70 protein-coding genes are annotated in these 82,630 nt (G+C 55.5%); 30 read left to right on the plus strand and 40 right to left on the minus strand.

Annotation, left to right across the window (positions count from 1 at the left end):
- The 6 genes from H6B31_RS04615 to H6B31_RS04640 all read left to right on the plus strand — a co-directional run.
- Positions 1–646 (plus strand): HpcH/HpaI aldolase/citrate lyase family protein (locus H6B31_RS04615; protein WP_204897426.1); only part of this gene is annotated, 646 nt, incomplete at its 5' end.
- A 4-nt stretch (positions 647–650) separates the two neighbouring features.
- Positions 651–2,216 (plus strand): citrate lyase subunit alpha, encoded by a 1,566-nt coding sequence (citF, locus tag H6B31_RS04620; protein ID WP_204897427.1) that lies wholly within the window; start codon positions 651–653, stop codon positions 2,214–2,216.
- 92 nt (positions 2,217–2,308) lie between these two features.
- Positions 2,309–3,349, plus strand: coding sequence for a [citrate (pro-3S)-lyase] ligase (gene citC, locus H6B31_RS04625; protein ID WP_204897428.1), 1,041 nt, complete (start codon positions 2,309–2,311; stop codon positions 3,347–3,349).
- An 18-nt stretch (positions 3,350–3,367) separates the two neighbouring features.
- Positions 3,368–4,726 (plus strand): citrate lyase holo-[acyl-carrier protein] synthase, encoded by a 1,359-nt coding sequence (citX, locus tag H6B31_RS04630; RefSeq protein WP_204897429.1) that lies wholly within the window; start codon positions 3,368–3,370, stop codon positions 4,724–4,726.
- Between the two features lie 276 nt (positions 4,727–5,002).
- On the plus strand, positions 5,003–5,365 hold the full coding sequence (locus H6B31_RS04635; protein ID WP_204897430.1) for a hypothetical protein: 363 nt from the start codon (positions 5,003–5,005) through the stop codon (positions 5,363–5,365).
- A gap of 213 nt (positions 5,366–5,578) precedes the next feature.
- The gene (locus tag H6B31_RS04640; RefSeq protein ID WP_204897489.1) at positions 5,579–6,118 is read left to right on the plus strand and encodes an IS3 family transposase; all 540 of its coding nucleotides are present in this window, start codon (positions 5,579–5,581) and stop codon (positions 6,116–6,118) included.
- A 56-nt stretch (positions 6,119–6,174) separates the two neighbouring features.
- Here the strand turns inward: H6B31_RS04640 and H6B31_RS04645 are convergent, their stop codons facing one another.
- From H6B31_RS04645 to H6B31_RS04715, 15 genes are all read right to left on the minus strand, one after another.
- The gene (locus tag H6B31_RS04645) at positions 6,175–6,699 is read right to left on the minus strand and encodes a site-specific integrase (protein WP_204897431.1); all 525 of its coding nucleotides are present in this window, start codon (positions 6,697–6,699) and stop codon (positions 6,175–6,177) included.
- 638 nt (positions 6,700–7,337) lie between these two features.
- Positions 7,338–7,991: an S-layer homology domain-containing protein gene (locus tag H6B31_RS04650; protein WP_204897432.1), complete on the minus strand. Its 654-nt coding sequence runs from the start codon at positions 7,989–7,991 to the stop codon at positions 7,338–7,340.
- Positions 7,992–8,201: 210 nt separating this feature from the next.
- Positions 8,202–8,444: an Ig-like domain-containing protein gene (locus H6B31_RS04655; RefSeq protein ID WP_204897433.1), complete on the minus strand. Its 243-nt coding sequence runs from the start codon at positions 8,442–8,444 to the stop codon at positions 8,202–8,204.
- Positions 8,441–8,968: a hypothetical protein gene (locus H6B31_RS17485; RefSeq protein ID WP_204897434.1), complete on the minus strand. Its 528-nt coding sequence runs from the start codon at positions 8,966–8,968 to the stop codon at positions 8,441–8,443. The genes H6B31_RS04655 and H6B31_RS17485 overlap by 4 nt, the downstream gene beginning before the upstream one ends.
- Positions 8,969–9,251: 283 nt before the next feature.
- The gene (locus tag H6B31_RS04665) at positions 9,252–9,707 is read right to left on the minus strand and encodes a hypothetical protein (protein WP_204897435.1); all 456 of its coding nucleotides are present in this window, start codon (positions 9,705–9,707) and stop codon (positions 9,252–9,254) included.
- 47 nt (positions 9,708–9,754) lie between these two features.
- Positions 9,755–10,420, minus strand: coding sequence for a hypothetical protein (locus H6B31_RS04670; protein WP_204897494.1), 666 nt, complete (start codon positions 10,418–10,420; stop codon positions 9,755–9,757).
- 1,060 nt (positions 10,421–11,480) lie between these two features.
- The gene (locus tag H6B31_RS04675; protein ID WP_204897436.1) at positions 11,481–12,134 is read right to left on the minus strand and encodes a DUF4276 family protein; all 654 of its coding nucleotides are present in this window, start codon (positions 12,132–12,134) and stop codon (positions 11,481–11,483) included.
- Positions 12,131–13,231, minus strand: coding sequence for an AAA family ATPase (locus H6B31_RS04680; RefSeq protein WP_204897437.1), 1,101 nt, complete (start codon positions 13,229–13,231; stop codon positions 12,131–12,133). The genes H6B31_RS04675 and H6B31_RS04680 overlap by 4 nt, the downstream gene beginning before the upstream one ends.
- A complete protein-coding gene (locus H6B31_RS04685; protein ID WP_204897438.1) occupies positions 13,232–13,405 on the minus strand; it encodes a hypothetical protein in 174 nt (57 codons plus the stop codon).
- Positions 13,406–13,407: 2 nt separating this feature from the next.
- Complete coding sequence (locus H6B31_RS04690) at positions 13,408–16,410, minus strand: DEAD/DEAH box helicase family protein (protein ID WP_204897439.1); 3,003 nt, start codon at positions 16,408–16,410, stop codon at positions 13,408–13,410.
- 1 nt (position 16,411) lies between these two features.
- Positions 16,412–19,231, minus strand: a complete 2,820-nt coding sequence (locus H6B31_RS04695) for an N-6 DNA methylase (protein WP_204897440.1) — start codon at positions 19,229–19,231, stop codon at positions 16,412–16,414.
- On the minus strand, positions 19,228–19,647 hold the full coding sequence (locus H6B31_RS04700) for a helix-turn-helix domain-containing protein (protein WP_204897441.1): 420 nt from the start codon (positions 19,645–19,647) through the stop codon (positions 19,228–19,230). The genes H6B31_RS04695 and H6B31_RS04700 overlap by 4 nt, the downstream gene beginning before the upstream one ends.
- A 160-nt stretch (positions 19,648–19,807) precedes the next feature.
- Positions 19,808–21,076: a plasmid recombination protein gene (locus H6B31_RS04705; RefSeq protein ID WP_204897442.1), complete on the minus strand. Its 1,269-nt coding sequence runs from the start codon at positions 21,074–21,076 to the stop codon at positions 19,808–19,810.
- A 352-nt stretch (positions 21,077–21,428) separates the two neighbouring features.
- On the minus strand, positions 21,429–23,738 hold the full coding sequence (locus H6B31_RS04710) for a phage NrS-1 polymerase family protein (protein WP_204897443.1): 2,310 nt from the start codon (positions 23,736–23,738) through the stop codon (positions 21,429–21,431).
- Between the two features lie 137 nt (positions 23,739–23,875).
- Complete coding sequence (locus H6B31_RS04715) at positions 23,876–24,109, minus strand: hypothetical protein (RefSeq protein ID WP_033121804.1); 234 nt, start codon at positions 24,107–24,109, stop codon at positions 23,876–23,878.
- A gap of 159 nt (positions 24,110–24,268) precedes the next feature.
- On the opposite strand from H6B31_RS04715, the gene H6B31_RS04720 reads away from it, so the two are divergent.
- From H6B31_RS04720 to H6B31_RS04730, 3 genes are all read left to right on the plus strand, one after another.
- The gene (locus H6B31_RS04720; RefSeq protein ID WP_243418842.1) at positions 24,269–24,895 is read left to right on the plus strand and encodes a helix-turn-helix domain-containing protein; all 627 of its coding nucleotides are present in this window, start codon (positions 24,269–24,271) and stop codon (positions 24,893–24,895) included.
- A gap of 133 nt (positions 24,896–25,028) precedes the next feature.
- Positions 25,029–26,015, plus strand: coding sequence for a tyrosine-type recombinase/integrase (locus H6B31_RS04725; protein WP_346014037.1), 987 nt, complete (start codon positions 25,029–25,031; stop codon positions 26,013–26,015).
- A gap of 429 nt (positions 26,016–26,444) precedes the next feature.
- Positions 26,445–26,627 (plus strand): hypothetical protein, encoded by a 183-nt coding sequence (locus H6B31_RS04730; RefSeq protein ID WP_204897446.1) that lies wholly within the window; start codon positions 26,445–26,447, stop codon positions 26,625–26,627.
- A 191-nt stretch (positions 26,628–26,818) separates the two neighbouring features.
- Here H6B31_RS04730 and H6B31_RS04735 read toward each other — a convergent pair whose 3' ends face one another.
- Positions 26,819–27,508 (minus strand): FCD domain-containing protein, encoded by a 690-nt coding sequence (locus tag H6B31_RS04735; RefSeq protein ID WP_204897447.1) that lies wholly within the window; start codon positions 27,506–27,508, stop codon positions 26,819–26,821.
- A gap of 180 nt (positions 27,509–27,688) precedes the next feature.
- A complete protein-coding gene (locus H6B31_RS04740) occupies positions 27,689–29,341 on the minus strand; it encodes a M20/M25/M40 family metallo-hydrolase (protein WP_204897448.1) in 1,653 nt (550 codons plus the stop codon).
- Between the two features lie 448 nt (positions 29,342–29,789).
- Here H6B31_RS04740 and H6B31_RS04745 point away from each other — a divergent pair, with 448 nt between their 5' ends.
- From H6B31_RS04745 to H6B31_RS04765, 5 genes are all read left to right on the plus strand, one after another.
- Positions 29,790–30,821 carry a DctP family TRAP transporter solute-binding subunit gene (locus H6B31_RS04745; RefSeq protein WP_204897449.1) on the plus strand — a complete coding sequence of 344 codons (1,032 nt, stop codon included), beginning with the start codon at positions 29,790–29,792 and terminating at the stop codon, positions 30,819–30,821.
- Positions 30,822–31,036: 215 nt separating this feature from the next.
- Complete coding sequence (locus H6B31_RS04750; RefSeq protein WP_204897450.1) at positions 31,037–31,537, plus strand: TRAP transporter small permease; 501 nt, start codon at positions 31,037–31,039, stop codon at positions 31,535–31,537.
- Positions 31,534–32,820 carry a TRAP transporter large permease gene (locus H6B31_RS04755; protein WP_204897451.1) on the plus strand — a complete coding sequence of 429 codons (1,287 nt, stop codon included), beginning with the start codon at positions 31,534–31,536 and terminating at the stop codon, positions 32,818–32,820. The genes H6B31_RS04750 and H6B31_RS04755 overlap by 4 nt, the downstream gene beginning before the upstream one ends.
- Before the next feature lie 294 nt (positions 32,821–33,114).
- On the plus strand, positions 33,115–34,389 hold the full coding sequence (locus H6B31_RS04760; RefSeq protein ID WP_204897452.1) for a lactate racemase domain-containing protein: 1,275 nt from the start codon (positions 33,115–33,117) through the stop codon (positions 34,387–34,389).
- Between the two features lie 849 nt (positions 34,390–35,238).
- The gene (locus H6B31_RS04765; RefSeq protein WP_204897453.1) at positions 35,239–35,550 is read left to right on the plus strand and encodes a helix-turn-helix domain-containing protein; all 312 of its coding nucleotides are present in this window, start codon (positions 35,239–35,241) and stop codon (positions 35,548–35,550) included.
- A gap of 3 nt (positions 35,551–35,553) precedes the next feature.
- Here H6B31_RS04765 and H6B31_RS04770 read toward each other — a convergent pair whose 3' ends face one another.
- The 9 genes from H6B31_RS04770 to H6B31_RS04810 all read right to left on the minus strand — a co-directional run bounded on the left by H6B31_RS04770 (position 35,554) and on the right by H6B31_RS04810 (position 45,750).
- Positions 35,554–36,876, minus strand: coding sequence for an acetyl-CoA hydrolase/transferase family protein (locus tag H6B31_RS04770; RefSeq protein WP_204897454.1), 1,323 nt, complete (start codon positions 36,874–36,876; stop codon positions 35,554–35,556).
- Between the two features lie 109 nt (positions 36,877–36,985).
- Positions 36,986–38,356, minus strand: a complete 1,371-nt coding sequence (locus tag H6B31_RS04775; RefSeq protein WP_204897455.1) for an aldehyde dehydrogenase family protein — start codon at positions 38,354–38,356, stop codon at positions 36,986–36,988.
- A 60-nt stretch (positions 38,357–38,416) separates the two neighbouring features.
- Positions 38,417–38,953, minus strand: a complete 537-nt coding sequence (locus H6B31_RS04780) for a pyridoxamine 5'-phosphate oxidase family protein (protein ID WP_204897456.1) — start codon at positions 38,951–38,953, stop codon at positions 38,417–38,419.
- Positions 38,922–40,208, minus strand: a complete 1,287-nt coding sequence (locus H6B31_RS04785; RefSeq protein WP_204897457.1) for an aminotransferase class III-fold pyridoxal phosphate-dependent enzyme — start codon at positions 40,206–40,208, stop codon at positions 38,922–38,924. The genes H6B31_RS04780 and H6B31_RS04785 overlap by 32 nt, the downstream gene beginning before the upstream one ends.
- A 1,041-nt stretch (positions 40,209–41,249) precedes the next feature.
- On the minus strand, positions 41,250–41,810 hold the full coding sequence (locus H6B31_RS04790) for a flavin reductase family protein (RefSeq protein WP_204897458.1): 561 nt from the start codon (positions 41,808–41,810) through the stop codon (positions 41,250–41,252).
- An 18-nt stretch (positions 41,811–41,828) separates the two neighbouring features.
- The gene (locus H6B31_RS04795; protein WP_204897459.1) at positions 41,829–42,680 is read right to left on the minus strand and encodes an aldo/keto reductase; all 852 of its coding nucleotides are present in this window, start codon (positions 42,678–42,680) and stop codon (positions 41,829–41,831) included.
- 15 nt (positions 42,681–42,695) lie between these two features.
- On the minus strand, positions 42,696–43,841 hold the full coding sequence (locus tag H6B31_RS04800) for an alpha/beta hydrolase-fold protein (protein WP_204897460.1): 1,146 nt from the start codon (positions 43,839–43,841) through the stop codon (positions 42,696–42,698).
- Between the two features lie 88 nt (positions 43,842–43,929).
- A complete protein-coding gene (locus H6B31_RS04805; protein ID WP_204897490.1) occupies positions 43,930–44,781 on the minus strand; it encodes an aldo/keto reductase in 852 nt (283 codons plus the stop codon).
- A gap of 117 nt (positions 44,782–44,898) precedes the next feature.
- Entirely contained in the window at positions 44,899–45,750 is an 852-nt protein-coding gene (locus H6B31_RS04810; protein WP_204897461.1) for an aldo/keto reductase, read from the minus strand.
- Between the two features lie 165 nt (positions 45,751–45,915).
- Here H6B31_RS04810 and H6B31_RS04815 point away from each other — a divergent pair, with 165 nt between their 5' ends.
- On the plus strand, positions 45,916–46,761 hold the full coding sequence (locus tag H6B31_RS04815) for a LysR family transcriptional regulator (RefSeq protein WP_204897462.1): 846 nt from the start codon (positions 45,916–45,918) through the stop codon (positions 46,759–46,761).
- Positions 46,762–47,011: 250 nt separating this feature from the next.
- On the opposite strand, the gene H6B31_RS17115 is transcribed toward H6B31_RS04815, so the two are convergent.
- The 3 genes from H6B31_RS17115 to H6B31_RS04830 form a co-directional block, all read right to left on the minus strand.
- Positions 47,012–47,920: an ADP-ribosylglycohydrolase family protein gene (locus H6B31_RS17115; protein WP_243418844.1), complete on the minus strand. Its 909-nt coding sequence runs from the start codon at positions 47,918–47,920 to the stop codon at positions 47,012–47,014.
- Positions 47,921–48,172, minus strand: a complete 252-nt coding sequence (locus H6B31_RS04825) for an MBL fold metallo-hydrolase (protein WP_204897463.1) — start codon at positions 48,170–48,172, stop codon at positions 47,921–47,923.
- Between the two features lie 544 nt (positions 48,173–48,716).
- Positions 48,717–50,549 (minus strand): PrpR N-terminal domain-containing protein, encoded by a 1,833-nt coding sequence (locus H6B31_RS04830; protein ID WP_204897464.1) that lies wholly within the window; start codon positions 50,547–50,549, stop codon positions 48,717–48,719.
- 322 nt (positions 50,550–50,871) lie between these two features.
- On the opposite strand from H6B31_RS04830, the gene H6B31_RS04835 reads away from it, so the two are divergent.
- From H6B31_RS04835 to pdxA, 9 genes are all read left to right on the plus strand, one after another.
- Positions 50,872–51,345 carry a PPC domain-containing DNA-binding protein gene (locus H6B31_RS04835; protein ID WP_204897465.1) on the plus strand — a complete coding sequence of 158 codons (474 nt, stop codon included), beginning with the start codon at positions 50,872–50,874 and terminating at the stop codon, positions 51,343–51,345.
- Positions 51,346–51,393: 48 nt separating this feature from the next.
- Positions 51,394–52,296, plus strand: a complete 903-nt coding sequence (locus H6B31_RS04840; RefSeq protein WP_204897466.1) for an NAD(P)-dependent oxidoreductase — start codon at positions 51,394–51,396, stop codon at positions 52,294–52,296.
- A gap of 69 nt (positions 52,297–52,365) precedes the next feature.
- Positions 52,366–53,403 (plus strand): DctP family TRAP transporter solute-binding subunit, encoded by a 1,038-nt coding sequence (locus H6B31_RS04845; RefSeq protein ID WP_204897467.1) that lies wholly within the window; start codon positions 52,366–52,368, stop codon positions 53,401–53,403.
- A 102-nt stretch (positions 53,404–53,505) separates the two neighbouring features.
- Entirely contained in the window at positions 53,506–53,994 is a 489-nt protein-coding gene (locus H6B31_RS04850) for a TRAP transporter small permease subunit (RefSeq protein WP_204897468.1), read from the plus strand.
- Positions 53,987–55,267, plus strand: a complete 1,281-nt coding sequence (locus tag H6B31_RS04855; RefSeq protein ID WP_204897469.1) for a TRAP transporter large permease — start codon at positions 53,987–53,989, stop codon at positions 55,265–55,267. Before H6B31_RS04850 ends, H6B31_RS04855 begins: the two co-directional genes overlap by 8 nt.
- A 97-nt stretch (positions 55,268–55,364) precedes the next feature.
- Positions 55,365–55,655, plus strand: a complete 291-nt coding sequence (locus H6B31_RS04860; RefSeq protein WP_204897470.1) for a hypothetical protein — start codon at positions 55,365–55,367, stop codon at positions 55,653–55,655.
- A gap of 73 nt (positions 55,656–55,728) precedes the next feature.
- A complete protein-coding gene (locus tag H6B31_RS04865; RefSeq protein WP_243418845.1) occupies positions 55,729–56,778 on the plus strand; it encodes an alcohol dehydrogenase catalytic domain-containing protein in 1,050 nt (349 codons plus the stop codon).
- A gap of 16 nt (positions 56,779–56,794) precedes the next feature.
- The gene (locus H6B31_RS04870) at positions 56,795–58,054 is read left to right on the plus strand and encodes a four-carbon acid sugar kinase family protein (RefSeq protein WP_204897472.1); all 1,260 of its coding nucleotides are present in this window, start codon (positions 56,795–56,797) and stop codon (positions 58,052–58,054) included.
- Positions 58,055–58,059: 5 nt separating this feature from the next.
- Positions 58,060–59,151, plus strand: coding sequence for a 4-hydroxythreonine-4-phosphate dehydrogenase PdxA (gene pdxA / locus H6B31_RS04875; RefSeq protein ID WP_204897492.1), 1,092 nt, complete (start codon positions 58,060–58,062; stop codon positions 59,149–59,151).
- Positions 59,152–59,530: 379 nt separating this feature from the next.
- Here pdxA and H6B31_RS04880 read toward each other — a convergent pair whose 3' ends face one another.
- Entirely contained in the window at positions 59,531–60,097 is a 567-nt protein-coding gene (locus H6B31_RS04880; protein ID WP_204897473.1) for a YcxB family protein, read from the minus strand.
- 216 nt (positions 60,098–60,313) lie between these two features.
- On the opposite strand from H6B31_RS04880, the gene H6B31_RS04885 reads away from it, so the two are divergent.
- The gene (locus tag H6B31_RS04885) at positions 60,314–61,045 is read left to right on the plus strand and encodes a GntR family transcriptional regulator (protein ID WP_204897474.1); all 732 of its coding nucleotides are present in this window, start codon (positions 60,314–60,316) and stop codon (positions 61,043–61,045) included.
- A 67-nt stretch (positions 61,046–61,112) separates the two neighbouring features.
- Here H6B31_RS04885 and H6B31_RS04890 read toward each other — a convergent pair whose 3' ends face one another.
- Positions 61,113–62,402: an L-cysteine desulfidase family protein gene (locus H6B31_RS04890; RefSeq protein ID WP_204897475.1), complete on the minus strand. Its 1,290-nt coding sequence runs from the start codon at positions 62,400–62,402 to the stop codon at positions 61,113–61,115.
- Between the two features lie 352 nt (positions 62,403–62,754).
- Between H6B31_RS04890 and H6B31_RS04895 the strand changes: the two genes are divergently transcribed.
- From H6B31_RS04895 to H6B31_RS04915, 5 genes are all read left to right on the plus strand, one after another.
- Positions 62,755–63,798, plus strand: a complete 1,044-nt coding sequence (locus H6B31_RS04895; protein ID WP_204897476.1) for an NAD/NADP-dependent octopine/nopaline dehydrogenase family protein — start codon at positions 62,755–62,757, stop codon at positions 63,796–63,798.
- Between the two features lie 297 nt (positions 63,799–64,095).
- Positions 64,096–65,106 (plus strand): uroporphyrinogen decarboxylase family protein, encoded by a 1,011-nt coding sequence (locus tag H6B31_RS04900; RefSeq protein WP_204897477.1) that lies wholly within the window; start codon positions 64,096–64,098, stop codon positions 65,104–65,106.
- A 39-nt stretch (positions 65,107–65,145) separates the two neighbouring features.
- Positions 65,146–65,595, plus strand: a complete 450-nt coding sequence (locus tag H6B31_RS04905) for a tripartite tricarboxylate transporter TctB family protein (RefSeq protein WP_204897478.1) — start codon at positions 65,146–65,148, stop codon at positions 65,593–65,595.
- Positions 65,596–65,612: 17 nt separating this feature from the next.
- Positions 65,613–67,112, plus strand: a complete 1,500-nt coding sequence (locus H6B31_RS04910; protein WP_243418846.1) for a tripartite tricarboxylate transporter permease — start codon at positions 65,613–65,615, stop codon at positions 67,110–67,112.
- 84 nt (positions 67,113–67,196) lie between these two features.
- Positions 67,197–68,198 (plus strand): tripartite tricarboxylate transporter substrate binding protein, encoded by a 1,002-nt coding sequence (locus H6B31_RS04915; protein WP_204897479.1) that lies wholly within the window; start codon positions 67,197–67,199, stop codon positions 68,196–68,198.
- A gap of 362 nt (positions 68,199–68,560) precedes the next feature.
- Here the strand turns inward: H6B31_RS04915 and H6B31_RS04920 are convergent, their stop codons facing one another.
- From H6B31_RS04920 to H6B31_RS04960, 9 genes are all read right to left on the minus strand, one after another.
- The gene (locus H6B31_RS04920; protein WP_204897480.1) at positions 68,561–70,366 is read right to left on the minus strand and encodes an ABC transporter ATP-binding protein; all 1,806 of its coding nucleotides are present in this window, start codon (positions 70,364–70,366) and stop codon (positions 68,561–68,563) included.
- Positions 70,363–72,096 carry an ABC transporter ATP-binding protein gene (locus H6B31_RS04925; RefSeq protein ID WP_204897481.1) on the minus strand — a complete coding sequence of 578 codons (1,734 nt, stop codon included), beginning with the start codon at positions 72,094–72,096 and terminating at the stop codon, positions 70,363–70,365. Before H6B31_RS04925 ends, H6B31_RS04920 begins: the two co-directional genes overlap by 4 nt.
- 141 nt (positions 72,097–72,237) lie before the next feature.
- Positions 72,238–72,687 carry a MarR family winged helix-turn-helix transcriptional regulator gene (locus tag H6B31_RS04930; protein ID WP_243418852.1) on the minus strand — a complete coding sequence of 150 codons (450 nt, stop codon included), beginning with the start codon at positions 72,685–72,687 and terminating at the stop codon, positions 72,238–72,240.
- A gap of 62 nt (positions 72,688–72,749) precedes the next feature.
- Complete coding sequence (locus H6B31_RS04935) at positions 72,750–74,171, minus strand: HAMP domain-containing sensor histidine kinase (RefSeq protein WP_204897483.1); 1,422 nt, start codon at positions 74,169–74,171, stop codon at positions 72,750–72,752.
- Complete coding sequence (locus H6B31_RS04940) at positions 74,152–74,868, minus strand: response regulator transcription factor (protein WP_204897484.1); 717 nt, start codon at positions 74,866–74,868, stop codon at positions 74,152–74,154. Before H6B31_RS04940 ends, H6B31_RS04935 begins: the two co-directional genes overlap by 20 nt.
- Positions 74,869–75,043: 175 nt before the next feature.
- Positions 75,044–75,529: a hypothetical protein gene (locus tag H6B31_RS04945; protein WP_204897485.1), complete on the minus strand. Its 486-nt coding sequence runs from the start codon at positions 75,527–75,529 to the stop codon at positions 75,044–75,046.
- Between the two features lie 575 nt (positions 75,530–76,104).
- Positions 76,105–78,327, minus strand: a complete 2,223-nt coding sequence (locus H6B31_RS17670; protein WP_204897486.1) for an S-layer homology domain-containing protein — start codon at positions 78,325–78,327, stop codon at positions 76,105–76,107.
- Between the two features lie 1,706 nt (positions 78,328–80,033).
- Positions 80,034–81,677: a hypothetical protein gene (locus H6B31_RS04955; protein ID WP_204897487.1), complete on the minus strand. Its 1,644-nt coding sequence runs from the start codon at positions 81,675–81,677 to the stop codon at positions 80,034–80,036.
- Between the two features lie 371 nt (positions 81,678–82,048).
- A partial coding sequence (locus H6B31_RS04960) for a tyrosine-type recombinase/integrase (protein WP_204897488.1) occupies positions 82,049–82,630 on the minus strand: 582 nt, incomplete at its 5' end.

An 82,630-nucleotide genomic window follows, 5' to 3' on the forward strand; every position in this document is an offset into this window, starting at 1 on the left:
GGTGTGCGTGGCCGGCGGGGCGGACGGCATCCGCATCGCCAAGTGCGAGAGCGCCCAGGACGTAAAGACCGTGGAGGCCGCCGTAACTGCCGCCGAGGAGGAGTTCGGCGTGGAGCAGGGCCGCACCCTCCTCATGACCGCCCTGGAGAGTCCCAGGGGGATTCTCAATGCCTACGAGATCTGCGCCGCCTCGGAGCGGATGTTCGGCGTGGCCATCTCCGGGGGCGATCTGCGCAAGTGCCTCCAGACCAGCCCCCAGCGGGACGGGGTGGACATGCTGTGGGCCCGGGGGCAGGTGATCCTGGCCGCCCGTGCCGCGGGCATTCAGTGCTTTGACACAGTGTTCACCGACCTGGACGACCAGGAGGGCTTTGAGGCGGAGGTCTTGCAGAACAAGGCCATGGGCTTTGATGGCAAGAGCCTCATCAACCCCAAGCAGATCCGCTTCGTCCACCAGGTATTCGCCCCCACGGAGAAGGAGGTGCGCCAGGCGGAGAAGATCCTCCGGGCCTACCGGGAGCAGTCCGCCGCCGGGGTGGGCGTGTTCACCGTGGACGGGAAGATGATCGACATCGCCTTCATTCCCGGGGCGGAGCGCACCCTGAAGCTGGCCCGCGCCTGCGGCATGTACGACGGGGAGGTATGAGACAATGAAGAACGCAGTAGGACGCGAGATCCCGGACTACCTCCTGAAGGACGGCAAGGAGGTCTACCAGGGCAAGAACTACATGGACGGCAAGTACCTCCAGAAGGCCGCCCCCCGCACCCGCCGGTGTGAGAAGCCGGTGGAGACGAAAGTGGTGGGCTCTCTGGCTGAGGCCCTGAAGCAGTGCGGGGCCAGGGACGGCATGACCTTCTCCTTCCACCACCACCTGCGGGACGGGGACTACGTGGTCAACCTGGTGATGGCCGCCGCCATTGAGGAGCTGGGGCTGAAGGATCTGACCATCGCCGCCACCAGCCTGGGCTCCGCCCACGACCCCATCGCGGCGTACATCGAGGAGGGCAAGGTGGTCGGCATCCAGACCTCCGGCATCCGGGGAAAGATGGGCGAGGTGGTCTCCGCCGGCAAGCTGAAGACCCCCGCCATCATCCGCAGCCACGGGGGTCGGCCCCGGGCCATCGAGGGGGGCGAGGTCCACATCGACATCGCCTTCGTGGCCGCCCCCACCAGCGACCAAATGGGCAACTGCCGGGGCGTGGGGGGCAAGAGCGACTGCGGCTCCCTGGGCTACGCCATGACCGACGCCAAGTACGCCGACCATGTGGTGGTGGTCACCGACTGCCTGGTGGACTTCCCCAACTTCCCCGCCTCGGTGGAGGCCATCGATGTGGATGCGGTGGTGGTAGTGGACTCCATCGGCAATCCCAAGAAAATCGCCTCCGCCGCCGCCCGCATCTCCCAGAACCCCCGGGACCTGATGATGGCGGAAAACGTGGCCAAGGTCATCGCCTCCACCCCATACTTCAAGGACGGCTTCTCCTTCCAGACCGGCGTGGGCGGTCCCTCTCTGGCGGCCAACCTGTTTTTGGAGCAGTACATGGATGAGCGGAACATCAAGATGGGCTGGGCCATCGGGGGCATCTGCAAGCCCATGGTGGAGCTGCTCCAGAAGGGCAAGGTGGGCAAGGTCATCGACGTGCAGGACTTCGACCTGGACGCGGTGAACTCCATCCACCGCACCCCCGGCCACTATGAGATGAGCGCCTTCCAGTACGCCAACCCTGCCAACAAGGGGGCCTTCGTGAACAGCCTGGACTTCGTGGTGCTGGCGGCGCTGGAGATCGACACCGGCTTCAACGTGAACGTGCTCACCGGCTCGGACGGTGTGCTGCGGGGCGCCCCCGGCGGCCACCCGGACACCGCCGCGGGCAGCAAGTGCTGCATCATCGTCACCCCCCTGATCCGGGGAAGAATGGCCACCGTGTGCGAACACGTGGTCACCGTCACCACTCCGGGGGACTGCGTGGACGTGCTGGTCACCGACTACGGCATCGCCGTCAACCCCCTGCGCCCGGATTTGATCGAATGTCTGGACAAAGCCGGCATCCCCCACGTGTCCATTGAGAGCCTGAAGGAGAAGGCCTACTCCCTGGTGGGCCGCCCGGACGATCTGCAGTGGGAGGATCAGGTGGTGGCCGTCCTGGAGGCCCGGGACGGCACCATCCTGGACGTGGTCCGGAAAATCAAGCCCTACGACCCGGATAAAGACTAATTCTTCTTCCCATTGTATCCGGTTTGTGATACGATACCAGCAGCGAGAGCCGCCGCAGCCGCGGCGGCTCTCCTCGTTTTTGGAGGTGCCCCATGTCCTACACCCTGTCTGAGATCCGCCCGGACGACCGCCGCAGCATGGCTCAGGTCCGCGCCCTTTTGGAGCAGGAGGGCATCGCCCTGGACGGCAATTTGGACTATACCTGCGGCCTGTTCGACGAGGACGACAACCTGGCCGCCACCGGCAGTTCCTTCGGCTCCACCCTGCGGTGCTTCGCCGTGGACCGCGCCCACCAGGGGGAGGGCCTGCTGAGCCAGATCGTCTCCCATCTGGTGGAACGTCTGACCGGACAGGGGCGCACCCATCTGTTTGTGTACACGAAAGTCAGCACCGCCAAATTCTTTCAGGACCTGGGGTTCTATGAGATCGCCCGGGTGGAAAACACCCTCTCCTTTTTAGAGAACCGGAAAAACGGCTTTGCCCGCTTCTGCGCCCGGCTGTCCCAGAGCCGCACCGAAGAGCCCGCCGCCGCCATTGTCATGAACGCCAACCCCTTCACCCTGGGCCACCTGGCCCTGGCGGAGCGGGCGGCGGCGGAGTTCTCCGCCGTCCACCTGTTCGTGCTGGAAGAGGACGCCAGCCTGGTGCCCTTTGCCGTGCGGTGGAAGCTGGTGACGGAGGGGGTGGCCCACCTGCCCCATGTGGTCTGCCACAAGAGCGGGCCCTACCTCATCAGCTCGGCCACCTTCCCCAGCTACTTCTTGAAGGATGAGGGGGCGGTGATCCAGGGCCACGCCCGTCTGGACCTGGCCCTGTTCGGCCAGATTGCCCAGGCCCTGAACGTTACCGCCCGGTACGCCGGGGAGGAGCCCAGCAGCCAGGTCACCGGCCTGTACAATCAGGTGATGGCCCGGGAGCTGCCCAAGGAGGGCATCCGGTTCATCGAAGTGCCCCGGAAAACACTGGAGGAAGTCCCCATCAGCGCCAGCACGGTGCGGAAGCTCATCCACGACGGAAATTTGGGGGCCATCCGTCCACTGGTCCCGGAACCCACTTGGCAGTTCTTCCACACCCCGGAGGCCCGGCTGGTGATCGCCGCCATCCAGGCCGCCGGGAACGTCGTCCACTACTAAGACAAGGAGGTCCCATCTATGGATCGGGAAGTGACTCTGATGGAGATGCTGGAGGCCCGGGAAGTCCGGGCCGGTCGCCAGCGGGAGCTGCTGGAGCGGTATGCCCGCCCGGTGGTCTCCTTTACCCTGAACATCGCAGGCCCTGTCAAAAACGGCCCGGTCATCCGCCGGGCCTTCCGGGAGGGGCTCCTCCGACTGGAGGACGCCCTGGCTGCCCGTGGGCTGTGCCCCCTCCACCAGGAGGAGGTGGACCGGCCCACCGGGTGTGAGGCCCTTTGGGCTGTGGACGGCCCCGCCCGGACCGTCAAGGAGCTGTGCGCCGGGATCGAGGATCGGGACCCCCTGGGCCGTCTGTTCGACCTGGACGTGCTGGACCCGGAGGGGGGCAAGTGGGACCGGGAGGCCCTGGGGCTCCCGCCCCGGCCCTGCCTGGTGTGTGGGAAGGCAGGCAAGGGCTGCGCTTCCCGACGGCTCCACCCGGTGGAGGAGATACAGGGGAAAACCCAGGCCATCTTGCGGGACTTTTTTGCGGAAAAGGACCGGAAGCTCCTGGCCGCCCAGGGGGCCAGGTCCCTGCTGTACGAGGTGTGCACCACCCCCAAGCCGGGGCTGGTGGACCGGCACAACAACGGCAGCCACAAAGACATGGATGTATTTACCTTTCTGGACAGCACCGCCGCCCTCCTGCCCTACCTGGAACGGGCCGCAGCCATCGGCCAGGAGACCGCCCACATGATGCCGGAGGAGACCTTTGAGCGTCTCAGGGAGGCGGGCTTGGGGGCAGAGCGGACCATGCTTCGGGCCACCGGCGGGGTGAACACCCACAAGGGGGCCATCTTCTCTCTGGGATGCGTCCTGGGGGCCTGCGGGCGGCTGTGGACCCCGGAGGGACCCTGCCGGGAGCCGGAGGAGATTTTGGCGGAGTGCGGGCACATGTCCGCCCCGGCGGCGGAGGGCTTCTTTGCCGCCCTCACCCGAGAAAACGCCCGTACCGCCGGGGAGCGGCTGTATGTAGAGACCGGAGAGCGGGGCGTGCGGGGGGAGGCGGCCGGCGGCTTCCCCGCCGTTCTGAAAATCGGCCTGCCCGCCCTGCGCGCCGCCTTGGATCAGGGGGCCGGCCTGGAGGAGGCGGGGACGGCCGCCCTTCTGGCCCTGACCGCCGGCACGGCGGACACCAACTTGTTTGCACGGGGCGGCATGGAGGGGCAGCGGTGGGCCGTCCGGCAGGCCGGGGCCCTGCTGGAGGGCGGCCCCCGCCCCGATCCGGAGGCCGTGCGGGCGCTGGACCAGGCCATGATCCAGAGAAACCTCTCTCCCGGCGGCTGCGCCGACCTGCTGGCCATCACCTATTTTCTCTATTTTATGCAGGGAAAATGAATTTCTCTTAAAGGTTTATGCGATATGATGTCAAGTTTTGGAAACTGATTTTTGTTTTTAGCGCCGCAATTCTTCATCTGCCTGATGCCATAGAAGAGATTTCGCACTGTCTCGTAACCGGTCGGCCGCAGATTCAAATCCTCCTCCCACAACCAGAAGACCCTTGAAGCTCAACTGAACCGGACCAGTAAACACGGACAATAGACAAAGTCCCCTCTGATGTAGGAAAATAAGACTACATCAGGGGGGATTCTATATGGCAAGAAGGTATCAAAAATGCTGAAGCTCTTGCCCGAAATCAAGCGGATGCTGAAGAGGGGGATGAGCCATGGGGAAGTTGCGGAAAGGCTGGGGCTGAAGGGTGACAGGCCAATCCATGATTTGCTGAAGCGAGAGCGAAAGAAAGCAATGCAAGTCACACCCAAACAGAGAGGGCGAAAACCCGCCAGGACTCTGCAGGAATACAAGTATGAAACCAAGCGCCTGAAAATAGAGAATGTACTACTGCGGGATTTTATTACGCTCATGGGAGGAAGTGAGGCCGAAGGTCAAGTATCAAGTAATTTATCGTCATCAGAGCGCATATCCGGTATCCGTCATGTGCACATTCTTTGGGGTATCCAGGAGCGGTTATTATGATTATGTGAAACGAATGAATCGGCCCGAGAAGGACGCGCCGCTGGCTACTCTGCTTCGGAAACAACAGGAGCATTGCGTCCAAACCTATGGCTACCGCCGGATGCACCTGTGGTTAGAACGGCAAGGCATTCACCATAACCGAAAACTGTCCTTAGGGTCATGAAAAAATACGGTCTTTTATCTGAAATTCGGGGAGAGCGGAAATAGAAGAACCTGGGGCAGCAAGTACATAAATATCAAAATTTACTCAACAGGGAGTCCCAGGCAGACAGGCCCAACAGCAAATGGGTAACAGATATTTCTTATATCCAAACGAAGCAAGGTGTGCTGTATCTGTCCATGATCCGTGACCTCTACGATAACAGTATCGTGGCCTACAAGACCGGAACACAGCAGGCGGTGAATCTGGTGCTGGACACCATTCGTTTCGCCATGAGGAAAGAGAAAAAGAGGGTCGCTGCGGAGTTGCAGCTCCACAGCGACCAAGGCTTTCAATACACATCTCAAGCATATTTCCAGCTGACTAAACAATACGGCATGACGCCTTCCATGTCAAGACGGGGAAACCCGTATGACAATGCCATGGCCGAAAATTTCTTCTCCATCCTTAAAACAGAGTGTATTTACAGACATAAGCCGGCTACTTTCTCTGAGGCCAACGAGATGATTGACCGATATATCCACTTTTACAATCACGAGCGTATCCAGCTTAAAACTGGAGAGGCGCCGCTGACGCGACGCCTCTCCTACTAAAACTCAATATTTCCTACCAGGGGCTTTTTTGTACTGTCCGTATAATCTGGGGCTGTTCACAACCGCTTCAAGGGGGTTATTTTTCTTGCCCTGCCTGAAATAAGGCTTTTCAATTCCTCTGAAAAACGCTCTGCCATTTGCTCATGGACTCCAACTCCAGAGTGACAGTAGGTATCAACAGTAAAGTTGTAGCCGCTATGTCTGAGCCAAGTCTGAATGTCTTTTGGCGTATATCCCAAGTACAGCATTATGGTAACACAGCTGTGCTTTAAATCGTGGAACCTAACTTGAGACACTCCCGCCCGTTTCAGCCCCCTGCGGAGCATGCGTAGAACACTGTTCAGAGACATTGGACCGCCTGCGGAACCGGGGAATACCCAGTTTTTCTGCTGCGTTAAAACGTCTACCGTATCCTTTGTCAGAAGCAGAGTGCGGTAGGCGTTTTTCGTTTTCAGGGGAGCTTCCACCACCTCTCCATTGATTCTCGCTATTTGCCGTTTAACTCGGAGGTCGCCCCATTCTAAATCAAGGTCTTCCCACTTGGGCCCCAGGGACTCCCTCTGCCGCAGACCGGTGGCCATCTGTCCGTGGAACTTTTTTAGCCGCCTTGGACACGCCGTAGATCCTCCCAATCTTCTCCATGGTCAGGCTCCTGCCATATTGGAGTTCTACAAGATTCCAGCCCTGGTCTCCCAAACCATCGACGGCTTTCCGCAGAGTTTCAAGCTGGAGGTTCCGGAATACAGCATCCTCCGCAGGATGCCTGACGCACTCCGAACCGAACAGCACCGTTTCAAACGCACTTTTACTCAGATGCCCTTGGTCCCGTTTCTCCTGCGCCTGTTCCCGTTTCCCATCCTGCTCCAGAAAGTCCGCGGCCTCCTTTGGCACTGATACTTGCCGGCCCCTCTATAAAGAATACCGCCAGTGTCGTTCATTTACATTCTTGCCGTTTTCCACGGAAAGGCGCACACCCGCGCTGCCGGCACAGCGCCAAATACTGAAGACCTTCATGGAATTCCCTTCGTTCAGGGTGCTTGCGGCACCCTACGAGACCCATGAATATCTGAGGTCCCACCGGGGTGTGGATCTCACCGGAAAGCCGCAAGTTTTCGGCTTTCGCCTGATTCTAATGTGGAACAACCGTTTGGTCTCACCCAATGCATCTGAAAAAACGGCCAGGGTGAAGGGGCACTCCACTCTGGCCGTTTCAGATCATTCATTCGTACAACTCACAAAACCGCATCAGCACCGTCGCCGCCTGTGCGCGTGTGGTCTCGCCCTGGGGGGTGAGGGTGCTGCCGTCGCCGGTGCTGCTGATGATCCCCGCGCCGCAGGCCCACTGGAGGGCGGAGACGGCGTACCCGGACACATCGAAGGCGTCGGCATAGCTGAGAATGTTGGTGTCCTCTCCGATGGACACGTCGTAACCCTGGTGCTGGGCGCAGCGGTGGAGCATCACAGCCAGCTGCTCTCGGGTGATGGGATCGTCAGGGCCAAACACCCCGCCGCCGGTGCCGCCGGCGATCCCTTCACTGACGGCCCAGCGGATGGCCTCTGCGTAGTAGGCCGCCGGGTCCACATCGTCAAAGTCCATCAGGCAGTTGACCACCGGGCTGCCGGAGAGCCGCCACAGGATGGTGACGATCTGCCCCCGGGTGGTGGTGCCCTCCGGGCTGAAGGCGGAGCCGCTGGTGCCCGCCATCAGGCCCTCGCCGTAGACGTACTGGATGGCGTCATAGGCCCAGTAGCTCTCTGGCACGTCGGCGAAGGGCATTCCCCGGGAGATCTGCCGGAAGGTGACGGCAATGGTCACCCGGCCCCGGGGCTGTTCAAAGGTGTAGGTGCCGTCCCGGTGTTCCGTCACGTCCACGTGGTCCCCATCCCGGCCGGTGACGGAGACCTGCTTCGCCTCATATTCCTCGTCGGGGGTGACGGTGAGGGTGACCTCCTACCCCGCCTCCGGGGTGCGGGGGTTCACCTTCACCGTGCCGCCGTTCCCCATGTCCAGGGACGGGGCGTAGGTGGGCTCGCTGTCACCGGAGTTGGAGTGGGGCCGGGCTGTCACGGTGCAGGAGGCGGTTTAGCCGCCGTCCGCCGTGGTGACGGTGATGGTGGCGGTGCCCTTGGCAACAGCGGTGACGCGGCCGTTTGCGTCCACCGCGGCGACGGTAGTATGATCACTGCTCCACGTCACAGCTCTGTTGCCGGCACCCTCCGGCAGCACTGTGGCGGTGAGGGTCTCGGTACCGCCGACGGTAAGGGTCGTGCTGGTCTTGTTCAGCATCACGTCGGTGACTTCGTAGATCACGACGGTGCCCGTCACGGTGCCGCCGCTGATGGTGATGCCCCCCCTGCGCCGCCGGAGCCGCCGCCGATGCCCGCGCCGTTCTCGCCGCCGGTGGCCGTGACCTTACCTCCGTTGATGGTGATGGTGCCGCCTTTTTCGCCGGAGCCGCCGATGCTGGCATCGTTCATGCTGCCTGTGGCCTCCAGCACGCCCATCTCCGCCCCGGTGGACTGGGCATAGATGGTCAAGCTGTTGCCTTCGGCGACTTGGATGCCCTGGCTGGCGGTCAGCTTGCACCCGTCGGCGAGGATGAGGTGCACCTCGCCGGTGACGGTGACGCGCTGGCCGATGGTTACGTTGCCCTCTGCAACATACCAGTGCGCAGCACTGTCGTTTTGGCCCCAGTACATGAGCGTTTCTGTTACCAGCTCGGCGCTGGTGCAGGTCTGCATGGTGCCGTCCTCGTCAAGATACGTTACGCCGCTTGCCGCAACCGTGACGGGCAGCAGCCCCAGACACAGGCACAGGGCCAGGCACAGGCTCCAGATCCATCTTTTCATGCAAGGTACCTCCTGTTCTTTGACCAGGTCTGGTTGTCGTATGGGGGACCCATACGACACAATTCTCGCTTTTGGGCCCCCAAAGTGTTCCTTTTCCTGTCAGAAATAGGAGTACATCGAATAATCGTTTTGAACTTTTCTCGCCAAAAACAATGCATTATACAAAACAGGCGCACCTTTTCCATGAAAACCATCAGAAAAGGTGCGTCAAAAATTTTGCGAGAAACGCATTGCGCCATCGCGAAACATGCGGGTGTTTCACGGCAGCATATATTCCATCAGCTCACGCCGGTTTTTCACCTGTAATTTCTTTTTGATCTGGGCCTAGTGCCGCCGTACGGTGGAGGCAGATACCCCCATGTGGGCGGCGATCGTCCTCGGCCGTCCAGTCTTGGGCCACCAGCATGGCAACGGCAAACTCCGTGGTGGTCAGGTTGTCCGCCACCTGCTGGCCGGTGTCCGGGTTGTGGATGTCCCGCCACCCCTTGGAGAAATGATTGGTGATGTCGATCATGCGCCTGAAGTCATCCGGCCACCGGGGCTTGATGACCGCCCCCAGCATGGCGCCCAGCAGGCCGTGGTGTTCGCCAAAGCCCTCCAGCAGATCGTCTGGCCGGGCAATTTCCCAGGCTGCCAGCAGGTGTTCCTGGGCGAGATCCGTCTTTTTCAGCCGCATGTAGTCCATAACGGCAATCAGGTGCAGATAGATGGCGGGGATGGGGTAGGACGCCGCTCCCATGGACAGCGTGGCCTCCGCAGCGCCGATGCTCTGGGTGAAGTTTTTCTTCAGATGTAAATGATGGTCCTGGACATACAGGGCAAAGGCCCGCAGGCCGGGGGCAGCAGGGGCAGGAACTCCTTGACGGAGGGCAGAGACCTGGGCAGGGGAAGATGGAGCAGCACGGCAGAGGTGGCCGCCATAAACGCCCCCGCCGCCCGCAGGTGTGGGGCCGTCTCCGCGCCCGCAGACAAAAATTCCTGCATCTCGTTCAGGGCGAACCGGGCGTACTGGATCTGTTTGAGGGAGAGACTGGCATAGGCATAGATCAGGCAGGCGGACAGCCGCGCTCCCAGGTCCGGGCTGGTGATGTGGGCCCCCGCCGCCCGCGCCGCTTTGTCCGGCTGGCCGGTAAAATAGTAATACTCCGCCCAGGCGATGTCCCGCCGGGGTCCGGCCTCCATGGCCCGTACCGCGGCCACGCACGTTCCCGGCTGGAAGGGGGTGTTCATCAGGGGCATGAGGTTGGTGTGGTCCAGAACACCGGCGACCGCGGTCTCCTCTTGCTTTTGGGCAGGTTGGGCGCCCCGGGGCTTTGCCGCGTCGGCGGGGATGGCCCAGGACTTCCCGAACTTCTGCGCGCCGGGAATGTGACCGGCAGCGCAGTGGTGCTGCACCATCCGTGGGGAAAGGTCCCATTTTCTCGCGGTCTCCAACACGGCGAGGTATTCCATGGCAGTGCCTCCAGCGTGTTTTTTCACTCCCTATTATATTGTTTTGGCGCGGGGACGCAAGGGGCGGGTGAGCGGATCAGGGGACCGTGGGGAGATAGGCACACGGGGCTTATTTTGTTTACAGCTCCCTCTAATTCTTGAGCCGTGGACGGCGGAGTCCCCTCGCCTTGCATTACCCTCTCTCCGGCAAAACGGATACGCAGAGACGTAAAGATGCTCCCCGCCCCAGCCGGGAAACCGTCTCCGGCAAAGGACAGGGAGCGTTTTGACCACATTTTCAGCCGCAGAGCGGTGTGGAACACGTGAAAACAGCGAGGTTAAAAGAGTGTTAGAAATCAAACGAAACGAAGATAACACAAAACAAGCAAAAAAATACGCAAAAATCTTTTGGCATTTTATTGTTTTATCCCCGCATTTTTTGACAGGGCGCATGAGGGGAATTTTCTGTTTGTTTATGCGTATCACTTTCTGAATCGTTCGGTTAAAAATTTCCCCAGCACTTGGTCTTTTCAGTGTGCTGGGGAAATTCGTTCAGTTCATTTTCTGTCCTTCCTCGTGATCGTCCGCTTTATGCCCTATGGCGATCTTCTTTGCCTGTTCTTTCGCTAGTGTTTTTCTTCCTCCATGACTGTGCCGAGTTATTGCCTCTATCACCGTATTGTTCCGATGCTGTTCCAATCTGGCCAGTAGGCAGAGGATGTCTTCATCCACATCAGCAGACTGTAGATCAAGATGCTGATCACCACGGTCGCCGCTTGCTGAACTTCAAGGACTTGGTGCTGACCCTGCCAAGCATCTGGTAATTTCTTCGCTTTCCACCTGATTTTTGGCTTAATACTGCGGTTTTTCCGCACATCAGATTCTAATTTTATCCTCATGCATGACGCACGAAAAGTAGTTTTTGCTCCTTATATGTGCCTTGCGTATCGCTGCCCAGGGCGACGCAGGACAACAGCAGGGAAAGGAACCTGGTTGCTGTTCTCGTCATCACCTCAATTTTTGAAACAAGCGAATTACATAAATCAGCCGGATAGTTTGTATACTATTCGGCTGATTTTTATTAGGCACCTAAACGGCTAATTTGTTCTATCCATTCCCGAAAATGAGGACATTCGGCAAGAATTTTATCTATTCCCATATCCTTAGAAATTAAAGTTCCATTTTTTATTTTCGCATAATTGGGAATTAATTTTTCCAGGCGCTTAGAAGGTGCCGTTTCAGGCGAGTTGTTTATGTGTTCAGGGGTGGGATAACTTTCTCGAATCTCTCGTATTTTGTTGACCACATCGGTTTCCGCAATAAGTTCAAAAGATTCTGGATTAGAAAAAAGAATGCCCTCAAACTCATGTAACATAAAGTGAAACATACAATTTACTTGACCAATATCTCTGTTGACTGCTGCTTCTATTTTACCTATACGCTCATAGATATCCGGATCGTGTAAACCTATTTCTGGAGTGTTTTCAGGCATGGCATAATAATCAAACATAGTAGTAACGTGCTCATTTGGGTGACTTTTGCATAGCATAGTCAACTCTCGTTTGATTTTGTTGTAATCACTTACGCCGCCTTTATATTTCTTGGATACCGTACGTTTTGTTGTGCACACAATAGGATATACTGCGATACCGATATTAAAAAAATAAGGATAGAGGATCTCGTTGATAAAAGACTCTTCAGTCGGGCCTTCACAATAGATATATACATTTTTCATTTTGAGAGTCTACCTCCCAAAATATTCTTTTTCCAGAGATCGCCCAAAGCGTAGTCCTCTTCCAACCAGACCTCCAGTTCGTCTTCGTTCAATCGCTTAAACTCCGAACCATCTTCACCTCGATCAACAACAATAACATCTTCAACATCAAATTCATTGAGCATCTCTACAGATTGGGTAGAAATTATAATTTGCTTTTCGTCGGATAACTGTCTAACCATTTCTGCAAAAATTGTTATTGCATAAGGATGTAGACCAAGTTCAGGTTCATCAACAATAATTGTTGCAGGTTGCAATTCATGCGGTTGTAGTAAGAGTGTAGCGAGGCAAATAAAGCGTAGCGTACCATCCGATAACTGCGAAGCATTAAAAACGTCCTCACAGCCCTTTTGTTGCCACTTTAGTACTATTTGTTCTTCATTTCCCTCCTGCGGTTCCAATACAAAATCTGCAAAGTATGGAGCAATTAATTGAATAGTGCGGACAATTTCTTCGTAGCTTTTTTCATAATTGCTTTTTAGGCGGAACAGAAAAGCTGCCAAGTTCCCCGCGTCATTCATCAAAACTTTGTTGTTGGAAATATTGTGCTCTTGTTTTACTTTTGCACTACGTCCAGTGTCATGGAAATGATAAACTCTCCAGTTCTGCTTCTCCAGAATGGGTATTACATATTCATCGATCTTATTATGAGCCCCCGTTTGCCATTGAGATTCGATCGATCCTCTGGAGACATTACTCTCGTTTTCCCACAGTCCATGATACCCAAAATACTCTTTGCGAAATATTAGTCTGTTATCGTCGGTTGGAATAAGTACAAAACCGTAGGAATTATTTCCGAAATAAACTTCAAAATCTATTTCATCGGTTACCTTTCTGCCATTGTAAAAAAGTGAATTCATTCCACTTTGGGCCACAAAGACTTGAAGATTTTGCGACAAAATATTTTGCAGCAAAGTAAACGCAGAAATGAAATTAGACTTTCCAGCTCCATTACTACCAATTAAAACGTTGATCTTCCTGAATTTAATATCACACCGTTTAATAGACTTAAATCCAGATATAGTCATCCGGCTTAGCTGATCTGTTGATAGTGCCATTTAAGCACCTCCTTCAAATGCATTTGCTTCAAGTAATCCAAATTTTAAATACAGCTCTGGTTCATAATCGTTGCTTGCTGTCGCCATTTTCTTTTGCTTTATTATACCAGATGTACCCGAATCCTCAACTCCTATTATGTCGTTCGGGAAAACTTTTGTCACAAGGACTTTCACACTTATGCCCTCAAATTCTTATACACATCCTCCAAGAACACTTGCATCAGTTCCCGCTTCTTTTCGTCGTTATCAAGCAGAAGGGCAAAGAAGTCCTGGTTTTGCTCATACCCGGCAATCAGAGCATCCTGTACAGCGTCAAAATAGGCAAAGCGGAAATCTTTGAGCGAGTTATTCCGTGCACTGTCCCTCAGATGTCCATTCTTCAGCAAAATGTCCCTCATTTGCAGAGCGGACTTGGAGGCCACGTCAACATCAAAGTTCTTGTTATACGCTGCATTGATCTCGTCGATGATCTCGGACAGCTTCTTTTTCACGGCTTCATCCATGAAGACTTCATTGGGTGTCGGAAGGCTGACCTCCGGCTTGGATTCAATCTCGTGTGTGTTTTCCCCGGTCTTTTTCTGACGGAAGTTCGAGGCCGTGATTTTGTCCGCAATATCAAAATCATTTCCACCGCTGCCCACTTCGATCTCTTTAACTAGGTATGAAAGGAAATTGTACTTCTTGTGCAGATCCACGCTTTCAAAACAGGTTGCCTGAATCAGGAAACTGTAAAAACGCAAGAAACGCTTGATCGTTGCACGAATTTCCAGTTTTTCCAGTTCCGGGTGGCGATTGATGATTTGCAGGGATTTATCCAGCAACGCCCACATCCGAGCCTTTTCTTTGGAGGTTCGTTTATCCTGATACAGGTATCCGTTAAATTCCTCAATATCGTCAATATCCAGGAAATTATACTGATCCACCTGAGCTTCCACCGTTCGGATGTCAGAAGGGGTAATCGTCTCGTTCAGAATTGTCTCAGTATAGAATGGGGCAAAGGACGCTTGAATATCCTCATATTCATTTTTAAAATCCAGTACAAAGGTTTTCTTATCATAGGGCGCACAAATACGGTTCAAGCGAGAAAGGGTCTGCACAGCATTAACTCCCCGCAGACGCTTATCCACATACATGGCGCAGAGCTTTGGCTGGTCAAAGCCGGTTTGATACTTATTCGCCACCAACAGCACCTGATAGCTGTTGCTGTCAAACACTTCCGGCAAATCCTCTTCCTTAATGCCGTTCATCACCGCTTCGGTGTATTCGTGGCTGTCCAGAGAGACCTTGCCCGAAAACGCAACCAATGCCCGAATACCCGTATACCCATGCTTAGAAATATAGGTTTCAAACTCGTTCCGGTATTTGACTGCTGCCTGCCGTGACGAAGTAATGACCATGGCTTTTGCTTTGCCACCCAATTCCTGCATGATTCTGTTTTTGAAGTGCTCAATAATGATCTCCACTTTCTGAGCAATGTTGGTATCATGCAGTTCAATATACTTAGCAATCTTACGCTTTGCGGCAATCGTCTCTAATTCTGGATCGTCCTCAATAGCCTTATTAATTTCAAAATAAGTCTTATAGGTCACATAATTTTGCAGCACATCCAGAATGAAGCCTTCCTCAATCGCTTGCTTCATGGAATACAGGTCAAAGGCAACCTTTTTTCCCTCTTCATTCAGGCAGCCGAACAGCTGCAAAGTGGTCGGCTTCGGGGTTGCTGTAAAGGCAATCATGGAAACATTGGGCTGCTTTCCGCTACGGGCAATTTCGTCCTCGATGATATCGCCCATGGATTTTTCTTCTTCCGACACATCAACAGGGGTAGCCTCGCTCAGTTTGCGGCTCTCTGAAAGAGCATACGTCACCGCTTCCATGGCAGTTCCGGCGGTAGAGGAATGGGCCTCGTCGATGATTACAGCAAAAGTCTTGCTTTTCAGCTCCTGGACCAATTCCTGAATGTACATGAACTTGTGGATGGTAGTCACGATGATTTTTGTATTGCCATTGAGGGCATCTGCCAAGTCTTTGGACGTGCATTTTTCGTCCATGACCTTGATCAGACCAGCCTTGTGCTCCAGTGACAGTACGGCATTCTGAAGCTGTCGGTCTACCACGATACGGTCAGTGATAATGCAGACCGTATCAAAAATGACTTTGTTTTCCCTGTCGTGCAAGGAGGCAAGACGGTGGGCCAACCATGCAATGGTATTGGTTTTGCCGCTGCCCGCCGAGTGCTCAATGAGATAGTTTTTCTCGCTGTGATGTTCTACTACATCTGCCACCAGCTTGCGCACGGCATTGAACTGATGATAACGGGGGAAAATCAGCGTTTCCTTGGTGACACGCTTTCCGGTATCCGGGTCTTTCTTGGTCTCCTTTTGCAGGAATATGATTTTATCAATCAGATATAGCACCGTATCTTTTTTGAGGATATCTTCCCACATATAAGAAACATTGATGCCGTTTTCGTTGTGGGGGTTGCCCTTGCCAGAGTGAATCCCAACGCCGCAGCCTTTGTTGAACGGCAGAAAGAAGGAAGATTTTCCTTTCAGATTGGTGCACATATACACTTCGTTCAAGTCCATGGCGAAGTGAGCCAGGCAGCCCGCCTTGAATTTCAGCAGTCGGGTCTTATAATCTCGCTCAAACTTATACTGACGGATCGCATCCTCATAGTTCTGTCCACTGGTGTTGCATTTCAGCTCAAAAGTAAAAATAGCAATGCCATTGAGGAAAATCACAAGATCAATGCGTTCGCCCTCTTTGTGCCAGACTTCCTCCATCACCGAGAGTACATTCTGCTGATACAGCGCCTCCGCTTTTTGGTTGAAGGTAGTGGCAGGTTTGCGGTACATGAGGGTCAGGGATACACCGTTATCAAACTCCACACCGTGCTTCAGCACATCCAGCAGGCTGCGGCTTTTCTTGTTGACCTCATTATTGATGTAGTTGAGGATGGTCTGGCGGGTCTTGCCGCCATAGAGCTTTTCCAACCGTGCCAATGCATCCGGCTGGGTGGCTTGCAAAAAGGAGAACAGTAGCTCAACATCCATGCCGTAGCCGGGATCATACGTAGTCGAGGGGCGCACCTGATAGCCATTTTCCTCCCGCAGCATTTCGAGAATATAAGTTTGGTAGTCAGTTTTTTCTTTTAATTGTCCACTTCTAATTGCCACATTACTTCACCTCCACCGCATCAGATAAATGCTCATTAATATATCTGCAAATAGCAATCTGTTCTTCGACAGGCGGGACTACCATATAAACATTTTTTACAATAGTCGAATTTAGTCCGTTCATTATTGAACCTTTAGATTTCAGTAAAAGTTGCTCATATACAGCTTCACTCTCATACAAGTATTCAAAATATTGAGGGAACATTAAACTTGATAAGCGCACTTTAATAAGATGTGAATCCATAATTCCAGGAGAAATACCCTCTGGAACTACACAGCATTTTCCAATTGTACCCATCATAGAAACTACAATATCATAGGGAAGCACTTCATAATTCTTTAAGCGCAAATAGTTGTCCTCTGTAACGAAATTATCACCATATTCGAAATCTCTACGAATCAAATTGGCTTGGCCATATACTTTAAATTGCCCATCGTCAGCACTTACAACTTCATTTGTTAGAGCGCTCCCAAAAGGTCCTACTTTTATCCCGTCGTTTCCCTGTTTGATAACATACTTTATACGCTTAACTTCCCAATGAGCAGGAATCTTTCCAAACCAGATTAAACCGCTATCTTTCAATTCTACCGTTGGGTCAAGGCCTCGCAAAAGTGTTTCCAAAACAAATAAATCACGGTATTTTTTCCCCAATTGAAGTTGATCTTCATAAGTAGAAATCAAAGCGTCCAAATTTCTTTGCTCAACATCATTAACAGAAAATATATGTTGCAAAGCAACTGTATTTTGCGCAATTTTATTGTGAATTCCTTGGGCGGTGTCGTTTCTACTATATTCATAAAAATATTGTGTAAAGGCTATTTCCGCACCTATACGCTCTCTATTTGAAACGCTTACCTTTTTAGAAGGATCAAATTCATACAACCAGATAGCGTCAGGTACATGGGGATATACTTCCGCCTCAAAATATTTTTCCGGGTCCTGGGTGAGCTTGATGATCTCGGTGTCCTTGGTGGTGGTATCCTTGACAATTTCGCCCTTTCGGTCTTTCTGCACCACGGCAGTTTTGTCCATCACCGCCAGCACCATGGCAATGCCGGTCAACCGGCTGGCAGACATTCCCTCAACCTTGCCCAGCAGAGATTTCAGATACTTTTCAAACTCGCCATAATCCATAAACATCTGGTCAGAACGGTTGGCTTCCAGAATAGTCAACACATCCGCCACAAACTGCTGGCCCGCCAGATATTTCTGGTATTTTTTCTCGTCGGCAGCGCTGCGGGGGTTCATCTCTTTCAGCTGTTCAAAATCCGTCTCATTGAAAATGCTGGAGTTACTGGTGAAGTAGCTGCTGGTCCGCAGCCGCTCGATGCTCTCCTCATCCAGCACACCCCGGCGCTGCAACGGCTGATAAACCGCATACTCTTTGTACATAAACTCCTCGTTGGGGAAAATCTTGCAGTACTGGTTTTCCTCGAAGTTGGAGTACAGCTCGGTGATTTTTACCATGCTATCCCGGTCGATTTCACGGCGCTTTTTGCCCAAAGATTTGCGCAGGGGCTTCCACATATCCACCGCATTGATCAGCTGCACCTTTCCACGGCGGTCAGGGCGCTTATTGCGGGACAGAATAAAAATATAAATACCGATGTCGGTGTTATAGAAAAGCTGGGTAGGCAGGGCAATAATGGCTTCAATTAAATCTTCCTCCAGCATCCAGTGCCGAATCTGGCTTTCACCGCTGGTGGTTCCGCCGGAGAAAAGAGGCGAACCATTGGTAATAATCGCTGCACGCCCGTTTTTCTCATCCAGCTTATTGATGGCGTGCTGCATGAACAGCAGCTGGGCGTCACCCGTTCCAGGCAGACCATGTTCAAACCGTCCGCCCTTCTTGTTTTCCTCACGGACTTTCTTCTCTTGTCCTTCCGGTGCATCTTTGCCACCCCAGGGTGTACCAAACGGGGGATTCATAATCACCAGCCGCATCTTCTGATCCGGGAAGCAGTCCGTTTTCAGGGTGTTAGCTTCCTCATCACCCATAATGTTTTTCACATCCTGGCCTTTGATGAGCATATCTGCCAGACAAATGGCGTAGGATTCGGGATTGATTTCCTGTCCAAACAAGCGCACATCCACATAGGGATTTTTGCGGCGCAGGAAATCATAGGTAGTGGACAGCATACCGCCCGAACCACAGGCAGCATCCAGTACGGTGGCAATTTTACCCTCATCCGTCAACAGGTCGTTGCAGCCCTCTGCCAGCAGTACATTGACCATCAGACGAATCACTTCACGGGGCGTATAGTGATCACCGGCCTCGGCGTTTTCAGAAAAACGACGGATAATATCCTCGAAAATGTAGCCCATCTTCATGCTGTCTACATGGGCAGGGTACAAATCCAAATCGGAGAACTTTTTAACCACGCTGTAAAGACGGTTGCTCTTGTCCATCTTGTCGATCTGAGTACTGAATTTCAGCAGTTTTTCTAGAATCAACTGGATGTTGGCGGAAAAGCCTTCAATGTAAGACTTAAGATTGGACGCAATGCTGTCGCTGTCATCCAGAAGGCGTTTAAGAGTAAACTCGCTGGTGTTGTAAAAGGGGTACTTGGAAACCTGGCAAAGGAGCGCAGCAGGGAGGTTGGGGTTCTGCTTGTGCTTTGCCACAACTGCATCTTTGGTAGCCTCCAAAGCGCACTCAAATCGACGGATAATGACCATGGGGATAATAACGTCCTTATATTTATCCGAGGTATAAGCTCCACGGAGAGAGTTGGCAATGGACCAGACCAATCCAACTTCCTTGCTTACGTCAATGGACGTATCATCAAACATAACTTCGTAAAAATACTTATCTCTCATTTTATGGGTTCTCCTTCACTATTCTCTTGAAAAGACGCAAACAGGGCAGCAACACTTTCGATCTGATCGGAGGTCAGATTACAGCCCTCCAGCTTTCGCATTGCATCTACCAAATCCTTGTTTTGTGTGATAGTTCGGCAAATATCCGGCGGAGGCACTTTCCGAATTGCCATATACAGGCGATCCATACGCTGGCGTGCCTGCAAATCCGGTTTTAGCTCCTTAATCAGCTTGTCATAGACCTCCGCTGTTGGAGCGTTAACACCGTCTTCTATATATTTCATGTTGGAACGGGGCAGACCGACCCTTTTGGCTAATTGGGATTGGCTGAGCGTTCCACGGCAATCACGAATCAATAAACCGAGTTCGATTATCATGCCCTTGGCTTGTTGATCCACAGCCACCTTGTTAGGCAATTCGGCACCTCCTTTCCATAATTGTTCTATGTTCTATAACATAGAACAATTATACCAATCCGGCATTGATAAATCAACAAAATTCATCGTTTTTCTGCGCTGTCTACAACAAAAATTTGCCCTATCCGTACGCAAAATACGAATAGGGCAAATGAAAATATTACAGGCGTTCTTCTTGTCTTGTGATATCTTTTGTTTTTGTGCTGGGTCGGAATAAATTCCACAGGCCATTTCGTTCTATCACCGTTTCGTAACGATGGAGTTTATTCCGCAAAAGTTCATTTTGCTGCTCTAAACCTGCGGTGTTGAGCTGACCACGAACGGACTTATACTCTGCCAGCTCTGCGGTCAGTGCGGCGACCTTAGCTTTCAACTCGCTTATCACTTTCATCGCTGCTTCCAAAGCCTTTTGTAGCTTGGATTCCTTGCGCTCCTGGACATAGAACTTCTTTGCCGTAGCTGCCAGATTTTCATATTCAGAACGTTCCAACATAACTTTAGAGGAAAACGGAACGGCATGGGGTTCTATTTGCTCCACTTTCTGAACGGCAATCTGCTGTTTTTGAATATTCTCAATTTTCTTTTCCAGCGAAGCTGCCTGTTGCTCTTTCTGCTGTGTTTGTGCTGTGAGTTGCTCCAATCGTTCCTGTTCCCGTTCCACCTTGAACTGTGTCACGGTCAAATGCTCCTCGGAACTGCCCCGTTCTCCACGCTCCACATCCGTATATCCAGCGTTTCTCATAGCTTGGAAGAAATCGTCCTGGAGAACGCTGTAAGACTTCCGCAGTACCGGCTTGCCATTCTTCTTGAGAATAGGCACACCCTGTTCATCCAATGCCGGTTTAGACAGCCATTTTTTGCTGCTGCTCACCTGCATGATTGTTTCCTTGACGGTTCCCACAAGCGATTTGTCTTTGCACCTCTTGGACCAGAGAATCTGCTTTTCCACAACTGGAACATAGACCACATGGAGATGATAGTGGAACACATCCTGCCCCAGCGCTTCGGACATGGCCTGGTTACGCTCATCGGCGTGCATGACGGCAGAGAGAATATACTGTTCGCCACCCACGATCTCTACGGCTGCCCTGTAAGCGTCCTCATAAAATTGTTTGGCAAACTCATACCCGCCATGGTTATAGAAGTAGGCGGAGTTTACATCAAAAATCAGTTCTCCGTAAAGGTTAGCGTCCGATTTCAGGCCACGAGTGGAGATTACACCGTCTTTTTCCATCTGAGCAAACATCTCTGCATATCCGGCGGTGGGCTTCTTAAAATGGATGTTCTGAGAGGTACGTTCCGGTATAATATCAGGATTGGTGTAGGATTCCTTTTCTCGTTCGTTGTGCCGCTGAGCATTACCAATTTTGGCGGCGGTCAGGTTAACGTTTCTTGCACTGATACGGTCAATCCCGTCGTTTCTCGCCATAGAGCTCCTTTCACGTTTGTGCGGCCTGCGGGCCGGGGCGCACTTCCTGCGGAAGTGTAATAACCCACTATGATACTTTCATCCTGCGGCTGCAAAGTATCGTGGGCTCTCCGAGGGGGATGCGGCTCCTGCGGGAGCCTCCCTGGCTTGCGTGTGCTATCCACACAGCAAGCCAGGTGTGTCCGGCATCCTTGCTCCTGTAAGCAATCCTGCCGCCCACAGTTCGGGAAAATTCACCGGATTCTCCCGAACCCTCCATCTCCAAATCTGCGGATTTTTCGATGGGGACGGTGGTGCGATACCAGAGTGCAACTCTGTGCAGGAAATGCAATAAATGCAGATAATTCCGGTTTCATGCGGCGGGGTTCACGATGATTTTCACATCGGCTGGTCTGCCCACCGACTGGCGTTCCGGTTCTTCCAGCCGAATGTATCCATGTCCCTCCAGCAGTTCCAGCGTCGGAAAAATCTCCTCCGTTTTCTTGAAGAACTTTCCCCGGCACATCTGAAAAAGCTCTGAACGCTTGACCATCGATATGTTCTTCTTTTTCAGCTTTGCCAGGACAAATTTAGCTTTCTGAATGCTCAAGTCAGTACCCATCATGGAATAGGCGTAGGTGGAATGAGCCAGAAAGTATTTGCCGATCTGAATCGCCTTGCTCATCGTAGAAGCTGTCACTTCTGCTTTGTCATCTTCCATATCAGCACAGTGCAACAGTCCCGCAATCCGGAGTACGGCACCGATATATTTGCTTGCCCAATCGGAAATTGCCTGCCCCTCGCCAACCAGAAACTTCTCATGTTCCTGAAAGTAATCGGCCATCAGGTCAAAGGCTTTTTCGGAAAGGTGTACCGTCTGGGCATCTCCAGCAATCGGCAGAGCCATCAGGCGAAAAATCAAGCTGCGGTAAGCGGCAGTTACTTCGGGCGGAATCGGCTGGGTACGAAAGACCCGGCTGCCAATTCTGGATGGTGGGGACGCATACAGGAAGCGGGCAATCAAGCCCCGCCCGGTCATGGTGGTATTGGACATGATTTCATCCAGCACACTGGGCTGAATTGAGAGGATAGCTGACAATGCCGGGTGCATGATGCACTCTGCTTCACGGGTCATTCGATCCACATAAATGGCATCTCCACAATGACCTTTCAGCCAGACATCAATGTTAGATTTGTTGGAATACCGTCCTGCCATGATGTCAAAGATGCCGCCCTCGGTGGAGATCACGGAGAACACTCCGTTGTTGGCCGCCATTAAGCTGGTCAGAGCTTCACTGGAACAATCGTCCGCAAAAAAGCGAACCGGCTTTAGTTCTGGAGTTTCTTCCAGCTGTTCCTGAAGCTGCCTCAGCTCCAGCTCCATTTCCCGGCTTTCCTTGCGCTCCAACTTCTTTTGCAGACCGGAAATCTGACGCTCCAGAGCTTCCCGCTGCAAATGGTTTTCCCGGATTTCCATGCTGTGCGCCTTGTTATATTCCTGCTCATACTCATAAAGGAATGTAGTCATATCCCGCATGACGCTGGACTTTCGCTCCCCCGGTGCGGCGATTACCACTGTGTACAAGCTCAAAGGCTCACAGTATCCCGGTGTTCCCTCTATCTTGTACTTTCCTTGTAAGCAGGTTGCCAGCACACCCAGGCTGATCACCGCTGCCATGTCAGGGGCAGTCTGACTGTGTTCAGCTACCGCACTCACATAATTCCGAATCACATCCGGGAGAGCGTCTACTGGAAAAGCAGGCAGATCACTCCACTGTGGCGTCAGCGGAACAATAGGTTGAAAAACCGGTGACGGCTCCGTTTTTGGAGTGTAGACCTCCCGACAATGCTCGATTGCCTTCTGAATGGTGATTGCACCATACGTTGTGCCGGATTGCTGTCGGTCCCATTTATCCCGCATCAATCCCGACTGTCGGAACATAGTGTCCATCTTGGCGGCATCCCGTCCTGTCCAAAAGGCAAGGTGGCTGCACAGCGCCAGATCCGCCTCCGAAGGGGACGAATATCCCTCCAACGAACCGCTCCAAAGGGCTGTGAACGCTGCCCCATTCTTACAGCTCTTTGCCAGTTGCAGAAGCTGCTCCATGCTTAAATCAGAGTTTTTTGCATTTATTGCATTTTCTGCGCCTACCTCTGGCCTGCGCATGAACTTGTCCAGTAACACTTGCAGCTCCTGGGTCCGGTCCCCATACTCATAATCCTCACAGCGGTTTCCGGTCACGGTGACATATTTGTTGGTTGCTCCCGCCACATAAACCTCTATTCCAGCCTGATGGTTCATAATGTAAAATCGCTTGGTATCATACTGAAAGCCTTTTGCCGAAAAGAGGATGTGCAGACCGTTTCCACTGGGGCTGTACTCGGTATAGCTGTGCATTAAGGCCACAATTTCTGCGGCGGTCTGGGTGTAATAGCCGCTGTCCGAAACGCAGTTATCCAGGTCAATCGCACAGATGCCGTTGAAAATGCCAATTCCGATGCCATCATATCCGCTGGCCTGCACTGCTGTTTTATAAGGTACAAAGCTGGAAGGATCGTTGCTTTTCGCTCCCAGGCCGGTTTCCGGCTGGTATGGCACCTTCGTTTTCCTTCCATTCCGTTCCTCGTACTTCCAGCAGCAGAACAGACCATTTTGTATGATGCTGTCTGGTAAAGCTGTCAAATTCTGTTCCTCCTTAAATAATTGTTGAATTTGGCAGCTGTCGTGTTATAATATCCTTGCTGAGTGATAGTCACACGGCAGCTGCCGTTTGTACTGTCCGCCAAGAGTTCTCATCTGCCAGGATGAGGGCTCTTTTTTTATGCGGTTTCCGGCTGGAAGTATCCAATTTCCTCCCACACCTTTCTGTCGGGGCAGTAGTAGTTGTACTCGTTGGAGTTCTCCAGCTTGATCGCATAGCCGAATTTCAGGATTCCCTGCTGCAACCCAATGCGCACATACTGGGCATCCTTGTGCATGGCGGCTGCAATCTCGGTGATGGGGACATTGCGTCCAGTGAAGGGCGGCAGTTCGACATAAACTTTCTTCTCCATGTGAATGACCTCCTTATTACCGATATACGAATTATTAGTTCGTATTTTGATTATAAGCCATCCAAGACTACTTGTCAACACTAAATGCGAAAAAATTATTCGTATTACGACCTTGTAATTCGCACAGCTTCATGTTACAATACAAACGAGGTGATGACAATGCACAGCAACCCGGCCGAAATTGGCGAGAGAATCAAGGCAGCCCGCAAGGCGGCCCACTTGAGCCAAACAGAGCTGGCACAGCGTTTGGACAAGACGATGCGCACAGTTCAAAAATACGAAAGCGGTGAAATTGAACCGTCCATAGCGATGATCAACGCCATCGCCAAAATCTTAAACATATCTCCGGCAGACCTGATTGGCTACCAGAAACCTGAAATCCAGCTGGACAGCCTGTCTGATGTGATTGCGGTTCTTTACCAATTGAACAAGAAGGCCGGTATCCGTTTCGAGATCGATGTCCAGCGCCCGCCCCACAGCGAAGAATGGTCCTGTTCCCTGAAATTCAAAGGGAATGACCGATCCGCAGAGATGAACGATTCCCTGTGTCTGATTTTGGAAGAGTTCCGGGACGAGCGTGAAAAGCTGGAAACCTATTGGACCGATCAGGAATCCTTTGACCGCTGGATTGAAAAGGAACTGGCCTACTACGCAGACGCCAAGTTGCAGGACAAGGAAGTGGAAGTCCTCTCCGATTTGGAACGCATTCAGCGGCGCAACGAACTGGACCGTCAGATGCTGGAGAAAATGAAAAAGGCCGCCGAAGAAAACGGCGACCAGGAGTAACAGAGGTTGTTGCATACCCTTTATCAAATTTAATCCAAACGCTGGGAGAAAGGAAGTTTGAGATTTTTTGAGACTACCCAACGGATATGGCAGCGTCAAGAAAATGTCCGGAAAGCGAAGAAGACCCTATGCAGTGAGGAAAACGGTCGGTTGGCACATCAATCCTGAGACGGGAAAACAGGTTCAGGAGCAGATCACCATCGGCTATGCAGCAACCAGGGCAGAGGGGCTGCAAATACTGGCAGAGTACAACAACAATCCCTTTGACGTCAAGGCATCCAAGGCAACCTTCCAGGAAGTCTACGAGCACTGGTCAAGGGAAAAGTTCCCGACCATCTCCAAGTCAAACGTAAAAGGGTATGAGGCGTCCTATCGGGTATGCGGAACGCTTTACAACAAGGTGTTTCGGGACATTCGGCTGATGGACCTTCAATTTGTGGTGGACACCTGCGGGAAGAATTACCCCACCCTGAAAAAACTCAAGGGGCTGTTCAACCAGCTGTATGCCTACGCCATGAAAAATGACATCTGCAACAAGGATTATTCCGAGTTTGTGGATTTGAGCCGGTACAAGGATAAGAACCCCAACAAGCGTGACCGGAACAAGTTCACAAAGGAGCAGATTGCCCGCCTTTGGGAGCTTGCGGAGGACCCCTACTATCAGATCGTGCTGATGCTGATCTACAACGGTTGCCGCATCTCGGAGTTCCTCGATTTGAAGAAGGAAAACGTACATCTGGAAGAACAGTACTTTGATGTGATCGCCAGTAAAACCGAGAACGGCCTGCGGAAAGTTCCCATTGCCGACAAGGTGCTGCCATTCTACAAAGCTTGGTACGAAGGTTCCCAGTGTGAATATCTGCTCCACACGCCGGATCAAAAGCACTTTGATTACAGGAACTACTACGACAGTTACTTCACACCCCTGATGGAGCAGCTTGGATATGACCAGACGCCGCACTGTACCCGGCACACCTGCATCTCCATGCTGACAGAGGCCCATGTAGACCAAACCATGATCAAGAAGATTGTCGGACACTCCGGTGCCATGACGCTCACCGAACGTGTCTACACCCACCTGGATATTGAAACACTGGTGGAGGCAATCAACAAGATTTAAAAAATGATGGAAAAACCGTGCAGCACAAAAAAACAGGAGATACGCTCCTTGCGGAACGATCTCCTGCTTCATAAGGCTTTTGTTTTCGCTTGCGATTCTTGTTCCTTGTGTGCTCCTTGCTTGCTCCTTACGGAGGAAAACGGAACGCTTTTGAGGAACTCTCACAACTCCAAAACCATCCAATTTTCTGCAAAACAGCGTCCAAAGACGTACTGAAAAGCAGTGGAAATTATCTCTTGGGTAAGTGAGATTAGCGCTGCAGAACTGAGAAGTGAGCATGCTGCTCATCTCCGGTAAGCTAAATCGTCGCCCATACAAATTCCTAGACTGGAAATCTTCTCTTGAACTCTTTTTCCGCAACCTGTTGCTCTTTACTTGATAATCCGCGGTTCCATCCTTGACCAAAGGATCGACCGTCTGGTTCAAAAGGTGATGCCGCTGACTGCGACTCATTTAGAGCGGGAGATCGTCCGTCTGAACTGGGAAAAGCAAACCTTGCTGACGGAACAGTTGAGGAACGAGTATACCGCGCAGATGGATTGTATTGAGTCCAATCAGCTGAACTTTCAAGAGAAAAAGCTGGTGGTCCGCAACCTGATTCAGGCGATGTAGCATCAAGGTGATCAAGTAAAATCCTTTGGGGCTTTTAGGTATTGTTCGAAACATGTCAAAAGCATCGGGACAGGCTACTCACCTGCCCCGATAGAACAATGTTTTCTTCCTTTGTAAGAACACAGCCTAGGGACCGCACTCTCAAACAACGGCTCACCACTGGACTGCCTACCAGCTTGTCTGTAAGTGTCCTATACCACCTCTGAGGCTGACGCAAAATCACCGGGTTCCCAAACCCTGCTCATTCGTTGCTCCACCCCCATGATATGCTCCGCCATTGCGGCACGAGCTCGATCAAAATTGTGTTCCGCCAGCCCCAAAATAATGGCACGGTGTTCTTCCACAGCCGCAGTTTTCGAAGCGCGCAGAGTCGGGGATAAGATCAGGCATCGGGATGAATGCGTGTTAATCCGATAGACCAGATCGAATAAAAATCGGTTTTCTGTGGCTCGAGCCAGCGTAACATGGAAGCGGGAATCCTGCAGAATATATTCGGAATAATCGTCTGCAGATTGCATCTGGAGCTTTTCCTGGTGGATAAGCGTATCCTCTAACTGCGCAAGCAGCGTCGGAGTCACCTTGTCCTGCAATTCTTCAATCACTGTAAGTTCAAGCGGAAGACGCACTTTACGTATGTTAATCGGATCCTCCGGCGCCAAATCACTGACAAAGGTATTCTTTCCTTTCGTCTCCACAAGTCCTTCGTCGATGAGGCGGCGGAGCGCTGTGCGCAGGGGTGTACGGCTAATAGAGAGGCTTTCAGAAAGCTTCTCTTCGATTAGCTGTTCTTTGGGCATCAACTCATGAAAAATAATGGCCTTTCGGATCATTTGATAGGCCTGCTCTGATAGAGTATCTCTTTGTTTAATCTCACTGAGCACAATCGATTTCCCCTAACCCCTTTGTAGTATTCCAAAAAACTTGGTGCGGCCCCGGAGGTTTCAACGCTCCTGGCTGACTCAAAACTCTGATCGTATCAGTCAGGGGGGTCTCCTATCCATCCTGCATATGGCGTCTGCTTTTGTTTAATGATTCAATACCACTTTTTGTAATTCATTTTATCAGTTTATTAAATACTTTTCAAGGGTTTTCAACATAATAATTGGAAGCTTTCCAAACGTATATTCCATGTGAACACGCTCGGTCCATTTATGGGCGTCCTTGCCGTGGCAGCCAAAATTAAATGCAGGAATATTCAGGCGTTTAATCTGCTCCAGTGGCACAGGATAGATTGTGTTCATATTTGGCATATTTTTGACCAGTGTGTCGATAGAGGAATCGGTATCATCTAGCTTTAAGTAGCTGCTGTCTGTCAGTACGGGAAAGAACTGCATCATTTTCAGCTCCTCGCCCACCACAGGCTCCAGCTCCTTGAGCAGTGCCGTTACGCTGTCCAGAAGGTGAGCTTCCTCCGGACTTTCATGCTTCAGTGTATTCCGGGGGCAGTAGGGGGGAGCAAGGAAAACCACAACGGTGGGCGTATTGATATTATTGACCGTACACAGATATTCCACGATCTGCAGGCAGATATCCCGGAAGTCCATAGTGGTGGCCAGGCCCTTTTGAGAGATCTCCTCAATCACCTGGTCTACATCCGGATTTACTGCTTTTCCACGAGTGTACAACTCGTCATAGTCCATCACCTGAAGGGCGTACTCCCGCTTTTTATAGGTCAGTCCGGTCATCTGGCAGTATTTCTGACTCTGCCCATCGGTATAGGCATCCACCGCCTTCAGCGCATCCATGGCGACGGATTTCAGCCGGACAAAAATGTCGTTCATCTCCATGTTGTGGATAAAATAGTTAAAGTAAACAAAGGTAGAAAAGGCCGTCTGCACATCGTAGGCAGGTTTCAGATCCCTCATCTTCAACGTGGTAGGGGGCATTGTATATTCCCCATTGTACACATCGCTGAATTCAGCCCGCAAGTCCATGGCTTTGATAATCTCCGCAGCCACTAGAGAGGCACTGAACCCCTCATACCCCTGGCCCGCATGGGTTGGCTTGCCAATAATGTAGAAGCAGGGAAGTATCTTCCCCACCGCGCCGGCATGGAAGTAGTGGGCTGTATCTCCGGGAAACGCAGGTGAGATGAAGTCCGTATTCATTGCCATCTTATAAGTGAGCTGATACTTCTCCTTCAGCTCCTCAAGCATATCCAGAGAGTGGATAATCCCAGTATGCTGGTTTTCCTCCACCGGGTTTGTCATAAAAATCAGATTGCCATCAAACATGTCCAAATGCTGCGTAAAATATTTCATCAGAACCAGATTCACCGCGTCACCGCATTTCATATCCGAGACGCCCCGTCCAAACATCCACTCGCCGGACTCAATATCTGCCAGAACCTCTGGATCGTTTGTAATGGCCTTAATTTTTTCCGGAAGCGCGTCGCAATCAAAGGCGTATTCCTGAATAGATCCATAATCGCCAATTCCCACAGTGTCGCAGTGTCCATGGAGAATAATAGTTTCCTTACTGTTACTCTTGGTACCGAAAGCAATCGCAATGACATTCACTCGCTTCCATGGGTCATCCTTCAGGGGCTGCACGATCAGTTGGTCCGGATGCTCAGAAAAGTAGGGCAGATCCCGGAGCCACTGAGCCATGTGTTCCGCAACCTCGCGCTCTCCCTGCGTGTTGTTCATACTGGGAATCGAAACCAGTTTTTTTGTTAAAAAGAGGACCTCCTCATAAAACGGGTAATTCTGCATGCTTCTACCTCCTAAACAGTATAAATTTGATGACCTTGATCCATTTGTATTCTGTATACAATGAACACAACTTCATTATACGTACCAAGTCCAAAATTGTCAAGATTGAAATAAAAATAGTTAATATCCTTTTATAAATTGGCTGTTTGTACGATTCCAGTTTGGAATGAAAAACGATACCATTACATTATAGTCGAAACTTGAATAAAAATCGCTTGACATTCTCCACGAAATATTGTACGCTTAAACAAATAAAATGTATACAGAATACAGAATACAAGTTTACAAAGAGTAGTGTCATCTTTTTTCACACGCAAGAGAAGCGAACCGACTACGATCTTCTACTGTTCATTTAGTTGGAAATTCGAATGGCCATCAATCTATGGTCTATCAAACAAACGGTGGTCATTCGGTTTGCAAAATATTTATTTTATGGAGGGCGTTGAGGATGAAGATGCGAAAGTACACTGCGATAGGCCTTGCACTTGCGATGCTGGCTGGTCTGTCTGCCTGCGGCAATGATAGTGGCGGCGGCAGCGGCGAAGCCGGAGAATACCGTCTGGTCATCGGTACTACAATCCAGGATGACTCCGCTTCTGGAATTGCGCTTCTCGAGTATTTCGAACCCTATATCGAAGAAAACTCGGGCGGCCGGATCCAGGTTGAGGTACAGAACAACTCTGTTTTGGGCGGCGACCGTGAGCTCTTTGAGGCTCTGCAGCTGAATACCGTCCAGGCCACCTTCGGGCCCATGTCCACCTTGTCCAACTTTGAGCCTAACTACCAGGTGTGCGACTTTCCATTCCTATTTACAACGAAGGAGCAGGCGTACGAGCACCTAGACGGTGAGTTTGGAACCAAGTTGGCGGAGAACCTACCCAACGTAGGAATGCGGCTTTTGGCCTATGGCGAGAATGCATTCCGTAACATCTCCAACAGCTCCCACCCCATTGAGACGATTGACGATCTGACCGGTTTGAAAATCCGCGTCATGGAATCTCCGGTTAACATCGCCACCTATGAGCTGTTGGGGTGCACCCCCACCCCCATGGCTTTCAATGAACTCTACACCGGCCTGCAGCAGGGCACTGTGGACGGCCAGGACAACGGCGTGGTACTGACCTATACCTCTAAGCTATACGAAGTTCAGAACTACTACAGCTTTATTGGACAGATTTACGCCCCCAACGCCATTGTGGTATCCGAGGCGTTCTGGCAGAGTCTCCCGGAGGATTTGCAGCAAGTGGTGCAGGAGGGCTCCGATTACGCCATGGAGAATCAGCGCCGTTTGAACACCGAGATGGAGAACTCTCTTCTGCAGGAAATGGTTGACAACGGATATCTGGAGGTCAACTACGTGGAAGACGAAGCCCTCGCGGAGTTCAAAAAGGCCACCCTCCCCGTGTGGGAGCAGTTCAAGAGTGAGATCGACCCCGAAATTTATGAGATGGCCGTTGAAATTCGCGATAGCGCAGCATAAAACGCTTATCGGCACCGCCGCCTCCTCTTCGGTAAGGAATAGAGAGATAGGCAAAGTGAACCGTCTGCAATTTGCAGAGTATCAGCGAAACGTATGTTTTCATATTCTGTACAACATCCCAACTCGACATTTGCCTATCCCTATTTTCTTAACCTGCAGAGGATGGTGCCACTGACATAGAATATTTTGCCTGTAAAAGGCGAAGGGTGGATAGTATGAAAGATAAAGTGATTCGTGCGTATGACCATCTGGAGGAAGCGCTTTTATTTGTAATTTTGACAGCTATGGTGGCCATTATTTTCATACAAGTGGTGATGCGTTACGTATTCAGTAACGCTCTATCCTGGTCGGAGGAATTGGCGCGCTACCTGTACGTGTGGAGCACATGGGTTGGCGTCAGTTATTCAGCCCGCAGGGGAACTCACCTGCGGATTACCATGTTCCGGGACAGCTTGCCTCCGAAGGGGAGGAAGGGTCTGGAAATCATAGTGACAGTTATTTGGATCCTGTTCGGTATTTTCGTTCTGTGCCTGGGCATCGAGGCGGTCAGCACCATCGCTGCGTTTGGACAGCTCTCCTCTGCCATGCGCATTCCCATGCAGTTCTGTTATCTCTCGATTCCAGTTGGAATGGGACTGATGATTCTCCGTTTACTCGGGTCTCTCATAACGCAAATCAGAAATTTTGGACAGAGTGAGGAGGAGAAACCGGCATGAATCTTGTGCTCTTGTTTGTAATCTTCGGTGTTTTGATCCTGTTAAGTGTGCCGATCGGCGTCGCCCTGGGCGCTTCTACTGCGATTACCATTATTTTCACCAGCATGATTGACCCCGTTTTGATTGCCCAGAAAGCATTCACCGGCCTGGACTCCTTTAGCCTTTTAGCAATTCCCTTCTTCATGATGGCAGGCAACCTTATGGCCCACGGCGGTATTGCCCGCCGCATTGTAAACATGGCGGACGCGCTGGTGGGCAAATTTACCGGCGGCCTTGGCATTGCCACTGTCATCGGCTGCATGTTCTTTGCCGCAATCTCCGGCTCCGGTCCAGCCACTGTGACGGCCATGGGTACCATTATGATCCCTGAGATGGAGGAGCGCGGCTATGACCGGGCCTTTGCCACAGGTCTGACCGCCACTGCCGGCACTATTGGTGTCATCATTCCCCCCAGCATTCCGTTCGTCATTTACGGCGTTGCCTCTGGCACCTCTGTAGGCGACCTGTTTTTAGCCGGTTTTATCCCTGGCATTCTGATCGGCCTTGCACTGATTGTCGTCTGCTGTATCATTTCTCATAAACGTGGCTATAAGGGACACTCCGAGGAAAAAGGGAAAAACGTCAGCCTGGGAGCTGTCTTTCTGGATTCTATCTGGGCGATTCTGGCTCCCGTCATTATTCTAGGCGGTATTTATGGCGGCATTTTCACCCCCACGGAGGCGGCGGTTGTCGGCGTGGTGTACTCCCTAATCGCCGGTAAGTTCATCTACAAAGAGCTGACCTGGAAGGTGTGGATCGACACGCTTCGGGACACCGCAGACTGCAATGGTTTTACCGGTCTGGCTCTGGGCTTCTCCATGTCCTTCGCTTCCTATCTGGCTATTGAGCAGATTCCGAACAAAGTGGCCAGCGCGCTCATGGAGATGATCAGTTGGGATTGGCTGCTGATCCTGATGATGCTGGTGGTTCTGCTCATCGTCGGGTGCTTTGTGGATAACATCTCCTCCTGCTTGATCCTCACCCCGGTGTTCCTGCCTATCGCCGTCGGTGTCGGTATGGACCCGGTCCACTTTGGCATCATGATGACAGTAGCCCTGGCAATTGGCTTTGTCACACCACCCTATGGTGTCAACTTGTTCGTTGCCTCTGCAGTAGCGAAGCTGTCTATTGAAAAGATTTCCAAGGCAGCCATTCCCTTTATTCTGGCGATGGCAGTCTGTCTACTTCTGATCGCGTATATTCCAGACATCTCTATGTTCCTGGTACATTTGCTTGGGACATAATCCTTGTCCCGTGATGGAGAAATCACTGCCCGGTGTTTTTGTATCGGGCAGTGATTTCTCCTACCGCTAAGCTACAATGAGGCTGGACCATGTTTAAAAATGGGTAGAATCCCCACCAGCACAACCAAATAGTTCAACAGGACAAGCCATTTGATCCCGCACTCTCTGCTTTTTAGCAGCCGGCAGGGAAGGATCCCTGCATTGTGGATACGGCTCGCCAGGCGTACTGGCATTTTCGAACAAATCCTGTGTGCAGTTTTTTCTGAACTATAACCTTGGAAGGAGATATTTCCGATGCAGCAACGAGAATTCAGTCTGTGCTGCGGCACAAAAGAGTATTTCATTCAGGTGCCCGAGGGGGTTGCATTTCAATATGCAACACTCCCTCCGGTGGAGTGTCCAGAAAATCCAATTGCTGCAATTCAGGACGCGTTGGATTCTCCCATCGGCGCACCGCGTATCGAATCTCTGGTGCGGCCTGGGCAGAAAGTCTGTATCATATGCGATGATAACACGCGTCCCACCCCGGTCGATCAGATTTTGAAGGCACTGCTTCCGCGTTTAGCGCGTGCCGGAGTGGACCGGAATGATATTTCCATCGTTTTGGCCCTCGGCAGCCACCGCCCCATGACAGAAGAGGAAATTTTGAACAAGCTTGGCGCGGAGGTCGTGAGCCGGTATCGGGTTCTAAACAGCGAATTTGAAAATTCGGACTCTCTCGTCCAGGTTGGTACAAGTGAACTGGGGACTCCAATTCGCGTTTTTAAACCTATCATGGAGTCCGACATCCGAATCGGCATTGGATCGGTCGTTCCCCACGGCTGCATGGGGTGGAGCGGCGGAGCAAAGATTCTTTATCCGGGCGTCACAGCTGCAGATATTGTCTCTGAATTTCATGTGATGCAGGGCGTTCGGAAGGAGTTTCTTGTGGGCATGGTGGAGAGTCCTACACGCCTTGCTGTGGAAAAGTGGACCAAGTCCATTGGTCTGCATTATATCATCAACACTGTTTTGGATAAAAAGCTCCGGTTATATCGCGTTGCGGCGGGACATTATATCCAGGCCCACCGAAAAGCTGTGGAGTACGCTCAACAGGTGTACGGCATCCATCTAACCAGGCAACCAGATGTCATTCTAACTTCAGCCTATCCGATTTACATAGACTTTTGGCAGTGCGGGAAAGCGGTCTACGCTCCCGTCAAAGTCATCAAGCCGGGGGGAGAGCTTCTGGTACTGGCCAGCTGCCAAGAGGGCGTTGGACCGCACCCTAACATGCTGCCCTATATGGGGTTGGAGGATGGCCCGGAGCAGTTGGCCAGACGGTTGCAGAATGGCGAAGTTGGAGAAGATACGCTGACAATGGCAGTGGGCGTCAGCATGGGACGCGCTGTGCGGCACTGCCATACCACCTGGATCAGCGATGGTCTCACAGCGGAGGACTGCCATGTGGGACATATGTCCCATATCCCGGAGTCGCAGTTACAGCAGGCCCTTGAACAGGCGCTGGCACAATTTGCCCACCCGTTTCTTTTGATCATTCCGGAAGGAGGAGAGGCAGTCCTGATTTAATGATTTGCGAACGAATATTGTTTCGTATTCTGAATGCTGATTTTCCGCTCTAAAATGCAATTTTCTTTTGTGTAGCTTAGGCTCTGATTGAAAAAAGTCAATCTGCCAGAACAGCGGGTCTTTTTCCGCTATACTGCGATGATGTTTCTTGTAATCCACAGGATTGCTGCAACAAACTGCCTTGTCTGATAGAAATATCCATCGTCCTTTGGCACAGTTTCAATGTTCAAACAGGGCCTAGAAAATTCCGATTCTATGATTGTCATGGAGAATTTGCACAATTGAGAGTTCTGGGAAATCCTTCAAAGAAGATTTCCCAGAACTTTTTCTCTCAATTTATTGTGTACTATATACAATAATTTGATTTGTATTTGTGGGGGTAAGTCTATGTATCCCAGGACTTTTTACATCAAAAGCCAACGAATCAAATATCAAGAGACCAAACTAAAGAATCCAGTTTTTGCAAAATGCTATCTGATTAAAAATCCCTACCGGGATCAGATTGTCGCGATCCCGGACGGGTGCATCGATTTCCAATTTGTCTGGGAGGGGGAGAAGTGCCGCGGATATGTCTGCGGGAGTTATCTAAAAGGAAACCCATCCAAGATCGGGACCTATCAAAAATGCTTCGGCTTAAAGCTCCATCCGGGGGTCCTGTTTTCCTTTCTGGAAACCAGTCAAATTTCCCTTTTTATTGAAAATCGGATCTCCCTGGAGCAGTTTTTGAACATATCATCTCTGGAAACTCAACTGCAGTACCAGGACAGCTTCTCCGATCTTATGGAGCGATCTTTAAACTTTTTTCAGTGTCAGTCCCTTTATCCGACCCATAACATCGCCAGGGAGACTATGGATATCATTTTGCAGACCTCTGGGTCCACACGGATCTCTGAGATTGTGCAGTCCCTTGGTTACAGCCACCACTACGTCAATAATCTGTTTAAACTGCACTATGGCATCCCCACCAAAAAATACGCGGAGATCGTGCGGGCCCAGGCGGCCATCGAATCGCTTTATGTGAACGATGTGATGGATGTGGTGGATGAGCTCGGCTATTACGATCAGGCCCACTTTATCCGGGCCTTTAAAAACTGCACCTCGCTGACTCCGAACTCCTTCCTCTCCCAGCTGCATGCGCAGAACGGGACGGTCATTGTGTAGAAATTATCGCCATTTCTCCCTTGCGTACCGCAGCAGCTCCTCCCGGAAATCCGGGTGGGCGATGGCGGCCAGGGCCTCCGCCCGCTCCCGCAGGGTCTTGCCGGAGAGCTTGGCCACACCGTACTCGGTGGCCACATACTGGATCATGGTGCGGGGTGCGGAAACCGTGCTCCCCCCGGCGATGCAGGGGACGATGTTGGACTTCAGAGTGCCGTCCTTCTTCTTGTGGGTGGCATTCAGGCAGACGAAGCCCTTGCCGCCTTTGGAGCGGTAGGCCCCCTCCAGGAAGTCCATCTGTCCCCCGATGCCGGAGAGCTGCCGGGTCCCGGCGGACTCCCCGTTCTCCTGGCCCATCAGGTCCACTTCCACTCCGCCGTTGATGCTGATGACATTGCTCATCCGGCTGATGCGCTCCACCGAGTGGACGTAATCCACATCCCCGGGGCGGAACAGCTGGGGCTCCTGGTCCAGCCAGTCGTACAGCTCCTGAGAACCCATAGCCAGATTCCAGGTGGACCACCCCCGGTCCACCTCTTTTCTTGCATTGGTCAGCTTGCCCGCCTTCCACAGCTCCAGAAAGGCGTCGCTGATGGTCCCTGTGTGGCAGCCCAGGTCCTTCCGGTCCGACTGGGCCAGCAGCTTGGCCACGGTAAAGGGCACGCCGCCCACCCCCAGGGACAGCACCGCCCCGTCGGGGATCTCCTCCACCACCAGCTTGGCGATCTGGAGGTCGGTCTCGCTGGGCTCCCGGTAGCTGCGCAGGGGCAGGGGCTCGTGCTCCCCCTCCACCACATAGTCCGCCTCACTCAGGTGGACCCGGTGGGAGCCGTCCCCCCCCTGGAGCCGGGGCAGCTTCTCGTTGATTTCAAAAATCACGGTGCGGGCGCTCTCGAAAATGGTGCGCCAGGCATAGTTGGAGATGCCCAGGCCGCAGTACCCCTCTCCGTCCGGCCGGGACACCGGCACGAAGGCCACGTCGCAGCGGATGTGCCCGTCCCGGTACAGATAGGGCAGGGAACGCAGCATGGCGGGCATGAACCGCACCAACCCCCGGCTCTGGAGCTTGCGCTCATAGTCCCCGATGTGCCAGCTGTAGTATGTAAAGGACTCCTGCTCCGGGTCCTGCTCCACCACCTCAATCCGGGGGCGGATCACCAGACCGCCCCGGATCTTCACGTCCCGCACGGCCCCTTTCCGCCCGGCCAGCGCCCGGTCCAGCAGCTCCGGAAAGCCGGCTCCAAAGCCGTAGTCCACCCAGTCGCCGTCCCGAACTGCCTGGACTGCCTCCTCGGGCGTGACAAATTTGATTGTCTCTTTGTGTACCATAATAGCTTCCCTCCGTTTCAAAAATTTCCCCTCTGACTGGGCACAGAGGTACGGCTATAAAAGCCGTACCTCTGTGCCGTGAAATGAAAGAAAGGGGGATCGTGATCGTTTAGTCAGCCCAGATCTCTTCATCCGATGGGACATACATATCGGGCACTCGATAGGAAATGCGACTCACATTCATCAGGTGCGTGTACCACAGATTCTCGCTGATAATGTTGTTGCCCCAGGTGCCGCAGCCCAAGGTGGTGGTGGGGTTCAGGCCGTTGTCCATGGCGCCGCCCAGAGCGGTGCCGCCCACCTGATTCACCGCATAGCGGGATACATTGACTACGTTGGGAACCGCTTCAATATGCTCCCGGGTGTTGGAGTGGATCACCACGCTGTGGCCCATCCCCTCCACCGCCAGGTTGGCCCGGGCAATCTCCATGGCCTCATCCCAGGTGTCGTAGAGGAACAGCGCCAGCATGGGGAACAGCTTCTCCTTGGCCAGCACCTCGTCCCGGGCGTACCCGTGGGTGCAGCACACGATGACCTTGGCGTCCTGGGGGACGTCCTTCAGACCGGCCAGCTCCGCCATCTCCTGCACCGTCGTCCCGGTCCAGGCCTTGTTGAACACGCCGTCCGGGAAGGCGCTGTCCCGTACCTTGTCCGCTTCCTCCTGGGTTCCGATGTAATAGGCCCCGTTGGCCTTTACCGCCGCGATCATCTCCTCCGCCTTGTCACGGGGACAGATGATGTTCTGCTCGCAGGTGCACAGCACGCCGTTGTCAAAGGTGCGGCCCGCAATGACCATCTTGGCTACCTCGTCATAGTCCACATCCCGGTCCACCAGCACCTGGACGTTGCCTTGGCCCACGCCGTAGACGGGCTTCCCGGAGGAGTAGGCCGTCTTCACCAGCGCGGGGCCGCCTGTGCAGATGCACAGGTCGGCGGATTTCATCAGCCCGGCGGACAGCTCCATGGTGGGCTCCGCGATGATCTGAATCAGGTGCTTGGGCATCCCCAGCCGGTCCAGAGCCTCGTTCATCAGTTCCACAGTTCGGGCGCCCACCCGCTTGGCCCGGGGGTGGGGGCTGATAATGACCGCGTTGCCGCACTTCAGGGCGCACATGGAGTTGTGCATGGGGTTGATGACCGGGTTGGTGGTGGCGGTGACGCAGCCCACCACGCCGATGGGCTTGGCCACCTTGACAATTCCGGTCTCCTCATCCCGCTCGATAATACCGCGGCTCTTCTTGCCCTTCATCCGCCACCAGGTGCTCTTGGACTTGTTCCGGCACTTGGCGATCTTGCTGTCCACCTTGCCCATCCGGGTCTCTTCCACCGCCAGGCTGGCCAGCTCCTCCGCATGGTCGTACACTGCCTTGCCGATGGCCCGCACGGCCTCGTCCACCTTCTCCTGGGGATATTCCGCAAACTCCTCCTGCGCTTTCCGCGCCGCAGCGATCAGTTCATTTAAATACTCCTGCGTGTCCATATCTAACACAACTCCTCTCTATCACAATTTCTTAGTCTCTGCAATAAAAATAGGACTTTGTCAGGGAAAAGGTTTTTCCTTACCTGTAACAGTTTTCATCTGGATGCACCACACCCGGACACGTGAACAACTTCTGGAGAAGGCCTGCTCAAAACGGTCCTCTATCATATTAGCAGGAGTCAGCTTTTTGCACAGAGCATGAAGCGCTAGAGCTTTTTCTGTGTCGTCCGTAATTTCTGACGCAATTCCCATTACATTTGCGGATTGATAATAGGTAGTGAATTTATCAGTTGCTGCTTGGTTAAATGCTACAAAGGATACGCACACTCGTGGATCATGTTCTAAGAAAGACACTTTCGTTCCTTCAACGGCTCCATGGAAATATAGACGATCCTCTACACGAGCAAAAGAAACCGGAGTACAGTAGGGACCTCCATTTGTATTTTCGTTTTCGCCAACCATTGCGATTACGCCATACGCACATCGGTCTATTACCTGATAGGCAAAAGCCCGATCTTTCTCAAAGTCTTTGCGTCTCATACTGATTTCCTTATCCACTGTTACATCAACCGTTAACAGTTTCAGCCAGCGCCGCATCCATAATCTCAAAGGCGATGTTCAAAGTCTCCTCATCTACATTGAGCGGTGGAATCAGGCGGATATTGTTGTGGTCGGCACCGCAGTCCAGTAGGAACAGGTCACGCTTCAGGGCATTGGCCTTAAAGGCACCGCAGATATCACCCGCGGGCGACTTGTCCTCGGGGTGGACAAATTCCATGGCGTTCATCAGCCCGACGCCACGCACATCCCCGATCACGTCGTATTTATCCTGGAGGGTGTGCAGCTTAGCTCGTACGATCTCGCCCATTTTCCGACAGTTCTCCAGCACGCCGCCTTCATACAGCTCTTCCAAAACGGCCAGAGAGGCTGCACAGGAGACCGGGTTGCCGCCAAAAGTTCCTCCATGGGCACCCTTGGCCCACTTGTCCATAATCTCAGCCTTGCCGAACACCGCACTCAGAGGCAGGCCGCCAGCGATGGCCTTGGCTGAGGTAAAGATGTCTGGCTCTACACCCAGAGTCTGCCAGGCAAAGAGACTGCCGGTGCGGCCAAATCCGCTCTGGACCTCGTCGAAAATCAGCAGGATGCCGTGTTTGTCGCACAGGTCCCGTACATACTGCAGCCACTCCACGGGTGGGACCACATAGCCGCCCTCTCCCTGAATCGGCTCCATAATAATGCCGGCCACCATAGAGGGATCCACGATCTTCTTGAACAGATCGTCAAACTGGGTCATGTACTCCTTGGGACACTTGCCGTCCTCCATCTTATAGGGGGTGCGGAACAGGTAGGGGTACTCAGCAAAGTACACGCTGGGCATCATGGGCTCGTAGTACTTGCGGTAGGCGGCGTTGGAGGTGGTAATGGTTGCGGTGGCCATGGTGCGGCCGTGGAACGCATTCTTCATGGAGATGATGACCGGGCGATGGGTGGCGTACTTGGCCAGCTTCATGGCGCCTTCGTTGGCCTCCGCACCGGCATTGGAAAAATACACCTTATATTTCCCGCCGGTCTTCTCCACCAGTTTCTCCACCAGGGTGGTATAGGGCTCGTAGTAGAGCACGTTATGCCCCGCATGGATCAGCGTATGCAGCTGCTTCTCAGCGGCGGCGATGATCTTGGGGTGGCAATGGCCCAGCGCGTTGCAGGCGATCCCAGATGCAAAGTCCAAAATTTTCCGTCCATCCTCGGTGTAGAGATAACAGCCTTCCCCTCGGATGACGCACGGCGTCGTATCGCTGTGGAGCGCCATCGGCGGCATCAAATTCTGCAATCTTTCGTTCTGTGTCATGCGGCATCTTCCTTTCTGAAATCAGTATCCCAAATAGAAACGGGGGCAACTCCTTATGTCGCGATTATAGCAACTACTCTCATCAAATGATTGTAAAAAGTGGACATTATATTTCTGAGATTTTCTATCTTCTTGGACAATATGTCAGACAACTGCCCCCCGAACTCCTCCAACCTAATTTGGACTGATTTCTCTCAAGAAAGGTCTTTCGACAAACTGAAGACCGTGCTGCAGAAGGACACTTTACAGCACACTATATTTTGCATAATTTCGCAGATTTATAGTTTATGAAATGACATACGGTACAGGGCCTTGAAGCCATTTTCAGCGTATCAACAACCACCTGGTTAACCAAAATCAGTCGATTGCTGATATCTAACAGGAACTGAAGAACACGCAGGAGACAAAGACTGGGGAGTTGGCCGCACTTCGCATAGAACTGGAGTATATCCAGGCGGAACTAGATGTTAAGAAGTCCGCGCTCATGACAGAATTGAAACAGAAAAAGTGTGATATGGAAGGAATGAAGAAAAATCGCGAAAAGAAAAAGGGCATACCAGAAGCATCCAGCACATAAAGGAAACCGGCTGGACAAGGAGTATTCTGCCCCTGCCCCAAATTCTGACCCAGATTGCTAAAAATCGCCGTGGAGCGGAGAGTACCTAACCTTCGGCTTTTACCGGTTTTCAGCCTAAAAATGCCAGAAAAGCGTTGAAGCGCAGCGAACGGCCAAACTAACAGCGGCTCATAATCCGGAGGTTGCAGGTTCAAGTTCTCCTCCCACAACCAGAAGACCCTTGAAGCTCAAAGGCTTCAAGGGTCTTATTTTTTCTTGACCGGTCTGAAATGAGGTCCCTAGCATTTTTCTAACACATGTTCAATTTTTCAGTCAACTTAGGCCTCTCAGGGCTCTATGGCAGAAGGCTTTTCAATTTCTCCGAAAGGCGCTCTGTCAAGTGCTCAGGACACCAGTTCCAGAAGGAACGCAAGTATTAACAGTAAAGAGGCTGCCGTTTCCGCCGGGAACGACAGCCTGTGCTGTTATTTCAATTGACTGCCGTCTGAAAAGGCCTTACCCATCTTTTCACCCAAACTCCAGTATGTCCCATTGGCCGGGTCAAAGGTGAGCGGCTTCAGCTTGGCCGGGTCGATCATCCCCGCCTCGTCCAGGATAGCCTCGTCCGCCCCGGCGTTTACGATCTCCCCCACCATGAAGTGGGTGTTCGGGTCGTAGCTGAGCAGCCTGCACTCCAGCACCAGGGGCAGTTCGTCGATCATAGGTGCGTCCACAAATTCGCTCCTGGTCACATGGAAGCCGCTCCGCTCCAGCTTGTCGGGCACCTCGTTTCCTGCGACCAGCCCCACATAGTCGGCCTCCACCAGATGGGCCTCGTCCGCCACGCTGACGGTGAAGGCCTTCCGCTCCAAAATGTTCTCCACGGTCTTGTGGTTGGAACTGAGGCACAGGAAGATCTTGTCGCCCCCCGCGATGCCGCCCCAGGCGGCGTTCATGGCGTCCGGCGTTCCATCCTTGTCGCAGCTGGCGATGACCATCACCGGCTGCGGATATAAAAAGGGCTTGGCCCCAAAGTTTTTTCTCATCGCAATTTCTCTCCTGTATCAATCATGGATCTTATAGTTTCGAAGCAGCATCTCCGCCACACCGGGGGCCTCCGGATCGTGGCTGCCCCTGCCGGTGTCCAGGGAGCGCAGCTCCACCATCTCAGCTTCGGCCAGTTCAAAGTCGAAGATGTCCAGGTTTCCGGCGATCCGCCCCGGGTTGGTGGACTTGGGCAGAACGATGAGGCCGCTCTGCACTTCAAAGCGGAGGATGATCTGGCCGGAGTTCTTGCCGTATTTCTCCGCCAGCTTGGCAATGACGGGGTGGGAGAGCAGGCTGCTGTCCCCGTGGCCCAGAGGCTGATAGGCCTCGATCTTCACATCATCCTTGGCCAGCAGTTCTCTAAGTTCCCGCTGTTGGAAGAAAGGGTTGCACTCCACCTGGTTCACCGCCGGGAGGGTCTTGAACTGGGGAACAAACTCCTTCCAGATCTTCGGCGTCATGTTGCTCACGCCGATGGACCGGACCTCGCCCGCGGCCTTGGCCTCCTCCAGCGCCTTCCACGCTCCGGCTACATCGCCGTAGGGCTGGTGGAGCAGGTAGAGGTCCACATAGTCCATTCCCAGCTTCTCCAGAGAGGTGTCCAGGCCCTTCTTTGCCGCCTCATAGCCGTAGTCCTGGAGCCACAGCTTGCTGGTGATGAAAATCTCCTCCCGGGGGATGCCGCTGTCCCGGACCGCCCGACCCACATCCGCTTCGTTGACATAGGCGGCCGCCGTGTCGATGTGCCGGTACCCGGCGTCCAGGGCCGTCCGCACCGCGTCGTAGGTGGGGCCGTCGGCGGGGATTAAAAATACCCCAAAACCGACTGTGGGGATCTTGTTGCCGTCGTTCAGTGTGATGGTCGTCATGTGAAAACACTCCTTTTATGAATTTCTGTTTGCGTCGATGATCTCCTGCAGAGAGATATGGGGATTGCGGTAGCGCGCCTTGGGATTTTTATCTGCGATGCTCAGCCCGATGGCCTTCTGCGGACAGTTCTGGGCGCAGGCCAGGCAAAATTCGCAGGTAGTTTGTTTCCTCCTGGCCTTGCCGCCCTCTAGGTAAAAGTTACCCACGGGACATACTGATTGGCACACCCCGCATCCGATGCAGCCCTCCAGCACTGTGATCTGGCTGTCCGTCTGGTCCCAGATGGGGTCGCTGGTGCCGATGCCCTGGTAGATGCAGAAGTCGTCTCCATCCCAGCCGCCGTCGGACACCACCTGTTCCAGATAGTCCACCGTCTCCACCGGCTGATACAGCCCGCCGTAGGTCCCCATGATCCAGCAGTCCCCGCTCATGGGTACGAAGTACTTGATGTAGTCCAGGTTATAGATAAACTGATACCAGGTTGTGACCGCCCCCAGGGAGAAACCGCCGAAGGCCCGGTGCTCCCGGGAGGCCTGAAGCCCCTCCTCCGTCACGTCCTGGGCATAGGTGTGGTACCGGCTCTCCACAAAGGGGATCAGGTTCTCCCTTAAATCCCGGTGGAACACGGACAGCTCCTCCACCGAGCGGGAAAAGCCCTGGGACTGGTTCTGGGCATCGAAGGTGGCACACACCACGATCACCGGCGGGATGTCCCCATTTTCGATCATGTGGTCCAGCATGGGAACGATATCGCTCTGGGCCGGGTCGAAGAAGTCCCCCGCCGTCATGGTCCAGCCGTGCATCAGATAGAGGACGTCATACCGGGTATCCTGGTCCGCTTCGTCATAGTCGTAGGGCAGATAGACATAGGCGGTTTTCTGGATGGCGGGCTCGGCAGGGTCCGTATAGTTTCGACTGTCGTAGGTGATCTCCACCACTTGCCCGGGGTGGCCGGAGGGGACAAAATATTCCTCCGGCACCGCGCTGATGTACTCGGTCTGTTCCTGGGATGCGGTCTCTTCCCGCTCCATATTCCCTGCCGCCTCTGCCATCTGGGTGGTCTGCTCCGGCTGGGGCCGGTCCGTACCGGACCCGCTGCTGCAGGCCGTCAGGCCAAGCATCGCCAGAACAAGTAGTCCCGTAATCAGTAATGGTTTCATGTTCTTGTTACCTCTTGCGGAAACAAAATCGCCGGCTGGCAGGGTCCGGCATGGTGTCGGACCCCGCCAGCCGTTTCAAAGGGCAACCTTATTCGTGAACTTTCACCTGGTGGAGCATCTGGACAAACTTGGGGTCGCTGTGGTCCACGATCTCGCTGCGGCCGATGTCCAGCTTGGCGATCTCCGCCATGTCCTCGCCGCTGAGGGTAAAATCCCAGATGTTGATGTTCTGCTCCATGCGCTCCTTGTGGACCGACTTGGGGATGACGGTGACGCCCCGCTGGACGTTCCACCGCAGGGCCACCTGGGCAGCGCTCTTGCCGTACTTCTGGCCGATGGCGGTCAGAACGGGGTGGGTAAAGATACCGTGGTTGCCCTCGGCGAAGGGACCCCAGGCCTCGGGATGGACGCCGTACTCCTTCATCAGGGCCAGAGCGTTCTCCTGCTGGAAGAAGGGGTGGAGCTCCACCTGGTTGACGGCGGGCTTGACCGCCACAGTCTCGCAGATGTCCGCCAGAACGTGGGGATAGCAGTTGCACACGCCGATGGCCCGGAGCTTGCCGGCCTTGTATGCCTCCTCCATGGCCCGCCAGGCGCCGATGTAGTCGCCCATGGGCTGGTGGATCAGGTATAGGTCAATGTAGTCCAGCCCAAGTTTCTTCATCGAGGTCTCAATGGCCTGCTTGGCCCCCTCATAGCTGGCGTCCTGGACCCACAGCTTGGTGGTAATAAATAACTCCTCCCGGGGCACGCCGCACTTGGCGATGGCACGGCCTACGGCCTCCTCGTTCATATAGGCGGCGGCGGTGTCGATGAGGCGGTAGCCGCTCTCGATGGCGTCCAGCACCGCCTGCTCGCACACGGCGGGGTCCGGTACCTGGAACACGCCGAAGCCCTCCAGAGGCATCTCAATTCCGTTGTTCAGCTTGACAGTCTCGATTTTGTTCATGATATGCTTCCTCCTTCATCTTATAAACTGCAGTGGATGGTTGTCTTGTATGGATCGCGGCTCCGCCGCCTCCGCGGAGAGTTCTTTCTCCGTGGTGTTCCGTTCCCCCTAAGCATGAATTTTTACGCTGTTGAGCTGCCTTGCGGTGGAGAAACAGTGGTGGTCGATGATCTCACTGTGGCCGATGTCCATGCCGGCGATGCTCTCCATCTCTTTTCCTGTCAGCTCAAAATCAAAGACATTCAGATTTTCTATCATCCGCTCCCTGTGGACCGTCTTGGGAATGGCCGGGATATTCCGCTGGAGGTGCCAGCGGAGGATGACCTGGGCTGTGGTTTTTCCGTGCCTGCCGGCGATCTTGGCCAGTGTCTTGTGGTGGAAAATATCCTTCTGCGCCTCGGAGAAGGGGCCCCAGGCCTGGGGGACCACGCCGTAATCCTCCATGACCCGCAGGGCGGTGTTCTGCTGGAAGAACGGGTGGATTTCAATTTGATTGACCATGGGCTTGACCTCCTGGTTCATGCACAGGTCCACCAGCCGTTCCGGGGTGAAGTTGCTCACCCCGATGGCCCGGACCGCTCCCTCCCGGTACAGCCGCTCCATGGCCCGCCAGGCGCCGTAGTAGTCGCCGAAGGGCTGATGGATCAGGTACAGGTCGATGTGACCCAGACCCAGCTTCTTGAGAGATCGGTCAAAGGCTTTGAGGGTGCCGTCATACCCCGCGTCCTGCACCCACAGCTTTGTGATGAGGAACAGCTCCTCCCGGGGCACCCCGGAACTGCGGAGCGCCGCGCCGACAGCGGCTTCATTTTCATAGGATGCGGCGGTGTCAAACAGGCGGTAACCGGTCTCCACCGCCTGTAAAACACATTGCTCGCACTGTACAGCGTCTCTGATTTGGAATGTGCCATAGCCGACCATTGGCAGCTCCACACCGTTGGAGAGGGTTCTGTACTGCATAGTGTCAAGCCCCCTTTTGTCTGATTTCTTCCCGATGAGCACATTGTAGGACCGTTTTCCTACAAAGTACAGTGCCGATTATGCAGAACGCTATAACTAAAACGCATACTATCTCTTGCAATCTGCCGGGCCGGCTGTTACAATAGCCCCAAGGTGGTGATGACCGTGTTTGAGATCTATCAGCTGGAGCAGCTTTTGGCCTTCGCCGAGTGCGGAACCCTGTCCGGCGCGGCGGAGCGCCTGCACCTGTCCCAGCCGGCCCTCAGCCGCTCCATGCAGCGGCTGGAGGCGGAGCTTCAGGTCCCGCTGTTCCACCGGCAGAAGAACAAAATCGAGTTCAATGAAAACGGCCGTATGGCGGCGGACTGCGCGCGGCAGGTCCTGGACAAGTGCCAGGACATGATCAGCCGCGTCCAGGCCTTCGACCGCAGCCAGCGCACGATTTTGGTCGGTTCCTGCGCGCCGATGCCTCTATGGGAGATTCCGCCGACCCTGTCCGATCTCTACCCCGACCGGACGATCTCCTGGGAGATGCGGGAGAACGACGTGCTCCTCCAGGGCCTGCGGGACGATGTCTACCAGCTGATCATCCTGCCCTATCCGGTGGAGGAGCCTGGGATCTCCTGTGTCAAATACGGGGAGGAGCACCTGTATTTTTCCCTGCCTCCAGCACATCCGCTCTCTGGCAGTAAGGGGCTCTATATGAGGGATCTCAACGGCGAGACCATGCTGCTGCGAAACCGTCTGGGCTTTTGGCGGGAGCTGACCCTCCGGAAGATGCCGGACACCCGGTTTCTGGAACAGGAGGACATGGCCTTTGATGAGCTTGTCAGATCCTCCGCCCTTCCGATTTTTACGACAGATGCGGCGCTGGACCGGGAGGGGGCCCCCTTGAACCGGGTCAATGTCCCGATCCTGGACAGGGAGGCAAATGTGACTTATTATTGTCTATCTCAGCCACGCGGACGGAATGATCTGCGCGCCTTTCTCAAAACACTTCCAAACCCCTAATTTTTATTGTCTGCTGCCCCTTAAATTTTGAGTTGGGCGCAAAGCCGAACCGGCTTTCCTCCCTCTCTTTATTCGCGTTCCATTCAAGGAGATGAGGCAGAAAATGCTTCCGCCCTTTGCCGATAAGCTGTAATCGGCAAAGGGCGGAAGCATTTTTGACTGCATTTTCAGCCACAGTGCGGCGTGGAATATGCGGAAACAGTGCATTCAGAAAGTGATAAAAATAAGTGGACCGGAGCGGAAAGTCCGTTCAATTTATAGATTTTGGCTCATATTTGGCGGTGTTGTACTTGGCATCCCCAAGGGCCAGCTCCGGCGTCCCGCTCACATGGACCGGCGGCGGGAACTGCGTTCCGTAGGAGGAGGGGACACCGTGATGCAGGTTATCCGCCAGTTCCAGGATCACGGACTTCAGTTCCAGATTCTCCAGGTATTTAGACGGGATACCCGCAAGGCCCAGCCGGGCTCCCAGCAGATTTCCCGTTACTGCCCCTGCGGAGTCGCTGTCACCGCTATGGTTCACCGCGGCGATCAGAGCCCGGTCAAAGTCGTTTTCATATTTCAAGGCGCAGCAGACGGCGATGGCCAAGGTCTCCTCCGCAAACCAATCCGAGCAGAGGGTGTGTACGGGGATGATCGTCTTGGGGTGAACGCGCTCCAGCAGCCGCTGGATCTCTTCCGGCGTGGCGTGTCCGCTGCTGTGAAGCGTCACTTCGTTTATCCTCAATTCCAGGCACCGAGACAAAAAGCCCGCCATCTCCGGTTTGTCCCGGTATCCGCGCCAGAGAGAATAAAACAACACACTGTCCGTAAGCGGCAGGCGCTGCGACAAGCGCTCCACCCACCTCTGCATGGAGGGCCGGATACAGATCACGCTGTTGGCAGGAACCTGCTCGCGGCGGATTCGGGCGGTTCCGTAGGCGCAAAACCGCTGATAGCGGGGGTCCTCCGCTGGCACGCGGGCCGGCAGAATCACCCGCACGTTGGAAAATCGGCCTGGCTGAGGAATACGGGGACCGGCAGCGCAGGATACTTCCGCCTGATACAGATCCTCCAAAAAGATCCGGCCGCTCCGCACTGCCGCCCGATAAAAGGACACCAGCCGGTCCAGGTTTGTCGCAGCCTGCATCACGAAAACGGGCCCCCGGCATCGCTTCATTCAATCTGCAGTCCGGCTCTCCAGTGTCTTCTCATCCCAAATGTTCTGCACTGGCCGGGAAAGATTGGTCCCCTCGCATACCAAAAAATCCACTTGTTCCGGCAGCTGCTTCAAAAGGGCGCCATAGGACTTTCGTCCGTGTCCCCGTAAATCGCCGGTATAGAGCAGAGACTGCCCGCCTCCCTCCACCAGCAGCATGTAGCTGTCAAACGCGGAGTGGTCACAGAGATAGGGGGCTACCCGCAGTGCCAAGAGGCCCCCAGGGACGGCCTCAACTTATTTTTTTGTTGACTCAGAACGTCTATCAAATCCTTTTCCAAGCTGTTCCAACTGAAGCTCTCATAATAAAAGTGCCTGTGGGGGTAGAAATATAAAGTTTCAAGAAAAGAGGCAGCGTGTGAGCAACACATCTTCATTCTTTAAGCTGCATACACCATCAGTTGTAAAAGTACCCATCTCTCCTTGTACTATTCCCATATCAAAAACTGCCCTCTCCCCAGCCGGCGGCTGGGCAGAGGGCAGTTACATATCAGGATCTATTTTCCCAGCAGGCGGTTATTCTCTCCCTTCCTGCAGGTCCACAACTCCCCCGGCCCGATCGCACTGCTGGTAAGCAGCCCACATGCCGGACAGCTGAGTAAATCGGCAGTTTAGTGTGCCTGAGCCGCTCCCGAATCTCCTGCTCGGCCAGCGGCGGCCGCATCCGTACACACTCGCTCCATGGACCCACTGCGGCATCACGTCAATTTCGGACCTTCCTATTGCAAGAATCACCCGATTATTCCGCGCTTCCATCCTACTCCTTCACCTTACTGCGGTTCAGTTTTTTCCATAGGGATGTGCGGCTGATCCCAAGCCTCTGCGCAGCCTTGGTCTGGTTCATATTTTCCTCCCGGAACACAATTTCGATGATCTCCTGTTCGATCTCATCCAGGGTGCGGGACAGATCCAGCGCGGGAGAATCCTGGGCACGGGCGGGCTTTTCGGGCTGGTTTCGGATGGTGGTCAGAAAGCGGGCCACCTGGCTGCCCCTGATAACCTGGGAGTCGGAGGCCAGAGCCAGCTCCTGAATGGTGCTGTAGAGCTGGTCAATTCCGTTGGTCCAGGGAAAATCCCTCAGCAGCCCCATGGCCTCCTGGTCGATGCTGGCAATCTGAACCGGGAGCTTCTGGTTGATCTGGTTGAGAAAGATCCGAATGATATTGGGAATATCCAGGCTTCGCTCTGTAATGCTGGGAAACGGCAGGCTGATCCCCGCCAAACAGTGGTACAGGCCGGAGGAGAAGGTGTTGCGGGCCAGCGCAGTTTTCAGATCACCAGTAAAAGACGTCAGCAGCTTGTGGCGCGCAGCCAGGTTTGAAATCCCTAAATAGTATTCCAGCTTATTCTGTAATTCCATGCTGAGGGCGTGGATGTTCTTGAAATAGACCGCAAAGTCCTGTTCCAGGAGCACAGACCGCTCGTCTTCAAACAGCCTGGTAAGCAGCTCATCGTTGAGGCGCAGGCAGTCAATCACAACCAGCGGATTGCGGGAGTATTGGCTGGTGGCATACACCGCCTTGAGGAAAGTGCTCTTCCCGCTGCTGCGCTTGCCGTAGACAAAAACAGGCAGCTTGGACTGGGAGCTGGCAGTGACCTTCTCCAGCATCGAGGACAAAGTTGGGCTGTTTACCATATAGACCAGACAGTCCTGAACGTCCGCCCGGGAGACAGTGTCATAGAGCTGCCGGTTTTTTGCGTTGTTGGGAAAGGAGGGTGCCACATAGAACAGAACATATTCCTCCCCCTGATACTCCACCCAGTTGGCGCGGACGCGGAAGGACTGCCGTCCCGCGCTGACCATATACTTGGACTCCGGATGGCGCAGAGACCGCTCCACCAAATCCTTCAGATCCAGCTCGCTGTACTCCGGCCCCGCGGAGTGGAGGTTGGAGCAGAGGATATTCCCCTGTTTATTGTAGATCGCGATAGGGACACTGGATTTGCGCAGAATATTTTCCAGGACATTTTGCCGGTTCTCCCCCCTCTCCTTCTCGCCGCAGAGGAGCAGAGCCCGCTGCAGGGCCTCTGCGATGCTCTCCGCGCCGGAGGTGACCAAAATGTTGTCAAATTCGTGGGCCCGGGCCAGACGGTTGCACACGCCGTCCCCCACAAACAGGGTGACGCCCTCCTGGTCGTGGAGGCGGACGATGCACTCCTCCATCTCCTCCTCGCTCTGAAAGGCCGTGTGCACGGAGAGCTCCACCGACTCGTTTCCGCCGATCAGTTCAAACAGTGTCATCACGCTGTTTCGAATATTGGCAAATACCAGAAATGCAATCTTGCTCCCCGGCCCGTTCATGGCCAGCTTCAGGCTGCGGAGGATGTCATAGGGGGAAAATCCGATGTTGACTACCGGGATGCTCCCGGCCAGCACGGTCTCAGCCACCACGGCCGACTGCCCCCGGCTGATGACCACGTCGTAGCCGGACAGGTTGGTGCGGCGGAGAAAGTCTTCCACAAAGGGCAGCGTCAGCATTTCGATATCCAGATCAAACAGGTCAAATTCTTTATAGTCATCCATCACATTGCGGACAATCCCGGAAAATCCTTCATAGGGCGAGATGACGAGCGCCTTGTATTTTTTCATCAAACGTCCTCCAATCGCCTAGAAAAAGGCAGAGCTGTTTAATTTAAGAATAGCACTTTGGGATGGAGTTGTAAATATAAACAGAGCATTTTTATAAAAATGGCTCTTTTTTTATATCCCATTGTATTAAATGACAAATTTTATCAGTTTAAAACTGTCATAAGCGACAAAATGTTCAATCTGTTTATTTTTTAAACAAATCCCTCTGCCCGCACCATTGCGGAACACAGAAGCAGACCGCTATAATGTGTGTGCAAGAAGGCCAAAGGCATCCGTCATTTGGCTTCCAAAATCAATCGTTTTTGACAGGAGGAAGAAAGTCATGAGTGAAATCCGTTTTGAGAGCGCCCCCGGCAAGGTTGGTCAGTTTATTCCCGCCCGCATTCTGCCCGGCACCGACCTTCTGGAAGGAATCGAGGCCATCTGCGCCAAGTACAACATCAAGTACGCCTACGTGACCTGCTTCGGCAGCTTCTCCTCTTCCGGCTATATGTATCTGGTCCCCAAGGCGGACGCCAAGGTGAAGGCCGGCTACGGCGACGTGCTCCAGAAGGGCGGCCCCATTGAGTTCCTGTCCGGCACCGGCGTGGTCTGCCAGAAGGACGGCAGCACCGACATCCACTTCCACGGCACTATGTGCGACGAGAACGGCAATGTGTTCGGCGGCCACATGGTGAAGGGCTACAATCCCGCGCTGACCACTATCGACGTGGTGATCATCGAGTGCACCGACGCCCAGATGCTCCGCGGCTACGACGAGGAGACCGACCTGACCCAGTTCCAGCCCAGAGGCTGAGAAGCTCCGTTTCATGGGAACAACACATAAGAGGAGTGAATAAAGAGTATGCGCGATATTTCTTCCATCGGCTTTATCGGTCTGGGACACATGGGCTATCACATGGTGAACAATCTGGCCAAGGCCGGCAAGCAGGTCTACGTCTATGACGTGATGCCCGAGGCCATGGCCCGGTTCCAGGGCGTCCCCAATGTGGAGGCGGTCTCCGCCGCCTCCGAGCTGGCTGACAAGGTCAAGACCGTGGTTCTGATGCTGCCCAACTCCCCCCACGTGGAGACGGCCCTGTTCGGCGAGGGCGGCGTGCTCTCCGAGAAAGTCCCTGAGGATTACTTCGTCATCGACATGAGTTCCATCTCCCCCGACGTCACCCGGGACATCGCCAAGAAGCTGGCGGAGAAAAACGTCAAGTTTGTGGAGGGGCCCGTCAGCGGCGGCGTCAGCGGCGCGGAGAACGGCGCGCTGACCATTATGTGCGGCGGCAAGAAGGAATACGTGGACGAGATCATGGAGGTCTTTGAGATCCTGGGCAAGAAAATCGTCTACTGCGGCGAGAGCGGCTCCGGCCAGGCGGTAAAGGTGGTCAATCAGCTCATGTCCGCCATCAACCTGATCAGCATGTCCGAGGCCTTTGTTCTGGGTACCAAGTTCGGCGTAGACCCCAATATCATGCGGGACGTGATCGTGGCGGGCTCCGGCCGCTGCTGGGCCCTGGAGGACCGGATGCCCGAGATCCTCAAGGGCAACTTCCAGCCCGGTTTCGCCATCGACCTGCACACCAAGGACGTCAAGCTGGCGGTGGATATGGCCAAGAACATGAATCTGCCTCTGTACGCCACCAACTTGGTATGTGAGCTGTTCAAGACCGCTCAGGTGAAGGGATATGGAAAGCTGGACAACTGCGCCATCATCAAGCTCTATGAGGAGCTGGGCGGCGTGGAAGTCCGGGGCTGAGTTCCACGCCCAAAACGGATCAGACCCGAGGCAAAATGCTTCGTGGAAGATTGGAGGGAAACTAGAGACGTGAGAAAACTGATTGCGGTACTTGCTGGCGCGGCGATTGTGGCCTCCATGGCCGGCTGTTCTTCTCAGGTCGGCGGTGAAAACGAGAGCGGGTATACCCAGGCGCACCTGCTCATGTCCACCACGGTAGGGGACAACTCCAACTCGGCCAGGATGTGTGTTCTGTTCGCGGAAATGGTCAGTGAGGCCACCGACGGCGCGGTGACCGTGGACGTCTTCACCTCGGACCAGCTCTCCGGCGGCGACATGGCAAAGGGGATCGATATGCTCTCCTCCGGCGGCACATCCTGCGCCTTTGAACCGGTGGACTCCCTGGCGGCTCTGGACGAGCGGCTGATGACCCTGAATATCGCCTGGACCTTCGACTCATATGAGCAGGCCGAGGAGATGCTCAACGGCAGTGCGGGCGAGTACATCGCCGACCTGCTGGAACCCAAGGGGCTGACCACCCTGGGCTTTATCCACAACGGCATGCGTCAGTTGACCAACGCAACCCGCACCGTGACCATCCCTGAGGATCTGGAGGGAATCAAGATCCGCGTCCCCGGCGGCGAGCCGTTCATGCAGGCCTTCACCCTCATGGGGGCCGACCCTCTGACCATGAGCTTCAGCGAGCTGTATACCGGCATGTCCCAGGGCACGGTGGACGGTCAGGAGAACGGCTACGACCTGATCTACAACAATTCCTTCTATGAGGTGCAGCCCTATATCACCGAGTGGAACTACAGCTACGGCGCATTCGCCCTGGTCTTCAACTCGGAGATCTGGAATTCCTTGAATGAGCAGACTCAGCAGGCCATCCAGGAGGTGGCCGACGAGGTGTGCGCCACCGGCAACGCCAACGTGGTCAACAGCGAGGCGGAGCAGCGCCAGGCCATCCTTGACTACGGCTGTGAGATTACCGTGCTGACAGAGGAACAGATCAAGGCATTCCAGGATGTTCTGGTGGAGCAGGGCTACTACGAATATTTTTATAACAAGTACGGCGCGGACGCCTTTGAGGCGTTTGGCATCGACATTGAATCCCTGCGAGCGTAAGACTAGTTCCGGCGAATGGTCCGGAACCAACCAGAGAAGCGGGGCCCGGACGCTGCGTCGCGCTTCCGGGCCCTTTTTGTAAAGCAAAGAGAGGTGACTTTTGTGAAGACCCTTGACCGCGGACTTGCAAAGGTGGAAAAGGTCGTCTGTATCATCAGTTTGATTTTAATGATCGCCATTACATTTGTCAACGTGGCGTCCCGCTTTATCTTCCACTTCTCCTTCTCATTTGCGGAGGAGATCACCACCGGTCTGTTCGTGCTGACCTCCCTGATGGGCAGCGCCATCGGCGTGCGGAAGCACGTGCATCTGGGCCTGAACGTGATCACTGACTCCCTCCCCGCGGGAACGCAGCGTGTGCTTTTGCTGGTTTCCAACCTCATCGGCGCCGTATTCTGCGCCTATATGACCTATCTGGGCATCGAAATGACCCTGCTGGAGTATCGAAACGGCCAGATCACCGCCTCTCTCCAGTGGCCGGAGTGGGTGTTTGGCATTGTGCTGCCCATCGGGTTCGCTTTTATTGCCATCCGCTTTTTGATGGAAGCGGTCTGGACGCTCAAGCATGAGGAGGGCGGCGAATATGAGTGAGTCGGTCATCCTGTTTGGTGTATTTGTTGTTTTACTGTTATGCAACGTCCCCATCGCGGTGTCCCTGGGCGTCCCGGCGGTACTGTCCTGCCTGGTGGCGGGCTATTCCCCCAGCATGCTGCCCATCAACGCCTATGCGGCCACCCATAAGTTCTCCCTGCTTGCCATTCCCTTCTTCATTGTCTCCGGCAATATCATGGAAAAGGCGGGCATCTCAGAGAAACTCATCAACCTGGCCTCCGCATGTGTGGGGCATTTCCGAAGCGGTCTGGCCCTGGTGACGGTTATCTGCTCCTGCTTCTTTGCTGCCATCTCCGGCTCCGGCCCGGCCACTGTGGCCGCTCTGGGCACGATCCTGATCCCGGCCATGGCGGCGGCGGGGTATCCCATCTCTTTCGGCGCCGCTCTGATGGCCGCCGCCGGCGCCATCGGGGTCATCATCCCCCCGTCGGTAACCTTTATCGTCTACGGCAGCATCTCCGGCGCCTCGGTGGGGCGCATGTTTATGGCCGGCGTTATCCCCGGCATCATGATGGGCATTGCGCTGGCCATCTGCTCCATGATCCTCACCAAGAAAATGGATATCAAGCTCCGCCCCCGGGCCTCCAGCCATGAGCGCTGGGTCGCATTCAAGGACGCCATCTGGGCCCTGCTGATGCCCGTTATCATTCTGGGCGGCATCTACGGCGGCATCTTCACCCCCACCGAGGCGGCGGCCGTCTCCGCCGTATACGGCCTGATCGTGGGTGTTTTCATCTATCGGAAAATGCGCTTCGGCGAGTTTATCCGCTGCATCGTGGACTCCATGGCCCAGAATGGCCAGGTCCTGTTTGTGATGATCTGCGCGGCGCTGTTCGCCTGGATGGTGGCCGCCACCGGTATGACCACCACCATCGGCAACGCCCTGATCTCCCTGTCCAGCGGCAACCTGATTATCTTCCTGCTCATCACCAACCTGATCCTGCTGTTTGCCGGCTGCATCATGGACGCCAACTCCGCGCTGTACATTCTGGTGCCCATCCTGCTGCCTGTGGCGCAGGAGCTGGGATATGACTCCGTGGCCTTTGGCATCCTCATGTGCGTGAACCTGGCCATCGGCCTGATCACTCCCCCGGTGGGCGTCAACCTGTACACCGCCTGCAGCATCGCCAAGATCTCTTTGCGGGACATCATCAAGTGGGTGCTGCCTCTCATCGGCTTCCTGCTGATCGTCCTGCTGCTGGTCACCTATATCCCGCAGATCTCCCTGTTCCTTCCCAGCCTGATGTCTTAACCGTACCATGCGGCCGGCGCCTGCGGTCTGAAGGGCCCCCATTCCCCAGACCGCGGCGCGGACCAACCTTTCAGCAATCCCACACAGGAGGTGCGCCATGCGCGGAACCGATTACCTTGGCGCCCCCAGGAGGCTGCCCGCCGGCCCGGCGGTGCTGCTCCGTCTGGCGGGCATCGGATTTATGATCTGGCTCAATGTCTATATGTGGCAGTGCTGCCAGCGGGGAGAATATTTTCGGGACGACCCGGTCCTGACCGTATTCATCCTGATGTTTTTTGCCGCCGGAACTGTCTTCGGCACATTCTGCACCTGGCAGCGGTGGAGAGGACGGAACATTCGGTCCTCCGCCGCCGAACAGGGCCGGCCGGACCCGGGCATGGACGCCTGATCTCCCAATTTTTAACTGACACAACGCGATCTTTGAAATGCAGAAAGGCAGGAATTTTCCTATGACTGGAACTATGAGAGCAATCGTAAAAGAGAAGCCCGAAGTGGGCGCGGTTTACCGCACCGATGTGCCCATTCCCCAGATCTCCGACGAGGAGGTCCTGGTAAAAGTGAAGGCCACCGCCATCTGCGGCACCGACCAGCACATTTACAAGTGGGCCCCCTACGCCCAGGAGCGGCTGAAGCTGCCCATGGTGTTCGGCCATGAGTTCGCCGGCGACATCGTGGAAGTGGGCAAGAACGTGCTGGGCTATCAGGTGGGCGACCGGGTGGCCGGCGAGACCCACATCCCCTGCAACCAGTGCTACCAGTGCCGCACCGGCAATCAGCATGTGTGTGAGCACATGAAGATCATCGGCGTGCATGTGCCCGGCTCCTTCGGGGAGTACATCAACGTGCACAAGGACTGCCTGTGGAAGCTGGACGACAGCATCAGCTATGTGAAGGGGTCCCTGCTGGAGCCCTTCGGCGTGGGCGTCCACGGCGTCTCCGCCACCCCCATGGGCGGCAAGGACGTTCTGATTACCGGCTGCGGCCCCATCGGCCTGATGGCCATTGCCGCCGCCAAGTACAGCGGCGCCGGCCGGATCTTCGCCACCGACATCGACGAGCCCAAGCTGGAAGTGGCCAAGCAGATGGGCGCGGATGTGACCATCAACACCCGCAGCCAGGCCGCCTCCGAGGTGGTTCTCAACGCCACCGGAGGCCGGGGCGTGGACGCGGTCATCGACTACACCGGCAACAACGGCGCCATCTCCGACGCCTTCAAGGCCCTGAAGCTCCACGGACAGTTCACCATGGTGGGCCTCCCTGGAGGGAGTCTGACTCTGGACGCCACCAACGGCATTATCTATAAGGAGGCCACCGTGGTGGGCGTCACCGGCCGGCTCATGTATCAGACCTGGTTTGAGTGCGAGAAGCTGCTCAAGACCCCCGGCTTCGACCTGAAGCCCGCTCTGGGCGGCATCTACCCCCTGGAAAAATATGAGGACGCCTTCCAGGCGCTGTTCTCCGGCGCGCCCGGCAAGATGGTGCTGACCCTGGAGGACGGACTGGAGTTCTGAGATTCAGGAGAAAACCATGACGACATTGCTGATCCTGGCGGATGATCTGACCGGCGCGCTGGACACCGGCGTACAGATCGCTCAGCTGCAGGTAAACACACAGGTGCGCCTGTATGTGGGCCCGGACACGCTGCGGTCGGCGGAAGAGGCGGAGGTGCTGGTGATCGATACCGAGAGCCGGCACCTCCCCCCGGAACGGGCGGCCGAGCTGGTCTCCGGCCTGGTGCGAGAGGCCGCGGCGCAGGGCGTGCCCTATCTCTATAAAAAGACGGACTCCGTCCTGCGCGGCAATGTGGGCGCGGAGCTGATGGCTGCGGCCCAGGCCGCCGGAGTCCGCCCGCTGCCCTTCGTCCCGGCCTGGCCGGAAAACGGCCGGACCACCAGGGGGGGCATACACTATGTGGACGGCGTACCGGTGGCCCAGAGCAGCTTTGCCGCCGATGTGCTCGACCCCATCCGCAGCAGCCGGATCGACGAGATCCTGACCTCCACCGCACCCTGCCGCTCTCGGGTTGTGGAGGCGGATAGTTCTGTCTGGCCGGACGATGGGGACGTGCTCATTTTCGACGCGCAGACGGGCGAACAGGTGGACCGGATTGCCGAAGCGCTCTGCCGCCGCGGCATGGCCCGCCTGACGGCGGGCTGTGCCCGGCTCCTCCAGAGCCTGGCGCCCCACATCGCCCTGGAGCTGCCCGTTCGGGCGGCGGCCCCTGTCTGTGCAGACGGCCCAGGCCGCATTCTGCTGGCCTGTGGAAGCCTGAGCCCCGTTTCGCTGTCCCAGACCGCCTACGCCCGCAGGCAGTTGGGATATGTGCCGGTGGCGCCCGACGGTGACCCAAGCAGCGGGGAGGCCTCCCAGATCCCATCCAGCGCACACATCCTGCTGCGGTCCACCCGGGCCGAGACAGGCGAGGAGGTCCAGCGCTATCTGGAGACCATCCCTCCCAGCCGCCGGGTCCAGCAGGCCCAGTATACCGCGGAGTGCATGGCCCGCCGGGTCCAGGAGATTGCGGACCGGGCCGCGGTGGACACCTTGATTATTTTCGGTGGCGACACCTTGGCTGCCGTCATTCGCCGCATGGGCATCCAGAGTCTCCAGCCGGTGGCCCAGCCGGCCAAAGGGGTCGTGCTCTGCCAGGTGGAGTATCGGGGCCGCAGCCTGCGTTTGATTACCAAATCTGGGGGCTTCGGCGAGGAAAATTTGGTCGAGATAATCCAGACCGCCCTGACGCCCGCCCCAGACCTATCAAAATCCTCAACCTGCAAAAAGGAATGATGAACATGAACAGACCTATTCTGGGAATCACCATGGGCGATCCCTTTGGCAACGGTCCGGAGATCACTGTCCGGGCGCTCCACGACAAAACCGTCTACGACCGCTGCCGCCCCCTGGTGGTGGGCGACGTGAGCAGCATGGAGTACGCCCTCCGGGTGGCCAAGAAGGTATCCGGCATCGATCTGGCCCTCAACCCGGTCCGGAGCGTCCAGGATGCCAAGTTCGCCTATGGCACCATCGACGTGCTGGACATGGGCCTGGTCCCCAAGGAGCAGATCCCGGACACGGCGGACCAGGAAGAGCCCAAGCCCTTTGGAATCGGCGCCTGCGCCCTGGGCGGCGAGGCCTCCTTCCAGTATGTGAAGAAAGTGATCGAGCTGGCCATGGCTGGCGAGATCGATGCCACCGTCACCAATGCCCTGAGCAAAGAGGCCATTAACATGGCCGGGCACCACTACTCCGGCCACACGGAGATCTACGCGGACTACACCCACACCGACAAGTACACCATGATGCTGGCCCATGAGGAGCTGCGGGTGGTCCACGTCTCCACCCACGTCTCCCTGCGCGAGGCCTGCGACCGGGTCAAGAAGGCCCGGGTGCTGGAGTGCATCCGCATCGCCAACGAGGGCTGCAAAGCCCTGGGCATTGAGAATCCCAAAATCGGTGTTGCCGGCCTGAACCCCCACTGCGGGGAGAACGGCATGTTCGGCACCGAGGAGATTCAGGAGATCCAGCCCGCCATCGACGAGGCCCTGGCCGAGGGCATCAACATCCCCGAAAAGAAGCCCACTCCCCCGGATACGGTGTTCTCCAAGGCGCTGGGCGGCTGGTATGATATTGTGGTAGTCATGTACCACGACCAGGGGCATATTCCTCTGAAGGTGAAGGGCTTTGTCTACAACAAGCAGGAGAAGCACTGGGAAGCGGTAGCCGGCGTCAATGTGACATTGGGACTGCCGATCATCCGCGCATCCGTGGATCATGGAACTGGTTTCGGACATGCGGGCAGCGGACACGCAAATGAGTTGAGTCTAATCAACGCGATGGATTATGCCATTCAATTTGCAAATACAAAATTAAAAAACGGGCAGTAGTCTGCCGCGGATCTTAGACAGGCTTCAATTTCCCCTCCCACAGGCAGAAATCCGCTGGAATCAAATGATTCCAGCGGATTATTTTTGTTTTCCGCGGTCTTTTCCTGTTTGTTGTCCCATTGACCCGGATTGTAACCGGACGGAAACTTGGAGGGCCGGATGGGCTGGGTTCCAGTCCCTCCGCCGTCCCCGGATGCTTTAAATTCCGTTCTCTTACAAACGGCAGAGCTTCAGGCGCGCCAAGAATGAGCGACGCGGGAACCGAAAATAGCGCTTGCGCTGAGTCCGGGACCATCCTTCCGCTCCATCAATTTCTCATAAAATAAACAGGGGGGCGCGCATCGCTGCACCCCTCCCCTCAGGCTGCCCTGCAAGTTCCTCAGTTTTTCTCCGGGCTCTTCTGGATTTTCCAGTCCGGTCCCGCTGATTCGACTGGCCGTCCGCACTTTTCACTCAGCCAGGCCCGCAGCTCCTCTATTCCACCGCCCTGGAGCGTACTTTTATCCAGCATCACTACCTCACCCTTCTGGGTGACATAGTAGAGATTTTCCTCTGTCTCCACCAAACGGCCGCAATCGTGATACGGGTAAACCTTCTCCTCACGGCGATTGACGCTTCGTATGCCTTCAGCCTCCAAAGTGTAATTTGTGGAAAAGACCCGCTTGTCCATCTGCCTTTGTGCAGTCCGGGCCGCAATCTGGAAATAGAAAATCCCGGCGGCCAAGAAGGCCAGCGCCAACAACCCGAACATCACCGCCACCCACAGCTTCCCGGTCATCTGGACACAGAAGATCCCCACTGCAATATCGATCACGCTGATGGCCACATTGAACCGCTGCTTTTTCCGCAGGCACTTGGGGGCCAAGATTCCATCCACCACTCGATGCATCTCCAGCAGGTGAGGATAGTCCAGGTCCGTATGAATCTGAAAAGGAGCTGTTTTCATTCTTTGTATCCCTCCAGTCTCAATCAATCGCTCCAGACGGAGCGATCAGCCCGCCGTCTGGCACAGGCTATATGATAGGGGCTCCCGCCGGTTCTGTCAAGGCGCTCCCCCTCCGCGGCGGGCGGCTCCCTATTCATTCCAGGCTTTCTCCAGAAAATATCTTTACAAATAGCCGCAAATACCATACAATAAAAATGTGAGAGGAGGGCAGACCTCATGTCTGAAAAGCCAAACAATCAGGTGCCCAATTATGTCAAAGTTCAAAATTATATCTTGGAAAAATGCCGCAGCGGAGAATATGCCGTGGGGAGCCGCATCCCCTCTGAGACTGAACTGGCCCGGATGTTCTCTGTCTCCCGGATCACTGCCAACAAGGCGGTCTCAGAGCTGGCTCTGATGGGCGTCCTCAAGCGTATCCGGGGCAAGGGCAGCTTTGTAATTTCTACCGAGCCAGTCCGTACTTCTCAGGCATTCTCCGCCGCAGTGATTACTAAAGTTTCCGAGGGGAAGAAACACGAACTATCCCAATTCCGTGTGCTCACGTCCTGTCCGGAACTGGCCCAGAAGCTGGGGCTTCCCGCCGGGGAGAGTTTTTATGAGGTGGTGCGAAAAAACATCAACGCCCGGAGTTCTATCTCTTGGGACTATACCTACATTCCCTGCTCCGTGGCCCCCGATTTGTCCCTCTCCTTTGAACAGATTCGAGACTGTTATATCCATGACTACCTGCGGCTTCTTCCCAATGTCCACCCCAAGTTTATGAAGGTATTCATCAATACACGTCCGCTTCCTATTTTGGAGCCGGCTTTGGAGCACTTCGAGGACCCGGATAACGTGTCCATCTGGTCCTCTTTTGTGTATGATGCCAACATGAAAATCCTGGCCGCTACCTTCACGCTATACTCCCTCTCCGACGAAGAAGTTCCTCTCTTTCTCTTCTCCGTATAGTCCTGGTATAAGTAAAAAACGGCTGCCGTATCCAATACGGCAGCCATTTTTATGCCCAGGTCTGCCGTCAGGGGTTCGTCCAGTCCTCAATCATAATCTTCAGGATTTCCTGGTCGGTCTCCCGCATTCCCTCACGGCCCAGACGGCCCACATTGGCGATGGTGTTTTCTACTCCCTTCTTCACGATGCCGTCGCCGCTGCGGAACTGCTGGTTATAGCAATACATCTCATAGCCCATGATGCCTGCGTCCACGCCGACGGCAATCTTCCCGGCGCAGGAGGCCTTGGCTCCGTCACAGATGACCCCGGACACCACCGCCAAGGCGTTTACCAGGGTGTGGGAGATGGCCTTCAGATCTCCGCCTTTCAGATAGGCCACGCCACAGCCGGCGGCGGCTCCGGCGCTGATGGCGCCGCAGAAGGCGGAGAGACGGCCTATTCCGGTTTTCTGGTGGATTCCGATTAGGTTGGCCAGTGTCAGGGCCCGGTAGAGCTGCTCCTGGCTGGCACCCAGTTCCTTGGCGTATACCACCAAAGGCATGGTAACCGTAATTCCCTGATTGCCGCTTCCGGCGTTGATGACCACCGGAAGCTCACAGCCGTTCATTCGGGCGTCGGAACCGGCGGCCGCGTAGGCCTTGGCCCGGTTTTTCACCGTATCCGGCCCGCTGTGCAGCAGGATGGAACCCACATTGGCCCCATAGTCTCCGCGCAGCCCCTCCTCCGCGATAGCGGTATTGTACTGGATCTGCCGGTCCAACACCTCCCGAACGTCATCAATCTCAACCGAATTGGCAAAGTCATAGATTGTCTTGACGCTCAAGAAGGAGCGGTCAGTGAGGCCTTTCTCGCTCTCATCCTCCACGGGCTCGTCTTTCAGCTTCTCGCCATTCTTCTCAATGGTAACTACGTTGGTATGGTAGTTCGCGATGCGGGTCTTGGCATAGGAGTCCCCCTTCCGCAGGGTGACGATGATGTCGAAAACCAAATTGGTGTCCGCCAGACGAACTTCCGTTTTAACCTGCTCCAGCATCCGGCGGATCTCGTTCTTCTGCTCCTCCGTCACCTGGGAAATCACCTGGAGCTGCTTATCCGGGTCGCCGGCCACCACGCCGGCCATAGTAGCCGCCGGAATCCCCCGCAGGCCGCCGGTGTTGGGCACTACCACACTTTTGACATTTTTGATAATGTTGCCGCTGGCCTCCACCAGCACATGATCGGGGAGCTCCCCCAGATACCGGCGGGCGATGGCCGCGCAGTAGGCGATTGCAATGGGTTCTGTACATCCCATTGCGGGCAGCAGCTCCTCTTTGAGGATGGCGACGCAGTCCTGATATGCCTGATCGTTTCGATTCATAACGAAGTCCCCCTTGATATGTTTTATTAGTTCCTCCGCCTATAATTTGTCAATATCAATATATCAAATTCAGAGTGAATGTCAATACTTTTTAAAAAATTTATGAAAAACAGGCCGTCGTCCTTTGGTTTTCATAGTCAGAATGCTGCAAACGCCGGCAATCAGCTGGCAGACTCTTGAGCCGGATCGGAAGGGCGAGCCCTTGGCAGCGCCATCAGAACCATGCGTTGATTTCCAGAAGCCGGCTTCCGCAGGGTGGCATTCCCACTTCGGCCATGGTACAATCAGTCTCATACAACCTCGGTTCCGGTCCGAAGACCGGAGTATCATAAAGCTGGGAGGAGAATGCGCAATGAAGGTAGCTGTTCTGGGCCTGGGCAAGGTAGGCCACAACATGGCCGCGCTGCTGGCGGCACGGGGATTTGAGGTGACCGGATTCACCCGGGATCCGGAGAAAGCGGAGGCGGTCAATCGCTTTGGAATCACCGTATCCGGCGCTCTGGAGGGCAACTTCAAGGTCCAAGCCACCACTGACCTGTCCCAGGCAGTGGACGGAGCCAAATTTCTCTTCGTAACCACCACCTCCAAAGGTCATCGCCCTATGGCAGAGCTGCTGCGGGGCAAGCTCCAGGAAGGACAGCTGGTGGTGATTTTCACCGGCAACTGGGGCGCCTATGAGTTCTACTGCGTCCTGGGGGACGAGGCCCGGACAAAAAGGGTGGTACTGGGGGAAACCAGCGGAAACCTGGCCGGCTCCCCGTCCCTCACATATCCGGCCACTACCTATATGAAGCCCATCAAAAAGCACATCAGCTTCGCCACTATACCAGGCTCCGCCGCCTGTCAGGCGGCGCGGGAGCTGCGAGACGCCTTTCCGGAGTTCTGCCCGGTGGACAGCATTGTGGATACCTCTCTGAACAACACAAATCCCCCAGTCCACGTGCCCATCAGCCTGTTCAATATCACCCGCATGGCCAACCGGGAGGAGGCCTCTTTCTACGGTGAGTGCCTGCCTCCCATGCTTCAGGACCTGGTGATGGCCGCAGATCAGGAGCGCTGCCAGGTCATCCGCGCCCTGGGGGGGACCCCGAAAAGTGTACTGGAGTTGATGAACAGCGCCTGGGATGCCCAGTGCGCCAGTCTTAAGGAACTGGGACAGAGCAACCCCAGCCTCCAGTCCGTCCAGCTGCCCAAGACCCCCTATCACCGTTTTTTGACAGAGGACGTCCCCTACGGCTATCTGGCTGTCAGCCGCCTGGGAAAGCGGTACGGAGTGGCCACCCCCCGCATTGATTTTATGGTGGCCGCATACCAATTCTTACTGGGAGAGCAGGCTGATATGACCGGGCCGGAGTTCCCGGTGGACCTGACGGAAATTCTGAGAGAAAAGGACTGAAATTCCGCCGTCCCCTAGGAATGTCCCGAAAAAATGAAGATTTTTCTGCTTCCCGCGGCCGGTGCTTGGCACAGCCTACCAAGACATTTTCTGACAGCGCCTAATAAATGTATTGATATTCTTTACGTTCTCCAAGAAAATATATTGACTTTTTTTGAAGTTAATAGTAGAATGTTGGCAGAATCGTTTTAATCGCAAAGACAAGCACCCACAATTTTGTGCAAAATATGCAGAGTCGTGCTGCCCGCCGGGAGAGCTTAGATTCTGAGGGTGTGTGGAAGAAAGGGGACGATCTGAATGACCAAAGCGGAGCGTATCCGCGCCGCACTGAAGGGAGAGCGCCCGGACCGGGTGCCCTACGCCCTTTGGTCCCACTTCCCGGGGATTGATATGGACCCTGAGAAGCTGGCTGAGGAGAGCTGGAAGTTCTATAAGAAGCTGGATATTGATCTGATCAAGACCATGAATAACGGGATGTACCCCATCGAGGATCTGGGCTGTGAGGTGGATTACTCTGAGATCGCGAAGGGGGGCGTGGCCAAGCTGGTGAGCACACCGGTTCACACCGTGGACGACTGGGACAAGATCCCCGTATGCGACCCCGGCAAGGGGGCCCTGAGCCGGGAGCTGCACTCTCTGGAGCTGCTGCTGGAGATCCGCGACAAGGCCGGAGATGACGTGCCCGTCATCTTCACATGCTTCAGTCCGCTGACCATCGCCGACAAGGTGTCGGGCAAGCACTGGCAGGAGCATTTGGATCAGGCCGGTGGCGAGGAGAAGATCAAATCTGCCCTGGAACGTATCACTGAAACCACCTGTGCTCTGGTGCGCCGGGCCACTCAGCTGGGGGCCGACGGCATCTTCTTTGCCTCTCAGATCAGCAACTACGATGTGACCACCGCCCAGAGATATCAGGCCCTGGGTGTCCCCTACGACAGACGGGTGATCGAAGCGTCTTCCGGCTGGTTCAACGTACTCCACGCCCACGGCAGCGATATCATGTTCGACTTGCTGAAGGATTATCCCGTCCAGGTATTCAACTGGCATGTGGGAGAGAGCCTGCCTGACATGGATGAGTGTGCTCTTCTCACCGGCAAGTGCCTGATGGGGGGATTGCAGCGCACCGATATCACCAACCGGAATCATAACGCAGTGCGCAACCAGATCTTCCGCGCCCTGAAGTCCACCGGAGGAAAGGGACTGATCCTGACCCCCGGATGCGTGATCCGCTATCCTCTGGATGAGGAGATGCTGGAGTCAGTTCGGAAGACAAAGGAAGAGGTGGAAGATCAAATGTTTTGTCGTTAGTCCCCAGTCGTTTCATTCCCGGTAAAGGAGGAGAGTTTTTTGGACAAGAAAAAAATCAGTATCATCAGCAGTGTCGTGGTGCTTGCCATCGCCGTTTTGTTCCTCGTGTACTCTCTGCAGTACCCCTTTGAGGGCATTATCGGCCCAGGCCCCGGTGTCATGCCGTTCTGCCTGTCGCTCATCCTGCTGATCCTCTCAGCAGCCCACCTGATCACCTCGATTCGGGGCAAGGACTCTGTCAGCAGCATGCCCGACAAGAAGGGCCTGCTGAATATCCTGCTGGTCCTTTTGTACATGGCGCTGTATGTGGTGCTGCTGAAGCCTCTGGGCTCCGTGCTGGCAGGCACTGTGTTCCTGTTCCTGCTGTACCGCAGCAGCTACCGCTGGTATACCGCTCTGGGGATTTCTGTTGTGGTTTCCGTTGTGATTTTTGTGATTTTCCGCGTGCTGCTGGAAGTCAACCTTCCTGTGAACGCGCTTGGGTTCTGAGTGGGAGGTGACGGAATATGTTGGAATCCTTAATGAGTCTTCTGGGCGGCTTTCAGACTGCTCTGACCCCCCTGAATCTGCTGTTCTGTTTGGGCGGCGTGTGCATGGGAATGTTCGTGGGCGTACTGCCCGGCCTGGGCCCTGTAGCCGGTACGGCACTGCTGATTCCCATGACCTATGACCTGGAACCGGTAACCGCCATTATCATGCTGGCCGGCATCTTCTACGGCGCTATGTACGGCGGCACCATTACATCGGTTCTGATCAACACCCCCGGAGAGGGCGCTTCCGTTATTACCTGTATCGACGGTTATCAGATGGCCCGGCAGGGCCGGGCCGGCCAGGCGCTGGGTGTGGCTGCCATAGGCTCCTTTGTGGGCGGCATCGTGGCCATCGTCTGTCTGACCTTCCTTGGCCCAGCCATCGCTGATATTGCCCTTGGCTTTGGTCCTCCTGAGTTCTTCAGCCTGATGCTCTTCGGACTGCTGCTGGTGGTGGGCCTGATGGGCAAGTCGGTCGTCAAGGGACTCATCGCCGCTGTGCTGGGCGTGCTGCTCTCTGAGATCGGCATTGACAGCGGATCCGGCCTGGACCGGTTCCTGTTCGGCCAGATTGAGCTGCTGGACGGCATCGATTTCGTCGTTCTGGCTATGGGTCTGTTCGGCATTTCCGAGATTCTTCTGAACATGGAAGACGTCTCCGGTGTTCAGGTCCCCGCTAAGGTGGATAAGATGATCCCGCCCCGCGAGGAGTGGAAGCCCACGCTGGCCGCTATCGGCCGCGGCACCGGCATCGGCATGGTCCTGGGCCTGATTCCCGGCTCCAGCGCCTCCATCGCCTCTCTCATCTCCTATTCTGTAGAGAAAAAGGTAGCCAAGGATCCCAGCCGGTTCGGACACGGCGCCATCGAAGGAGTGGCCGGTCCCGAGACCGCCAACAACGCCTACTCCGGCGCGGCCCTGATCCCCCTGTTTACCCTGGGCATCCCCAGCTCCCCCACCGTGGCTATTCTGCTGGGCGCCTTTACTATGCACGGCTTGACCCCCGGCCCCCTGCTGTATCAGAACGATCCGGAGTTTATCTGGGGCGTCACCGCCAGTATGTTTATCGGCAACGTACTGCTGCTGATTATGAATCTGCCTCTGGCCAACCTGTGGGCCAAGGTAGCTCTGATCCCCTACAAACTGCTCTACCCCATGATCCTGATCATCTGCATGGTGGGCATCTACTCTGTGGGCCGCAGTCTGTTTGACGTGGGTCTATTGATCTTCTTCGGCATCGTAGGCTATCTGATGAAAAAGCTGGAGTTCCCCGCTGCTGCACTGATCCTGGCCTTTATCCTGGGTGAGAACCTGGAGTACACCATGATCCAGACGGTGGCCATGTCCGATTCCGGACTGCTGCTTCTGTTCCAGCGCCCTGTCTCCGGCGTCATTACCGTCCTGTGCATCATCGCCCTGGTCGTCAGCCTGTATACCGCAATCAAGCAGAAGCGGGATCAGCTGGGGGACGAGTAAACTGTCAAACCGCCTGGGCAGACCGAAAGGGGCCAGGCAAGAAATAACCGGCTTTAAGTTAAATGAAAATGGAGGGAAACACCTATGAACAAGAAAGTGATCTCCGCTCTGCTGGTCACCGCCATCTCCGCCTCCTTGCTGTCCGGCTGCGGCGGCGCCACCGGAGGCAGCGGAAGCGCCGCCAACGCCGATACCAGCTCCTATCCTGAGCGGGCCATCGAAGCGATCATCGCCTTTGATCCCGGCGGAGGCAGCGACATCGCCGCCCGCAGCATTCTGAGCTACACCGAGAAATATCTGGGCGGCACCTTTGCCATCGAGAACCGGCCTGGCGCAGGCGGCATCGTGGGCTGGACCGCGATTGCCACCGGCGAGCCTGACGGCTATACTCTGGGCATGATCAACCTGCCTTCCATCGTTTTCAATCCCATCACGATGGGAGATCAGGTGAACTATTCCATGGACGATTTCGCCCCCATTGCTAATTTTGTCAGCGATCCGGGCACGATGGCCGTTGTGCCCGACAGCGACATCCAGAGCTTCCAAGACATGATCGACGCCGCCAAGGCCAATCCGAACGGCCTGCGAGTCGCCTACAGCGGCCCGGGCACCAGCGAAGCCTTGACCCTGCGCCGCATGGAGCAGACCTATGGTATCGAGCTCCGTGAGGTCCCCTTTGACGGCACCGGCCCCATGCTGACTGCGCTGCTGGGCGGTACGGTGGATGTGATGTGTGCCAACGTATCCGAAATTGTAGGTCAGTATAACGGCGGCGCTGTGAATCTGCTGGCCGTGGGCTCTGAGGAGCGCATTGACATGGTTCCCGATGTGCCGACCTACATTGAGTGCGGCTTTGAGCAGACCCAGGTCGCGATGCGCGGCATGGCGGCTCCCGCCGGCACCCCTGACGAGATCATTCAGATCCTGGCCGACGCCATGGAGCAGGCCGTGAATGACCCCGACTTCCAGGAGGATGCCGCCCGCCAGAATCTGCCTCTGGACTTTATGGGCCCCGAGGAGTATCAGGCTGAGATCGAGCGTCAGCAGCAGTTCTACCAGGAGCAGTATGAGATCAATCCCTGGTAATCCGATTCCATCTGTTTTGAAATTGACGAATTTATCTGTTGCCTTCTGACCATCCAAATATCCCGAAAACCTCTCTGATGGGACCGCGCCGGGGCCGCTGTACAGCCCTAAGCGCGGTCCCATCAGAGCATTTTTACGGGCTGTACGCTGTTGAAATGGTCCTGGCCGGCGGTGTGGGCGGTCCTCCTTTCAGAATTATGCACCTGACCGCCTCTCTCCCAGGGCAGCCTGTGAAGCGGAACTTCTCCCACACTGCCCAATGTTTCATACGATCCTCTCCTTCTGTACCGGATGTGCCGGCCCTTATGCGGTCCGGCGCATCCGGCATATTTTGCGGCTGATCTCCCCGCCGCAAAATATGGTTACTCAAACTGGCTGTAATAAAGGGCGGCATAGGCCCCCCGCTTGGCCAGCAGGGTCTTGTGGTCCCCCTGCTCGATGATGTTGCCCTGTTCCATAAACAGAATGGTGTCCGCGTCCCGGATGGTGGACAGGCGGTGGGCAATGACGAAACTGGTGCGGCCCCGCATGAGCTGCTTCATGGCCTTGCCGATCTCCACCTCGGTGCGGGTGTCCACGCTGGAGGTGGCCTCGTCCAGAATGAGGATGGGCGGGTCACACAGGAACACCCGGGCGATGGTGAGCAGCTGCCGCTGGCCCGCGGACAGATTGCCGGCCTCGTTGTCCAGCACCGTATCATATCCGTGGGGCATGGTGCGGATGAAGTAGTCCACCTTGGCGGCCTTGGCCGCGGCCACGATCTCCTCCCGGGTGGCGTCGGGGCGGCCGTAGGCGATGTTCTCCGCCACCGTCCCCCCGAACAGCCAGGTGTCCTGGAGGACCATGCCGAAGTTCTTCCGCAGGCCGGAGCGGGTCATATCGGCGGTGGGTACCCCGTCCACGGTGATCCGGCCGCCGTTCACCTCGTAAAAGCTCATGAGCAGGTTGATGAGGGTGGTCTTGCCCGCGCCGGTGGAGCCCACCACGGCGATCTTCTGCCCCGGCTTTGCGGTAAAGCTGATGTCCTTCATCAACAGGCGGTCCGGGGTATAGCCGAAGCTGACGTGCTCAAAGGCGATGGTGCCCCGGGCCCGCTCCACTGCGGCGGGATATTCCGGGTCGGGGCGCTCCTCCTCCTCGTCCAGCAGCTGGAAGGTGCGCTCGGCGGAGGCCAGGGCGGCCTGGAGGGAGTTGATCATGTAGGAGGCCTCGGTGAGGGGCTCCGCCGTCTGGTTCACATACTGGAAGAAAGCCTGGACCACGCCCACCGACATGGCGCCGTCCAGCATGGCCTTGCCGGCGACGACGGCGATGACCACCTGGGCCAGGCGGGTGAGCAGACGAATCAGGGGGTTGACGCAGTTGGTCAGAAAATCGGCCCTCTGGTTGGCGGCCCGGTTGGCCTTGGCGGCCTGGGACACCCGCTGGATGGACTCCGCCTCGTGGTTATAGGCCTTGATCACATCCCGGCCGTTGTAATACTCCTCCACCACGCCGGCGAGGACGGCAATGGTCTCCTGCCGGTCGGCGGCGCACTTCAGATTCTTTCGCGCCACCACGTTGGTGACCGCCATGCTGACGGCCATGAACACCAGGAACAGCAGGGTCAGGGGCACGCTGTAATAGAACATGACGATGAGGGAGCCGATGATGGTGCCGATGGCCACGATGAGCTTCAGAAGGCCGGTCTGGAGCACCTCCGCGATCTTGTCCAGGTCGTTGGTCACCTGGCTTAAAATCTCGCCGGCCTTGTTCTGGTCGAAGAACCGCAGGGGCAGCCGGTTGAGTTTTCGGGAGATCTGGCTGCGCAACTCCAGCACCAGGCTCTCCGCCACGTTGGCCATCAGATAGGACTGGAGGTAGTAGAAGAGCCAGGTGAACAGATACTGCACCGTGAGCTGGACAAGCTCCCGGCCCATGGTCCCGGTGACCGAGAAGGGGGTCCCGGCCTGCCAGGCGGCCTGGACGCTCTGCCACAGGTGGTCGATGACAATGGCGCTGTACATGGGGTTCCAGATGGACAGAGCCACATAGATGACGATGGACAGGGCCACCACAGTCAGCCGGACCCGCTGGCCGTGGAGATGGCCGCACAGCCGGACCACGGTGCTTTTGGTATTCTGGGGCACCTCGTGCTCGATGCCGGCAAATTTCTTTTTGGGGCTCATGCCTCCTGCACCTCCTTCGTCTGGGATTCATAGATCTCTTGGTAGACCTTACAGGTCTTCATCAGCTCCTCGTGGGTGCCGATGCCCGCCATGCGCCCCTCGTGGAGGACGATGATCTGGTGGGCGTGGCGGATGGAGCTGACCCGCTGGGCGATGATAAGCACCGCCGCATCCTTTGTCTCGGCCGCCAGGGCGTGCCGCAGGGCGGCGTCCGTCTTGAAATCCAGGGCGGAGAAGCTGTCGTCAAAGATGTACAGCTCCGGCTTCTTCACCAGGGCCCGGGCGATGGACAGCCGCTGTTTCTGACCGCCGGAGAAGTTGGCGCCCCCCTGGGCTACAAAGGCGTTGAGGCCGTCGGGCAGGGAGCGGATGAAGTCCCCCGCCTGGGCCACGTCGGCGGCGTGCATCAGCTCCTCCACTGTGGCGTCGGGGCGGCTATACCGCAGGTTGCCGGCGATGGTGCCGGAGAACAGCCGGGCCTTCTGCTGGACATAGGCCAGGTGGTCCCGGAGGAATTTCTGGGGCATGTTCCGGATGTCCGTGCCATTGAGCTCCACCGCGCCGCCGGTCACGTCGTGGAAGCGGAGGATCAGAGAGGCCACGGTGGACTTGCCGCTGCCAGTGCCGCCGATGATGGCGGTGGTCTCGCCCCGGCGGCAGACGAAGTTCAGGTGGCCCAGGGTGTCCTCCTCCGCGTCCTTGAAGCGGAAGGACACGTCCCGGAAGGCCAGCACCTCCGGATTAGAGGAGTCCTCCTCCGGGTCCCGGTCCACCAGGTCCACGATCTCCGGGGTGTGGTCCAGCACCAGGCGGACACGCTCACAGCACTCCAGGGCCCGGGGCAGGGTGAGAATGACCATCTGGGCCATCATCAGGAAGAACAGCACCATCATGGCGTACTCGATGAGAGCGGTAATGTCGCCGATCTGAAGATTGCCGCTGCTGATGTGTGCGCCGCTGAGCCAGTAGACCACCACCACGAAGAGGTTGATGCAGAAGAAGGAGAGGCCGTCCAGGTTGGCAAACAGCCGGTTGGCCTTGATGGAGGTGGCCGCGTAGTTGGAAAAGGCGGTGATCATCCGGCCCTCCTCCCGGATCTCGTTGTTGAAGGCCCGGACCACCCGCACGCCGGTGATGTTCTCCAGCAGGACGGTGCTCATCCGGTCCAGCAGTTTCTGGAGCTTCCGGAACAGGGGGGATGCGCTGCCCATGATGCGCCAGGCCAGCAGCAGGACGGCGGCCACCACGATCAGCAGGATCACGCCCATCTGGGCGTCCAGGCCAAAGGTGAGGGCCAGGGCCAGCACGCAGATCACCGGTACGGGAATGACCATCTGAATGGTGCTGGTGAGGGCGAACTGGATGGTGGTGATGTCCGAGATGGTGCGGGTGGTGATGGAGGCGGTGCCGAACTGCCGGAAGTCGTAGACGGACAGCTTCAGGGACTTGGCGTAGATGGCCTCCCGCATGTCCTTGCCCACTTGGGCGGCCAGGGTGGCGCTGGCGTAGCCCCCCAGGATGGCGCACACGCCCGCCAGAACGGACACTGCCGCCATGTGTATGCCAGTGCGGACGATGGCGTCGAAGGAGGCCCCGGAGGTGCCGTCGTTGAGCATCTCCGCCACCAGGGTGGGGATAAACAGGGCCCCGGCCACGTCCACGATCAGCAGGACGACGGTGATCAAGCACAGCTTCCAGTGGGGCTTCAGGAAGCGCAGAATCAAGTTCATAGCTGTTCCACTCCTTTATGCTGGTACAAATGCAGTTTAGAATATAAAAAGAGCGCGCCCGGTCTCCAGGGAAACCGAGCGCACTCGACATCTTCTCTGACCCGTGTGATTGCGATCACAGGCCCTCCGATGAGCAGAAATTTAATTGTTTGGACGGTTCAGCGACTGGCGCAGGGCGGAGCTGAACTGGCGGGTCAGGCGGATCAGATCGGCCTGTTCCTCCCTGGTCAGGGTCTGCCAGGCCTGCTCCTCCATGCGCCGGGTCCGGGCGATGGTGCTCTCCACAAAGCGCCGCCCCTCCTGGGTGAGAAGGGCCCGCTTGCTCCGCTGGTCGTGCTCCAAGGGGGAAAGTTGGATCAGACCCTTGCGGATGAGCTGCTTGAAGGCGGAGTTCAGGGTCTGCCGGCTGAGACTCAGCTGTTCGCTGATCTCCCGCTGTGTCTCCACCCCCTCGTGGATCAGAATGAGGGCCCAGTACTCCGTCCCGGACAGGCCGCAGGACTTGGCCAGCATCCCATAGACCGCGTCAAACTCCATGGACACGTCCCGGAAGGATTCCAGCCGGGTGTCCGGCTCCCCGCTTGTCTGCATGGCCACTCGCCCCTCTTTTGTATGATTTCAGATTATACGATTCAAGAACATCTGAAATCATACTATTCTTCGAGGGCCTTGTCAAGTCCTTTTTGAACTTTTTCATCCGGCCCCCACTCTGTACCGCCGCCCAGAGAGGGCAGAATGGTTCGATCGGTGTCATAGGAGGGCAGGCAGGGAAAGCGGAGGGCAATCCGGAACCGGTCTCCCTCCCGCTCCACGTCGCAGCGTCCGCCCATATTCTGCATCATGGCGGAGATGTTGTGCAGGCCGATTCTGGTGCTCTCCACCTGGTCCCCTGGGTCGCGTGTCCGGTTCTCCAGCACAAATCCCGCCCACGCGCGGCCGTACTGGGTGCGGGCGGAGATGGAGAAGGCCGGATCGGCATATTTCAGCAGGTTGGAGACCAGATTGTCGAAGATCCGCGCGACATAGCCGTCACTGACCTGGACCGTCCGGGTTTTCCAGTCCAGGTCCAGGGAGACGGAAAAGCCCTGCTGCTGGAGAAAGGCGGCAGTCTCGGAAAACACGTCGAAAAAGGCCGCCTGGAAGGAGGTGGGCGGGTCCAGCGGCGCCTGGGTCTCGCTGGTGACCAGGGCGTACTCAAACAGGTGGTCGCTGAGCTGCTTCATCCGCCGGGCCTTCTGGTCGATCTTGTCCACATACTCCTCCAGCTGGGGGGCGCAGTCCCGGCACTTGTGCCGGAGGATCTCGGTAAAAATAAAAATGGAGGTCAGGGGGGTGCGCAGGTCGTGGGACATCTCGGTGACCATCCGCTGGTTGGCCTGGGTGAGCCTCCGCTCGCTCTCCGCCTGCTCCCGGACGGACTGGCGCATGGCCTCCAGGCTCTCGGCCAGCTCGGCCAGCTCGTCCCGCCCCCGGACAGTGATGGGATACTCCAGATTGCCACCCTCCAGAATCCGAATCTCTCCGCTGAGAGCACGGATGTACCGGATGGTCCGCCGGATGCCCGCCATCACAACGGTCAAAAACAGCAGGAAGGCGGCCAGCAGGGCCCCCACGGTCAGATAGTTGTAAAACTGGTAGTAATAGTAGCCGTGGAGGACCACCTCCGCCTCCCCGTCCGCAAAGTCCACGTAGTAGATCTGCTCCCAGGCGTAATACAGCTCCTCGGTCTCCTGGTCGGAGAAGTCCACGCTGGGGTAGTTGGAGTCATATACCAGGGCCCCATCCCGGTACACCTGGATGGCCACCAGCCCCTGCTTCCGCACCCATGCGGTGAGGGAGTCGGCGCTCCGGACGGACAGGCCGTGCTCGGTCACATAGGTCTGCAAACTCTGGATGCGGCGGCCGTCCTCCCGCTCCAGATAATTGGACTGGGCTAAATATTCGTCGATCAGCTGGACACCGCCCCAGCCCAGCAGGCAGAAGCACGCCAGCGCGGCGGCAAAGGCCGCCGCCATCAGCCGCCCCAGCTCGGCGTAGATGGAGGTCCGCCTCCGCTTATTCCAAAACCGGATCAAAGCGATACCCCTTTCCCCAGACCGTGACGATCCGCTTTGGCTTCTGCGGGTCCTCCTCCACCTTCAGGCGGAGCTTTCGGATGTGTACCATCACGGTACTGCTGCAGTTGTAGAAAAACGGTTCCTCCCAGACGCTCTCGTACAGGTTCTGGGCCGAGAAAATTTTCTTGGGATACTGCATCAGCAGCAATAGAATCTGATACTCCAGGTTGGACAGCTCCACCGGCTTCCCGTTTACCGAAACCTCGTTAAAGTCCCGGTTGATGCGGATGCCGGAGGACTCCAGCACCCGGTTTTTGATCTGCTTCCGGTCGTCCGCCTTGCCCCTGTAGACCTGATACCGGCGCAGCAGGGCCTTGACCCGCCCCAGCAGCTCGGAGTAGGAGAAGGGCTTGGCCAGGTAGTCGTCCCCGCCGGCCATGAGCCCGATGAGCTTGTCCGACTCCTGGGTCTTGGCGGTGAGAAAAAGCACCGGAACATAGGAGAACTTGCGGATCTCCTCACAGGTCTTCAGTCCGGACATCCCCGGCATCATCACGTCCAGGATGATCAGGTCGGTGTCCTCGGACACCAGCTTCAGCCCGGAAGCCCCGTCCGGCGCCTCGGCGACCGCGTAGTCCTCCCCCTCCAGCAAGATCCGGACGCCCTCCCGGATATCCGCGTCGTCTTCAATGATCAAGATATTTGCCGCGCTCATGGTTTGGATCGGCCTCCTGTTCCGCCCCTCCTCCCGCACAGGCGGGGCGCATATTTCCTGTCGTTCGGGCTCCTGCCGGTCTTGCCCGCAGCTTTGGGGGTTGAGATACGCCGTGGGGCCGCGGGGACGGTCCTCCCGGCCCCGCGGCCCTGTATGAAAAACAGAGCTGCCGTTCTCAGCAGTCTGTGAGCATCCACTGACCGTTCTGCCGGGTCAAGGTGAAGGCTTCGCCCTCCGTCTCCGCCAGAACCGCCGATCCATCGCCGGAGAAGGAGGCGTTTCGTGCAGTCGTCCCGCTGCTGGGTGAGGCCGCGCTCTTGGAGGAGCCGGAACTCTTGCTGGAAGAACTGCCGCTGCCAGAATTAGAGCTGTTTCGGCTGGAGCTGCTGTTGGAACCAGAATTGTTCCGGTTAGCGCTGCTGCTGGAACTGGAATCATTCCGGCTGGAACTATTGTTGGAATTGGAGTTGTTTCGGTTGGAATGGCTGCTGGAATTGGAGTTGTTCCGGTTGGAGTTGTTCTTGCTCTGGGACTGGGTGGTGTTGTTCTTGGAGGAGGAGTTCTTATTGCTGCTCCCCGTACAGGACGCCAGGGACAGAGCCATGACGCCGGCCAGACAGACGGCCAAACCTCGAGTGAGATATTCTTTCCGCAGTAACATAAAGAAACATTCCTTTCTGATCTTAGATTTTTTCCAAAGGCCTTTCCGCCTTTGTTGAGGTCATTCTCCCGCGGAAAGCTGAATGGTTCCTAAAGCCGTTTCTAAACAAATCTGAAATTTTCGGCCCGCTCCAGACAAAAAACGCTCGGTTCTCAGGGAACCGAGCGCACTCGACATCTTTCTCCACCTCCGCGGCTGCGGCCGCGGGTCCTCCGATGACTGCTCTATGAAACTGTCGCTCCGGCCGCAAACAATACCACGGAACCGGCCAACACGCATTATAACGAATTCGCTCGGTTTGTCAATGGGGAAACTTTTCCTTTTTAGATGAAAAAAATCAGTATTATAGCCCATGATATCCAAATAGGTCTGCGTGAATGCCGCAGGAAAACGCCGGCTATATATGGTTTCATAACCATGTGTACCGTCCTATGAACCGCAGCTGAACTGTACTTTTCTCTGCCTTTACCTGCGGCACACAGGGGGCTTGTATAGCAGAAAAGCGGAGCCCGCCTCCCACAGGGGAGACGGGCTCCTTTTCGCTTGTTGTCTAACAGCAGACGGATCTGCGCGCGTCAGCGCCAGTTCTCGGTTCCGTTGGACTTGGTGTAATCGTGGGCGTTGGTGGCCTCCATGATCTGGAAGTAGCCCCAGTGGGCCCGGGTCAGGTCGCTGAACTGGACCAGGTCGGCCTGATGGTCGATCACGTAGTCACGGTCGGCCACGCGGCCCAGCATGTTGTTGACGATGGTGGTCACCTGGGCGCGGGTAATCTGGTCGTTGGGACCGAAGCTGCCGTCGGTGTAGCCGCCGATCCAGCCGTAGCTGGCCGCCTGGGCCACGTAGGTGTAGAACCAGTCGCTGCGGGACACGTCGCCGAAGTAGCACACGGCGTTGTCAGGCTCGTAGGCGAAGGCCAGGGCGATGACGCAGAACTCGGCCCGGGTGATGGGGTCGTTGGGCCGGAAGGTGCCGTCGGGATCGCCGGAGACCATGCCCAGAGAGGCCAGGGTATTCACCGCGGTGGCGTACCACGCGTCGGCGGGCACGTCGGAGAAGGTCTTGGTAATGGTCACGTCCTTGTTCAGCAGCAGGGCGTAGAACATCTGGGCCACCTCGGCGCGGGTCATGGAGTTATCGGGGCCGAAGGTTCCGCCGGGATAGCCGGAGAGGTAGGCCATGTGGTCGGTGGTGTTCAGCCAGCGGGTCACGCCGGTGACGCTGGGGTCGGCCAGGACCACGGTGGGGGTGACGGAGAAGGCCGCCTCGTTGCCGGAGGTGCGGATGACGCCCTCGGCGCCGGTGGAGGTGGCGGTGTAGCCGTCGGCGGTCTCGATGATGACCTCATAGCGGGTGCCCTCGGGCAGGTTGCGGATGACGATCTTGTCGCCGCCGGTCAGGGTGATCTCGTCGCCGCTGCCGATGGTGCCGGTGTAGTCGCCGTTGTAGTAGAAGTTGTTCTCCAGCTCGTCTCCGTCCTCGTCGGTGAAGATGACGGTGAAGATGAAGTCCTCATTGCCGCCGTTGCCGCCCAGGGAGATGGTCAGGTTGCCGGTGGGGTCGCTGTCGCTGCCGCCGCCGGAGCCGCCGCCGGGATTGGGATCGGGATCGGGGGTAGGTTCTGCCGCGGTCTCCCACACCAGGACGAAGGGGGAGAAACCGCCGGAGCCCACGGTGAAGGAAATGCCGTTGGAGTTATTAGTCACGGCAATCGTTTCAATTTTACTATTGGCGATATCATCGGGGTCAAAGCCGGTAGTGCCGCCGCCAGAGGTATCCCGGTGCAGGTCCTCGAAGTGCAGCAGCTTGAAGTCGGTGCTCTGGTCCGTGCCTTCGGGGTAGCCCCAGTAGATGGTCACACCATTGCTGGCCTTGATCCAGGCGTTGCCGTTGTGGGCGTCCACCAGGTCCAGATACTTGATCTGGTATTCGCGGTTTTCGTTTGCTCCGCCGAGTTTCGTATCCGCTGCCTCTTGCAGTTTGCTGATCCGCTCATCACCCTTGCCATCGGAAGAAATGATGTTGTCGAACAGCAGGGACGGTGTGGCATCCTCAGGCAGCTGCACGCCGGTGTTGTTCAGGGTGTAGGTAGTGCCCTCGGGAACAACCGCCACTGCGGAATCGGTGGCCACGTTGCCAGTATAGGACACGCTGCCGTCTTCGGCGGCCGGCACTTCCTGAATACCGCTGGTGGCGTCATCGGCCTCCACCGCGCGGACAGTGAGGGTGCCGGTGCCAACCAAGAGCCGATAGGTCTTGCCGTCTTCCGTTTGAGCAATCACGTCGTCCAGATTGTTCTCACCAGGGTAGAGCTCGATGGTCAGTTGGCCGTAGACCTCGCCCATAGTGGCCGGATCAAACGCATCCTCTGTCACTGTGTGCTTCGCACCATCTTCGTCCGTGTAGCTGTAAGTGACACGGACCTTGTCCTGACCCGCTCCTTCAGAGAAGTGGTAGTAGCCGTTCCCATCAGAGATGACGGTCCAGGACTTACCACCGTTGGTGAAGGTGAGTCCCGTAGGATCGACACCAGCAGGCGCGTTGATATGGAACATGGGATGCGGCAGCGAATTGCTGGAGATGGTACCTGTATCGCCCACCACCGCGTCATAGCCGCCGTCGCCGCCCTCGTAGACTGTGATATCGGCGGGTTTAATTTCGATAGGCTCGCTTTCAAAGATTGTGGCCGTGACCGTATTGGCTTGCAGCGTGGCGGTTTTATCGGCGCTCAGGTCGTAATCGGCCAGCTTGTAATCAAGAAACTGGAGGGCATGGACGTAAGCGGTCGGATCATCCACACCGCCTTCGAAATATGTGCGCCATGCTTCGCCAGTGGCATCGTTTTTCCCAAGCAAACGCTCCACTACCCATAGGCGGAAGCGGGTATTCGCCCAACCCTCTGGACCGCCCGGACCGGCCATATTCCGCAGATTCATTTTCGCCGTCATGTTGGCTGATGTGCTCACTTGAGGCGCAACACCAGTGGATTCAAATACGTCTTCCTTCAGCTTAAAGTCCAGACCGGTCAGCGTCATAACGTCGGAAACAATTGTATAGTCTTTCCCCGTGAATTCCGCTTGGATGTGGATTTCCAGACTATTTTCACTCGATAGAAGCTGGTCAGGGTCAAAGGTAACTGTCCAGTTTGTGCCATCGCCTGTCCAGGCAGAGCTACCAGTTTTTGTGCCAATAGTCTTCGGAACGACCAGTTTTGACTCCATCCGAAGTGTGACGGTACCGTCTGAGTTTCGATTCGCAAATTCCAGGTTGGGGTCAACATTTACGAGAATTTCAAAGGTCGCAAACTTCTCGCCCATGAACGGAACATTACTCTTGAGCAGCAAATCGTCATTGACAGCAGTGGAAACGGTGTAAGAAATGAGGTTGTCATTTTTGGTCAGCGTGTCCGTTGACTGGGCAATCAGAAGATCCCCATTATCACCGCGGGTAAATACATCCAAGGGGACGCTCTGCTCCGCCGGAGCCAATTGTTCGTCAGTCCATTTGGGAACTGCAGTCCAAGCGCCTGTGAATTTAATCTGGGTGTCGTTCCCTGCGAGGGTACTGCTGGCGGTCGCCGTAGCTCCCGTTTCATATTCGCTACCGTCTTCTGCCGTCCAGCCATCGAAGTAATAGTACGATGTATCAGGGTTGTTCCAAGTATAACCGAAGAACCCCTGCCAAACTGTTTTCCCCTCTATATTCAGTCCATCGGCAACAGCAAAGTTCTGATTTTCCACCTTGGTACTGGTCAGAGCAGCTACTTTATTCTTTATATAATCATAGCTGCCAGAGCTCTCGTTTCCTTGTATCCCTTCTTCCGTAATTGGGAAGATGGAATTAACATCGCTCGGGATACCGAAATCATATGTGACGGTATAAGTTTTATCGTCACTGGAACCGCTACCCCAATCGCTCGGTGCGGTGGTAGTCCAACCGTAGCAGACATCATACCAGCTGTCTCCGTCGATGGTATAAGGGTCAATTGTAATCTCTGCAACATCGAATGTGTAATTTTCTTTGTTTGTTGCCTTAAAGATGCTGTCCGCGTCCATGAGGGTCTGACTATTCGTATAATTGGTCAGAACGATCTGCTGCAGGTACCATGTATTTTTGGTACCATCTACAACATAAGGGATTTGATAAGTATCTCCGCTCATGTCGGTAGAAGAGACCCACAAATTTATGGTACTAGCATTCGTGTTCCCTATTACGACACTATTTCCCGGATTCAATCTATCGAGAGCCGTAGCATCGAGGGCATCATCTGAAATTTCTCCATCCTTGATCATATAATGAGCTGAATAAATATCAGCTCCTGCAGGTGGTGCAGCCAATGCGTTCGGCACAAACGTGCCAACTAAAGCGAACGCCAGAAGGCTGCAGCAAATCCGTTGCCCTAGTCGTTTTAGATTCATAAGAATACCTCTTTCAAATATAAGTGGGGCTGTGCGACCGGCATTGGCTGTACAGCCCCACTTGACACAGATATGCCTGATTTGGTTTAGTTGGCTGCCGTGAAGGGATACGTAACAACGGATGTATTAAAATCTGTTGCCGTACCAGCTGCGCGTACCCAGCAGTCCTGTGTAAAGCCTTTACGTGTAAAATCACGGACCGTCGTGCTATTGCTCACGTTATCAAACACGCCAATATCTGTGCCACCAGCTTCGGCCCCTTCACCGCTGCCGCCAACGACCACCATGGTCGCCCAGCAGTATTCGGTGTAAGCGCCGCGGACATTCTTGCCAACCACACCACCGGCATGGCCCTTTAAGAATTCAGGCAGCGCAGTGGGAGAGGTTGTGGAATAGCAGTACTCCACTTTACTATTGTTCAGTCCGACAATTCCGCCGCCGTTGGCAACGCCGGTGATGGTGGTATCACGGCTGGAGCAGTAACGCACATCCGCATTGCGGATAAAGCCTGCCACGCCACCGGCGCTGCGGCCAGACGCGCTGCTATCGCGCACCTGGACGTTCTGGACCAGGGCGCGGCCGCCGCCGGCGCCATCCACCATGCCGGCAAGCACCCCGGCATAGGTGCCGGAATACTGCGCCGTGACATTCTGGAGCGTCAGGTTGGCGACGGTCTGGCCCGGGCCGATCTTTGCGAACATACCGCTGCAGGTATCGCCGGACGATGTACTGACCGCGCGGAATTTGGCGTTGGAGATGGTCTTGCCATTGCCATTAAAGCTGCCGGCAAAAGTCAAGGAATCATAAGTCGCGTTTTCACAATCGATGTCAGTGCCAAGAATAATCAACTGGCCGGCATCTGCCTGATCCGCATACTCGACAAAAATTTCCCAGTCGTCCGAACCCGTAATAGTTGCAGTGTTGCCGTTGATCAGGTCAGTGTAAAACTCACCGTTGCCCGTCGTTCCGCCAGTGATATTGCCATACAAGGTGGTGTTCCCGGTCACGGTGGCGTCATCTGCCAGAGCGTTGTTGAATCCTGCGTCAGTATACCAGGCAATGCTCTCACCATCGGATAGCTCGACATAAGGTGTTTCCAGATCCGCTCCGGCGGGGAGCTGCCAGGTGATCGTCTGGCCGTCCACGACATAGTTTACGGTGTAGACGGTTGTGCCGGGAGCCAGCAAAAGCAGTGTGGACTCCGCGGCGTCCCGATTGACCGCCATGGTCTGCGCCGCGCTGCCCGCGCCAAGAGCTCCTTCGGGAATGGTGATGATCTGTCCCGCAAGATAGTTTGCCAGCATACCGACCGTCAGGCCCTCGGCTTCCGTAAAGCCTCCGCTCCAGACGCTTCCGTCCGTGGATGTGAGATTCAACGCAAACATGTCGTCGTTGATGTCTACATCCTCCAACTCGATGTCAAATTTGAGGGTAGCCGCGCTGTCCGTCGCGGACTCCACATACAGGTCTCCTGTCGTGTGTCCGGTGGGGGTAAACGCCGCGCCCGTGGCAAGGGTTACCTCTACGTCGAAATCGGTCACATCGCTGTCGTTTGACACAGTTACCGCTAGATTGCCGCTGCTGTCCGTTTCCCAGGTTTGGGTCCCATAGGAAACGGACACACCGGCAATGCTGGACTCAGCATCCCCCTCCGCCGCCAGTGCTGTCACCGGGGTCAGAGACAGGACCATAGCCAATGCCATCGCGGACGCCAAAAGTTTCTGCTTCATACTTGTTCTCCTCCTTCACAAATTTAGTCCGCACAGGTTCCGGGCCGCGGGCCCTCTGTCCGCCGTTCTCCCCTCCTTTTCGGCTGTATGCAAAATAGGTGTTTCGGGAATTCTGGCGCGTCTTGAGGCAGGCGGATGCGCTTCCGCCCCTTTGATCAATCCCATCTTAACCCAATCGGAACCGAGGAAAATGTCGAAAGGGCGCGAAAAGCCGGGCCGTGGGAAATGTTTTTTTCACGCGGCCTGATTTTCGTGCCCAAAACAGGGAGAATCCCTTGAAATATTGGATATGCCGTGCTACAATGCACTTAAGTATATGTCAAGATTTGGTGTTCTTGCAAAAATCTATGAGTCTAAACACCTATTTTGTCTCATAGGATCAATCGCATTTTTCTTAAAATTCCCGCGTGCTCCGCCCCGGTGGAGATGAGGTAGATCCGGGTGGTTTCGATGGAGCTGTGGCCCAGTACGTCGGCCAGCTTCACCACATCCCGGCACACCCGGTAAAATGTGCGTGCAAACAGGTGGCGCAGGTTATGGGGGAACACCTTGCTGGGGGCCACCCCGGCCGTTTTGCACAGCCGTTTCATCTCCGCCCAGATTTGCCGTCTGGACAAGCTCTTTCCGCTTCTGGTGAGAAAAATCTCACCGGAGGCGGTTTTTTGCGCCCTGGCATACTTTTTCAGCTTCCGGCACAGTTTCCCCGGCAGCAAAATGGTGCGCAGCTTGCCCTTCAGGGAGATCTCCGCCCGCCCCGCCTGGGCGGCCTCCACGGTGATATACTTCACCTCGCTCACCCGGATGCCGGTGGCGCAGATGGTCTCCAGCAGCAACGCCAGCCGTTCCCGGCCCAGACCGTGGGCGGCGTCCAGCAGCCGCTGGTACTCCTCCCGGGTCAGCTCCCGCCGGTCGTCCCGGAACAGCTTCCGCTGGATTTTCAGGGCCTTCACCTT

The sequence above is a fragment of the Pseudoflavonifractor capillosus genome (assembly GCF_016899775.1).
Taxonomy (GTDB): Bacteria; Bacillota; Clostridia; order Oscillospirales; family Oscillospiraceae; genus Lawsonibacter.

What these genes read in the sequence shown, in the direction of transcription:
- H6B31_RS04750 (WP_204897450.1), top strand. Translation starts at nt 31,037, where the DNA reads ATGAAAGATAAAGTGATTCGTGCGTATGACCATCTGGAGGAAGCGCTT.
- H6B31_RS04860 (WP_204897470.1), top strand. Translation starts at nt 55,365, where the DNA reads ATGCGCGGAACCGATTACCTTGGCGCCCCCAGGAGGCTGCCCGCCGGC.
- citF (WP_204897427.1), top strand. Translation starts at nt 651, where the DNA reads ATGAAGAACGCAGTAGGACGCGAGATCCCGGACTACCTCCTGAAGGAC.
- H6B31_RS04800 (WP_204897460.1), bottom strand. Translation starts at nt 43,841, where the DNA reads ATGAAACCATTACTGATTACGGGACTACTTGTTCTGGCGATGCTTGGC.
- H6B31_RS04645 (WP_204897431.1), bottom strand. Translation starts at nt 6,699, where the DNA reads ATGGCCACCGGTCTGCGGCAGAGGGAGTCCCTGGGGCCCAAGTGGGAA.
- H6B31_RS04925 (WP_204897481.1), bottom strand. Translation starts at nt 72,096, where the DNA reads ATGAACTTGATTCTGCGCTTCCTGAAGCCCCACTGGAAGCTGTGCTTG.
- H6B31_RS04890 (WP_204897475.1), bottom strand. Translation starts at nt 62,402, where the DNA reads ATGAATCGAAACGATCAGGCATATCAGGACTGCGTCGCCATCCTCAAA.
- H6B31_RS04790 (WP_204897458.1), bottom strand. Translation starts at nt 41,810, where the DNA reads ATGAGAAAAAACTTTGGGGCCAAGCCCTTTTTATATCCGCAGCCGGTG.
- H6B31_RS04865 (WP_243418845.1), top strand. Translation starts at nt 55,729, where the DNA reads ATGAGAGCAATCGTAAAAGAGAAGCCCGAAGTGGGCGCGGTTTACCGC.
- H6B31_RS04785 (WP_204897457.1), bottom strand. Translation starts at nt 40,208, where the DNA reads ATGACACAGAACGAAAGATTGCAGAATTTGATGCCGCCGATGGCGCTC.
- H6B31_RS04780 (WP_204897456.1), bottom strand. Translation starts at nt 38,953, where the DNA reads ATGCGGCGCTGGCTGAAACTGTTAACGGTTGATGTAACAGTGGATAAG.
- H6B31_RS04755 (WP_204897451.1), top strand. Translation starts at nt 31,534, where the DNA reads ATGAATCTTGTGCTCTTGTTTGTAATCTTCGGTGTTTTGATCCTGTTA.
- H6B31_RS04895 (WP_204897476.1), top strand. Translation starts at nt 62,755, where the DNA reads ATGAAGGTAGCTGTTCTGGGCCTGGGCAAGGTAGGCCACAACATGGCC.
- H6B31_RS04915 (WP_204897479.1), top strand. Translation starts at nt 67,197, where the DNA reads ATGAACAAGAAAGTGATCTCCGCTCTGCTGGTCACCGCCATCTCCGCC.
- H6B31_RS04940 (WP_204897484.1), bottom strand. Translation starts at nt 74,868, where the DNA reads ATGAGCGCGGCAAATATCTTGATCATTGAAGACGACGCGGATATCCGG.
- citX (WP_204897429.1), top strand. Translation starts at nt 3,368, where the DNA reads ATGGATCGGGAAGTGACTCTGATGGAGATGCTGGAGGCCCGGGAAGTC.
- H6B31_RS04715 (WP_033121804.1), bottom strand. Translation starts at nt 24,109, where the DNA reads ATGGAGAAGAAAGTTTATGTCGAACTGCCGCCCTTCACTGGACGCAAT.
- H6B31_RS04930 (WP_243418852.1), bottom strand. Translation starts at nt 72,687, where the DNA reads ATGCAGACAAGCGGGGAGCCGGACACCCGGCTGGAATCCTTCCGGGAC.
- H6B31_RS04740 (WP_204897448.1), bottom strand. Translation starts at nt 29,341, where the DNA reads ATGCAGAATTACCCGTTTTATGAGGAGGTCCTCTTTTTAACAAAAAAA.
- H6B31_RS04665 (WP_204897435.1), bottom strand. Translation starts at nt 9,707, where the DNA reads ATGGGAGCGGCGTCCTACCCCATCCCCGCCATCTATCTGCACCTGATT.
- H6B31_RS04900 (WP_204897477.1), top strand. Translation starts at nt 64,096, where the DNA reads ATGACCAAAGCGGAGCGTATCCGCGCCGCACTGAAGGGAGAGCGCCCG.
- H6B31_RS04775 (WP_204897455.1), bottom strand. Translation starts at nt 38,356, where the DNA reads ATGGACACGCAGGAGTATTTAAATGAACTGATCGCTGCGGCGCGGAAA.
- H6B31_RS04680 (WP_204897437.1), bottom strand. Translation starts at nt 13,231, where the DNA reads ATGGCACTATCAACAGATCAGCTAAGCCGGATGACTATATCTGGATTT.
- H6B31_RS04695 (WP_204897440.1), bottom strand. Translation starts at nt 19,231, where the DNA reads ATGAGAGATAAGTATTTTTACGAAGTTATGTTTGATGATACGTCCATT.
- H6B31_RS04955 (WP_204897487.1), bottom strand. Translation starts at nt 81,677, where the DNA reads ATGAAGCAGAAACTTTTGGCGTCCGCGATGGCATTGGCTATGGTCCTG.
- H6B31_RS04830 (WP_204897464.1), bottom strand. Translation starts at nt 50,549, where the DNA reads ATGAAAAAATACAAGGCGCTCGTCATCTCGCCCTATGAAGGATTTTCC.
- H6B31_RS04910 (WP_243418846.1), top strand. Translation starts at nt 65,613, where the DNA reads ATGTTGGAATCCTTAATGAGTCTTCTGGGCGGCTTTCAGACTGCTCTG.
- H6B31_RS04765 (WP_204897453.1), top strand. Translation starts at nt 35,239, where the DNA reads ATGGATATCATTTTGCAGACCTCTGGGTCCACACGGATCTCTGAGATT.
- H6B31_RS04760 (WP_204897452.1), top strand. Translation starts at nt 33,115, where the DNA reads ATGCAGCAACGAGAATTCAGTCTGTGCTGCGGCACAAAAGAGTATTTC.
- H6B31_RS04670 (WP_204897494.1), bottom strand. Translation starts at nt 10,420, where the DNA reads ATGGAATACCTCGCCGTGTTGGAGACCGCGAGAAAATGGGACCTTTCC.
- H6B31_RS04920 (WP_204897480.1), bottom strand. Translation starts at nt 70,366, where the DNA reads ATGAGCCCCAAAAAGAAATTTGCCGGCATCGAGCACGAGGTGCCCCAG.
- H6B31_RS04675 (WP_204897436.1), bottom strand. Translation starts at nt 12,134, where the DNA reads ATGAAAAATGTATATATCTATTGTGAAGGCCCGACTGAAGAGTCTTTT.
- H6B31_RS04635 (WP_204897430.1), top strand. Translation starts at nt 5,003, where the DNA reads ATGCTGAAGCTCTTGCCCGAAATCAAGCGGATGCTGAAGAGGGGGATG.
- H6B31_RS04835 (WP_204897465.1), top strand. Translation starts at nt 50,872, where the DNA reads ATGAGTGAAATCCGTTTTGAGAGCGCCCCCGGCAAGGTTGGTCAGTTT.
- H6B31_RS04745 (WP_204897449.1), top strand. Translation starts at nt 29,790, where the DNA reads ATGAAGATGCGAAAGTACACTGCGATAGGCCTTGCACTTGCGATGCTG.
- H6B31_RS04840 (WP_204897466.1), top strand. Translation starts at nt 51,394, where the DNA reads ATGCGCGATATTTCTTCCATCGGCTTTATCGGTCTGGGACACATGGGC.
- pdxA (WP_204897492.1), top strand. Translation starts at nt 58,060, where the DNA reads ATGAACAGACCTATTCTGGGAATCACCATGGGCGATCCCTTTGGCAAC.
- H6B31_RS04795 (WP_204897459.1), bottom strand. Translation starts at nt 42,680, where the DNA reads ATGACGACCATCACACTGAACGACGGCAACAAGATCCCCACAGTCGGT.
- H6B31_RS04705 (WP_204897442.1), bottom strand. Translation starts at nt 21,076, where the DNA reads ATGGCGAGAAACGACGGGATTGACCGTATCAGTGCAAGAAACGTTAAC.
- H6B31_RS04880 (WP_204897473.1), bottom strand. Translation starts at nt 60,097, where the DNA reads ATGAAAACAGCTCCTTTTCAGATTCATACGGACCTGGACTATCCTCAC.
- H6B31_RS04855 (WP_204897469.1), top strand. Translation starts at nt 53,987, where the DNA reads ATGAGTGAGTCGGTCATCCTGTTTGGTGTATTTGTTGTTTTACTGTTA.
- H6B31_RS04885 (WP_204897474.1), top strand. Translation starts at nt 60,314, where the DNA reads ATGTCTGAAAAGCCAAACAATCAGGTGCCCAATTATGTCAAAGTTCAA.
- H6B31_RS04770 (WP_204897454.1), bottom strand. Translation starts at nt 36,876, where the DNA reads ATGGTACACAAAGAGACAATCAAATTTGTCACGCCCGAGGAGGCAGTC.
- citC (WP_204897428.1), top strand. Translation starts at nt 2,309, where the DNA reads ATGTCCTACACCCTGTCTGAGATCCGCCCGGACGACCGCCGCAGCATG.
- H6B31_RS17115 (WP_243418844.1), bottom strand. Translation starts at nt 47,920, where the DNA reads ATGAAGCGATGCCGGGGGCCCGTTTTCGTGATGCAGGCTGCGACAAAC.
- H6B31_RS04870 (WP_204897472.1), top strand. Translation starts at nt 56,795, where the DNA reads ATGACGACATTGCTGATCCTGGCGGATGATCTGACCGGCGCGCTGGAC.
- H6B31_RS04810 (WP_204897461.1), bottom strand. Translation starts at nt 45,750, where the DNA reads ATGCAGTACAGAACCCTCTCCAACGGTGTGGAGCTGCCAATGGTCGGC.
- H6B31_RS17485 (WP_204897434.1), bottom strand. Translation starts at nt 8,968, where the DNA reads ATGAAAAGATGGATCTGGAGCCTGTGCCTGGCCCTGTGCCTGTGTCTG.
- H6B31_RS04720 (WP_243418842.1), top strand. Translation starts at nt 24,269, where the DNA reads ATGCACAGCAACCCGGCCGAAATTGGCGAGAGAATCAAGGCAGCCCGC.
- H6B31_RS04945 (WP_204897485.1), bottom strand. Translation starts at nt 75,529, where the DNA reads ATGTTACTGCGGAAAGAATATCTCACTCGAGGTTTGGCCGTCTGTCTG.